Origin of the sequence: Streptomyces sp. AA4 (genome assembly GCF_000158875.1) — a bacterium.
GTDB lineage: Bacteria > Actinomycetota > Actinomycetes > Mycobacteriales > Pseudonocardiaceae > Amycolatopsis.
This window is the reverse complement of the sequence record NZ_GG657746.1, coordinates 2,995,677-3,110,219: the sequence shown is the minus strand read 5'-3', so window position 1 is coordinate 3,110,219 and position 114,543 is coordinate 2,995,677. Positions and strand designations below refer to the sequence as shown.

Genomic DNA, 114,543 nt, shown 5'->3' with positions numbered 1-114,543 from the left:
CGACCACCGGCCGAGGGGAAGAACCCTGGGCCTCGGTGCGTCCCGGGGGCGCACCGAGGCCCGGGGCTTACGTCTTTCCGGCCGGGTTGGCACCGGGCTTGGCAAGAATGCTGCGCGCGGTCGCAGCCAGGGCGGGTGTACTGACGCGCCCGTGCCCGGCCTGCCCCCGGCACCTACGACGTATGCGTTCGCGCCAGGGTGATGCCGCCCAGGTACGCCGGTCGCCGCGATTTCAGCCTAGCCGAGCAGTCGTGCCAGGCCGATACCCTCGACGCACCCGCGCCAAGCGGCCCCGGGGCGATCCCGCCCGACAGCCGCCGCCAAGCCTCAGCCTGGCCCAGCACTCGCGCCACGCCACTACCCTCAACGCACCCGCGCCCAGCGGCGACCGCAGGGCGAGCCACCCGACAACCGCCGCCAAGCCTCAGCCCGGCCGAGCAGTCGCGCCAGGCCACTCCCTCAACATCCCCAGTGGCGACCCCGGAGCGAGCCCACCCCACAACCGCCGCCAAGCTTCAACCTGGCCGAGCACTCGCGCCGGGCTGGAAGCGCCGAACTCCCATGCACGGTCGCATTCGCGCCGAGCATCGCCGGATTCCCCTCGCCGCAAGCGCTTTCGCACACGCCGCTCACCATCGAATACGCCCGGGCGGCCGATCGCACCAGATCAGCAGGGAACTCCAGGCACCCAAACCATGCCTGCGAAAACCCAACTCTGCGGACGAGATCGCGGTGAACCCGTGTCTGCACACGAGACCAACGCGGCGTCGGCGCGTCCCGCACGCAACTCCGCAGCGCGGCGATTCGGCAGCGACCGAGGCCTCCTCGTAGTGCTCCCCGCAGGCTGGCACCGCCGAATCAGTCGCGCACCGGCTTCATCGGGTCGTGCCCCAGGGACATCAACCCCTGCCGCCACCCCGCGTCCCCCGCGACCGGTTCCAAGTCGTCGCGGCACGAGGCGTGCACGCGGTCCACCACGTCGCGCATGACCTCGACGTCGTTCCCGTTCACGTCCGACTTGCGTTTGCCCAGGATCGACAGCACCTTCCGGCCCGTCGCGGGGCCCGCCTGGTCCGGCAGCGGTTCGGTTTCCGGGCCGGCCTCCCGGGTGCGCAGCCAGTCCGCCAGCTCCCGCGAGGTCATGTTCACCACCCGGTGGAATTCCGTCCACAGGTCCTCGTCCACGGTCTCGTGCGTGGCCACGTCGATCACCTCCCGGCGTCGTCTTCGCGAGGTCGGTTACCCGGACGGCCGTGCGGCAAACCCGGGCGGCGGCGAGTCCACATAGGACCGGGCCCGGGCGGCGATCCGCGCCAGTGCGGCGCGGGCCGGTCCCGGTGAGCCCGACCGGACGCCCTCCGCGATCGCTCGGTGGTCCTCCCACGACCGGGTGAGATCGCCGTGTTCGGTCAGTTCCTCGCGGAGCCGGTCGGCCATCAGGCGGCGCAGCGGGAGGCGGATCGCGAGCATGCTGCGCAGCAGGATCCGGTTGTGCGCGGCCTCGGCGAGCGCGACGTGAAACTCGGCGTCCGCTTCCAGGAAACGGTCTCGGTCGGTCAAAGCCGCTGCCATCCGGTCGACCAGGTCCGTCAAAACCGCCAGTTCACCAGCGGTTCGACGGCGGGCGGCCAGTGCGATGACGGTCGATTCGAGAGCTTCCCTCGCCTCGATCAGTTCCTGATACTCGGCGACATCCGAAGCGCCCAGCTGCCACGGCACGAAACGGCTGGCGGCGGGCTCCAGCACGAACGTCCCGACGCCCTGGCGCGTCTCGACCCAGCCCCGCGCCTGCAGGGTCCGGACCGCTTCCCGGACGGTCAGCATCGACACCCCGGCCGAGGCCGCGAACTGGCGCAGCGACGGCAGCGCGGTCCCGGGAGGCCATTCGCCGCCGAGGATCTTGCGGGTCATCTCTTCGACCAGCGAGTCCACGACGCTCACCCGCCGCACCCGGGCCAGTTCCGGCGGCGGCCCCCTCCGTCCCGAGGTCATCGGGCCAGCGTACGGATTGACGGCACTGTTTCAAACACCTAAGTTCAGGCCTGGGATGTCCACCGAAAACGAGCTGCTCGCCGACCTCCGCGCGAACGTGCGCGGCGAGGTGCACGCCGACGTCCGCCGTCGCGCCGAGTACTCCGCCGACGCGTCCAACTACCGGGTCGTCCCACAGGTCGTCGTGCTGCCGCGGGAGACCGGCGACGTTCTCGCGACCCTAGAGATCGCCCGCCGGCACGGCGTTCCGCTGACCAGCCGAGGCGGGGGTACGTCGGTCGCGGGCAACGCTATCGGGCCGGGGATCGTGCTCGACTTTTCGCGGCACCTCAACCGCATTGTCGACTTGGATCCCCAGGCGCGGACCGCGGTCGTGCAGCCCGGCGTCGTCCTCGCCGACCTGCAGCGCGCCGCCGCACCGCGCGGGCTGCGTTTCGGCCCCGACCCGTCCACGCACGCCCGCGCGACGCTCGGCGGCATGATCGGCAACAACGCCTGCGGGCCGCACGCGATCGCCTACGGCCGGACCGCGGACAACGTTCGCGAACTCAGCGTGGTCGACGGGACCGGACGGCAGTTCACCGCGGGTTCGTCCGACGCGGTGCCTGGCCTCGCCGCACTGATCGACACCCGGCTCAGCTTGCTGCGCACCGAATTCGGCCGGTTCAGCCGTCAGGTGTCCGGATATTCACTCGAACATCTGCTGCCGGAGAACGGCCGGTCGCTGGCTCGCGCACTGGTCGGCACCGAGGGGACCCTGGCGGTCACGCTGGAAGCGACGGTCGACCTGGTCGACGTCTCCCCCGCTCGGCTGCTGGTCGTGCTCGGCTACCCGGACATGGCGACGGCCGGCGACGTCGTGCCCGGGCTGCTGCCGCACCGGCCGCTGGCGGTCGAAGGGCTCGACGCCCGGCTGGTCGACCTGGTGCGCAACCACCGCGGCACCGTGCCCGCGCTGCCCGACGGTGCCGGCTGGCTGATGATCGAGGTCGGCGGCGAGACCGAAGCTGAGGCCCGGCACAACGCCGAGCGGCTCGTCAAGGACTCTCAAGCACTCGACCACGTCGTGCTGGCGCAAGGCTCCGAAGCTGCCGCGATGTGGCGGATCCGCGAGGACGGCGCCGGGCTCGCGGGCCGGACGCCGACCGGCGAGCAGGCGTGGCCCGGCTGGGAAGACGCCGCGGTCCCGCCCGAACGGCTCGGCGCGTACCTGCGGGATTTCGACGCTCTCCTCGACGAATTCGGCCTCGAAGGACTCCCCTACGGCCACTTCGGCGACGGCTGCGTGCACGTCCGGCTCGGCCTGCCGCTCGAACGCGACGCCACGGTGTTCCGCGCGTTCCTGACCGCCGCCGCGAAGCTGGTCGTCGGCTACGGCGGCTCGTTCTCCGGCGAGCACGGCGACGGCCGGGCGCGCAGCGAATTGCTGCCGCAGATGTACTCGGCCGAAACGATCGAGCTGTTCGGCGCGGTCAAGAATCTCTTCGATCCCGACGACCTCCTCAATCCGGGCGTCGTCGTCCGGCCGCGTCCGCTCGACGCCGATCTCCGCCGCCCGCAAGCACATCCGCTCCCAGTCGTCGCGGGCGGTTTCTCCTTCGCGCACGACGGAGGCGACTTCACCCGCGCCGTGCACCGGTGTGTCGGAGTCGGGAAATGCCGCGCCGACAACCGTGCGGCCGGCGGTTTCATGTGTCCGTCTTATCTGGCCACTCGCGACGAAAAGGACAGCACGCGCGGCCGCGCCCGGGTGCTGCAGGAGGTCGCGAACGGGACGCTGGTGTCCGGGTGGTCGGACGCCGCGGTGCACGAATCGCTCGATCTGTGCTTGTCCTGCAAGGCCTGCGGCAGCGACTGCCCGGCCGGTGTGGACCTGGCGCAGTACAAATCCGAAGCCCTGCACCGGAAATACCGGCATCGGATCCGTCCCGTCTCGCATTACACGCTGGGCCGGTTGCCGGACTGGATCCGTCTGCTGCATCGAATCCCGGTGCTCGGCCCGCTCGTCGTCAACGCGCTGATGTCGATCCGCCCGGTCGAGAAGGCCCTGTTAGCACTGTCCGGAGTAGACACTCGCCGCCGGGCGCCGAGATTCGCCCGCCGCTCGTTCACCCGGTCCCGGCGCAGGATTCGCGAACAGGGGCCGGAAGTCGTGCTGTGGGCGGATTCCTTTTCGGACGGCATGGACACCGACGTCGCCGAAGCGGTCGCCGCGGTGCTCGCCGACGCCGGATACCGCGTGCTCGTCCCGCCGCGCCGGCCGTGCTGCGGGCTCACCTGGATCACCACCGGCCAGCTCGACACCGCCCGCCGGAAGCTCCGCGACCTCGTGCAGACACTGCGCCCGTACGCGCAGGCTGGGCTTCCGATCGTCGGCGTCGAACCGTCGTGCACTGCCGTGCTCCGGTCGGACCTGCTGGACCTGTTCCCCGACAATCCGGACGCCAAAGCGGTTTCCGGCGCGGTCACGACACTCGCCGAACTCCTCGCCAAGACAGAAGGCTGGCAAGCGCCTGACCTGTCCGGTGTCACAGTGGTCGCGCAGCCGCATTGCCACCACCATTCGGTGCTGGGCTACGAAGCCGACCGAGCCCTGCTCGCGGCGACTGGCGCGGAACTGCACACTCTCGCCGGATGCTGCGGACTCGCCGGCAACTTCGGCATGGAACGCGGCCACTACGACGTTTCCGTTGCGGTAGCGGAAAACGCGCTGCTCCCCGCGCTCCGAGACAACCCCGGCGCTGTGTTCCTCGCCGACGGTTTCTCCTGCCGCACCCAAGCCGATCAACTGGCCGGCGTACGCGGCGTCCACTTGGCACAGTTGCTGAAACGACGCTGACGCAGCGGCTCAGCGGTCCCAGAAGCCTTGCTTCTCCAGCAACGCCACCGCACGATCGCCACCGTCCGAGAAGTGCTTCTCCACAATGGACCGAGCCCGCGCAGCCGACCGGGAGCTGAGTGCGTTGAGAATCTTCCGGTGGTCCTCGTGCGCCTTGCCGGGCCAGTCCTCGTGCGCCTCGTAAAACCCGTGCGTCACCGTTTTCGCCAGGATGCCCAGGATCGAGACCAGACGGCGGGAATCAGCGGCGTAGTTGATCCTGCGGTGGAAATCGAAGTTCAGCCGTTCCTGTTCGGCACGGTCCACTCCGGACTCCATCCGGTCGGCGAGATCGTGCAAGGCCTGCAGGCTTTCCGGCGACAGGTTCTTCGCCGCGCGCTCCGCCGCCAGACCGGACACGAGGCCGAACACGCGGTAGTGGTCGCGGATGTCGTCGCGCGTCATCTGCGCCACGAACGCGCCCCGGCGGGCGATGTGCTCCACGACGCCCTCGTGGTCGAGCGTGATCAGCGCTTCCCGGATCGGCAGCTTGCTGATGCCGAGTTCGTCGGCCAGCGCCTCCTGGTCGATCTTCTCGCCGGCCCGCAGCTGCCCGGAGAAGACCCGCCGCCGGATTTCGTGCGCGGCCAGCGATTTCAGGTTCGCCGGGCCGCCGCGGCGCGGTCCCGCACCCGTCGTCTCGGGCATCGCCTCCCCCTCCGGCAACCGTCATTCCGATAAAGTATTACATAAGCGGCTCTGCTCACCCCCTGCTCATCCCTGCTGTGCAAGCCCGTTGACCCGCCGCATTCCTGATAAAGTATCCCCCCGACGGCCTCGCCCGCGACAGGATCTGAGGAACCCATGTCCGAACCGGAAGCCTGGCAACCGTACGCCCTCACCAGCGAAGAAGTGCTCGAGCCCGGTCTCGTCGCCGCGTTTGCCGCGCTGTTCGACAACGGGCTCCCGACGCCGCGCGAAGGTGACGAACTGCCGCCGCTGTGGCATTGGGTCGCGCTCCCGCGCTGGCCGGCGTCTTCGCGGCTCGACCGCGACGGGCATCCGGTGCGCGGCGATTTCCTGCCGCCGGTGGAACTGCCGCGGCGGATGTTCGCCGGAGGCGAGGTCGTGGTACACCGGGCGCCGAAGGTCGGCGAGACCGTGCACCGACGCTCCACTGTGGACTCCGTCACCGAGAAATCCGGCCGCTCCGGGAAATTGGTGCTCATGCAGGTCCGCACGGAACTGTCCGGAATGGACGGAACGCCGTATGTCGAGGAACGCCAGGACATGCTCTACCGCGAGGCCGGGCAGTCCTCCGCGCCCGCGGTTCCGGAAACCGCCGCCGCGCTGCAGCCAGGGGGCTCGCCGTTCCGCCGGACCGACGGGCAGACCTGGGAGTTCGTCACCGACCCGACGCTGCTGATGCGGTTCTCCGCGGCCACCGCCAACGCGCACCGCATCCACTACGACTGGCCGTACGCGACGCGGGTCGAAGGCTATCCCGGCCTGGTCGTGCACGGACCGCTGATGTCGCTGGCGCTGGCCGAGGTGCTGCGGCTGGACTCCCCCGCCTCCCGGGCGCGCCGGATCAGCCACCGCAACCAGGCGCCGCTGTTCTGCGGACAGCCCGCGCAACTCCGGGTCCGGCCGGGCACCCGTTCCGTCGCGCTCGACCTGCTCGGTCCGTCCGGCCCGAGCACCAGCCTTGCCGTCGAGCTGGCCGAAGAAGACGGCTGATCTGGCGGCGGCCTCCGCTCCGATGGCAAGGTGGCGCAGGTGTTCCGGACGACGGAGGGAAGCTGAATGAGCCGCTACGCGCAGTTCGAGAACCTGCGGATCGACGGGCCGGACGAGGACGGGGTCATCGAACTCGTCCTGGACGCGCCGAACCTCAACGCGGTCAGCGACGCCGCGCACGGCGAACTCGCCGACGTCTGGCGCGAGTTCGACCGCGACCCGGAGGTGAAGGCCGTCCTGCTGCGCGGCGAGGGCAAGGGGTTCTCCGCGGGCGGCTCGTTCGACCTGGTCGAGAAGCTGGCGAACGACTTCGAGGCCCGCTCGCGCACCATGCGCGAGGCCCGGGACCTGGTCTACAACGTCATCGACTGCTCGAAGCCGACTGTCTCGGCGATCCACGGTCCGGCCGTCGGCGCCGGCCTGGTCGCCGGGCTGCTGTCGGACATCTCGGTGGCCGCTGCCAACGCCAAGATCATCGACGGTCACACGCGCCTGGGCGTCGCGGCGGGCGACCACGCGGCGATCTGCTGGCCGCTGCTGTGCGGGATGGCCAAGGCCAAGTACTACCTGATGACGTGCCGTCCGATGACCGGAGCCGAGGCGGAGCGGATCGGGCTCGTGTCGTTGTGCGTCGAGGAGGAGGACGGGCTGCTGCCCACCGCGCGGGAGATCGCGCACGAGCTGGCCAACGGCGCGCCGAACGCGATCCGCTGGACGAAGCAGAGCCTCAACCTCTGGTACCGGCAGCTCGCGGGCGCGATCTTCGACTCTTCGCTGGCCCTGGAGTTCTACGGCTTCGCCGGTCCCGAGGTCCGCGAAGGCCTCGCCTCGCACCGCGAACGCCGCAAGCCGGACTTCTCCCGCGGGCACGAGTCCTAAGCAGACAGTCGGGGCAGCCTCGCAGAAATTGTCCGGCACCGCCGAATCGGCGCAGATTTCTACTGGGGACCGTGCGTCAGCGGCAGATTGAACGAATACCGCGACGCCCGGTAAACGTGCCAGCCGTATTCGACTACCCGGCCCGTTTCGTCGTAGGTGGTGCGCTGCATGGTCAACAACGCCGCGCCGGGCGATTCATCCAGCAGCACCGCGTCTTCCTCGGTCGCCAGCCGCGCGCCGATGCTCTGCTGCGCCGAATGCAGCCGGATCCCCGCCTGCCGTAGCAGCTGGTAGAGCCCTTGGGAGCGCAATTCGTCGTCCTCGACGTCGAGAATGCCGTCCGGAAGGCAGTTGTTCATGATCGCCAACGGTTCGCCGCCCGTGCAGCGAATCCGCTTCAGCCGCCGGACTTGCCGCAGCTCGGGGGCCTCCAGCAGCGCGACGGTCTCGGCGTCGGCCGGTTCGACGCGGTTGACCAGCACCTCCGACGACGGCGTCTCGCCCAGCCCGGCGAGGTCGTCGAACAGGCTGCTCAGCCGCAGCGGCCGGGCGACTTTAGTGCGCACCACCTGGGTGCCGACGCCGCGTTTGCGCACCAGCAAACCCTCGTTGACCAGCGACTGGATCGCCTGCCGCACGGTCGGCCGGGACAGCCGCAGCCCCGCCGCGAGGTCCAGTTCGTTCGCCAGCCGGGAGCCCGCGGGCAGCCGGCCCTCGTCGATCGCGGCCCGCAGCTGCCGCGCGACCTGGAAGTACAGCGGCTCCGGGCTCGCCGGGTCCACCGCGATCCCGCGGACCGGGTCCCAGGCCGGACTGGTGCTCATCGGCGCAGTCTAGCGCGCGTATGTCCGTATGTCTTGACAAAGTCCTCCGGCACGGGGCACGGTCGGAGCACAGCCTGCGAGGAGGACGCGATGAGCACGGGGTTCGACCTCGTCACGATGGGCCGGATCGGGGTGGACCTCTATCCGCTGCAGACCGGCGTCGGCCTGGAAGACGTCACCTCGTTCGGCAAATATCTCGGCGGCAGCGCCACCAACGTCGCGGTCGCCGCCGCCCGGTACGGCCGCGCCAGCGCGGTGATCACCAAAACCGGCGCCGACCCGTTCGGCCGGTTCCTGCGCCGCGCGCTCGCCGGGTACGGCGTGGACGACCGGTTCGTCGGGACCTCGCCGCACCTGCCGACGCCGGTGACGTTCTGCGAGGTCTTCCCGCCGGACGAGTTCCCGCTCTACTTCTACCGTTTCCCCAAGGCGCCCGACCTCGACCTCTCCCCCGGCGAACTCGACCTGGACGCGATCCGCTCCGCGAAAGTCTTCTGGGCGACGGTGACCGGGCTCTCGCGGGAACCGAGCCGCTCGGCCACGCTCGCCGCGCTGGAGGCCCGCGGCCGCGAGGGAATCACCGTGCTCGACCTCGACTACCGGCCGATGTTCTGGGAATCCCGCGAGCAGGCGCGCGAATGGGTCGGCAAGGCGCTGGCCCACGCCACGGTCGCGGTCGGCAACCTCGACGAATGCGACACCGCGGTGGCCCTGCGCGAGCCTCGGGAGGCCGCGAAAGCGTTGCGGGACAAGGGTATCTCGCTCGCCGTGGTGAAGCAGGGACCGAAGGGGGTGCTCGTGGCTGACGACGCCGGCGAGGTGGAAGTGCCGCCGGTGCCGGTGGAGGTGGTCAACGGGCTCGGCGCGGGGGACGCGTTCGGCGGCGCGCTGGTGCACGGGCTGCTGGCGGGCTGGACGATCGAGCGGATCATGCGGTTCGCGAACGCCGCGGGCGCGCACGTCGCGGGGGCACTCGCCTGTTCGGACGCGATGCCGACGGAAGAGCAGGTTTTGCGCAGGCTCGGAGGGACGGAATGAACACCGTCGAGCGGATCGTCGCCGCCCGGGTGCACGACCCGGAGGCCATCGCCGAAGCGGCCGCCGCGCGGATACCGGCGCAATCGCTGTTCAACGACAAGGGCGCGGCGATGATCATCGCCGCCGACCATCCCGCCCGAGGCGCGAACGCCGTCGGCGCGGATTCGCTGGCGATGGCCGACCGGGGCGAACTCCTGGACCGGCTGTGCGTCGCGCTGGAACGCCCCGGCGTCACCGGCGTCCTCGCGACCCCGGACGTCATCGACGATCTGCTGCTGCTCGGCGTGCTGGACGGCAAGACGGTGCTCGGGTCGATGAACCGCACCGGGCTCGCCGGGTCGAGCTTCGAGATCGATGACCGGTTCGCGTGCTACGACGCGGAAACCCTCGCGCGCATGCGGTTCGACGGCGGAAAGATGCTCACCCGGATCTGCCTGGACGACCCGGCCACGCCGAGCGTCCTGCAGAACACCGCGAAGGCGGTCAACGAACTCGCCGACCGGAAGCTGCTCGCGATGGTCGAGCCGTTCCTCTCGGCCTGGACGGACGGGCGGCTCGTCAACGACCTCTCCCCCGACGCGGTGATCCGGTCCGTCACGATCGCGTCCGGCCTCGGCCGGTCGTCGGCCTACACCTGGCTGAAGCTGCCGGTGGTCGCCGAAATGGAACGGGTGCTGGCCGCCTCGACACTGCCCGCGGTGCTGCTCGGCGGCGAGGTGACGGATCCGGACGCGGCGTTCGCGTCGTGGCAGGCGGCGCTCGCGCTGCCGACGGTGCAGGGGTTGGTGGTCGGACGGTCGCTGCTCTATCCGCAGGACGGCGACGTCGCCAAGGCGGTCGATACGGCGGTGGGGTTGCTGTGAACCAGTTCAGTCTCGTCATCACTCCCGAATCGGCCGGATGGGGTTACTCCGGCCTGCGCGTCCTCGAACTCGACGGTGCCGAGACCGTCTCCACCGGCGACGCCGAAACGCTCGTGCTGCCGCTGTCCGGCAACTGCTCGGTGTCGGTCGACGGGGAGAAGTTCGAGCTGGCCGGCCGGACCGGCGTGTTCGACGCGGTCACCGATTTCGCTTACCTGCCAAGGGATGCCGAAGCTGTTCTGACCGGCCGGGGAAGGTTCGCCCTGCCCTCGGCGAAGACCTCGAAACGGCTGCCCGCGCGCTACGGACCCGCTTCAGGCGTGCCGACTGAAGTGCGTGGTGCGGGAAACTGCAGCCGTCAGGTCAACAACTATTGCCTGCCGCATACCTTCGACGCCGACCAGTTGCTCGTCTGCGAAGTCCTTACGCCAGGCGGGAACTGGTCGTCTTACCCGCCGCACAAACACGACGAGGCGCGCGAAGGCGAGAGCGAACTCGAGGAGATCTACTACTTCGAAGTCGCCAGCGGCGGGATGGGGTACCAGCGGGTTTACGGCACTGAAGAACGGCCGATCGACATCCTCAAGGAAGTCCGCAGCGGCGACGTCGTGCTGATCCCGCACGGCTGGCACGGTCCGTCGATGGCCGCGCCCGGCTACGACCTGTACTACCTGAACGTGATGGCCGGTCCGGGGCCCGAACGGGCGTGGCTGATCTGCGACGACCCCGCGCATGCATGGGTGCGCCAGACTTGGGAAGCCCAAGACGTCGATCCCCGGCTGCCGTTCGGAGGCGCACGATGAGGCTGACCACCGCGCAGGCCCTGGTGCGGTTTCTCGCCAACCAGTACTCCGAACGCGACGGCGTCGAGCATCGGCTGATCCCGGGCTGTTTCGGGATTTTCGGGCACGGCAACGTCGCCGGGCTCGGTCAGGCGCTGCTGCAGGTCGCGCACACCGGGACTTTTCCGTATTACCTCGCGCGCAACGAACAAGGCCAGGTGCACGCCGCGGCGGCGTTCGCGAAAATGCGCAACCGGCTCCAGACGTTCGCCTGCACCGCGTCCACCGGTCCGGGGTCCACGAACATGATCACCGGCGCCGCGCTGGCGACCACGAACCGGCTTCCGGTGTTGCTGCTGCCCAGCGATGTTTTCGCTGGCCGCGGCCCGGATCCAGTACTGCAGCAGCTGGAAGACGCGCGCTGTGGCGACGTTTCGGTGAACGACGCGTTCCGCCCGGTGTCGAAGTATTTCGACCGGATCACCCGGCCCGAACAGCTGATCCCGGCCGCGCTCGGCGCGATGCGGGTGCTGACCGATCCGGTGGAGACCGGGGCCGTCACGCTCGCGCTGCCGCAAGACGTCCAGGCCGAAGCCTACGACTGGCCGGAGGACTTCTTCCGCCGCCGCGTCTGGCACGTCGACCGCGCGGTGCCCGCTCCGGAAGCCGTGGCCCGGGCTGCGGAACTGCTGCGTTCCGCTAAGGCCCCGCTGATCGTCGCGGGCGGCGGCGTCGTGTACTCCGAGGCTTGGGCGGAATTACGCGCTTTTGCCGCCGCTACCGGGATTCCGGTCGCCGACACGCACGCGGGCAAGGGCGCGGTGCCGTGGGACCACCCGTGCGCGGTCGGCGGTCTCGGTTCCACGGGCACTTCCGCCGCGAACGCGTTGGCGGCGGACGCCGATGTGGTGCTGGGCATCGGCACCCGGTACAGCGACTTCACCACCGCTTCGCACACCGTCTTCGGCAACCCGGACGTGCGGTTCGTGAATCTCAACGTCGCCCGGTTCGACGCCGCGAAACACTCCGCCGAGATGGTGGTCGCCGACGCCCGGCGCGGGTTGGAAGCTTTGTCGACCGCGCTGTCCGGCTGGCAGGTTTCCGATGCGTACCGCGCGCGGACCCGGCAGCTCGCCGATGAGTGGAACCGCGCCGCCGACGCCTGTTTCGACCTCGGGCACGCTCCCCTGCCCGCGCAAACGGAGATCCTCGGTGCGCTGAACCGTTCGCTGGACGACAGCGACGTCGTGATCAACGCCGCCGGCTCGATGCCGGGCGACCTGCAAATGCTGTGGCGGGCCCGAGATCCCAAGGCCTACCACGTGGAATACGCGTACTCGTGCATGGGATACGAGGTCGCCGCGGGCGTCGGGGTGAAGCTGGCCGCGCCGGAGCGCGAGGTGGTCGTGCTCGTCGGCGACGGTTCGTACCTGATGATGGCGCAGGAACTCGTCACGCTGATCGCCGAACGGCTCAAGGTGATCGTCGTGCTGGTGCAGAACCACGGGTTCGCGTCGATCGGTTCGCTGTCGGAATCCCTGGGCTCGCAACGGTTCGGGACGGCGTACCGGTATCGCGCCGACAACGGACTGCTGGAAGGCGACGTCCTGCCGGTCGACCTCGCGGCCAACGCGGCCAGCCTCGGCGCGACCGTGCTGAGTGCGTCCACTGTGGACGAGTTCCGGGCGGCGATGAAGCAGGCCAAGGCGAATCCGGTGACTACGGTGGTGCAGGTCGAGACAGACCCGCTGGCGCCCAATCCGCCTGGGTCGGCCTGGTGGGAGGTGCCGGTGAGCGAGGTGTCCGAGGTGGACTCCACGCGCGCGGCTTACGAAACTTATGTCGCGGAGAAGCGGAACCAGCGGCGTTATCTCTGACGCTTCGGTCCGCACCGAACGGTTCCCGCGTCACCCTGGTCAGGTGACCGCAACAATCTCCGCACGCAGACAACGGCTCGCGCTGATCGCGCTCTGCCTGCCCTTCTTCATCGTCCAGCTCGACGCGACCGTGGTGAACGTCGCCGTCGAAGCGATCCGGCGCGATCTCGGCGGCGGGCTCGGCGGGGAACAATGGGTGATCGCCAGCTACACCATCGCGCTGGCCGCGGGGATGCTCACCGCCGGTTCGCTCGGCGACCGCTACGGTTCGCGACGGGTCTGCGTGCTGGGGACCGTCGTGTTCGGTGTCGGGTCCGCGCTGTGTTCGCTGGCCCCGACCCTTCCGGTGCTGATCGTCGCGCGGACGCTGCAGGGAGTGGGCGCGGCCGCGTTGCTGCCGTGTTCGCTCGCGTTGATCATCCGGCAGTTCCCGGAGCCGCGGGCCCGGGCGCACGCGCTCGGTCTGTGGGGCGGCATCGCGGCCATCGGCCTCGCGACCGGTCCGGTGGCGGGCGGCGTGCTGATCGCGCTCGCCGACTGGCGCGCGATCTTCTGGATCAACATCCCGTTCGCCGCCCTCGCCATCGTGCTGACCTGCCGGTACGTCGTCGAATCGCCGCAGCGGCGCGACCGTCGCCTCGATCCGTACGGGCTCGTCCTCGGCACCGTCGCCCTCTGCGCGCTCGCCGGCGGGCTGATCCAGGTCGGCCGGTCCGGCTGGGCTTACCCGCTGATCGGCGCCGGAGTGCTGACCGGGCTCGCGTTCGTCCTGGTCGAGCGACGCCGGCGCGATCCGATGCTGCCGCTGGCGATCTTCTCGTCCCGCCCGTTCTCCGCCGCGAGCACTGCCGGGCTGCTCTTCAACTTCTGCCTCTACGGCGCCCTGCTCTGCCTGTCGCTGTTCCTGCAGGGCCCGCTGCACCAGTCCGCGTACGCGACCGGCATGCTGACGCTCCCGCTCACCATCGCGATCGGCATCGGAGCCACCGCCAGCGGCCGGCTCACCGCCCGCTTCGGCGCCCGAGTCCCGATGCTGGCCGGGTTCAGCCTCGCCGGGCTCGGCGCGGTCCTGCTGGCAGCGGCCGGTTCCCTGCCGCTGCTGGTGGCGGGCGGCATAGTGCTGTGCTGCTGCTCGATCGCGATGCCCGCGATGACGTCGGTCGCGATGTCGACCCCTCCGGAGGAGCACACCGGACTGGCCAGCGGCGTGCTGAACACCGCTCGCCAGACCGGGGGCGCGCTGGGCACCGCGGTGCTCGGCACGCTGCTCACCGCGGGTTCGACGATGTCGCTGAGCCTCCCGATGACCGTGGTGGCCCTTGGCTACGCGGCGGCAGTCGGGTGCACGCTGCTGGCCACCCGACGCCGCCCGCTGGTCAGCTCGGCTGCCCCGGAACGACGCTGATTCCCGGCAAGGTGAGGGGAACCCTCACGACCACGCTCCCCACAGCCACCCGCGCACCCAACGATCGGGGCACCCAGCCCCTCCCCCGCACCCCGATACGAAGCCTCCCTGCACAATGGGCTTCGGGGTGCCCCACCGCACCACGGTTTCGCGAGGGGAACCCTCGCGCCGGAAAGGAACCCCGCGCGAATCAAAGCCCGTCGGAGTCCCCCTCGCGAACCTCCGCACAATCCGCGCCGCCAGCCCGACCAACCCGCCACTGACGAACCTCATACCGGCCAGGAACCTGTCCGATTGTCGCCCTTCTCAAACCCCCTCCAGGATGACAAGCTGCTCACCAGCCGGTCGCCTCCGCACCGGCTCGCACGATGACAACGTTGTCAGCCCTGGAGGTAGCGCGTCCATGTGGTCGCAGAAAAGACGGGCAGCTGCGGTCGCAGCGGCGGGATTCGTGGCAGCCGGACTGGTATCCGCCACGACCGCGAGCGCGAGTGCGGCCCCCGTGGACCCGGTGTCGCTCGTCAATCCGTTCGTCGGCACGCAGAACTTCGGCAACACCTTCCCCGGGGCCAGCGCGCCCTTCGGCATGGTCCAGGTCAGCCCCGACACCGGCGGCCAGGGCGGCTACGACTACCAGCAGAACTCGATCTACGGCTTCAGCCAGACCCACCTCTCCGGCGTCGGCTGCGGCGTGATGGGCGAACTGCCGGTCATGCCGACCACGGGGGCCGTCGATTCCGTCGACAAGAACGTCTACAAATCCGGGTACAGCCACGACGACGAGAAGGCCGAGCCCGGTTACTACCGCGTCGGGCTGAAGAAGTACGGCGTCGACGCCGAACTCACCGCCACCCCGCGCACCGGCTGGCAGCGCTACACCTTTCCCTCGACCGGGCAGGCCAACGTGCTGTTCAACACCGGCCAGGCGAACCAGTCGGTGAAGGATTCCGAGATCCACGTCGTCGGCGACCGGACGCTCGAGGGTCGCGTGCGCGCGGGCGGCTTCTGCGCCGGGCACGACGAGCACACCGTCTACTTCACCGCGACTTTCGACCGCCCGTTCGCCGCCTACGGAACCTGGCGCGGCAGCACCCGCACCTCGGGCAGCCGCGACGCCTCGGGCACCGGCGGGAACGGCGCGTGGGTCAGCTTCGACGCGGCCACCGACCACGACGTCGTCCTGAAGGTGGGGCTCTCCTACACCGGGCTCGCCGGCGCGCGGGACAACCTCGCGAAAGAGACCAGCGACAGCTACGACTTCGACGCCACCCGCACCGCGTTGCGCAAGCAATGGGCGGACCGGCTCGGCGCGATCAAGATCAGCGGCGGCACCCCCGAACGGCAGACCGCGTTCTACACCTCGCTTTATCACGCGCAGTTGCACCCGAACCTGGCTGGCGACCTCAACGGCGACTACGCCGGTTTCGACGGCAAGGTCCACCGCGCCAACGGGTACACGCCGTATCAGAACTTCTCGCTTTGGGACACTTATCGCCCGCAGAACCAGCTGCTCGAAATGCTGGAACCGCAGGTGGCCCGCGACGTCGCGCTGTCCGTGCTGGCGATCGGCCGCGACGGCGGCTGGCTGCCGAGATGGGCGCTCGCGGGCAGCGAAACCAACATCATGACCGGTGACCCCGTCACACCGTTCCTCGTCGAAGCCTGGTCGAAGGGTTTGCTGGCCGGGCACGAGGACGAGGCGTACGGGCTGCTCAAGAAAAACGCGACCAGCACCCCGCCCGCCGATTCGCCGTACAACGGACGCTCCGGCGTCAATTACTACAACGACCGCGGTTACCTCCCGAGCGGCCTCACCCTCGGCAAGGACTGCGCTGCCAAGGGCGGCGACAACGACTGCGAACACCCGACGTCGGCGACCATGGAGTACTCCGCTGCCGACGCCGCGCTCGCGTTGATGGCCAAGGGTTTGGGCCACGAGGCCGACGCACGGATGTTCGCTGACCGCGGCCAGTGGTACCGCAACGTCTGGAACGCCGCGGACAAGCAGTTCCGTCCGCGCACCACCGACGGCACCTGGCTCACGCCGTACAACCCGGTCGACGCCGACCACCAATTCCACGAAGGCGGCGCCTACCAGTACCAATGGCTGGTCCCGCAGGACCCGTCCGGACTCGCCGAACTGATGGGCGGCAAGCAGGCGACCGAGAAGCGGCTCGACTCCTTCTTCGCCTACGGCAACCTGCTCAAGGACCCGGCGGGCACCGCGCGCAAGGACTGGATCGCCAGCCCGTACGACTACTACGCCAAGGCCACCTACAACCCCAACAACGAACCCGACCTGCTTTCCCCGTACATGTACAACTGGGTCGGCGCGCCGGCGAAGACCGCGACTGTGGTCCGCGCGGCGATGACGCTGTTCACCACCGGTCCGGACGGCATGACCGGCAACGACGACCTCGGCACGATGTCCGCCTGGTACGTCTTCTCCTCGCTCGGCCTCTACCCGACGATGAGCGGCGCGAACTTCCTCGCCGTGTCGAGCCCGCAGTTCGAATCGGCGACCGTCCAGATCGGACAGTACGAAGGCAGGCAAGGCGGCACGCTCACCGTCACCGCGCCGGGCGTTAGCGACACGAACCGTTACGTGCAAAGCGTTTCGCTCAACGGACGCGACGTCCGGCAGACCTGGCTCGACTGGTCCGCGGTCGCGCACGGCGGCCAGCTCGCCTACCAGGTCGGCTCGGCACCGTCCAGCTGGGGCACGCAGCCGGGCACGGAACCGCCGTCGGTGAACAAGGCGACCGGGGACCTGCGTCGGCATGTCGACGCGACGCTGCGGCCGAGTTCCGTTGTGCTGCCGCAGCAATCTTCAGCGCAGACTGTCCACTTGAACCTGGACGTGCTCGGGCAGAACCCCGGCGCACAACCGGTCTTCGTGACCTCGTCGGCCCCGTCCGGCTGGCGAGTGCAGACCGACCCGCTGCAGCTGTTGTGGTCCTCCCGGCTCCCGACGCAGAAGACCGCGCCGGTCACGGTCACCGTTCCGGCGAACACCCCGGTGGGCACGTATTCGGTGCAGCTCAAGGCATCCGGGCCGGGCGCTAATACCGTCACGCGCACCGCGAGCATCGAGGTCCGGGAACCGACGGTGTGCGCGACGACGTCCGGCACCCAGTGCGCGGTCGATCTCAGCCACGACCGCAATCACGACGGGACCGCGACCGTCGCGGCGTCCGCGGAGGGCAACTTCGACGGCAGCGGCTGGAGCTACGACGCTGACCTCATGCCGCCAGCTGGCCCCTTCGTCCACAATGGAGTCTCCTACGCGGCACCCGATCCCACTGGCACCGCGGTGAACTTCGTGGAAGCACGCGGGCAATCGCTGCTGCTGCCCGCCGGTAAGCACCAGACGGTCCAGCTGATCGGCGCATCGCACAACGGCCCGGTGTCCACCTCGCTGACCGTGCACTACAGCGACGGGTCCAGCGCGGATCTTCCGGTGACGTTCGGCGACTGGGCCGGTTCGACGCCGTCCGGCACGACCGTCGTACTCGACATGCCGCACCGGATCAAGGCGGGCACCGGAATCGACGGCCCGCCGGTGCGCCTGTTCGGCCTCTTCTCCACAGTGGACGCAACCAAGACCGTCCAGTCGGTGAGCATGCCGAACGACCCCCGCGTCCAGCTCTACGCCCTCACTCTGGCCTGAGCCCGGCCGGGTTCGCCGGATCCCTCCCCTTCGTCCGGCGAACCCGGCCATCCCCCCTTCCCCAGAGATCTCACGCTGCGGCGGGCACCGCGGCGACGCGGCCCATCGCCTCGGAGTAGCAGGCTTCGAAGGAATCCAAAGTGGACTCCAGTGCGTGCCCGGCGATCATCTTTCCGCTCGCCGCCCCCATCCGCGCCAGCGTCGCCGGGTCCGCGACCACCGCGTGCAGCCGTTCGGCCAGCTGCCCCACATTGCCCGGTTCGAACAGCCAGCCGTTGTAGCCCGGACGGCACAGGTGCGGCAGCGCCATCGCGTCCGCGACCACCACCGGCTTCCCCGCCGCCATCGCCTCCATCGTCGCGAGGCTCTGCAGTTCGGCGATTCCTGGCATGCAGAAGAGATCCGCGGCGGCGTACGCGTCCAGCAAGTCCTCTTCGGACACGAACCCGCGGAACCGCACCCGGTCGGCGATCCCCAGCTCTTCGGCGAGCTTTTCCCAGGCCGCCCGGCAGGAACCGTCGCCGACGATCTCCGCACGCAGGCGAGGCACGAGCGCGACCGCGCGCAACAGCTCGTCGACGCGCTTCTCTTCGTCAAGGCGTCCGACGAACAACACCGTCGGATCGGCAGCGGACCGGGGCACCTTACGCAGGCGGTACCGGTCGATGTCGATACCGCAGGACACCGGGACCGCACGCTGCGGGAAACCGTTGTCGTGCAGCAGTTCCACCGCACGCGGCGTCGGCGCGGTCACCACGCGGGCTGTCGAGAACACGCGCGTCAGGTCCCGCCATGCCCAGCGCGAAGCAGCGCCGCGCAGCCACGTCGGCACTCGCACGTGGCCGAACAGGTTCTCCGGCATGAAGTGGTTCGTCGCCACCCCCGGGACACCCATCTCGGCGGCGTGCTTCAGCACGTACCTTCCGACCACGAAATGCGCCTGGACGTGCACCAGGTCGGGCTGCAACTCCTCCAGCAGCGCAGCGACGTCCTTGCTCACCTCCCAGGGCAGGCCGATCCGGAAGGTCCGGTGGAACGGCGTGCGATGCGACCGGACGCGGTGCACCACGACGTCGCCGTCCCGTTCGGTGCGCGCCGGGCCCTCCGGGTCGACGCTGATCACGTGGACCTCGTGGCCGCGGCCGGCGAGCCCGGTGGACAGCCGGTACGCGAATTGCGCCGCGCCGTTGACGTCCGGCGGATAGGTCTCGGCGGCGACCACTATCCGCAAAGCCCGGTCGTCGTTCACTGGATGCTCCGATCTGGTGGAGTGGACGGAAGAAGAACTGCTGCGGCTCAGCACCGCGACGCCGCCGACCGCCAGCACCGCAGCGGTCAGCGCGACCGCGGTCGCCGTGGCGTCGAGGTGGGTGGCTTCGCCGAGCACCCCGGCGCCAAGGCCCACCGCGACCAGCGGATCCACGACAGTCAGGCAAGCGACCGCGAGGTGCGGCGGACCGCATCGGTAGGACAACTGCACGAGCCAGCCGCCGACCAGCAGCGCCGTCACCATCGCGGCCACGGAGACCGCGGTGCCGAAGTCGACGGTTCCCTCGCGCAGTTCAAGGGAAACCGCTCGCATCAGGACCGAAACGAAGCCGTAGGCAGCGCCGCCGGCCGCGCCGAAACACAGTCCGCGGACCGACGGACGCGAAGCGAGCGCGCCGATCAGCGTCAGCAGCGCCACGATCCCCAGCACCAGCAAGGCCGCCCGCGTTTGCGCGTCGGCCCCGACCTCGGTGCTCGTGGTGCTGCCCGCGGCGACTGTCACGAACGTCCCGACGCCGAGCATGGTGACCGCGACCGCGGGCAGATCCCGCCGCCTCCGGTCGAGAATCGCGGTGATCGCCACGGCGATGACCCCGACCGGCTGCACGACAGTCAGCGGAGCCATGCCCAGCGCGACCGCGTGCACGCCCGCCCCCGAACCGAGCAGGGCCAAGCCGCCGAGCCAGCGCGGTGCCCGGATCAGTTCCCCGATCCGCGTCCGGCCGGACAGCCCGGTGACGACACTGTGCTGCAGAAGTGCGCCCGTGGCAAAGAAAAACGCGCCGAGCACGGCGAGCGCAATGGCGAGGACAGTCATGCGGCCGCCTCGGTCCGGGCCATCGCGGCAACCGCGAAAAGCTGTGCGTAGAGGAGGGCGTACAGCACCCGCTCGAACAACCCCAGGAATTCGGGCACGGACTGCTCCAGCAACGGCGCGTGTGCCAGCAGAAACGCGAGCGAAGCGGCGCCGGAGGCCAGCGAAAGCCAGCGCACCGACTTCGCTTCCGGCCGGCGGCGCGCCAGCAACCATCCGGCCAGCGGCAGGCAGACGAACATCGCCGCACCGGCATATCGGTGCACCGCACCGGAAAACGACGTCTCCACGCCGGTCGGATCCGTCGGGAAGAAGGTCGCGACGACCAAACCGGCCGCCCACAACGCGATCAGCACCGACTCCGCGCTGCCGCTGGGCAATCCCTGCCTGAGCAGCGCGTGCCGGACCAGCAGCGACGCACCGGCGAGCCCGAGCGAAGCCGCCGCCAGCAGCACCGCGCCGCCGGGCGGGAAGACGTAATCGCTGATGACGTCGCGGACCGGGTCGACCGTGCCCGCCGCCACCAGGTGCAGCAGCAGGATCGGCACCAGCGAAAAAGCCAGCGCCCCGGCGGCGATCGCCGGCGCCGTCGCCCTGGCTTTCCGCGTTATGAGGGTCACATCGCTCAGCATGCTGGCGGCCGTGCGCACCCGGCATCGGGGAACACCCTGAGATGCACCCCTGGAATCCGCCGCCGGTCGCGGGGCCTTTCGAGGCCGGGTCGGACCGGACGAACGCCTCGCGACGGTCGGGCAAATCGCCCAAAGCCGAGATGAATAGGACGTTATACACCCACGGCGCGCGGTGATCTTACTGTCCTTTGTGGACACCCGGGGTCCCTCACCCGGGTGGATGTCGATTCCGGCGCACGAGGCCGCGAACCGCCGCGCTCGCCCTGCTGACGGGGCGAAACCGGGTGGTGGCTCGGCGCGTTCGGCGAGCGCGTCCCGGTTGCCGGTGCCCGGGCCCCGTGTTCAGATCCCGGCGAACCCAGCCGAAGGAGCGCAATTCCCATGCAGAGGGCACTCGTCAAGGCGGTCGTCGGGGCCGCAGCCGTCGTCGCGCTGGTCAGCGCGTGCGGGTCGGGCGGATCGAACGACTCGTCCGGATCCAAGGCGTCCGGGCAGAACACCGCCCAGTCCAGCGCGGCCGCACAGCCCAGCGGCGCCAACCAGTCCGGCGACGCCGGGCAGAACGGCGCGTCCGGACAGAACGGCGCGTCGGGCCAGAACGGAGCCCCCGGACAGGGCGGCCCGGCCGCGCAGGCGGTCACCGCGGCGATCCAGCAGGCCTCGCAGGCCTCGCCGATCAAATTCGAGCCGGAGAAGGCGGAATTGACCGGCAAGGCCAAGGAAGGCCTCTCCGCGATCGCGAAAGCCATGCAGGGCAACGACGTCAAGCTGAAGGTCGAGACCCACGCCGGCTACCCGGACGCGGAGAAGGCGAAGAAGCTTTCCGAGGAGCGCGCGCAGGCGATCGCGAGCGCGCTCGAGGCCGACGGCGTGGCCAAGGACCGCATCCAGAGCGAGGCGCACGGAAACGAAAAGGCGCAGGGCGACCAAGCCTTGGACACGCAGCTCAGCGTCGCTTCGTGACTCCGGCCCCGTCGTCGTCGCCTAGCCGGGCGAATTGATCGGCGGAGAGGCCAACGCGTTGCGGCCCCGGTGCCTTGGATGGGCAGCCGGGGCCGCACCGCGTTGCCGGTTCAGTTGAGGGCGTTGCGGCTCTGATCGGCGAGCGCGCCGAATCCGATGCACAACGCACCCGCGATGAACAGCAGCGAAACACCCCAGGTCGCGTGCGTCGCGGACGCTTCCACGATCGCCAGCGCGGCCAGCGGCGCGAGCCCGCCGGACACCGCTCCCCCGACCTCGCGCCCGGTGCCGAGGCCGGTCGACCGGACTTCGGCCGGGAATTGCTTGGCCAGGAACGCACCTTGCGCGGACAGCATCGCCGGGACCACGATGCCGGTCGCGAACACCAGGCCCAGCCAGATGTACCAGCTGACGCCGGTGTCGAGCAGCCAGAAGAACGGGAACGCCAGCAGCCCGGTCGCGATCGCACCGGCGACGACCACCTTCTTCGCGCCGATCCGGTCGCTGATCCACCCGGCGATCGGCACCGTCACGATCGCCATCCCGCTCGCGATGCTGATCCCCAGCGCGCCGATATTCGCCGGCACGCCGCGGAAATTCGTCAGGTAGGCGAGGGAGAACGTCTTGAACACGTAGCTGACGCCGTTGTAGCCGATGGTGATCACCATGACCACCGTCAGCGCGCGCCAGTCGCTGCGGAACAGCTTCACCAGGGGCCGGTTCGCCCAGCCGCGCGGCCGGTTTTTCCTGCTGCGAACCAGGTTCTCGAACTCCGGGGTCTCCGGCACCCGGCGGCGCACCCACACGCCGACGCCGACGAGCAGGAAGCTGGCCAGGAACGGGATCCGCCAGCCGAAGCCGTGCAGGAATTCCTTGTCCAAAGTGGTCAGTCCGGCGACGGCGAGCGAGGAGACGAGCAACCCGACGTTCACGCCGAGCGCGGGCCACGAACCCTGCCGTCCGCGTTTGCGCGGATCAGCGTGCTCGTAGGCGACCGCGATCGCGCCGCCGAATTCCGCCCCGGCGCCGAGTCCTTGCAACAGCCGCAGCACCACGAGCAGCACCGGCGCGAGAAGCCCGGCGCTCGCGTAACTGGGCAATAGTCCAATGCCTGCCGAGGAAACGCCCATCAGCACGAACGTCCACGACAGCACCTTTTTGCGGCCGATCCGGTCGCCGAGCGCGCCGAACACGATGCCGCCGACCGGACGGGCGAGGAAACCGACCGCGAAGGTCGCGACCGAGGCCATCGTCGCGGCGGCGTCGTTGCCGGGCGGGAAGAAGACGTGGCCGAAGACCAGCGCGGCCATCGACGCGTAGAGGTAGAAGTCGAACCACTCGAGCGCGGAGCCGACGACCACCGCGACCCCGACTCCGCGCGGGGCTTTCCGGGTCGTTCCGACGCTGTCGTCCACAACACTGGGCATGGTCCTGCTCTCCGGAACTGGGGCACAGGCGAGCGGAAGCCAGCCGGCGCGCGCCGTTGCGTGCGTATTTGGGAACGCTTGATGCGTATATCCGGATGCTAAGAGACCGCGAACACACCGGTCAAGGGTCTCCGGGAATTCGGGCTCAGCCCTGGCGCGCGGCTTCCCAGCGCTTCACGACCGCCGCGGCGATGCCCGCCAGCGCGTCGCCGATCTCCGGCAGCCGTCCGGAAATCCGCGGGGTGGGACCGGCGACCGCGATCGCCGCGACCACCTCTCCGTCGACCAGGATCGGGCGCGCCGCCGCGCTCACGTCCGGCAGGGTTTCGCCGCGGTTGAGCGCGACCCCCTTGGCGCGGACGGTGTCGAGTTCCTCCATCGCGGCCCGCACTCGATCGGCGTCCGGGAGCACTGACTTCAGGTACGCCTCGCGCCGGCGCGCCGACCAGTACGCGAGGAAGATCTTGCCCGCGCTCGGCGGATACAGCGGCCGCCGCGTGCGCAACGGCGCGGAGTAGCGGATCGGCTGTTCGGACTCGACCGCGTCCACGTAGATCAGCGAATCGCCGACCGCGGCGCCCAGCATCACGGTCTCGCCGAAGCGGCGGCGCAGTTCCTCCAGCGCCGGCCGGGCCGCGGTCGCGATGCCGGGCAGGCCGCCGGTGAGCAGGTTCCCCAGCGCGGGACCGAGCCGGTAGGCGCCGTCGGCCTCGACCAGGTAGCCGGTCGACACCAAGCCTTTGACCAGGCCGAACACCGAGGATTTCGGCGCGTCGAGGGCCACCGACAGCTCGTGCAGCCGCATGCCGGGCTGCCGCGCGACGCATTCGAGGATGCTGGTGACGCGGCCGACCGTCCGGTGGGCCTTGGCCGTCGACTCGGTCATGGCAGCCTCCCCTGCGTTCGTACATACGAACCCTATCGCGGCGACCGCCCTGGACGGTGCTTGACCCGGACCGCGCGCCGCCTTACGTTGGACGCATATCCGAACTCGGCGTTCTTATATGCGCACAATGGAGAGCAGCACTGTGGACTTCCAGCTGAGCCAAGACCAGGAGGACATCCGGCGCGCCGTGCGCGAGCTGGCCGCCCGGTTCCCCGACGAGTACTGGGCCGAACGCGACGAACGCGGCGAGTTCCCGCGCGAGTTCTACGACGCGTTCGCCTCCGCGGGCTGGCTCGGCATGGCGATCCCGGAGCAGTACGGCGGCGGCGGGCTCGGCATCCTCGAAGCCGCGCTGCTGCTGGAAGAAGTGGCCGCGTCCGGGGCCGGGATGAACGGGTGCAGCACGATGCACCTGACGATCTTCGGGCTGAACACGATCGTCAAGCACGGCAGCGAGCAGCTGCGCCAGGAAATCCTGCCCGGCGCGGTCGACGGTTCGCTGCACGTCTGCTTCGGCGTGACCGAACCGGACGCGGGCACCGACACCACGCGCATCTCCACCTTCGCCCGCCGCGAAGGCGATTCCTACGTGGTGCACGGCCGGAAAGTCTGGATCACCAAGGCGGGCCAGTCGCAGAAAATGGTGCTGATCGCCCGCACCACGCCGCGCGACGAAGTCGAGAAGCCGACCGACGGCATGTCTCTGTTCGTGGTGGACATCGAGTCCGACGCGGTGCAGCTGCGCGCGATCCCCAAGCTCGGCCGCAACGCGGTGCCGTCGTACGAGGTGCTGATCGACGGCTTGCAGGTACCGGAATCGGCGCGCGTCGGCGAGGAGGGCAAGGGCTTCCGGTACCTGCTCGACGGGCTCAACCCGGAACGCATCCTCCTCGCCCACGAAGCGCTCGGCATCGGCCGGGCCGCGCTGCGCCGCGCGGTTCGGTACGCCGGCGAACGGCAGGTGTTCGGCCGGCCGATCGGGCAGAACCAGGGCTTGGCGTTCCCGCTGGCCGAGGCCGCGACCAGGCTCGACGCGGCGGAGCTGATGGCCCGCAACGCCGCTTGGCGTTACGACCGCGGCCTGTCCTGCGGCAAGGAGGCGAACATGGCGAAATGGCTGTGCGCGGACGCCGGGTTCCAGGCCGCCGACCAGGCGATCCAGACCCACGGCGGGATGGGCTACGCGCGGGAGTACCACGTGGAGCGGTATTTCCGGGAGGCGCGGCTGCTGCGGCTCGCGCCGATCAGCCAGGAAATGGTGCTGAACTACGTGTCCCAGCACGTGCTCGGGCTGCCGAGGTCGTACTGATGGGCGCGCTCGACGGACTGCGGGTGCTGGACCTGTCGCGGGTGCTGGCCGGGCCGTACTGCACGCAGATGCTGGCCGACCACGGGGCCGAGGTGATCAAGGTCGAACCGCCCTCGGGCGACGAAACCCGGACCTGGGGTCCGCCGTTCCTCTCCGAAGGGACGAGCGCGTACTACGCGAATCTCAACCGGGGCAAGAAGAACATCGTCCTCGATCTGTCCGGTCCGGACGGTCGTTCGCTGCTCGGCACCCTGCTCGCGGGCGCGGACGTGGTGGTGGAGAACTTCAAGGCGGGCACGCTCGCGCGGTGGGGCTGGCCGGACGAGACGATCCGGGCGGAGCATCCGGCGCTGATCCACTGCCGCATCACCGGCTTCGGCACGGACGGCCCGCTCGGCGGCCTTCCCGGATACGACGCGGTGCTGCAGGCCTACGGCGGCCTGATGAGCGTGAACGGCGAGGCGGACGGACCGCCGCTGCGGATCGGCGTGCCGGTGGTCGACGTGGTGACCGGGGTGCTCGGGTTTTCCGGGATTCTGCTGGCACTGCACGAGCGGGCGCGGTCCGGGCTGGGCCAGCTGGTGGATTGTTCTTTGCTGGACACGGTGATCAGCTTGCTGCACCCGCATTCCGCGGCTTGGCTCGCCGACGGTGCGGTTCCGCAGCGGACCGGTTCGGCGCATCCGTCGATCGCGCCGTACGAGACTTTCTCGACCGCGGACGGACCCTTCTTCGTCGGCGCGGGAAACAACCGGCAGTTCGCGGCACTGGTCGACGTGCTCGGTGCCCCCGGGCTGGCTTCCGATCCGCGGTTCGCTTCGAATGCCGATCGGGTGCGCAATGCCGGTGCGCTCCGGGCTGAGCTGAGTGTCCTGATCGGACAGTACAAACGGGACACTTTGACTGAGTTGCTGCTGGCGAAGGGGGTTCCGGCTTCTCCGGTGCACGACCTCGCGGAGGCGATGAACGCTCCGCAGGTGCGGCATCGGGAGATGGTCGTGGAGCGGGACGGGTACCGCGGGGTCGGGGTGCCGGTGAAGCTCGGCCGGACGCCGGGGTGTGCCGCTGAGCCGCCGCGGCCGCCGGGGGCGGATACGCGGGAGGTGCTTGCCGCGGCGGGGCTTTCCGCCGCGGAGGTCGATGCCGCACTCGCCAGCGGGGCGGCGCACACCGGCCTGCCGCGGACCTAGCCCGCTCACCGCCACGAAACCGCTCCGCAGGTGTGGGCGGCTCCGCGCAGCGGAACCGCCCACCGGGAGTCACCGCCAGGGACGGACCGGCGTGCCGCGCCACCGGGTGCGCGGCGGGACAGTCTCCCCCGCCATCACCAGCGAACCCGAACCGACCGTCGCGCCGTCGGAAACCCCGCTGCCGGGCAGCTGGAACGCGCGCGGCCCGAGAGTCGCACCGGGGCCGAGGCGGACCGGGTCCAGACGCATGACTCGGTCGTGGAACAGGTGGGTCTGCAGCACGCAACCGCGGTTCACCACGGCACCGTCGCCGAGGTGGACGAGGTCCGTTTCCGGCAGCCAGTAGCTCTCGCACCAGACGCCGCGGCCGATGCGGGCGCCGAGGGTCCGCAGCCACCAGTTCAGCACCGGCGTGCCGAGGAACGAACCGGCGAACCACGGGACCGCGAGGGTTTCGACGAAAGTGTCGTACAGCTCGTTCCGCCACACGAACGCGCTCCACAATGGATGCCGCCCCGGCCGGAATCGGCCGACCAGCGTCCATTTCATCAGCGTCGTGAGCAGCGCGGCGAAGAGACCGGCCGCCACGAACACCGCGGGCGCGAGCGCGGCGGCGACCCAGAAGCCGTCCGCGAGGTCCACTCCGGTCAGCACCGCGCTCACGGCGAGCCCGAGCAGGCCCGCGATCAGCAGCGGCGCGATCCGGCACGATTCGACCAGCGCGCGGGCCAGCTTCAACCGGCGCGGGGGCGCGAAAGTGCGGGCCGGGTCGGCGGAGTCGGCGGTCCGGCGCAACTCCAGCGCGGGGCGGCCGAGCCAGGAGGTGCCGTCGGGAACTTCCGCGGGGGTGTCGGACAGGACGCCGACGAGCGAGCCCGAGCCGAGCGTCCGCTCCGGGCCGACGACCGCGGAGTTGCCGACGAACGCGCGCTCGCCGACCTCCGAGATTCCCAGCCGGACCCAGCCGCGGTCGAGTTCGTACGGTGCGGCGAGGACGTCGTCCGCGAGGAAAGCGCCGTCCCGCACCCGAAGCAGCGACGGCAGACTGAGCACAGTGGACAGTTCGACGTTGCGGCCGATCCGGGCGCCCAGCAAGCGCATCCACACCGGGGTCGCCAGCGCCGCGTAGAGCGGGAACAGCTGCCGCCGAGCGATTTCCAGCAGTTCGTGCACGAACCAGGCCGCCCAGCCCGCCCGGCTCAGGACCGGATGGACCCCCGGTCGCACGGCCAGGCTGGCCAGCCGCACGAGCACGACGATCGTCAAGGCGTACACCACGATTCCGGCGAAGACGAGCAACGGCGTCCACGGCAGGATCGCCAGTGCGGCGCTGCGCGGGTCGTCCGCCGCCGGGACCAGGAGCAGCGCGACCACGATCAGCGGAATCGCGGACACGAACAGGAACAGCGACCGCACCGTCCCGCCCAGTGCGAAGGCCAGCGAGTACCGCTTCGCCCGCGGTGCCGCCGCGGCCGGTCGCGCCGGGCGTTCTCCCGAAGGCCCGGCCGGGGAGCCGCCCCAGACCGCGCCGTCCGGTACGCGGGTGTCGAGCGTCGAGCCGGGCAACAGCACCGATCCGGTGCCGAGGTCGGTGCCCGGAAGCAGCGTGCTGCGGCCGCCGACCCGGGCGCCGGCGCCGACTCGGACGCGGCCGATCCGCAGCACCGAACCGTCCAGCCACCATCCGGCCAGGTCCGCCTCGGGCTCGATCGCGCATCCGTCGCCGAAGTCGGCGAGACCGCTCATCGGCGGCGGCGAGTGCAGGTCGACGCCCCGGCCGACCCGATTGCCGAGCAACCGGGCATACGGCGCGGCGAGCGGCGTACCGGCGACCCCGGGCGCGCCGACCACGGCCGCGAACCGTTCCGCCGTCCAGAGTCGCAGGTGGACAAGACCGCCGCGGCGGTACTCCCCCGGCGCGAGCTTGCCGCGCAGCATCCGCACCCCGCCCGCGGCGAGCAGCATCCGTCCCGGCGGGCTCAGCAGCACCAGCCACGCGGGCACGAGGATCCACCACGACATCCGCGGCAGCCACTGCATCGGCAGCACCAGCGCGGCGAGCGAGCCGAGCAGCGACACCGCGAGCAGCCACCGCGTTCCGGACAGGGCCAGCAAAACCAGCTGCACCCCGGCCTGCCACCAGCCGCTGCCGCGCACCGGGGCGACCCGCGGCTCCTCCGCGGCGACCGTTTCGACCGGCGCTCCGTCGAGGCGCTCGTACAGCTCCCGCGGCGTCGGGCAGGAGTACACATCGGACACTGCCGCGCTCGGATACCGTTCGCGCAGCACGGAAACGAGCCGGGCGGCGGTCACGCTCGAACCGCCGAGGTCGAAGAAGTCGTCGTCCGGACCGGCCGCGGTTCCGAGGTGCTCGCTCCACACCTGCAGCAACCACGCCAGCCGCGGATCGGACGGCACCACCGGCGCGGCGGCCGGTTCTTCCAGCGGCCACGGCAACGCGTCGCGGTCGAGTTTGCCCGATGCGCGGACCGGCAGATCCGGCACCAACGCGAGCCGGGGCACCAAAGCCGCGGGCAACCGGTCCCGCAGCAGGCTGCGCGCGGCCGTGCGATCGAGGGTGTCGCCTTCCGGCACCACGTAGCCGACCAGCACCTGCGCGCCGCTGTCCGTGCGCTGCACGACCGTCGCGGCCGCGGCGACCCCGGGCAACGCACGCAGCGCGGCGTCGATCTCGCCCAGTTCGACGCGCCGTCCGCCGATCTTGACCTGACCGTCCGCGCGGCCGACGAACTCCAGCCCTTCCGGCACCGCGCGCACCAGGTCGCCGCTGCGGTACGCGCGGCTCCAGCCGAGGCCCGGCAGCGGCACGAACTTCTGCGCGTCCTTCGCCGCGTCGAGGTACCGGGCGAGGCCGGCGCCGCCGATCACCAGCTCGCCGCTGCGGCCCCACGGCACCGGGATGCCCGCCGGGTCCTCCGGGTCGACGACCGCGAGTTCCCAGCCGTCGAGCGGCAGCCCGATCCGCACCGGTTCGCCCGAGCGCAGTCGCTGCGCACACGCGACGACCGTGGTTTCCGTTGGGCCGTAAGTGTTCCAGATTTCCCGTTTGCCGTCGTCGAAGCGCGTCACGACCTCCGGCGGGCACGCTTCGCCGCCGAGGATGAGCAGCCGGACGCTGGCCAGAGTGTCCACTGGCCACAGCGCGGCGAGCGTCGGCACTGTCGACACGACCGTAACGCCGCGCTCGACCAGCCACGGCCCGAGGTCCGCACCCGCGCGGACCAGCGAGCGCGGAGCCGGGACGAGACACGCGCCGTGCCGCCACGCCAGCCACATTTCTTCGCAGGACGCGTCAAACGCGACACTCAGCCCGGCCAGCACGCGATCGCCCGGGCCGAGCGGCTGCGCGGTGCAGAACAGGCGGGCTTCCGCGTCCACAAAGGCCCCGGCCGCGCGATGCGTGACGGCGACGCCCTTGGGCTTGCCGGTGGAACCCGAGGTGAAAATGATCCACGCGTCGTCCTGCGGCTGCGGGCGGACTCGCGGCCACTGTGGTCCGCGCGACTCCGGCACTCCCGCGTCGGTCAGGACCAGGCTCACCTGAGCTTCTGTCCACACTGTCTCGGCACGGTCGGCCGGATCGTCCGCGTCGACCGGAACGTAGGCCGCGCCAGTGGAAAGAACGGCGAGAATGCTGCGGTACAGCGCCGCGGTGCCGGAGGTCATCCGGATGCCGACGCGGTCGCCCGGTTTGACGCCCGCGGTGCGGAGGCGTCCGGCGAGTTCTTCGACCTGCGCGGCGAATTCGCGGTACGTCGCGCGCTCGGTTCCGTCGTCGAGCGCGAGCGCGTCCGGGTGCTCGCGCACCGTTTCGGCGAAAATGTCGTAAAGCGTGCGCACGGCGGGCGCCGGACCCGCCCGGTAAACCGCCGCCGCCCCTTCGGCGAGCCTCTCGGGCGCGACGGTGCGCGCCCGATCCGCGTCCAGCGTCACAGGAAAACCTCTTTCCAGGAGAACAGGAGTCACGAAACCGGCCGGACACCACTCAACAATGAGCGGTGTGAGGCCGGGCTGAAGCAGCAGTGCCGTTCCCCGGCACTGAAATCGGAACAAGAACAGAAATCAGGCAATCCCCCAGCCGCGGCTGTGCGGCTCGTCACGCGAGTCCGGACATTAGCGGACGCAGTGCCGCCACGGTCACTCGGCAGAGTTAATTTAGGAAGCAGTTCTCAACGGGTTCACAGGATCTTCGTGCTTTCTCCCGTTCACCGCACGCAGGGCACCCCGCCTCCGGACAATTCGTCGGCCGGGGAAACCGGGGAGACCGGCACCGGATCCACCTGGTCGGCCGTTTCCCGGAAGTCCGTGCCGAGGACGAGTTTCAGCTCCCCCGCGGCCAGCGCGCCGTCGTAGCCAACGCTGTAGCCGCCGCCGAGCGCGGCCACGAGTTTGGCCGCCGCCGAGGAATCCCCGCGTCCGTAGCGGACGATCGTGCGGTGCGTGTGCTTTGCGCTGGACGTGCGTCCCGCGCGGTATCCCCGCGACGGGAGCGTCTTCAGCACCCGCGCGGCCGCGCCCTCCCGGCCGCTCGCGTTCACCACGTCCACCGCGGGACCGGCCGTCGCCGCGGGCGGCGGCGGGACCGTCCGGCCGAGCAGCCGGGCCGCCGCGGCGCGGATTTTCACCGGATCGACAATATTGACGTCTTCGCCCTTGGCGTCTTTTTCGAACCGTTCGACCGGAAGCGACGCCAACGTCAGATCTCCGCCCGCGAACGATTCCGCCTGCCGCGCCAGCGCGTTCAAGTCGAGCCCGGAATCGATCGCGACATTCTCCTTCGCGACCGAAACCAGCTGCCCGAGTTTCGCCGGGTCCCCGAACACGCGGCCTTCTTTCAGCTGATGCGCCAGCGAAACGAGAAACGCCTGCTGCCGCCGTTCCCGGTCCAGGTCGGTGAACTCGCGCTGCGGATCGCGCCGCTGCCGCACGAACGCGAGCGCCTGCGCGGCGGAAATCCGCTGCTGCCCGGCCGGGAAATCCGCGCCCGAGTAACTGTCGCGCGTGGCTTCGGCCAAACAGACCGTGATCGGCTGCACGACCTGGGCCAGCTGGTAAAACGCGACCAGGGTGACTTCGACGAAATGGTCCACCGCGACTCCGCCGAGGAATTGGCGCACCGTGGCGACTTCCGCCGCCCGGCCGGCGTCCCGTGCCCTCTGTTCGCGAGCCGCCTTCTCGGTGACGCCTTGCGCGGCAAGACGTTTGGCCTCCGCGGCGAACGCGTACCCGTAAGCCTCCTTGATCTTGCCCTGGCACACTCCGTCCGGACAGCCGGCGAGGTCGGTGTAGTCGTCGCGCGGGATGGAGACGACCGTCGGATGTCCCCCGTCGGCCGGAACGTGCAGCAGCATCAGCACGTCGGTGTTGTAGCCGCCGACGTGCTGGTCGCCCGCGTGCAGTTGCTCGTACAGTTCGGCGGGCAGCGGTTCGCCTCGCTCGTCGAGCCGCGAATCGAGTCCCATGACGAGGATGTTGGTTTCCCCGCCCGGCCGGGACCGTCCGTCGAGCGCGGCGGAGGTCGTCACCCCGGACAGCAGCGCGCGCAGTTCCGCCCATCCGTAGGCGGCCCCGCCCAGCAGGACCGCGACCAGCGCGACCACGCCGATCCGTTCGGCCCAGTGCCCGTTCGCGCGCTCCATCGCCCACCGCTCCTCCCTCCGGCGGCACCCGGTCTACTCCGGGGTTCCTGTGAGAGCGATGAGAAAGAGCAGCCCGCCGAGGTCGAAGGGAGGTTCGCGTGCCGAAAGGCACACTTTGGAGGGTCAGCGCCACCGTTCGCGGAGATCGCCGGGCCGGACGCCGACGAGCAGCACCACGACGGCGAGCAGGATGATGCCCGCGCTGATCTGCAGCCCCAGCGAGAGGCTTCCGGTCGAGGATTCGATGAACCCGAGCAGCGACGGCGAGGCGGCGGCCGCGAACGATCCCATCGACGTCACGACCGCGATCCCGGTCGCCGCGGCCCGGTCGGTCAGGTAGATCGACGGGATCGAGTAGAACACCGTGAGCCCCGAGTAGTGCGCGGCGGCCATCACCGCGAGCAGCAGGATGACGACCACGACATTGCCGCCGGACACCGAGATCGCCAGCATCGCGCACACCGCCGCGATCCAGCTGATCGCCGCGTGCCAGCGCCGCTCGAGCGTGCGGTCGGAATGCCTGCCGACCAGCAGCATCACCACGATGCCGAGCAGCGGCGGGATCGCCGAGAAGAAGCCGAGGTTCAGGACGTTGCCGACGCCGGCGTTGGCGATGATCCGCGGCGTCCAGTACGAGACGGCGTTCGCCAGCGTGTACGCGCCGCACGCGCAGAGCCCGAGAATCCAGACCTTCGGGTCGCGCAGGGCGAGCAGCAGGCCGCTGTGCTTCTGCTTCGCCGGGCCCTTGTCCCGCAGGTCCGCGTCGAGGTCGGCGCGCACGGCCGCCTTCTGGTCCGCGGTGAGCCACTTCGCCTGCTCCGGGCCGTCGGTGACGAAGAGCAGCACGAGCCCGGCCAGCAGGATCGGCGGGATCCCCTCGATCAGGAACAGCCACTGCCAGTCCGCGAGCCCGCCGGCGCCGCCGAGCGAATGCATGATCCAGCCCGACATCACCGAACCGAGCGCGCCGGACACCGGGATGCCGATGAAGAACACGGCCGTCATCCGGGTCCGCCGCGACGACGGGAACCACAGCGACAGCAGGTACAACGCGCCCGGGAAGAACCCGGCTTCGGCGACGCCGAGCAGGAAGCGCGCGGCGTAGAACATGATCTCGTTCTGCACGAACAGGGTCACCACGGTCATCACGCCCCAGGTGGCCATGATGCGGGCGAGGGTTTTGCGCGCGCCGATGCGGGCGAGCAGCGCGTTGCTCGGGACTTCGAAGAGGATGAAGCCGACGAAGAACAGCGTGACGCCGAGCCCGTACACCGCGGGGCCGAAGCCGAGGTCGCGTTTCAGGCCCTGCTGCGCGATCCCGATGTTGGTCCGGTCGATGTAGCTCACGACGTAACACAGCACCAGCAGCGGCATGACGCGCCGGGCGATCGTGCGATAGGTCGCTTTGCGATCGACGGCGGCGGTCGCCGGAGCGCCGGCGACAGCGGATGGTTCGGCCACGGCTGAGACTCCTTCGTCCGGATCGGGCGAGGGGCAGTCTCCGCATCAAGTGTTGAGTTTGTCAACACCTGACGGGCAACGGCTACGATGTCCGGCCATGGCCGAACGCGCAGACGGACACGACCTGGTCCCCATCTCCGGACTGCTGTCCTACCGGCTCTCGCGCACGTCGTCGGCGATGTCGCGCAGCGCCGCGGTGCGCTACCGGCGCGATTTCGACGTGAGCCTCGGCGAATGGCGCGCGATCGCGCTCATCGCGGCCGACCCGACGCTCACGCTCAACCGGCTCGCGCGCCGCGCCGGACTCGACAAAGCGCAGATGAGCCGCGTGGTCAGCCGTCTGACCGACCGCGGACTGGTCAACCGCACGGCCGGGTCCGGGCGCACGTCGCAACTGGCGCTGACCGCCGAGGGCACCCGGGTCTACCGCGGCCTGATCACCGCCGCCAACGAGCGCGACGCGGACTTCCTCGCCACCCTCACCGCCGAGGAGGCGCGAGTGCTGGACCGCGCGCTCGACAAGCTGGCCGAGCACGCGCTGGCCGTCGAGGAGAGTGAGCGGGCTCACCCGGTCGCCGAGTAGTGTTGACTTTATCAACACCCTCGCGTACTTCTGGACCCACCGACGAGGAGGTGGGCCCAGGATGTCCGACGCCGTCACGATCTGCGAGTGCTTCGCCCGCGACGGGCTGCAGCACGAGCCGGAGCCCGTGCCGACCGCGACGAAGATCGCGCTGCTGAACTCCTTCGCGCGCGCCGGTTTCCGCCGGATCGAGGCGACCAGCTACAGCCATCCCGCGCGGGTCCCCGGGTTCTCGGACGCGTCCGAGGTGCTCGCCGGGATCGACCGGCGCCCGGGCGTCGCGTTCAAGGCGACCTGCCCGAACCCGCGCGCCGTCGAACGCGCGCTCGCCGACCTCGAAGCCGGGCACGGCGCCGAGGAGCTGAGCCTGCTGGTGTCCGCCACCGAGGTGCACACCGAACGGAATCTGCGCACCACGCGCGCCGGGCAATGGGAGCGGGTCACCGAGATGGTGAAGCTCGCCGACGGCCGGTTTCGCCTGGTCGGAGTGGTTTCGGTGGCGTTCGGCTGCCCGTTCGAGGGCAAGGTCGACCCGGGGCGGGTGGCCGAAGACGTCGCGCGTTTCGCCGATCTCGGCGCGAGCCTGGTGACCTTGGGCGACACCACCGGCGTCGCGACTCCGGGCTCGGTGCGTGCGCTGTACTCGCGGCTGTCCCGCGAGAACCCGCACTTGCCGCTGGTCGCGCATCTGCACAACACGCGCGGGACCGGGATCGCGAACGCGGTCGCCGCGCTGGAGGCCGGGTGCCGCCATTTCGATTCCGCGATGGGCGGCGTCGGCGGGCATCCGGCGAAGATCGGCTACGGGGCCGGGCTCACCGGCAACGTGTGCACTGAGGACTTGGCCAGCCTGTTCGCCGCGATGGGCGTCGAAACCGGCCTCGATCTCGACCAGCTCGCCGCGGCGTCCGCGGCCTGCGAAGAAGCGCTCGGCCGCCCGCTGCACAGCATGGTCGCCCGCGCCGGCTTCGCGTCCGCCTGACCTTTCTTTGGGGAGAAAACCTGTGCTGCTGACCGAAAATCACGACGCCGTCCGCGTCCTTACGCTGAATCGGCCGGACAAACTCAACGCGCTCGACACCGCGCTCACCCGCGCTCTCGATACTGCGTTGGACGAAGCCGGACGGGACCCGAGCGTCCGTGCTGTCGTTTTGACGGGGGCTGGGCGCGGGTTTTGCGCCGGGGCTGATTTGAACGAGTTCTCGTCGCTCACCCCTGGCCAGCCGGAAGCCGTTCTCGAACGCGCCGCGCTCACCGCCCGGCTCCAGACGCGCATGCAGCAACTGCCGGTCCCGGTCGTCAGCGCGGTGCGCGGGGCAGCTGTCGGCGGTGGTGCCGGGCTGGCGATCGGGGCGGATCTGGTGGTCGCCGGGTCGGACCTGAAGTTCGGCTATCCCGAGCTGAAGCATTCGATCGTGCCCGCGCTGGTGATGACCGGGCTGGTCCGGCACCTGGGCCGCAAGCTGGCGTTCGAGCTGGTCAGCACCGGCCGGCTGCTCACCGCCGCAGAAGCGTTGTCCTCCGGGCTGGTGAACCGGGTGGTCGAACCTGCCGAGACCGTGCCCGCGGCGCTCGCCATCGCGCAGCGCTGGGCCTCGGTGGAGCCCCGCGCGCTCGCCGCGGCCAAGGACCTCTTCTACCGGGTCGCGGACCTGCCGACGGACGCCGCGATGCGCGCCGGACAGGACGTCAACGCGCTGATGCGCGGGTTCCGCTCATGACCGGCCCGCTCGCCGGGGTCACGGTCCTGGACCTCTCGCGGGTCCTCGCCGCGCCGCTGGCCACCCAGATCCTCGCCGAACTCGGCGCGACCGTGGTCAAGGTCGAACGCCCGGGCAGCGGCGACGAAACCCGCGGCTTCGAACCCCGGTTGCCGCACGGCGAAAGCGCGTACTTCTTCGCCTTCAACCGCGGCAAGCGATCGGTCACTGTGGACTTGAAGGACCCGCGCGGCCGCGACGTCGTCCGGAAACTGGCCGCGCGCGCCGACGTCGTCGTGGAGAACTTCCTGCCCGGCACGCTCGACCGGCTCGGCCTCGGTTACGCCGAACTGGCCGCGGAGAATCCCGGTCTCGTGCTGGTGTCCGCGACCGGCTTCGGCCAGACCGGGCCGGACGCGCACCGCAAGGGCTACGACACGGTGTTCCAGGCGCTGTCCGGGGTGATGGCGATGACCGGCGATCCCGCTGGCCCGCCCGCGAAAACCGGGGTGCCGGTGGCGGACCTGACGTCCGGGCTGTGGGTGGTGATCGCCGTGCTGACCGGGCTTGCCGGGCGATCGTCCGACGGCCGGGGGCGGCACCTGGACGTAGCGATGATGGACGTCCAGCTCAGCCTGCACGCCCTCAACGCCGCGCGGCTGTTCGCACTCGGCGAGGATCCCGTCCGGACGGGGACCGAACACCCGGGGCGCGTGCCGTCGGCGGCGTTCCAGGCCGGGGACGGCGAATGGCTGCACATCAGCGGCAGCGACCAGCATTGGGCGCCGCTGTGCTCCGTGCTCGGACTGTCCACTTTGGCCGAAGACCCTTCGCTGCGGCACAACGCCGGTCGCGTCGAACACCGCGCGCGCGTCATGAAAGCCCTGCGCGGTGCGATCGCCCAGCACGACCGGGACCAGCTGGTCAAGGAACTGCAGGCCGCCGAGGTCCCCGTTGGCGCGGTGCGTTCGGTCCGGGAGGCGCTGGCCGACCCGCATGCCGTCGCGCGGGGTGTCGTCGGGGAGTTCACGCACCCCGTCGAAGGCGCGTTCCCGGCGCTGCGCACGCCGTTGCGCGAGACTGCCGGAGACGCTCCGGCGTTGGGGACGCCTCCGGTGCTCGGCGCGGACACTGACGTCGTACTGCGCGACCTGGCGGGATTGTCGGAGGACGAGATCGAGGGCCTGCGGGCCGCGGGGGTGATCTGATGAACGAACGCGTGACGCTGGATGTCACCGACGGAATCGCCCGCGTCGAACTGGCCCGGCCGACGGCGCGCAACGCGGTGGATCTCGCGATGTGCCACGCGCTGAAGGAAGCCTTCGACGCGGTCGATATCTCAGACGCCCGGGTTGTGCTGCTCAGCGGCGCGGGTCCGGTCTTCTGCGCCGGGGCCGATCTGAAGGAGCGGACCGGCAAGGACGCCGCGTGGGTCCGTCGCCGCCGAGTCGCGTCCTTCGCGGCTTATGCGGCGATCGAGGCCTGCCGGTGTCCGGTCGTCGCGTTGGTGCACGGCACCGTCGTCGGCTCCGGCGGGGAAATCACCCTCGCCGCCGATTTCGCGCTTGCCGCCTCAGACACCGTTTTCCGCTTCCCTGAACCGCATTGGGGCACCGTCGGCGCGACCCAGCGGCTTCAGCGCGCCATCGGGAAACGGCGGGCCAAGGAACTGTTGTTCACCAACACGCCGTTGTCCGCTTCGGAGGCTGCTTCGCTCGGCCTGGTCAACCGCGTCGTCCCCGACCTGGCCGCCGCCGGAGCCGAGGTGGCCGCCGCCATCGCCGCCGCCCCGCCCGGCGCGATCGCCCTGACCAAACGGGCGGTGGATCTGGGATCGGAAACCGACCTCGACCGCGGCATCCGGATCGAAATGTCCGCCATCGAACAGAACCTCGCCGACGGCAGCTGGCGCGACGGCGTCGCCCGGTTCACTGGAGAGCCCCGATGACCGACCTGCGCACCGCCTGCCCGCTCACCGTCCAGGACGCCCTCGCGCGGGCCGCGCTCCTGGCTCCGGACGTCGAGGCCGTCGTCACCGCCGATGCCCGGATCACCTACCGAGAACTGGCTCTTGAGGTTTCCCGGGCACGCGGGGCTCTGGCCGCTTCCGGGATCGGCCGGGGCTCCCGTGTCGGGCTCTGCCTGGGCAATACTCCGGAGTGGGTCACGCTTTTCCTGGCGCTGGGTTCGCTGGGCGCGCTCGTCGTGCCCGTCAACACCCGCTTCACCGCCGACGAGGTGCACTACACTTTGTCGCACGCGAAGGTCAGCACTCTGTTCGCCGCCGACCGTGTTCTGAACGTCAACTTCCCGGAAATGTTCGCCGAGGCAGGCATCGAACCCGGCTGCTCTTCCCTTCCGCTGCTGGAACGCATCGTCATCGTGGGCCAAGAAAGCTGGACCGAGTTCCTGGCCGCCGGTTCTCCCGCCGATCCCGTTGCCACTCCGGACGATCTCCTTCTCGTGCAATACACTTCGGGCACGACTTCGCGCCCCAAAGGCGTCCTCCTGACCCACCGCAGCATGTGCGCCGACGCTTTCTTTTCCGGTGCCCGCATGGGATTGCGCCCCGGCGACCGGTTCCATTCCGCCCGCCCGTTCTTCCACGTCGCCGGAAGCACGCTGTCGGTATTGTCATCCTTGCAACACGCGACCACCTTGGTGACGATGCCGAAATTCGAACCCGCAGAAGCGTTGCGCCTGTTGGAAACCGAACGGTGCACGCACTTCTCCGGCAACGACACCATCGCCCTGCTCCTGCTCAATCACCCGGATCGCCCGCACCGTCGCCTGTCTCTGCGCGGAGCCTGGGTCGCCGCCTCCCCCACCGTCGTGCGCCGCGTCATCGAGGAACTGGGCGCACGCGAATGCGTTGCCGGATACGGGCTTTCCGAAGCGTCTCCGAATGTCGCGCAATCCGCCTGGTGGGAACCGGAAGAAATCCGGGCCTCCGGAGCGATGGCCCCCGAACCAGGCGTGGAAATCCGCATCCGCGCCCTGGACGGCACCCGCGACTGCGCGCCCGGCGAACCCGGCTCGGTGCTGGTGCGGGGGTGGAATGTCATGCAAGGCTACCTGGACGACCCCGTGCGGACCGCCGAAACGATCGACGCCGACGGCTGGCTGTCCACCGGAGACGTCGGCCTGCTCGATGCTTCCGGCCGGTTCCATTTCACCGGCCGCACCAAGGAAATCATCCGGGTGGGCGGGGAAAACGTCGCCCCCGCGGAGGTCGAGGACGTGCTGCACCGGCATCCCGCCGTGCGCCAGGCCGCCGTCGTGGGAGTGCCCGACGAGCGGTTGATCGAAGTGCCCTTCGCATTTGTCGTGCTGACTTCGGCCGGTGTTTCGGAAGAAGAGCTGCTCTTGTGGGCGAAAGAACGCTTGGCAGGCTTCAAAGTCCCGCGACATCTGCGCATTGTGGACGGTTTCGAGGCGATCGGCATGACCGCCAGCGCCAAGGTGCAGAAGAACCACCTGGCGCGTTACGCGCGGACTTTGCTGGAGAACTCCTGATGCGCACTTCCGTCACCGACCTGCTGGGTCTGGACCTGCCCATCATCCAAGCCGGAATGTCGTGGGCCTCGTCGTCCTCGGCTTTGCCTTTGGCCGTCAGCAACTCCGGCGGCCTGGGCGTAGTCGCCGCCGGCCCGATGCGCCTGCCCGACCTCGCGCGGGTCCTGGACGAAATGGCCGCCGGAACCGACCGTCCGTGGGCCGTGAACCTGCCCCTGTACCGGGCCGGCGCCGACGAGGTGATCGAGCTCCTGCTCGCCCGCCGCCCGCCAGTCCTGATCGCCTCCCAAGGCGGCCCGCGCCGGTATCTCGATCGGTTCCAGGCTGTCGGAACCAGATGCCTGCACGTGGTTGCCGGGGTCTCGCATGCACTTAAGGCCGCCGCCGCCGGTGTCGACGGCTTGGTGGCAGTCGGTGCCGAGGCTGGCGGACATCCGCCGCCCGGAATGGTGACCACGCAAGTTCTGGTCCGTGCCGTGGCCACCGCCGTGCCTTCGGTCCCGGTAATCGCGTCCGGCGGAGTCGCCGATGGCGCCGGTTTGGCCGCGATGCTGGCTTTGGGCGCCGGCGCCGCTCAATTCGGAACCCGCTTCCTGGCGAGTTCCGAGGCGACGGTACATCCTTCCTACCAGCAGGCAGTGCTCGCCGCCGGAGTCGACGACACGCGGACGGTGGGCCATGGACTGGGGGTGATCCGCGCGCTGGCGAACGACTTCACCGCGCGAATGGAGGAACTGGAGGCTTCCGGAGCGGAGGAGTCCTTGCGGCGCAAGGTTTTTCAGGCTTCCTCACTGAAGGATGCCGCCCTGCACGGCGATGTCGTTTCGGGAAAGGTGGAAGCCGGTCAGTCGGCGGGGCTGATCACGGAAGTCCTTCCGGCAGCGGAGATCGTCGCGCGCATCACGGAGGAGTACACGGCGGCGGTACGGCGGCTGCCTCGGGTTTGATTGCTCCGTTCAGCGCAAGCCCGCCGGTGATCGAATTTCGGTAGGCTGCGCAGGTGAGCCGCCTGATCGAAGAGATCGTCGAAATCACCCGGTGGACCGGAAGCATCCGGCCGGGCCGGGACTGGAGCACTGTCGAACGGGACATCGGCACCGTGCTCCCGGATGACTACAAGGAATTGTTCTCCCGATTCCCGTCGGGCGCTTTCTGCGACGCGATCGTCGTGGCCAACCCGGTCGACGCCCGCACGGACTATCCGCGTTTCCTGCGGGAGGACGTCCTCGGAACCCTGGAAATCCTGGCCGACGAACGGTTGGAATACCTCAACGGCACGAACTACCGCCTCTTCCCCGCCGAAGGCGGCCTTCTGCCCTGGGGCGGAGACGGACAGGGCGGCATGTTCTGCTGGCTCACCGAACCAGCAGACCCGAACCGGTGGCTGATCGCCCACTACAACGCGGATTTCCGCGAATGGTTCGAATACGAGGGCGGCGTCGTGGAAATGATCTGGGAAGTCCTCACCCGCCCCGGAGGCGACAATCTCCTCCGCCGCGACCTCGACCACGAGGAACCGATCTTCCGGGTCCCCTCGACGTACGCGGGCGAACGGCTCGGCTGGATCCCGAACCCGGAGTACCGATGACCCCCCGATCGATCGACGAACTCGCCCGACTCTCCGGCTGGACCGGCGGCATCCGCCAAGGCCGGAACTGGACCGAGGTCGAACAGGCCGTCGGCATCCGCTACCCCGACGACTGCAAAGCCCTGATGTCCAGGTTCCCGTCGGGCTGCTTCCGCGGCGCGGTGAACTTCGCCAATCCCGTCGACGCCCGCGTCGACCTGGAGACGTTCGTCCGCGACAAGATCCACGACGTGCTCGAGTCTTTCGACTCCCCCTGGGGAAATTTCCTGGAAGGCACCGGCTACCGCCTGTTCCCCGAACCCGGCGGCCTCCTCCCCTGGGCCAACGACACCGGCGGCGGCGTGTTCTTCTGGCGGACCAGCCCCGAAGACCCGAACCAGTGGCCCGTGGTCTTCTGGGACCGGGGCACATTCGAGTGGAACGAGCACCCCGGCGGAATGGTCGAGGTCATCTGGGAAGTCCTCGCCCAACCCGGCGAAGACAACATCCTCCGCATGGACCTCGGCTACGAGAAACCGATCTTCCGGGTCCCGTCGATCCACCTGGGAGACGGCAAATGGCTGCCCCACGCGGAGTACCGCTGATCGAGCAAGGAAGGTCAGCCGGTGTCCGCTGACGAAGCGAGCCGCTCGATGATCCGCCGCGGCACCTGGATCAGGACCCCGCTCGCCACGCCAAGCGCGCCGAGCATGTAGAGCGTCACCGTATTCGACACGTCCACCGCATGCGCGAGCCCGGCCTCCGACGCACTCAGCAGGATCACCGCCCGTACCGCGGCCGCGGCCAGCAAAATCGTTCCCAGCAGCGCGGTCAGCGCGCGCTGCCACCGCCGGTACCGCGGCACCGAACTCCACGCGCACGCGAAAGCCCGCTCCCGCGCCGGGTCGCCGAAACTCGCGGCCGACGCGGCGAAAACGTGGGTCAGCGGAGCCCGCCGCCACAACGTGACCAGGCAGAAAACCCCAGCGACCAGAACGTAAGCCGCCTCGCGCAGTGCGGCGACCCGCGGGTTCCGCGTCACCAAAGTCAAAGTGAGTGTCGTGGCCAGCTCAATCAGGACCAGCAGCCCCACCAGGTCCAGCCGACGACGGCGGATTGTCGCCGCGACGGCGAGCACCGCGACCACCAGCGCCGGTCCGGTCAGAGACCAGAAAACTCCCGCCCCGCACGCGCGAAGCACGTAGTAGCCCCCGACAGAGACCGCGACTTCGAGCAGCGCGGTACCGAGACTTCGGCTCTCCATCAGCCCCTCCCCATTAGTCTGTTACAGACTAGTACAGTACAGACTATGGCTCCTCGAGGAAACCTGTCCCCGGTCGTGCTCGCGGTTCTCGCGCTTCTCGCCGAGGAACCGCGGCACGCCTACGGGATGCAGCAGCTGATCAAGGAACGCGGCGTCGACCTGGTCGTGAATGTCCGCACGCGCTCGGGTTTGCACACCGCGCTGGACCGGCTCGTCCGCGACGGGCTGGTCCGCGTCCACGCCGTCGAACGCACCGAACGGCGGCCCGAGCGCACGGTTTACGAGATCACTCCGGCCGGTCGGGAAACGTTGCTGACCGCGGTCCGCTCCGGCATCGCGACCCCGGCTGCCGAGTTCCCGCTCTTTCCGGCGGCGGTGTCATTTCTGCACCTGCTCGCCCCGGAAGACGCACTAGTCCACTTGCGACAGCGAATCGAGGCGCTGCAGGAACGGCTCGACGGAACCGAGACGGTGCTCCGCGCCTCGCGCGACGCCTACGTTCCACGGCTGCACCTGCTGGAGCACGAGCACCGAACAGCCGTCGTCACGGCAGAACTGACGTGGCTCCGGGAAGTGTGCGCGGATCTGGAAAGCGGCGAACTCAGCTGGCAGCGATACGCCTAAGCACCCCAGCTGTCCGGCTGCCGCCCGTCCACATCCGTCACCCCGTACTCCCGCGCCAGCTCCGCCGAACTCACCGACCGCTGATTCTACCGATCCCGCCCAGGATCCGCCGCCATCGCAGCCACCCCGCGGCCCGCATACCGCGGCGATTCCGACTCCGCGAACCCGGCAGGAGCACCAGCCGCCAAAGCCGACCGCCAGTTCTCCTCAGTCACCCCGTAAGCGTCGAGCATCATCTCCGACCGCAGCCAACCCGGCGTGACCGCAACAGCCGCACCTGCGTAAGCAGCCAGCTCATGTCCCTGCGAGAAAGCCAGCCGGTTCACCGACGCCTTGGCCAGGTCGTAAAACACCGAGATCCGGTAGCGCGCGGCATTGTGCGCCGCGGTCCCGTCGGTGACCTCGACCACCAACCCGCCTGGCTCCCGGATCACCAGCGGCAGCAGGAAATGCGACGTGACCAGATGCGTCTCCACCCCGAGCCGGAGGATCCGCAACCCGGCATCGAGATCGTGTTCCCACACCGGCGTGTTCCAGTCCGCCGGACCGCCCTTGAGCCGTTCCGCGCCCCAAATGTCGTTGACCAGCACGTGAAGCCGCCCGTGCTCGGCATCAACGAACGCAGCCAGCCGGCGGACGTCGTCGTGGTCCAGATGATCTGCGACGAACGGAACACCGACCCCGCCCAGCTGAGATACCAGCGCAGCGGTTTCCTCGACGGTCTCCGGCCGGTCGTAGTCGGAGCGCCGGAGTACGTTGCGGCTGCTGCGGCCGGTGCAGATCACGGTCGCCCCGGCCTCGCCCAGCGCCGCGGCGATTCCCCGGCCCGCACCGCGGGTCGCCCCCGCGACGAGGGCGACCCGGCCGTGCAGATCAGGCGGCATCGGGCCAGTGTGGCGCCGGCCGCGGGAAAACTCAGCTCGAAGCGGCGCTCAGCTCCCGCCCCCGCAATGCGAAACGCTGGATCTTGCCGCTCGGCGTCTTCGGCAGTTCCGCCACGAAGTGGATGCGCCGCGGGTAGACGTGCGCGGCCAGGCGGGTCTTGACCGTCTGCTTCAGCTCGTCGACCAGCTCGTCCGACCCCTCGACCCCGGGGTTCAGCACGACGTAAGCCACCACCAGCTCGCCGCGCAGTTCGTCCGGCGCGCCGATCACCGCGGCTTCCGCGACGGCCTCGTGCTGCGTCAGCGCGCTTTCCACCTCGAACGGGCCGATCCGGTAGCCCGCCATGAGGATCACGTCGTCGTCGCGGGAGCCGAAGGTCAGGTACCCGTCGCGGTCGCGGGCGGCGATGTCGCCGGTGTAGTACCAGCGGCCGTCGGCGCTGAAGCGTTCCGCGGTCCGCTCGGGGGCGTCGCGGTAGCCGGAGAACGGCATAAGCGGGCTGGCGGACACGTCGATCGCGACGCGGCCGGTCTCGCCGACCTCCGCGATCTCGTCGCTGCCCGCCTTCAGGACCTCGACGGCGAACCCGGGCAGCGGGCGTCCCATCGAACCGGTCTTGACCGGCGCGATCAGCTGCGGATGCCAGGCGTTGCCGACGACCATGCCGGTTTCGGTCTGCCCGTAGTGGTCGCGCACCGGGCAGCCGAGGACCTCCTCGGCCCAGGTCACGACGTCCGGCGTCAGCGGCTCCCCGGCCGACGAGCAGTGCCGCAGCCGCAGCCCGGCCGGCACCGGCAGGCCCGAGCTGCGCAGCGCGCGGTACACCGTCGGGCCGGCGGTGAAGTTGGTGACGCCGAAGCGTTCCAGCACCTGCCAGGTCAGCTCGGGGCTGAACCCGGCGTGCAGCAGGATGCTGCGGCGTCCGGTCGCGAGCGGGCCGAGCAACGCGAAGTACAGCCCGTACGCCCAGCCCGGGTCGGCGGCGTTCCAGAAGACGTCCTCGTCGGTCTGGTCGAGGCCGAACACCTGGTAGGAGTGGATTCCGGCGAGTCCGCGCAGCGGCACCGGCACGGCCTTCGGGGTGCCGGTCGTGCCGGAGGTGAAGATCTCGACGAGCGTGCCGTCGCCGCCGACCGCGACCGGGTCGGGCAGCGGGTGCGGCTCGTCCAGCAGCGCCTCGAACGACAGGTCGCCGCCGGACGCTTCGCCGGTCGTCACGATGATCCGCGACGGGTCGGCGGGCAGGTCCTCGCCCGGGTCGAGCTTGGCGCGCTGACCGGCGTCGACCACGACCACGCGCGTCCCGTTGCCGACGATCCGCTGGGCGATCGCGGGCGGCGCGAACGCGGTGAACAGCGGCACGTGGACCGCGCCGAGCCGCCAGATCGCGAGCAGCGCGGTCACCAGTTCGGCGGACTTGCCCATCAGCGTCGCGACCCGGTCGCCGGGCCGCACGCCGTGCGCGGCCAGCGCGGCGGCGAACCGGGCGGAAGCGGCCTCGAGCTGGCCGTACGTGAGGTCGCGGCTGCTGAGGTCGGCCTCGACGAGGGTGAACGCGACGGCGTCGGCCGGATGCCGTCCGCACAGCAACTGGGTCGCGTCCGCGTCCGGCGCGGCATAGGTCTGCAACAGGTCGAACATGGTGCGTTCAGGGCTCACGGGGCTGCTCCACGGTCATCGTCGGCCGGTGTCGGCACATCGTCGCCGCAGGTCAGCAGGCCGACCACCCCCGAACAGGGGTGGTCGGCCGTTTTTGCCGGACCCGCTCTGACCAGGCGTTTCGACCCGCACGCGGCGACAACGGCGGCGCGGCTGGGTAGAATCGCACCTCCTGCCGGAGCCTCCGTGCCGCCGAAGTGGGGTGCCTGCCGTGACGAGTGCCGCCGAGACGACCGCCGAAGTGCGCCGCGCCCTGGCCCGGCTCCGCAGCGCGGCGGGCGTGCCGCTGTCGTTCGGCGGCGAGGTCGTGGACGGCAAACGGCTGCGGATGACCGAACTTCTCGGCAACACCACGACGTCGCTGCTCGGCCTCGTCGTCGCGGAGGGCAAAGGCCTCGGCGGTCGCGCGATCGGCGTGCGGAAACCGGTGGTGCTGCCCGACTACTACACCAGCGACGCGATCAGCCACCACTTCGACCGCGCGGTCCAGGCAGAGGGCGTGCGCTCGGTGATGGCGGTGCCGGTGATCGTGCACCGGACGGTCCGGGCGGTGCTGTACGGCGCGGTCCGCGAACATGTCCGCTTCGGCGACCGGTCGGTCACCGCGATGGTCGAAGTGGCCCGCGACCTGGAACAAGAGCTGGCGGTGCGCGCCGAAGTCCAGCGACGGCTGGACCTGCTCGCCCCGGAGCCGGAAGCCGTGCCGTCGGGAAAGCCCGCGGACCTGGAAGCGGTCCGGGAGAGCCATGCGGAGCTGCGCCGGATCGCCGCCGCTGTCGAAGACCCGGAACTGCGCGCCCGGATCGACGCGGTATGCCAGTCCTTGACCGGCGACCCGGTGCGCGGGCCGTCGTTGTCGCCGCGCGAACTGGACGTCCTCGAAGGAGCCGCCGCCGGGCAGACCAACGCGGACATCGCCGAGGCGCTCGGGTTGGGGCCGGAGACGGTGAAAAGCTACCTGCGCAACGCGATGCGGAAGCTGGACGCGAAGACCCGCCTTCAAGCCGTCAACGCCGCCCGCCGAGCCAATCTGCTTCCTTAGCCCGCACCACCCACGCGAAAGGTCCGTGAAGGACTCCTTGAGGGAATCTGATTCCCTCAAGGAGTCCTTCACGGACCGCTCTCCGCAGCGATCAAACCCGCACCGTCCGCTCCCACCCGAGGCACGGGTCCGTCCGGCTCACCGCCCGATCGGCGGGCGCCCGGTCCGGATCCTGGGCCCCGTCCCGCACATACGACTCGGTCATCACCTCGGCCACCGCCGCCCCCTCGCACAGCAGCGCCCCGACCGGCTGCCCACGCGGCTGCCTCCGCCCACGAAACTCACGCGACCCCTTCCGCACCCAGCGCTCGCAGCAACGTCCCGAATTTCGCGCTGGTCTCCGCCAATTCCGCGGCCGGATCCGACCCGGCGACGATCCCCGCTCCCGCGAACAGCCGCGCTGTCCGGTCCGACACCTCGGCACACCGGATCGTCACGACCCACTCGCCGTCCCCCGCGAGATCGGTCCAGCCGACCAGCCCGGCGTAATACCCGCGATCCACCGGCTCGAGCCGCGCGATCGTGTCGCGCGCCAAATCGACCGGAACCCCGCACACCGCAGGCGTCGGATGCAACGCCTCGGCCAGCTCCAGCGACGACGGCCCGCCCGGCCCCACCCGCCCGGTGATCCGGGTCGAAAGGTGCCACATCGTAGGCGTGCCAATCACTTCCGGCTTCTCCGGAACCTCCAGTTCGGTGCAGTAACGCCCCAGCACCTCGGCGACCTGCGCAGCGACGAGAGCATGCTCGGCAAGGTCTTTTTCGGACACTCGCAGTTCGGCAATCGCTTGGGCATCCCGCGCCGGATCCCCCGTCCGCCGCCGCGACCCAGCGAGCGGATTCGCGGTCACGACGTCGCCCTGGCGAGACACCAGCAACTCCGGACTGGCCCCGACGAGCGTCCGCGGCGTCGGATCCCCAGGCGCGCTGACGTCAACGGCAAAGGCGTGCGCCGCCGGATCCGCCACGACAAGCTCACGGAGCAGTTTTCGCACCGAAACACCTTGCTCGCCAACGAGATCCAACGCCCGAGCGAGGACGACCTTGCGGAGTTCCCCGTCACCGATCAGCTCGACCGCCCGGCGGACACTTTCGGCATACACCTCAGGGGCGGGCTGCGGCACTACGGTCCAGCGACTCTGATTGTTGCGCAACAACGCTTCGGCGTCTTTGGCACCTGAGCCGCCTCGGAATGCGGCGGACTCCGCGCCCAGCTCCTCATCGCGCACCTGCGAACGCCCGCGCACCTTCCCACCGGACGTCGCCGCGCGGCCGTCGCCCGCCATTTCCCGGTCAGCGCGTTCGCCCGTCGCCATCTCCCGGTCAACAGAGCCAGAAATCGGCCTCGCCAACTGCGCGCTGCTGCCCGCACCGTCCTCGTCGCCAGGCGCCTGTGCCCGCCGCACCACCGCGGGCACAATCAAGCTGCTCCCGGAATCCGGCCGAAACCCGATGGCTCCCACCACAACCGGGTCCGCGACCCCCGCCAGCACCGCGGCCTCCAACGCCTCGGCAGCCGCCGCGGCCCGAGCGCCGGAAGCGCCGCGGACGTGCGAATGCACCCCGTCGGCGAGCAACACCCCGCGCGCCGACGAGTAGTAGAACGACCCCGGCAGATACGCGGCCAGGAGATCCGCCGCCCGGTGGACCGGCCGCGGACGGGCCGGAGCAGGTGAGGACACGAGGTGAATTTCCTTTCGCACACGCGCAGGCGGCCGAGCCGCCCCGTCCGCCTCCTGGACAAGGTCCAGACTCGACTGTTTGGTTAGCCTAACCTAATTGACACTAACGTACTCGGACGAAAAGGAAAAGCCGCCCGGCGGGTCAACCCGGGTCACGCGCGGAGCGTGGCACCGCCGTCGACGTAGAGGTTCTGCAGGGTGACGTGCCGAGCCTGGTCGGACGCGAGAAAGGGCACCGCGTCCGCGATGTCGGCGATCCGCCCGAGCGGAATCCCGACGCGCCCCTGCTCGGGATTCCCCGCGATCACGCGTTCTCGCCGGATTCGTCCGTCCACAGTAGACGTTACAGGTCCCTGTCGGTCGACCCCGGCGAGACAATGTCGCACCGGATCCCCGACGCGGCGAGTTCCGGCCCGAGGCAGCAAGTGAGCATGGTCGCCGCTTTGGAAGCCGCATAGGCCGCCATCCCGGACCGCGGGACACCAGCCGCGTTCGACCCGACGGTGACCAGCGCCCCGCTCCCCCGAGGCTGCATCTGCGAGCGCCTCGACGACGGTCGCCCCGACCCCGCGCGCACCGCCGGTCACCAGTGCGATCCGCCCCTCGATCCCGGCTCCCGCGTCACCGCGCACCTCACCCTCCGACGCCAATGATTAGTCAACCTAACTTAATCGGGCGAGTGACGGCCAGCGTGATCCCGCCCACCCCGGGGATCAGCTCCCGGGCGCGAAGTTCCGCAACCGCAAGCTGTTCGCCACCACCAGCACCGACGACAACGACATCGCGGCCCCGGCGATCAGCGGGTTCAGCAGCCCGCACGCGGCGAGCGGCAGCGCGGCCACGTTGTACCCGAACGCCCAGACGAGATTCCCTCGAATGGTGCGCAACGTCCGCTGCGCGAGGCGGATCGCGTCCGGCAGCACCGACAGGTCTTCGCGGACCAGGATGATGTCGGCCGACCGCAAGGCGAGATCAGTCCCCTCGGCGACCGCCAATCCGAGGTCAGCAGTCGCCAGTGCGGGGGCGTCGTTCACCCCGTCGCCGACCATCGCCACCCGATGTCCCTTGCCCCGCAACGCAGACACCGCCGCCGCCTTCTCGCTGGGCAACACCCCAGCGAGCACCTCGGAGATCCCGACCTCCGCGGCGACGGCTCGGGCGGTCACCTCGTTGTCTCCGGTAAGCAACACCGTTTTCAACCCAAGCCGATGCAACTGCGCCACCGCCGCCCGGGCCGAAGGCTTCACCTCGTCCCGCACCACGAGCATGCCCGCGACCTCGCCGGCCGCCGCCACGAGCACGACCGTCGCCCCGCCAGCCTCCGCCGACGCCACCGCGTCCTCAACCTCCGGGACGACCGAAACCCCTTCGTCCACCAGCAACCTCGGCCGACCGACCACCACAGTCATCCCCTCGACCACGCCACGCGCGCCCAGCCCAGGCAATGCCTCGAACTCATCCGCCGGAAGCACCTCTGGCCCACCGGCGACAATCGCTGCGGCAATCGGGTGTTCCGACGACGCTTCCACCGCTGCTGCGAGGCGAAGCACCTCCGTCGGCGCGAACGCCCCGAACGCCCGAGTCTCCGCGAGTGTCATCCGCCCCTGGGTCACCGTTCCGGTCTTGTCCAGCACGACGGTGTCGACCGTACGACTCGCCTCGAGCGCATCCGGCCCCTTCACGAGAATCCCGAGCTGCGCACCCCGCCCGACGCCGACCATCAGCGCCGTCGGCGTCGCGAGCCCCAACGCGCACGGGCACGCGATGATCAGCACCGACACCGCCGCGCCGAAGGCGTCCCGAACCGGATTCCCGGCGAGCAACCATCCCGCCAAGGTGAGCAGCGCCAACGCCGAAACCACCGGAACGAACACCGCGCACACCCGGTCGGCCAGCCGCTGCACCGCCGCCTTCCGCTCCTGCGCCCGCTCGGCCAGCGCACTCATCTGCGCCAGCTGTGACCGCGCGCCGACGGCCTCCGCACGCACCACCAGCCGGCCGTTCAGGTTGATGCTCCCGCCGATCACCCGGGTTCCCGGCCCGACCTCCGCCGGGACGGGTTCGCCCGTGATGGCACTTACATCCACTGTGGACAGACCGCTGTCGACAGTTCCGTCCGCGGCGATCTTCTCCCCCGGCCGCACCACGAAGCGGTCGCCGACGGCCAGTTCGCCGATACCGACCAGCACTTCGCCGTCCTCGCGCAGAATCCGCACGTCCTTCGCGGCCAACGCGTCCAGCGCGCCGAGCAGATCCGCCGCGCCTCGCCGTGACCGCGCCTCGAAATACCGGCCAGCGAGCAAGAATGTCGTCACTCCGGCCGCGACATCGAGGTACACCGAATCCGCGCCGGGCGCGGTCGCGCCGAACCCGATCCAGTATCCCGCTTCGCCGCCCGAGCCGATCAGCACCGAAGCCGCCGACCACAGATAGGAGGCCAGCACACCCAGGGAAACGAGCGTGTCCATACTGGACGATCGGTGCCGCAGATTGCGCAGCGCGGCGCGGTGGAACGGTGCCGCCGACCAGAACACCACGGGTGTCGCGAGCAGCAGGCATACCAGCTCCCACAACGGAAATCGCAACGACGGCACGAGCGCGAGCGTGATCGACAGATTGCCGAGCGGGACGGCCAGCACCGCGGCCACGATCAGCCGGCGGCGCAAGTCGCGAACCCGCGCGTCGCGGTTTTCCGGGCTGGTTTCGCCGCGGACGGTCGCGGTGTAGCCCGCGCGCTCGATCGTCGCGACCAGCGAGGCAGGGTCGAGGTCAGGCGGATAGTGGACAGTCGCGCGTTCGGTCGCGTAGTTCACCGTGGCGCGGACGCCGTCGAGCTTGCCGAGGGAACGCTCGACGCGCGCCGCACAAGCGGCACAGGTCATCCCGCCGACGGCGAGATCGAGGTGACGGGTCGGGGTCGCCGCGGGGGCGGCGGTCTGCGCAGACATGGTTCTCCGGATTCCAGGACGGGCACAAAGTCGGTGGCAGTGCCGACGCCGGGAAGGCGGACTGATTTCCATAGTACGCCTGGTTTTCCGTCGCCACTCCTTCGGGTGACTCGGGAACCTTTCGGCCCTCCCGGACGACTATCCGGATGGTGGCAGTGCCCGACCCGACCCGATCAGACAGGAGCGACAATGTCCGAAACCTTTGCAGCAGCGGGAGATCTACACCACGTGGCCACGTTCTGCGGCAACTGCGACTGCGGCTGCCCGGAGCTGTTCCTCGACGACGCCGCCCCGCCGGAACGTCGCGTCGTGCTGACCGACGACTTCGGGCAGCGAGTGGAGATGAGCTTGGCGCAGCTGAAAGTTCTCGTCGACGACGTCAAACGCGGAGCCTTGGACAAGGTGGTGACTGCCGTGGTCTAGCACCGGAATCGGCTCAGCGCAACGAGATCGTTGCCGCGGTGGCACACGCTTTGCGGCAGCCGGATTCGGTGGCCGACGAGCCGATGCGGGTCGCGCGCGGAACTCAGGGGCGGACCGAACCCGATTCGCGACGGCCGGCCCCGGACCGCGGCTACTGCCTTCTGGCCGCCAGGTTGGCGAGCATCGCGTTGTAGGCGGCGAACTCGTCGTCCTCGCCTTTGTCGAAGCGACGGTCCAGCCGAGCGGCCTCGCGGTCGTCGTGGCGGCCCCACTGCACCAGCAGCGCCACGACGACCACGATCATCGGGATTTCGCCGGTGGCCCAGGCGATGCCGCCGCCCAGCCGTTGATCGGAAAGGAGGTCGGACATCCACGGCAGGGACAGGTAGCGGTAGAACGTCTCGGCGATCACCGTCTGCCTGTTCATCAGGATCACGCCGAAGAACGCGTGGAACGGCATCACCGCGAACATCATGCCGAGCCGCGCGAGATGCGGCATCGAACGCGGCGGCCGGTCGACGCCGATCACCAGCCAGAAGAAAACGTAGCCGGACACGAGGAAATGGAGGTTCATCAGCTGGTGCGCCCAGTGGTAGCGCATCGCCTCGCCGAACAGGCCCGAGAAGTACAGCGCGTAGTACGAGCCGACGAACACCACCGACGCCACCAGCGGGTGCGCGACCAGGCGCGTGAACCGCGAGTGCAGCAGCGCCACCAGCCACTCGCGCGGACCGTCCGGTCCCTTGCCCGCCACCGGCAAGGCGCGCAGCGCGAGGGTCACCGGTCCGCCGAGGACGAGCAGCACCGGGGCGAGCATGGCCAGCGTCATGTGGATGACCATGTGCAGGCTGAAGGTTCCGGACGAGTACTTGCCCAGGCCGGACGACGTCGCGATCAGCACCGTCGCCCAGCCGCACGTCCACGCCCAGAACCGGCCGCGAGGCCAGTCGTCGCCGCGCTTGCGGAGACGACGCATCCCGACCGCGTAGCCCGCCACCGCGGAGACCGCGACGACCCCGAGGAGCAAGTCCGGACGCCAATCGAGAAAAAGACGAGCGAATGTCGGAGGATCAGGCAGGTCGTAGCCGAGCACGGTCTCGCCGACGGTCGCCGGATCGTCCACGAACGCCGGCGGCACCAGATGCGCCAGCCCGGCCGAAACTCCCATTGCCCCAGCCAGCACCGCGACCTCCGCCACGAGAGCCGCTGCGCCGCCCCGCCAACGGCGGCGCGTGACGACGATCAGCACCGCCAGCACGACCGTGAACACAACCTTCACCCCGAGGAGCAAGCCATAGCCAGTGAATAATCCAGCCGGACGGGCAAGCGCGAGACCGTCGACCACCCCGGATGCGGCGAGCACGACGAGACACCACGTCGCCAACCGTCGGTACCGGCGGAGCGCGACCTCTCGTGCCGCGCCTGAACCGCGGTGGACCAGCAGCGCAACCAGCGCACCGGTCCACAATGCCGCCGCGATCACGTGCCACACCAAGGCATTCGTGGCCAGGTCGTGCCACGCACCGATGGAGACGTGCCCGGCGATCGCTCTCGGCAGCAACCCGACGAGGGAGAGGCCGAGCCACAGAACCGTGGTGCGCCAGGTCAACGTGCGCCAAACGCCGATCGCCACGGTCGTCGCCACTGCCAGGACGCAGAGCCACGCCTTGGGCTCTTCCATGGCGTTGACGAGGACGGCGAGCTTCGCCAGATGCAACGCCTCGGAAACCGGCCGCCCGGACGCGTCAGCGGCGTCGAACGGCACCAGGACCGCAGCCGCGAGCGCCCAAACACCAGCCGCGGCAGCCGCGGTGCGGGTCGCCGCGTATCCGTCCGGGGAGAGCCGTCCCGCTTCGCCCGGCGGACTCAGAAATACCGCGAACGCCAGCCCGCCGACGCAGACCACCCCGGCCGCGTCGGCGACCAACCGCAGCAAGGAGGTGCCGAAGGACGTCAACGGACCAGGAGCCGGGTTGCCGAGCGCCGCGTAAACGTCGCCCGCCGCGGCGACCACCACCACGACGGCCGCCGCGGCAAACCCCGCCGCGGCAAGCAAACCCCGCCGGTGCAGGGCCGGAATTGTGCGCACACCAAAGTGGTCGGACAGGGCGAGCGGCGAGTTCCCGCGATGTGGATCACGGTCGTGGTCCGGCCGCGCGTCCGAGCAACCTGCCGGACCGCCGACCGCCGACGGTCGGGCGCCGGACCGCCGCACGCCGAAAGTCGGATACCGCTGACCGCTCTGGCTCTGGCTCTGGCTCTGGCTCTGGCTCTGGCTCTGGCTCTGGCTCTGGCTCTGGCTCTGGCTCTGGCTCTGGCTCTGGCTCTGGCTCTGGCTCTGGCTCTGGCTCTGGCTCTGGCTCTGGCTCTGGCTCTGGCTCTGGCTCTGGCTCTGGCTCTGGCTCTGGCTCTGGCTCTGGCTCTGGCTCTGGCTCTGGCTCTGGCTCTGGCTCTGGCTCTGGCTCTGGCTCTGGCTCTGGCTCTGGCTCTGGCTCTGGCTCTGGACGTGAGCGAATCACCCAGCCCGGCGATCCGCAACCGCCCGCCCTGACCAATGACGTCCGACTAGAAGCCATCGTTCAGCGCAGCGAACCGCCCGTCCGGCTGCCGTCCACCCGACGCGAGCCGCGGCCCACCCAGCCGCCAAGCGATTCAGCGCCGCCGCACGACCCGAGCCCGGCAGCCGCGCGGCCCGGCAAAAACCGGAACGACCCCGCATCACATCGCGGTGTCGTTCTCCTCCTGCGCGCGCAGCAGATCGTCGCGGGCGCGGGACACCCGGGAGCGCACCGTGCCGACCGGGCAGCCGCACACCTCGGCCGCCTCCGCGTACGAGAGGCCCAGGAACTGGGTCAGCACCAGGGCTTCCCGGCGGTCCTCGTCGAGGGTGTCCAGCAGCAGGCCCAGTTCGATCAGGTCCTCGAAGCCCGCCGTGCGGGTCCGGGCGGACTGTTCTTCGGCTGCGCGCTGCCAGTCGGCCGTCGTGGATTCGCGGGGGCGGACCGAGCGCGCGCGGATGCGGTCCACGACGACCCGGCGGGCGATGGACAGCAGCCACGTCCTCGACGACGACCTGCCCGCGAAGCGCGGCAGCGAGCCGAACGCGCGCAGGTACGTTTCCTGGGTGAGGTCGTCCGCTTCGGCCGGGCTGGTGCGGTGGGCCAGGAACCGCCACGCGTCGGCTTGCGTCGCGCGGACCCAGGATTCCAAGGCGACCCGGTCACCGCGGCCGGCGGCGAGGGCCAGCGCGGTGATCCGCTCGTCGTCGTTGTCGCGGCCGGTGGACACGGACCTCACGGTAGTCCATGCCCGTCCGGGACAGTTCCCTGACCAGCCCGGAGAAAATTCGCCGAACCCGCCGGGAACCGGGACGCGCGTCCGAGCGACTATGACAGACGTGAGCTGTGAAATCTTCCGCGAAGCGCTGTCCGCGCGCCTCGACGGCGAAGCGGGCCCGCTGCCCGAACCGCAGGTCGACCAGCACCTCGAGACGTGCGCGTCGTGCCGGAGCTGGTACGAGCGGAGCGCGACGCTGCGCCGCGCCCTGCTGGTCCGCAGCGCGCCCGAGGTGCCCGACCTCACCGCCCGGATCCTCGCCGAAACCCCGGCCCCGCCGCGCGAAAAATGGGGCCTGCGGGTCGCGCTGGGACTGGTCGGGCTGGTCCAGTGCGGGCTGGCGTTCGCGCAACTGCTCGGCATGGACAACGCCCACGGCAGCGGCGCTTTCATGGAAGGCCACCTCATCAACGAAAGCGCGGCCTGGAACCTCGCGGTCGGCGTCGGGCTGCTGTGGGCCGCCCTGAGGACTCGCGCCGCGGCCGGTCAGCTGCCGATGATCACCGGATTCGTGATCGTCCTGGCGGTGCTCACGACCAGCGACCTGATCGGCGACCGGGTGACCGTCGCGCGGGTGCTGTCGCACGTCTTCCTCGTCGTCGGACTGGCCCTGCTCTACGCCGTCCACCGCCAGCACCGCCTCCGGCACCAGCCCGGCCCCGACCTCGCGGACACCGCCGACGACCCGGACCACACCGCCGTCGCCACCCACGGCGCACTCGCCCTGGTCCGCCCCCACCCGAAACGGGCCCGCGACTCCCAACGCCCGACCGGACGACATCGCGCCGCCTGACCCGCACCCGCTCACGATCCCGGCCTCAACAGCTCACTCAGCCGGAATCGCGATGGAACGAACGCGAATCCGCGGCACCATTTCACCCGTCTGCCACGCCGCATGAAGGCAACCGCGCGACAACGGCTATCGGCAGTTGAGACGACAAGTCCTTGGACCGTCCGAACGCCGCTCGGGCTACCGGCTTCGCGTGACTCAAAACCCGGCCCACGACGCCTTGTACGTGGGCCTCGCGAACTCGGCGAAGGCCATGGGAGCCCGCTCAGCCAGGCCACAAAACTCGCTAACCCAGCCCGCCCGAACAATCGGCCCGCACAACCTCATTGCGGCAAGCCATAACCTCAATGCAGCAAGCCCCAGCAACCAGCCGCGAGCCATGACCAGGGCAACCTGACACAGCAAGCTCCCGCGCGTCCCAAGCAAAAGCCGCAAAGTCTCGCCCGCACAACAGCGCCGCGGCTACCCCGAAACAGACCCTGGCACAAGCCAAATCCGCACGAATCCATCCAGCTCAACAACGGACGCTGAGAGCGTTTGCCTGCACAACCTAATGAGAGGGCCTGCCGCCGCGGCGAAACCCGCGCCGCCCGAGCGACGGGTTCTTCCCCGCACGCCCGATCGGAGGCCACGCCGAGCCTGCCCACCCCACCACGCGATCAAGCTCCGGCCCGCGGCACCCAAAAAAACAAGAGGCACCGACCGCCCGGCCGCGCGACGAGCCAGCCGAACGGTCACGCACCCGCCCGGTTCAGATCATCGCTACTGCCATCACCGACATTCCCAAGCTCATCACGCCCTCCATCACCAGCCCGATCTCGCGGCGTCCCGGGCGGGCGACCGTCCGGGCGTGGTCGATCGCCCGCGCCAGCCACGCGATTCCCGCGACCAGGAAGACCACCGCCAGCACCGCCGCGACCACCACTACCTGTGCGGGCGCGTGCCCGGTCATGGTCATGCTTGCGTCGCCCATGTCCATTCCGGCGTGCTCGCCGCCCATCGCGGCGGCGGACATCGTCATTCCCGCCATCGCCGACGGCATCGCGAACGCCATCCACGCCATCCCGGCCATCATCAGCGCGTGGTGTGCTCCGGGAAGGCGTCCGTGGCCGAATCCCCATGCCGCGCTCACCGCGAACCATCCGGCGGCCGCCGCGAACAGCACGACCTGCGGGATCCGCGCGAAAGTCATCGTCGCCGGCCAAGCCATCGTGACCATGCCGACGCACATCGCCGCGTGCAGCGCGTCCGCCACTCGCCCGTTCCAGCCCGTGCGTCGTACGCATCGGTACAGACAGAACGCCCCCGCCGCGGCGAACAGCACGGTGAGAATCCAGCGCAAACCCGGTTCGGTGATCATCGCGCGACCTCCCGGCGCAAGCCCAGCAGGCAGTCCACCGCCAGGAATCCCAGCAACGACACCCCGAGCACCGGCAGGAACCACCCCACCACCGCCACTCCGACCAGCACCGGGGCCAGCACTCGGCCCGGGATCCGCCGCCACGCGCCGCGCGCTGGCATCCGGCCGAAACGGCCCCGGTCCCGCGACCGGTCTGAGCGAGGCCCGCGCGTCGGCACCTGGCCGGGATGCGCCTGGTCCTCCGCCCACTCGTCGCTTTCGGCCGGCCTACCGCCCTCCAGCAACCCGCGGCCTCCCAGCGACTGGCCGGCCTCCGCCAACTCGCCGCCGCTCGGCCGCCCGCCGACGTTCTGCACTCCAGCACCGCTCGACGACCCAACGTCCTCCGGCAACCCGGCACGGCCTGACCACCCACCGCCCGCCTGCGGCCTGCCGCCGCCCGATAAGCCGTCGACCTTCGGCACCCCGGCACTACCCGACATCTGACCGTCCTCCGACGCCCCAGCGCCTGGCGACCCGCCGACCATCGACAGCCCGGGACCGCCCGGCAGCTCGCCCACCTCCGGCAGCGCGGCACGGCCCGACGACCCGCCGACTTCCGCCACTCCGGCACCATCCGCCAATCGGCCGTGCTCCAGCGACCCGCCGCCAGGCAACCCGCCTACCTTCAGCACCTCGGCCCCGGCTGGCGACCGGCTGTGCTCCGGCAACCCGCCGTCGTGCGGTAATCCACCTTCTTCCGCCGCCCCACCGGATCCAGCCCCATCGCGCAACCGCCCGCCATCCGACGGCACCCGACCAGAGCCACCCGACAGCGCCCCACCCCGCGTCTCCGGCAACCCGCCAGCGCCAGCCATTCGCGTCACAACCGGCTCGGAGCGCCCCTGGCCACGCGACCACCCGCCCCTGCCCCGCAGCCACCACATCCGGTACCCCCACCCCACCACGCACACCAACGCCACCCCGAGCACCGTCAGCGCGATCTGGTTCACCACCCCGAACAGCAACCCCATATGCGCGTCGATCCCCCACCGGCTCAGCTTCGCGGCCAGCGGGTAATCCGCGAACCTCAGCGTCCCGGTGATCGTCCCGGTGCCGGGATCGACCGTCATCGAGTCCTGTTTGGACGGCCAGCTCCGCCCCACCTGCTGCACCACGTAACCGCCTCCGGAAGGCGGCCGGATCTCCACCGGATCGGCCAATCCGGCGCGGGCGGTCGCGTCGCGGACGGCTTGCCAGCCGACGTCGCCGGGAGACGCCTTGCCGGGAGAGAGCGACGGCGTCGTCCAGTCCAAAGAGGACCGAAGCGAGGTGATGTTCGCGCCCGCGTGCAACGACCACGTCAGTCCGGTCGCGGAAAGGAACAACAGGCCCGCGGCGATCCACAGGCCGGTCGAGCCGTGCCAGGACCGCAGTCGGCGGCGTCCGGGTTTTCCGCCGGACGGCAGGAGCACCGCACGCAGACGCCGACGGCGGCCGAGCCACAAAGCCAGTCCCAGAAGGGTGATCACCCACAGCCAGCTAGCCGCCAGCTCGCTGTAAAGCCGTCCGAAATCGCCGAGATGGAGGTTGCGGTGCAGGGTGTCGATCCAGCCCCGTACCGGCAGCGCTTGCCCGGAACCGTAGGTCTCGAGTGCGCCGCGGACCTCGCCGTCGTGCGGGTTGACGAACACTGTGTACCGGTAACTCGGCGCCAGGCCCGGACGGTCGAAGATCACTTGGGTGGTGTCGGTCGCGGACGGCGCCGGGCGGACGCCGATGACCTTTCCGTCCGGCACCCGACCGCGCGCGACGAGGACCTGCTGATCGAGCGGGATCGCGCCAGCGGCCGCGGGGACGTGCAGCTCGTGCGCGTAGACGGCCTGCTCCAGCTGCGGCGTCCACACGTACGCGATCCCGGTCAGCGCGGCGACCAGGAGGAACGGGCCGACGAAGACCCCGGCGTAGAAGTGCAGCCGCAGCACCAAGGGGCGAATCGCCGCCCATCCGGTCGCCGGGGCTCGCCCGGTGCGTGACTCCTCGTCGATGCCGATGGCCATCCTGCTCCCTTCGCGTGGTCCGCCTCCTGAGGAGTCGGACCGGCGGGGCAGTCGGTTCCCGGACGCGGACACCGCCCATTCGGGTGCCGTGTGCGAGCGAAGCATTGCTTCTGGCACGGGGTGACAGTATTGTCGCCGTCACATTCGACACCAAGTGTCAAATATCGCCGAGCGAGACAAGGGAGTCACGATGAGCGAGACGACAGCCACCGAGACGAAGGCCGAAGAAGTCGTAGCCGACGAACTGCTCGTCGAAGAGGTCTCGATCGACGGAATGTGCGGTGTCTACTGATCGCAGCGCCGCGGCGTTCGATCTGGACGGTGCTTGGGAACTGGACAGCCGGGTCTCCATCCGGCCGGAGCGGTTCGGCGCGCTGCTGTACCACTTCGGCACCCGCCGGCTGTCCTTTCTCAAGAGCCGCACCATGCTCGCCGCGGTGCAGGCGCTGACCGACCACCCCTCCGCCCGCGCCGCGTGCGCGAAGGCCGGGGTCTCGCAGGCCGAACTGCCCCGCTACCGCGCCGCCCTCGCCGCCCTCGCGGCGTCGGACATGATCCATCCGAGGAGCGTGTGATGTCGCTTGTCGACGAATTCCAGTTCGGGCTCGACGCGCCGATCTGCCTCACCTGGGAACTCACCTACGCCTGCAATCTTTCCTGCGTGCACTGCCTTTCCTCGTCCGGCCGCCGCGATCCGCGCGAGCTGAGCACCGCCGAGTGCAAGGCGCTGATCGACGAGTTCGAGCGCATGCAGGTGTTCTACGTGAACATCGGCGGCGGCGAGCCGACCGTCCGGTCCGATTTCTGGGAACTGGTCGACTACGCGACCGAGCACCACGTCGGCGTCAAGTTCTCCACCAACGGCATCAAGATCACCGAGGACGTCGCGAAACGGCTCGCCGGCAGCGACTACGTCGACGTCCAGATCTCCCTCGACGGCGCCACCGAGGAGGTCAACGACCACGTCCGGGGGCCCGGTTCCTACCGCACCGCCATCCGGGCGATGGAGAATCTCGCCGCCGCCGGGTTCGGGAACTTCAAGATTTCTGTCGTGGTGACCCGGCAGAATGCGGGGCAGCTCGACGACTTCAAAGCCATCGCCGACCGCTACGGCGCCCAGCTGCGGCTCACCCGGCTCCGCCCGTCCGGCCGCGGCGCGGACGTCTGGGACGAGTTGCACCCGACCGCCGCCCAGCAGCGGGAGCTGTACGACTGGCTGGTGAAGCACGGCGAAAACGTGCTCACCGGCGATTCGTTCTTCCACCTCGCGGGCTACGGCGACGGCGGCCTGCCCGGGCTCAACCTGTGCGGGGCGGGCCGGGTGGTGTGCCTGATCGACCCGGTCGGCGATGTCTACGCGTGCCCGTTCGCCATCCACGACACCTTCCTCGCCGGGAACACGCGCGGCGAGGGCGGATTCGCCCGCGTGTGGCGGGAATCCGAGCTGTTCGCCGAACTGCGCAGCCCGCAGAGCGGCGGGGCCTGCACGTCGTGTTCGGCCTTCGACGCCTGCCGCGGCGGATGCATGGCGGCGAAGTTCTTCACCGGGCTGCCGCTCGACGGCCCGGACCCCGAATGCGTGCGCGGCCACGGCGAACGCGCGCTGGCCGGGGTCGCCGCGGGCAGCGTCCCGAAGCCGTCGCTGGACCACTCGCACCGCAAGGTGCCGGTGACCATCGGCATGCGCCGTCCGCCGGAACGCGCCTGCGACGAGAACCCGCTCGCCGGCTTCGCTCCGGGCCGTTGAAATGCGCCTGGCCGATCTGTCGTCGCCGGACGTCGCCGAATACGCGGCGTCCGGCGCGATCCTCGCCGTGCCGCTCGGCGCCACCGAGCAGCACGGCCCGCACCTGCCGTTGAGCACGGACACCGACATCGCGACGGCGTTGTGCGAAAGGCTCGCCGCGGAGCGCTCGGACGTGCTGGTCGCGCCCGCGGTGCCGTACGGGTCGAGCGGCGAACACGCGGGCTTCGCCGGGACGCTGTCGATCGGCCAGGCCGCCACGGAACTCCTGCTCGTGGAACTGGGCCGGTCGGCCGGCGAAACGTTCCGGCGGCTGCTTTTCGTGTCCGCGCACGGCGGGAACGCGGCTTCGGTGACCCGCGCGGCCGCGACCCTGCGGGCCGAATCGCGGGACGTCTCGGTGTTCGAGCCGCGCTGGCAAGGAGATCCGCACGCCGGACGGCCGGAAACCGCTCTGCAGCTGGCTCTTCGCCCGGAGAAAGTGCGGCTGGACAAAGCAGTTCCGGGCGACACTCGTCCGCTGAGCGAGTTGCTTCCGATTCTGCGCAAAGGCGGCGTGCGCGCGGTGACCGACACTGGAATCCTCGGCGACCCCACCGGCGCGACCGCCGACGAGGGCCAGGATCTCCTCGACGACCTCACGGCCCAGTTGCGCGCGCACGTGCGCGACTGGACCGCCGTAGGCGCGCCATGAAAGCCGCCCTCGTCACCGGCGCGGCGCGCGGCGTCGGCGCAGCCACTGCGATCAAGCTGGCGGAGCAAGGCTGGGCCGTGCTCGCCGTCGACCTCGCCGAAAACGACCCGGCCCTCCCCTACCCGATGGGCACGGCGGAAGAACTGTCCACAGTGGTCGCCAAGATCCGCGAGAACGGCGGCACCGCCGAGGAATTCCGCGCAGATGTCCGCGATCGCGGTCACCTGGACGCGGCGGTAACAGCGGCGGAACAACACTGGGGCGGCCTCGACGCGGCCATCGCGGCAGCCGGAGTGATCGCGGGCGGCGTACCGCTGTGGGAAATGCCGCCGGAACAGGAAGAAGCAGTCCTCGACGTCAACCTGCGCGGCGTTCTCAACCTCGCCCGCGTCGCGATTCCCGCGTTGCTGCGCCGTCCGAAACCCCGCTCCGGACGATTTCTCGCCGTCGCGTCCGCTGCCGCCACGCGCGGGTTGCCGATGCTCGCGGCGTACTGCGCGGCGAAAGCGGGCGTCGCCGGGCTGATTCGCGCACTGGGCACGGAATTGGGCGACTCCGGCGTCACCGCGAACGCAGTCAGCCCGGGTTCGACCGACACTCCGATTCTCGCCGAGAGCGCCAGACTGTACAGCCTGCCTTCGGCACAAAGCTTTGCCGCGCAACAACCTATGCAGCGGTTGCTCGATCCCGCTGAGGTCGCCGCGGTCCTGGCATTCCTCGCCGGGCCGGAAAGCAGCGCAACCACCGGTGCCGTGCTCCCGGTGGACGGAGGGCTGGCGCTGTGACCACCCCGCTCCCCGCCGGATTCCGCCTCGCCCTGGACCCGAGCGTCAAACAACTCTCCGACGGCCTCCTCTTCGGCGGCTCGCCCGCCCGCGTCCTGCGTCTCACGAAGGCTGGTCGAACCGCGTGGGCACGCTTGGCGGACCACCCGGTCGAGACTTCCGCGGAAGGCGTCCTCGCCCGGCTGCTCACCGACGCCGGGTTCGCACACCCGTCGCCCCCAGCCACAACCGCCTCCGAAACCGCCGACGCGACCGTCGTCATCCCGGTCCGCGACCGGGCCGAACTGCTCGGCCGCTGCCTCGCCGCACTCGACGGCCGATATCCCGCACTGGTCGTCGACGACGGATCCGCCGACCCCGCCGCCATCGCCGCGGCAGCCTCCGCACACGGCGCGAAACTGGTCCGCCGCGACGTCAACGGCGGCCCGGGCGCGGCCCGGAACACCGCGCTGGAGCACGTTTCCACCGACCTGATCGCCTTCCTGGACAGCGATTGCCTCCCGTCCCCGGACTGGATCGACCGGCTGGCCGGGCATTTCGCCGATCCGCTCGTCGCCGCCGTCGCTCCGCGCGTGCGTCCCCTCGCCCCGGACACCTGGGCCGGCCGCTATACCCGTGCCGCGAGCAGCCTCGACTTGGGCACCGCCGCGGCTCGCGTCGCGCCCGGCACCCGACTGTCCTATGTGCCCACTGCCGCACTGCTGGTTCGCCGGACCGCGTTGGAATCCATCGCCCGCGACGGCGCGGTTTTCGACCCGGCCATGCGCGTCGGCGAGGACGTTGACCTCGGCTGGCGACTCCACGACGCCGGCTTCCGGATCCGCTACGACCCGTCCGCGCACGTCGATCACCACGAACCGGAGACCTGGCGCGCGTTGCTCCGTCGCCGGGCCAGCTACGGCACTTCCGCCGCACCGCTGGCCCTCCGCCGCCCGGCCGCGATGGCCCCGCTCGTCCTGCACCCATGGCCGACGCTGACCGTCGCCGCGCTCCTGGCCCGCCGTCCGCTCCCGGCCGCACTCGCGTTCGCGGGCGCGGTGCTGAGCATGACCCGGGTACTGCGCCGAAGCGACGTGCCCGCCCACGGCGTCCCCCCAGCGATGGCCACCGCCGTCGGCCAAACCTGGCTCGGATCCGGCCGCTACAGCACCCAATTCGCCGCTCCCCTGCTCGCGGCGCTCTTGCTGCCCGGCGGCCGAAAACGCTGGGGACGACGGGCCGCGGTCGCGTCGCTGCTCGCCGGACCGCCGCTGACCGCCTGGCTGCGGCAACGCCCCGATCTCGACCCGTTCCGCTACACCACCGGCGCGATCGCCGACGACCTCGCGTACGGCGCCGGGGTGTGGGCGGGCTGCTTCACCCATCGCACCGCGGTCCCGCTGCGGCCGCGCGTCACCTGGCGCCCTCTGCGCGTCGACCCGAAGGGAAAACGATGAGCACCACCTGGTTCGAATCCGTCGCCGAAGCACAGCGGCGGGCGAAGAAACGCCTGCCCGCGTCCGTCTACTCGGCACTGATCGCCGGTTCGGAAAAAGGGCTGACGCTGCAGGACAATCTCGCCGCGTACGACGAGCTGCGCTTCGCCCCGCGCACCGCCGGGCTGCCCGGCGAACGAGATCTGAGCACGAACGTCCTCGGCCGCGACGTCGCGCTGCCGGTGCTGATCTCGCCGACCGGCGTGCAGGCCGTGCACCCCGACGGCGAGGTGGCGGTCGCCCGCGCGGCCGCGGCGCGCGGGACGTCGATCGGGCTGTCGTCGTTCGCCAGCAAGCCGATCGAGGAAGTGGTGGCGGCCAACCCGAACACGTACTTCCAGGTGTACTGGACCGGCAGCCGCGACGACATCCTCGGCCGGCTCGAGCGGGCCAGGTCCGCGGGCGCGGTCGGGATCGTCCTCACCCTCGACTGGTCGTTCTCGCACAGCCGCGACTGGGGCAGCCCGCACATCCCGGACAAGCTGACGCTGCGCGAGCTGATCCGGTTCGCGCCCGAGGGCATGATGCATCCGCGCTGGCTGCTCGCTTACGCCCGCACCAAGAAACTGCCCGACCTCAGCGTCCCGAACATGGCCGAACCCGGCACGCCGGTGCCGTCGTTCTTCGGCGCGTACGGCCAGTGGATGCAGACCGCCCCGCCGAGCTGGGAAGACGTGAGCTGGCTGCGGAAACAGTGGGACGGGCCGTTCCTGCTGAAGGGCGTGTACCGAGTCGACGAGGCACGCCGCGCGGTCGACGCCGGGGTCAGCGCGATCTCGGTGTCCAACCACGGCGGCAACAACCTCGACGGGACTCCCGCCACGATCCGCGCCCTGCCCGCGGTCGCCGAGGCAGTCGGGAACGACGTGGAAGTGTTGCTGGACGGCGGAATCCGGCGCGGCAGCGACGTCGTGAAGGCGCTCGCGCTCGGGGCGCGCGCGGTCCTGATCGGGCGCGCGTACCTGTGGGGCCTCGCCGCGGGCGGGCAGGCCGGGGTGGAGAACGTGCTAGACGTGCTGCGCAACGGCATCGATTCGACGCTGCTCGCGCTGGGCCACCGCAGCGTGCACGACCTGAGCCGCGACGACCTGATCATCCCGGAGGGGTTCGAGCGCCGGATCGGGGCTTGAGTCCGGTCAGTTTCGCTGTCCGCCGGCGAAAAACCGCACCGCCGCGGCGGCGAACTCCGGTGCGGCCGACGCACTGTAATGGTCACCGGGCACCCAGGTGAACTCCGCGTCCAGGAGCCGGGCGAGCGGCTCGGCGTCGGCATGCCCCGCGTCCTCGCTGCCGACCGCGACAAGCGCCGGAATCCCCAGCGCGGCGAGGTTGTCCGTCGGTACGACTGAGCGGAGGACGTGCATCAACGCGTGTGGGTCGGCGCCGAGACGGCCGATCCAGTACGCGGTCTGGGCGTCGGCCGGTTCCACCGTCCGGCCTTCGGTCAACGCCGAGAGCACCCGGTGCAGCGGACCTCCCTCGCCGCCCCGCTGCATCGCGGCGAGTCCTTGCCCGCCAAGGAGCATCCGGGACGGCCGCGCGCCCCGCACGACCATGCGGAGCGCCACTCGCGCGCCTAGCGAGTACCCGCCCAGGGCGTAGCCGGTCAGGCCGAGTTGCTCGACGAACGCGAGCCCGTCGTCCACGAGCACATCCGGCGGGTAGCGGCCCGGATCGTCCGGCTGTGGGCTCGCGCCGTGCCCGCGGAAATCCGGGAGCAGGACGCGGAACCCCCGTTCGGCGAGCTGCGCGGCCAGCCCGCCGCGCAGCCACGCCTCGCCGGACGAGGTGAACCCGTGCAGCAGCACGACCGGCGTGCCCTGGCCCAGTTCGCGGTAGGCCAGTTCGAGCCCGTCGCGGGCGCGGAACCGGTGGACGGGCGGTGCGCTCATGGGGTCCTTCCTGCCGGCCGGACCCCATGATCGCACGCGCCGGCCCCGGGATCACGGGAGCGGACGCGTCCCCGGCACCACCCATTCCCGGTCCACCCGGCCGTCGACCGCGACCAGGACCGCGATCCCGCCGCGCTCGCCGTCCGACCAGGTCCCGGCGATGGTCTGGCGCACCGGGTCGAGCACCAGTTCGCCGTGCCACGGATGCGCGTCCTTGGCCAGCACCCGCAGTTCCTCGCGGTCCAAATCGCCGGCGCCCGGTCCGTCCGCCAGCTCCGAACGGCCGTCCGGCGAGGGAATCGTCCAGTTCCGCGAGACCTTTCCGCCGGTGAGCACGAACAGGTCGGCTCCGGTGATGACCACGCCGTCGCGCCGGGTGACGTCCCAGGTGAAGGCGAGCCGGTCAGTCCCGTCTATGACGAAGGTGCGCGGGACGAACTTGTTGCCGACCTCGCGCTGGTACTTCGCGATGAACGCCTCGGCGTCCGCCGGGCCGATCAGCGGGTCGAGGCCGGGTTTGGTGCCGGACCACTGGCGGCCGTCGGCGGTCAGCAGCCGGTGCGCGAGCGAGGCGTCCTCATTCCACATGCGACACCAGAGGGCAGGGATTTCTTCGGGGTTCAGGTCGGTTGCCATGCGAGAAACGATCGCGGCCGCCGGCGACACCGTCCTGTCGGTGTTTCCGAGCCGCGTGGCGCAGGTCACTCGCCGAGCGGGCGGGCGGAGATCCGCGCAAGCTCGGCGTCGAGGTCGACCTCGCGGCGTTCGACGCGGTCGCCGGTGAGCGCGAGGGCGCGGATCCGGTCCAGCAGGAACCCGCGGACGGCGTCGCGCAGGCGGCACCAGCCGAGCACGTACCAGCCCGCCGGACCCCACAGCAGGCCCAGCGGCTCGACGTCGCGTTCCGTCTCCTGCCCCTTGGCGTCCACATACGACAGCCGCAGGACGCGCCGCGCGGCGAGGGCGGTGAGGATCAGTCCGCTGTGGACAGCCGGCGGTTCGGCCTCGCCAACCCGGTGGAGCCGCGCGGCGAGGTGCTGTTCGGCGTCGCGGACGTCGGCCGGGAGCCGCGCGAGCACCTTGCGCGCCGCCGACTCCGCCGCGCCCGCGAACGGCGAACCCGCGGCCGAACGCAGCGCGACGGTGATCGCGATGGCCTCTTCCGGCGTGAGCGCGAGCGGCGGCAGGGTCCGTTCGCGGTCGAGCCCGTAGCCGCCGGTCCGGCCGGTTTCGGTCCAGATCGGGACGCCTGCCTCGCGCAACGCGCCGAGGTCCCGTTCGACCGTGCGCACGCTGACCTCGAACCGGGACGCGAGCCACGCCGCCGTCCGGGTGCGCGGCGCGACCGCCCGGAGCTCCTCGACCAGTGCGTACAGCCGGTCCGTGCGATTCACCCGGCCAGCCTACGGACTCCCCGATCCTCACCCGATCGGGTGGCTTTGCGGACGACCGCCGTCACGAGGGCGGACCCGCGCTGTTCCGTTCGCGGGAGCCGCGAACGGCGCCGGTCCGTCCTTGTGGAGGGCGGCGGACCGGCGGGGTCCCCTCGTTCGTCGGGGGACGAGGGGGCCGCCGGGGCGGGTCGGCGCAGGGGGCCGGCCCGTTCCCGGTCCGGCGGGGACACTTGACTCTCACACCGTGTCAGAGCGTGTGCTGGGGAGGTCATGTTCACCATCGGAGAATTCGCCCGCCACGGCCGGGTGTCGGTTCGCATGCTGAGGCATTACGACGCGCTCGGCCTGCTCCGGCCCGCCGAGGTCGACCCGTACACCGGCTACCGGCGCTACACCGCCGAACAGCTGGCCGCGCTGAACCGGATCGTCGCGCTGAAGGAGCTCGGCTTCGGGCTCGGCGAGGTCGCCGCGCTGCTGGACGAGCAGATCACGCCCGAGCAGGTCCGCGGCATGCTGACGCTGCGCCGGGCGGAGCTGGCCGAACGGGTCGCCGCCGACCGGCTCCGGCTGGCCGAGGTCGAGGCGAGACTCCGCACCCTGGAAAGCGAGCACGCCATGCCGGACACCGAAATCGTCGTCAAGGACCTCCCCGCGACCCCCGTCGTGCGGCTCACCGCGACCGTCGAAAGCTTCTCCCCCGACGCGATCAGCCCGGTCCTGCGCCCGCTGTGCGCGGAACTCGGCCAGCGGCTCGAAGGATCCGACGCCACCCCGGCGGGGCCTCTCGTCTGCTACTACGAAAAGCCCGCCGGCGAAGACGATCCCGTCGTCGTGCACGCCGCGCTGCCGGTGTCCGGCGCCGTCGCCGAGCCGAACGGCCTCGAGCCGGCCGAACTGCCCGCCGCGCGCGCCGCGACGCTGGTCCACCACGGCCCGCCGAGCGGTTTCCTCGCCGGATACCAGGAACTCGCCCGGTGGACCGACGAGCACGGCTTCCGCGCGGACGGCTTCCCCTGCGAGGTCTATCTGCACACTTCCGACGACGAGCGCGAATGGGTCGTCGAACTGCGCGAACCCTTCGTCGAGCAGCCGAGCTGACCGGCCAAGACCCGACCTTCGACGGTTGCGCCGCCGCCCGGTCGCGAGGGCGAATGGGGTGGGGACGACCCGAGGAGGACGCAGGTGTTCTCGACAGGTCCCGGCACCCAGCCGGACCGGCTCGCCGACGCGCTCGCGGACGGGCCGTTCAGCCGTGCCCTGACCCTGGCCATCGACCGCAGCGGGCTCGGCCTCGACCGGCTCCGGGACCGGCTCGCCGCGGCGGGCGCGGCGGTCAGCACCACGACGCTCAGCTACTGGCGGACCGGCCGCACCGTGCCCGCCCGCGCCCGCTCGCGGGTCGCGGTGCGCATTCTCGAGGACGTGCTCGAGCTGCCGCCGGGTTCGCTCACCGGGCTGATCGAGCGCGATCCGGAACCGCCGCCGGTTCCGGTGGTGCGCTGGGAACGGCTGTGGGGGCGCCGCAACGCCGTGCTGCGGGTGCTGAACTCGTTCGAGACGGCGTACCGGACGTCGCTGGTGGTCGTGAGCCTGCACGAAGCCGTCCACGTCGGCCCGGACCGGCGGCTGCACCGGCTGGAAGTGCGCGAGGTCCTGCGCGCGACCGAGGACGACACGCACATCCGGCTCGTCACCGCGCACGGCGTCGGCCCCGGCTGCCCGCCGCGGCTGGTGCGCACCCGCTACTGCTCGCCCGGGCGCACGGAAACCCTCGCCGAGGAGGGGTTCACGGTGGCCGAACTCGTCCTCGGCCGCGGTCTGGACCGGGGCGAAACCGCGATCGCCGAGTACGAGTTCGAGTTCACCGACGACCGCCCGGACTGGTCCTACGAGCGCCGCTTCCGCAACGCCGTGCACGAACACGTGCTGGAGCTACACTTCGCCCCCGGCTTCGCACCGCGGTCCTGCCACGCCTACCGCCTCGACTCCCCGGCCGGGCCGGAGACGACAGCTGCCGAGCTGCCGATCACCGAGGGCCTTCCCGCGCACGTCGTGTCGGCGGCGGTCACTCCGGGAATCCTCGGTCTGCGCTGGCAGTGGGACCCGCCATGATGGACCCATGGAATCGACGCGGATCGACCGCTGGCTCTGGGCGGTCCGGCTGACCAAGACGCGCGCCGACGCCGCGGCCGCCTGCCGCGGCGGGCACGTGCGCGTGAACGACCGCCCGGCGAAACCCGCCACCTCGGTGGTGCCCGGCGACGAGGTCCGGGCCCGGATCGGGACGACGACCCGCGTGGTCGAGGTCGTGCAGGTGATCCAGAAACGGGTCGGCGCGGCCGTCGCGGCCACGTGCCTCATCGACCGGACCCCGAAGCCGCCGCCGGAAGCGGCCATCCCGGTGGCCCGCCGCGAGCGGGGCGCGGGCCGTCCGACGAAGCGGGAGCGCCGGGTGCTGGACGAATTCCGCCGTCAGCAGGGCTGATCGCGGGGCGGTCCGTCGGCGTCTGCTCCTCGGCCACGCGCTCGCCCAGGTCGGATCGCCGCCGGGCCGCGGGCGCTGGGCAAGGGCTTCCAGCCCTGCTCAGGCGTCCGATTTCACCTTGCCCCGCCGCCGATGGACGTACTGCTCCTCCCGCGCCCGCTTCGCCACTTCCGGATAGTGCAGCTCGAACGCGGGCCGTTCGGAACGGATCCGCGGCAGTTCGGTGAAATTGTGCCGCGGCGGCGGGCTCGACGTCGCCCATTCCAGGGAGCCGCCGAAGCCCCACGGGTCGTCCACTTCGACCTTTTCGCCGTAGCGGTAGCTCTTGACCACGTTCCAGATGAACGGCAGCACCGAGGCGCCGAGAATGAAGGCACCGATGGTGGAAATCGTGTTCAGCAAGGTGAACCCGTCGCTGCGGAGGTAGTCCGCGTACCGCCGCGGCATGCCTTCCGCGCCGAGCCAGTGCTGGACGAGGAACGTCGTGTGGAAGCCGATGAACGTCGTCCAGAAATGCCATTTCGCGAGCGATTCGTCGAGCATCCGGCCGGTCATCTTCGGGAACCAGAAGTAGATGCCGGCGAACGTGGCGAACACGATCGTGCCGAACAGCACGTAGTGGAAGTGCGCGACGACGAAATAGGTGTCGGTGATGTGGAAGTCCAGCGCGGGCGCGGCCAGCAGCACGCCGGTCAGGCCGCCGAGCAGGAACGTGACGAGGAATCCGACCGACCACAGCATCGGCGATTCGAACGACAGCGTCCCCTTCCACATGGTGCCGATCCAGTTGAAGAACTTCAGCCCGGTCGGGACCGCGATGAGGAAGGTCATGATCGAGAAGAACGGCAGCAGGACCGCGCCGGTGGCGAACATGTGGTGCGCCCACACGGTCGCCGACAGGCCGGTGATGCCGACCGTCGCGAACACCATCAGCCGGTAGCCGTAGAGCGGTTTCCGGCTGAACACCGGGATGATCTCGGTGACGATCCCGAAATACGGCAGGGCGACGATGTACACCTCGGGATGGCCGAAGAACCAGAACAGGTGCTGCCAGAGGATCGCGCCGCCGTTGGCCGGATCGAAAACGTGCGCGCCGAGCCTCCGGTCGGCCTCCAGCGCGAACAGCGCCGCGGTGAGGATCGGGAATGCGAGCAGCACGAGAATCGCGGTGAAGAAGATGTTCCAGGTGAAAAGCGGCATCCGGAACATCGTCATTCCCGGCGCGCGCAGGCACAGGATCGTCGTGGTCATGTTGACCGCGCCGAGAATGGTGCCCAGACCGGACACGATCAGGCCCATGATCCACAGATCGCCGCCGACGCCGGGGCTGTGCACGGCGTCCGACAACGGCGTGTAGGCGGTCCAGCCGAAATCCGGGGCGCCGGCGGGCGTGAGGAACGAGCTCAGCACGATCAATCCGCCGAAAAGGTACAACCAATAGGAAAACGCGTTCAGGCGGGGGAACGCGACGTCCGGCGAGCCGATCTGCAACGGCAGGACGAAATTGGCGAAGCCGAACACATTCGGCGTCGCGTACAGCAGCAGCATGATCGTGCCGTGCATGGTGAACAGCTGGTTGTACTGCTCCTGCGACAGGAACTGCAGCCCCGGCTGGGCCAGTTCGCCGCGCATCAGCAGGGCCATCGCGCCGCCGATGAGGAAGAACGCGAAGGAGCTGCCGAGGTACAGCAGCCCGATCTTCTTGTGGTCGGTGGTGCGCAGGATGCTCAGCAGCACCGAGCCTTTCCGGCCTCGGCGGGGCGGCGCGGCGACCGTCACCGGCCGGGGCTTCAGCTGCGTCATGACCGACCTCCGCGCACCCGACGATCGCCGGGCAGCCCAGGGCCGCCCGGCCTCACCCGGGGCGGGTAACCGGCCGCGGCCCGCGGCAAACCCCGGCTTTCCCGCTATCCCGGCGGGAACGGCAGCTGCCCGCCCGGCAGCGCCGCACCGAACACGACGGCCGCGCCGACCACCAGGAACACCGCCCCGGCGGCCGGCTCGGACGCCCACCACACCACGCCCGACGCGGCCACCAGCCAGGCGCCGGCGAGCGTCTCCTTCCGGGCCGGCGGCGCCGCCTTGCGCGCACGCAGTCCCGCGCTGCCCAAGGCGAGCACGCCGATCGCGAGCACCGCCAGCACCGGCCAGTACATTCCTCCGCGCTCCCGTCACTCCCGGAATTCGCCGGTGTGCCTGCGGTACGCGACGGTCACCGAGATCACCGAGAAAATCGCCAGCAGCACGCCGACGATCAGCGAATTCGTGCGGATCGCGTCGCGATGCCCGTCGACCGGGTAGCCGAACGCGAACGGCGCGGCGATGAGCCAGAACCCGATCGCGACGTTGACCAGCCCCAGCCAGCGCGCCCGGTCCGGCAGGCCGAACCGGACCAGCGCGACCGCCGCCACGGCGATCCCGCACGCCAGGCTGTTCCAGAAGCCGGCCGTCGCGGACAGCGTGAACGAGTAGCTGTACGCGAACGCCGCGATCACCAGCCACGCCCCGGCCAGGAACTCGGCGGCGAGCGGCAGCCTGCTCTCCCGCAGCTTCCGGTCGCTCGGCGTGAACGCGGTGAGCGCCATGCCCATCTTCATTCCGTGGTCACCTCCTCGCCGGGGCTACTGCCCGGCCTTGATTCCCGGTTCGCCGTGGTCGAACTGGATCGCTTGGTGCAACGGCACCGTCGTGGTCCGGGCGGGCCGCGGAGCGCGCAGGCCCATCGGCAGGACCACCCGGTGGTGCGCCGCTTCGAGCACCATCGCGCTGCACGCGTACCAGGCCAGCACCGCGGACGCGAGGAGGAAGTACGCGGCGATGGTGCGCACGACGCCGATGTCGCCGATCAGGCCGATCGCCAGCAGCGTCGCCCCGGCAGCGAGGACCGCGAGCAGCGCGCAGAGCACGAGGCTTTCGGCCAGCGCGGCGAGCGCGCCGGTCCAGGTGATGGCCGCGAGGCCGATGAACCAGAAGCCGATCGCGGCCGCCGCGACCGGGCTCGCCGTCGTCGAGGGCAAGCCGCCGAGGCCGACGAACAGCTGGTAGACGCCGAAGCCGATCCAGAACGCGCCCCACGCCCCGTGGATGACCGTGGCGAGCGCGTCGCGGGCCCGGTACGACCACATCCCGGCGAGGAACTGCGCGACGCCGCCGAAAGCGAAGGCGAACGGAGCGAGCAGCAGGGGCGTCGTCGTGCTGTCGCCGAACCAGCCGGCCATATTGGCCGCCACCATGAACGTGGACACCGCGAACCCGGCGAGTCCCAGGATCGACGGTGCGGCCACCGGGCTCAGGTTGATGTGCGTGTGCTCGCGCCAGAACGCGTACTCCGCGCCGTCGCCGCCTGCCGGCATCGCGCGGTCGGCCATCCTCATTTCGCGGGTCATCTCCGGCTCCTTTCGCGCCGACCTCCCCTGTGCGCCGCCGCGTACCCCGCCGCCGACCTGCGGAACCCTGCCTTCGCTACGCCGAACGAGTGAATTTCTCCCCTTTTCGGGCGACGGGCAGTGTCCATTTCGGACGCGACACTCCCCCGCGCGGACCGGATCCCCGGCGACCGCGGGTCCGATATGCCAGGGTGTGCGCATGGCGAGCGTCCGCGGTTATCTGTTGTCCTGGACCACTTTGCTCCCGTTGGTCGCCCTGGTCCTGCTGGCGCTCACCTGGGGACGCACGCTGGGTCCGGTGCCGGTCGCACTGGTGGCGATCGCGCTCGCGGGCACGGTTCTCGCCGCGGTGCACCACGCCGAGGTCGTCGCGCACCGGGTCGGCGAACCGTACGGCTCGCTGGTGCTCGCGGTCGCGGTGACGGTGATCGAAGTCGCGCTGATCGTCACGATGATGGCTTCCGGCGGCGAGAAGGCCGACACCCTGGCGCGCGACACGGTGTTCGCCGCGGTGATGATCACCACCAACGGCATCGTCGGGCTTTCGCTTCTCGTGGGCGCGCGCCGGTACGGGGAGACGCGGTTCCATCCCGAAGGCAGCGGCGCGGCGCTGGCGACCGTCGGCACGCTGGCGACGCTGAGCCTCGTGCTGCCGACCTTCACCGCGAGCACGCCCGGCCCGGCGTTTTCCGCGCCACAGCTGGCTTTCGCGGCCGGTGCGTCCCTGATTCTCTACGCCACTTTCGTGATGACGCAGACCGTCCGCCACCGCGATTTCTTCCTTCCCGTCGGCGCCGACGGCGAGACCCGCGAGGAGGAGCACGCGGAACCGCCGAGCGCGCAGAAGACTTTGGTGAGCCTCGTTCTGCTGCTGATCGCGCTGGTCACCGTCGTGGGCCTGGCGAAGGTCGAGTCCCCGGCGATCGAGGCCGGCGTGCGCGCGGCCGGGCTTCCGCAGTCCTTCGTGGGCGTGGTGATCGCCCTGCTGATCCTGGCTCCGGAAACGCTCGCCGCGGTCCGCGCGGCACGGCGCGACCGGATGCAGATCAGCCTCAACCTCGCGTACGGGTCCGCGATCGCCAGCATCGGCCTGACGATTCCGGTCATCGCGCTCGCGTCGGTGTGGTTGAAGGGGCCGTTGCTGCTCGGTCTCGGGCCGACGCACATCGTGCTGCTGGCGCTCACCGTGGTGGTCAGTGTGCTGACGGTGGTGCCGGGACGGGCGACGCGGCTTCAGGGCGGGGTGCATCTGGTGTTGCTGGCGGGATTCCTGGTGCTGGCGATGAATCCGTGAGTCTGGCGGCCCTGGGCCCGGTGCCCCGCTCCACAGTGGAGCGCCCGCCGGCTTCGGCTCCCGTCGCCCCTGGGCGCGCAGGAGATTTCTCGTTTGCTTATTTTTCCTGCCGCTAGCGGCCACCTGCTGGTCGAGCGGCTTTTTTCCCGGCTTCCCGGCGCGCTGTTTCCTCCGCCGGCGCGGGCCGCCGGAGGAAAACGACGCCGGTTTTGTCGGTGCTGCTCCGTATCCTGGCGAGGTGAAAATCCAGCAGTCCCCGACCCCGTCCGCTGCGGCCGGTGAAGCCGCGCGCAGAGCTTTCCCCGGCAGCCGTCCGACGTTCCCCAGCCGTCCGTCGGCCGACGCACGTTCCGCTCGTGCCGCCCGCCTCGCGACCCCTGACTTCGTCTTGGTCTCCGCTAGCGAGGTGCGCGCATGAGCGGCGTCTCCTCCCCCGCCGTCGAGGCCCCGGCCCGCCCGCCCGCCAAGCCGGGGCTGCTGATCGGCGTGCTCGTGCTGTCGGCGTTCGTGATGATCCTCAACGAGACCATCCTGAGCATCGCGCTGCGCGACCTGACGGTCGACCTCCGCGTGCCGACCACCACGATCCAGTGGCTCACCAGCGGCTTCCTGCTGACCATGGCGGTGGTGATCCCGACGACGGGGTTCCTGCTCGAACGGTTCACGCCGCGGCAGGTGTTCGTCTTCTCGCTCGCGTCGTTCAGCCTCGGCACGCTGCTGTGCGGCATCGCGCCGGGCTTCGGCCTGCTGATGGCGGGCCGGGTCGTGCAGGCGTGCGGCACCGCGGTGATGATCCCGCTGCTGATGACCACCGTCATGCGGCTCGTGCCCGCCGAACGCCGCGGCGCGACGATGGGCACGATCAGCATCGTCATCGCGGTCGCGCCCGCGATCGGCCCGACGATCGGCGGCGCGGTGCTGTCGTCGCTCGGCTGGCGGTGGATGTTCTTCATCGTGCTGCCGCTGTCGCTGGCCGCGCTGGTGACGGGGATGCTGCGGCTGCGGATCGACAGCGAAACCCGCGCGGTTCCGCTCGACGTCCTGTCGGTCATCCTGTCCGCCGTCGGTTTCGGCGGAGTCCTGTACGGCCTGTCGTCCGCGGGCGAATCCGCTGAAACCGCGCTGATGCCGCCGTGGCTGCCGATCGTCGTCGGCGTGGTTTCGCTGGCGGTGTTCGGCTGGCGGCAGCTCCGCCTGCAGCGACGCGACCGCGCCCTGCTCGACCTGCGGCCGTTCACCCACCGCAGTTTCGTCGTCGCGCTGGGGCTGAGTGCGGTGCTGTTCATGTGCCTGATCGGCGCCGGCGCGATCCTGCTGCCGCTGTACCTGCAGACCGTCCTGCACAAGTCCACGTTCGTCAGCGGCCTGGCCGTCCTGCCCGGCGGGTTGGTGCTGGGCCTGCTCGGCCGTCCGGTCGGCGCCCTGTTCGACCGGGTCGGCGCGCGCCCGCTGGTGCTGCCCGGCGCGCTCGCGATGACAGTCTCGCTGTGGCTGTTCTCGTTGCTGGGCCCGGATTCCCCGCTGATCGCGGTGATCGGCATCCACATCGTCCTGATGGCCGGCCTCGGCCTGATGATGACGCCGCTGATGACCGAATCGCTCGCGGTGCTGCCCGACCATCTCTATTCGCACGGCAGCGCGATCCTTTCGACGCTCCAGCAGGTTGCCGGCGCACTGGGCACCGCGGTGTTCGTCAGCGTCGCGACGCTCACCAGCGCCGAACACGCCGCGGTCAGCCCCGACGCGGACGGCCTCCAGACGGCGTTCATCGTCGCCGGCTGCATCGGAGTGCTCGCGGTGGCCGGCGCCTGGTTCGTCCGCGCACCCCGCCCGGCACTCCCGGAGGAGGCCTGACCCTCATGGACTCAGCCCGGCTAGACGCCGTCGCCCGCTCCTACACCGCACCGATGACCAGCATCCGCGGCCGCCGCGTGCACCGCCTGGTCCTGCGCCGCATGGCCGACTACGACCACGTCCTGCCAGCCGCCACCGCCGACGGCACCCCAGCCCTGCTGGCCCTCTCCGCCGACGGCCGAGCCGCCCTCTGCTCCACCGACGGCCGAGGCCCGTCCGCAGACCTCGTCACGTGCGGCCCGACGCCCGGCGTCACCGTGACGTCCGCGCACGACCTGACGAAGGACTCGCTGCCGGTGCTGAGCTGGACCGTCCGGCATCCCGGGCTGCTGGACATCGCAGGCCCGCTGACGATCACGCCCGGCGAAACGGATCAGGAGGAGGTCGAAGCAGCCTTACGCCCCCGGTAACCGGCCGGGCAGGCCCGTTCCGGAACGATGCTGGCGGCTCGGAGTCCGCAGTCGATGGCCCGACGCTCGGTCACGGCCGGACCCCGAGCCACTCGCCCCGAGGCGGATGTCCGACAGCCGGACGACGGCGGGATCGCGACCCGCCGCGCCTCGGTGAGTCGCACCAGCCGTGGCCTTCGCAAGCAACACCGCGCGAGGGCTGCGGCCTCGCCCTCGGGGGTTCGGCCGCATGTCGGCAAGCCTCATCGAAGTTGGCCGAGCCTCCGCGAATCTCCGGCCAGCAATCAGCCTCGCACGCAACGACCGGCTGGCCCCGCCCCAATCGCAGCACGGCGGATAGCTCCGATCGGTCTCTCGCCGAGCACCAGCGCATCCACATGGGACCCGCACCAGCGCATCGACCGAGCCCGCTGAATGCCAGCCCATCCACCCTGTGCCCAACACCAGCCCATCCACCGAGACCCGCGCCAAGCACCTGCCCATTCGCCATGCCTCGCGCCGAGCATTCGGTGCGCGGCATGGCACCCACCTCCAGCACGAGCGGCATCCACCAGGCCCGCGCCGAACATCGGCACATCCACCCACGCGACCGCGCCCGGTGCCAGCCGACCACCTGGCACCTTCACCACACCTGCTCTCGCACGCGGAGCGTGCCCACGCACCCGCTCCCAGCGCCACCCCACCACCAGGTGCCCTCGCCAAGCACCCGCCCCCCGCGGAGCGTGCCCACCCACCACGCACCTGCGCCCAGCACCAGCCCACCATCAGGTGCCCTCACCACGCGCCTGCCCATCCACCGCGCACCCGCACCCAGCACCAGCCCACCACCAGGCACCCTCGCCACGCGCCTGCCCATCCACCGCGCACCCGCGCCGAGAACCAGCCCATTCACCGGGCACCCAGCCCCAAGCCCGTTCACCGAGACCCGTGCCAAGCATCGGCACATTCACCATGCCTCGCGCCGAGCATTCGGTGCGCGGCATGGCACCCACCTCCAGCACGAGCGACACCCACCCGGCCCGCACCGAACATCGGCACATCCACCCACTCGACCACGCCCGGTGCCAGCCAACCACCAGGTGCCCCCAAACACCCGCTCTCGCACGCGGAGCGTGCCCACGCACCCGCGCCCAGCACATTCGCCGGGCATCCACACCCGGCACGAGCGGCACCCACCGGACCCCACGCCGAGCAGCGGCACGTCCAGAAACTCCCGCCGGGGCATCCACCGCGCCACCACGCACCGCGATCCGAACCGAGCAGACACCCGGGTCTCACCGGCCGAACGCGCGCTCCCACCGTGCCACGTCCCGCAGCTGGCCGTCCGGTGCGGACCAGCAGGCCTGGAGCAGGTCGTAACCGTCATGGACCAGGGCCGCGTGGGCGGGCCATCGCTCGGCAGCCCAGCCGGGCTCGTTGTGCACCGAATCCACCCCGGCCCGGGTCGCGCCTTCCAGTTCGAACTGCAGGTCCCGCCGCGCCGCCGCCCGCGGGATCGGCGCGCCGGCCAGCACCGCACGCGCGGCGGCGCGAACGCGTGACCCGGTCCAGTCCAACGTCTTCCGATGCGCCCGCGGCGCCACCGCGTACTGCACCGCCACGGCCACGACAACCCCGATCGCCGTCTGCGCGAAACGGTCCGCCACCGCGGGCCACACCGGGCCGGGCTGGCTCGCCACCCCGGCGGACAGCAGGGCGAGCGGCGTGATGACGACCGTCGCCACCGCGTAATTCCTCGGCACCACCAGCTCCACGCAGAACTGCAGCACCGCCAGGATCAAGATCAGCACCACCCCGGACGGCGCGAGCATCATCACCAATCCGAACAGCACGAGCCCAGCCGCGGTCCCCGCGAACCGGTGCAGCGCACGGACATTCGTCCGCCGCCGGTCCAATCCCTGCTGCAGCACCACGAGCGCGCTGAGCACCGCCCAATGCGGCCGTCCAAACCCGACTGCCACTGCCAGTTCCCCAGCGACCACGCAACCGGCACCCACCCGCAACGCCGTCAACGCGGCATGAGAACGCAACGGAACCGCCCGCCGCAGCCGGTACCCGATGTTCGGCCGCGGCAACGGCAACTTCCCCGGCGGCAGTTCGACGGCCTCCCCCGGCGACGCATCAGCAAATCGCCGGTGCGCGGCGAGCAACGTCTCCACCAGATCCGGTCGCGTGCCCCGCCGCGGATGGCCCGCGTCATGCAGCGCAGTCCACGCCGCCGACACCGCGGCACCCGCCGCGTGCCGAGTCTCCGCCGTCTTCCGCTCGGCGGAGACAAACGCGTCCACCGCCCGAACCGCCCGCTCGACGGCCGCCCGCTCCGGCTTCGTCCGATCAGCCAGCACCCCGGCCATCGACACCACCACCGACGACCCGACCCCCGCCGCAGCGCACCCGAGCACCACCCACGGCCGCGCCCCCGCCTCGACCGCCGCCTGCGCACCCGCACAAACGAGCGCGAAGAACAACGGCCCGGGAGGCCCGAGCCGCAACGCGTCGACGACGTATGTCGCCAGCACCGCGACCACCGAAACCACCAGCACCGACACCGGACCCGGCGGAACCACGGTCCCCACCGAAGCCCCCAACGCAGCCGCCGCGAGCAACCCGGCACCCGCAGTCGCCACGACGCCCGCCCGAACCCGGTACGGCCGCCCCTCGCCGTACAGGACCGCGAACGTCCCGAGCGTGACAAACAACGCCGAGGCCGAAGCCCCCGCCAGCACCAGCGCCACCCCGGGCACCGCCACCGCCGCCGCGGCCCGCAACCCCGCCGACCACCTCCGCCCGACCGGCGGCAAAGCGAACATGAGCGCCCGGAACCCCGCCACGCGAGGCAACTGCTCAACCGGCTCGGGCGACGATCCCATCCGCCCATCCCAACACGCCGCCACCCGCCCCGAAAGCCCGGCCACCGCGGGCAGAGACCCCGGGCACACTCCCGCGCGGGAGTTCGCTCGCCGGAGCGAACTGCCCAGTCTGGTGGACGGCGAGCAACTGCTGCGGTCGCTGTCCTGCCGATGCGCCGCGCATCCCCGCAACGGACCGCACACTTCACGACCGGACGAGACCGTCGCTTCCGCCCACGTCAGCCCACCGCCGAATCCGCGGGGTCGAACACCCAGCCACAGGAATCCGGACACCAGCCCTCGGCACCCAGGCCCCCACGCTTCACGGTCGCGCGCGACATCTTCGCCCGCTGTCCGCGCCGACCCTGCCGCCAAAACCATCAGCCCCCAGGCCTGGCACACCCGGCCCCGGGCGGCGGGGCGCTAGCCTTTGGGCACAGGCCAGAACATCAGAGGTTCGCGCTGAGCCGGAGTCCACGCTGACCCCGCAGCGACCCTTCTCGCCAGCGCCACCTCGCCGTCCCCAGCCAGGACAGTTCGGTCGCTGCGATGTTCTAGGTGTCATCCCGGTGCAAGCACCCGTTAGGGGGCTCGCCCAACGTCAGATCAGCGCACGAATCTCAGCCCATCCGAGAGAAGACACCCCGCGGATCACCAAGCAGGGCAAGACCCTCCCCGAAACTCAGCCCGAGCGGCCGCCTCCCCCACCGTCACCGGGTCCAGGTCCGGATGTGCCGCCTCGGCCCGTTCCCACCACGAAGCCTCCCCGCCGACCCCCTGCGCCGCAGCCACATTCCCCAATCCCAGGTAAGCCCGTGCCGTCTCGTGCGTGCTTCCGCAGGCTTCCGCGCGGGCCGCGGCTTCCCGGTAAGCCGATTCCGCCCCAGCGTGGTCCCCGGCGCGGAATCTCGCCCAGCCGAGGCAGTTCAAGCCCATCACGACGTCCAGTTCCAGCCCCAATTCCTCGAACACCGACAAGGTTTCCTCGACCAGCCGGGCGGCTTCCGCGGAGCGTCCCAAGGCGGTCAGGACCAGCGCGATCCCCCGCGTCGTGATGGCGCCGCTGCGGCGGTTGCCGGTCAGGTCGTAGAAGTCGGCCGCGGCGCGCAGATCGCGGAGGGCTTGTTCGTGGTTGCCTCGGTAATGGTCCGCCCAGGCGGAATGCGCCAGGGCGGTCGCTTCGCCGTGGCGGTCGCCGATTTCCCGGTACTCCCGCAGGGCTTGCCGGTAACACCGGGACGCCTCGTCCAGATCGCCGCGGTCGACGTAGGCGATGCCCAGGTTCGCGGTGGTCGTCGCGGCGGCCCAGCGGTTGCCGACGGCCTCGGCGGCGGCGCGTGCCCAGCGGTGCGTCGCGATCCACGGGTCCCACAGTTTGGTCAGGTAGAAGAATCCGCGCAGGAAGTACGCCAGCTGCCAGCATCGTTCGGACGCGACCGTCCGGCGGCAGAGTGCGACCAGGTTCGGCCATTCCGCGCGGAACCAAGCCATCGCGCGGTCCTGATCCGGGAATTCGACCTCTGGCAACCCCGCCGGATAGGTCACCTCCGGGCGGTACCGCGGGCCGCTCAGCATGCGGTCGGCACGTTCCGCGGCGGCGACGGAGAAATCGGCCAGGCGGCGGAAGGCGGCGGCGTCCGTCCCGCCGGAAGCGGCGAAAACCCTTACCAGGTCGTGAAAACCGTACCGGCCCAGTTCCGGCTGCGTGAGCAGGTACGCCTGGTGCAGGCGGTCCAGCAGGCGTTCGGCCTCCAGCGCATCGAGCGAGCCCAGCGCCTGCGCGGCGGTGACGTCGAAGTCCGGGCCGGGATGGAGGGCGAGCTGGCCGAACAGCCGCGCCTCCGGTTGCTCCAATTGGCGGACGGACAACCGGAAGGCGGCGGCCAGGCTTCGTTCGCCGTCGTCGAGTTCGCTCAGGCGGCGGGTCTCGTCGGCCAGGCGGCGCTCCAGTTCCGCGACGTCCCACGCCGGGTGCGCGCGCAGGCGGGCCGCGGCGATCCGGATGGCGAGCGGGAGGCGGCCGCAGCGGTCGGCGATGCGCAGGGCGGCGTCGGGGGACGCGCCGGTCAGCGCAGCGACCAGGGCAGCGGCGGAAGCGGACGGGAGGACGCCGAGCGGCACGTGCTCGGCTTCGTCCAACGCGGGCAGCCGCGAACGGCTGGTGATCACGACCCGGCATTTGGGTTCGGCGGGCAGCAGCGGGCGCACTTGCCCGGTGCTGCCCGCGTTGTCCAGCACCAGCAGGAAACTCCGGCCGCGCAGGCACGTGCGGAAGAGCGCCGCGCGGTCGTCGGGATCGGCGGGGATCCGTTCGGCGGGGACCTCCAGGATCCGCAGCAGACGGTCGTGCGCGTCGGCGGGCGTGACCGGTTCGTCGGAGGTGCCGCGCAGGTCGACAAAGAGGCTTCCGTCGGCGAAGGACGCTTCGAGCCGGTACGCGCACCGCACCGCCAGCGCCGTCTTGCCCGTCCCGCCCATCCCCGAAATGACGCAGACGCCGCCGTCGGACTCGAGAATCCCGCGGACGGCCTGGGATTCGGAATCGCGGCCGGTGAACTCGGAAGTCACCGGCGGGAGGCCGGACGGGCGGACGTCCGGCCGGGTCCGGCGTTTTCCGGATTCCGCGGGAACCAGTGCAGTAAGGGCCCCAGGAGTGCCGAATTCGGATTCACACAATGCCGCGAGTGCGGAATTCGGGGCGGCAAGGCCGGTTTCGACTTTGCTCAGGTACCCCTTGCTGTAGTGCACCCGTCCGGCCAGTTCGGTGAGCGAAAGCCCGGCCGAAGTGCGCAGCCGCCGCAGTTCCGCCCCGAACGTCGCGCGCGCTGTCATCCGCCTCCACCCTCTTCTCGCTCCCAGTATGACGATCCGGCAGACGCCGGACCGCGGTTTCGTCACTGCGCGGTCCGCGCCGGCGCCGGCGGCGCGACCGGGGCGGGCCCGCCCGGATGGCCGAGCGCGAGTCCGGACACGAGCGCGACCCCGGCGAGCCACAACCCGGCGCGCACCAGCAGGGAAAACGAACAGACGACCTTCACGACGAGCTCCTTCCGGGGATTTCCGCCCGCCTGGTCAGCGGCTTGTGCCGAGAATGCGGGAGCGCGCGGCAATCGGGGAAGGAGTTTCCCGTTTCCGCCTTAATCGCGTGAACGGGGAACAGCGAGGCAACGGACTCGCATTGCCCCGGACGGCCGGGACCGCGGCGAAAGTCATTCGCCGCGGAGCAGGCCCAGTACGCCGCGGACACCGCTCCCGAGATCGAAAACCGGGCCGCCGTCCGTTCGCCGGCGGGAACTGGAACAGTCACCCGCCGTTTCGGGAAGGAGCCATCCGAGCGAATTTCCCGCGCGGATAAACCCGGCCGCGCCAGCCGGACGCGGGAATGGGAAATCATTCCGGTCACAGTCCGTGCGCCGTCCCGGGCAAGGCTGGACATCGGCGGCCGCATTGGGAACAGTGGCTGCGGGCGGGGAGACGCGAGGGAGGAACGGGTGGAACCGAACGCGGCGGACTTGGTCGCGGAATTGAAAGTGCTCCGCAAGGGGCGCGGCGTATTCACCACCCCGCTCGGGATTCGGGTCGGCCCGGTCCTGCGCGAGGTCTGCGGGATTCCCGACAACGCGGAAAACGTCGAGATCCGCGACCGGCTCGCGCACGTGCTGGAGCCGCTGGCCAAGACGCTCCCGGACGACCTCCGGATCGCCGTGCTCGCCGCGTTCGCGATGCACGAGCCGGCGCGCAAGCCGTTCTACCAGGAGCGGGTGCACTGGGCCGCGCGCGAACTGGACCGCGACGACCGCACGATCCGGCGGCGCATCGACGAGGGCATCGAGCACGTCGCGCACCTCGCGCTCGCCGGCCCGCGCGAGGGCGGCGGACGGCCCGCGCCCGACGGCAGCTGGCACACCGAACTGCTGCGCGTCTCCCTTGCGCTGGACCAGGAACGGCCCGAGGTGTTCGAGTTCCGCCGGATCGTCGCCGACGCCGACGAGGTCGCCGAACTCGACCTCGCGCTGACCCTCACCACCACGTCCTCGGCCGCCGGGCCGGTGCGCGAAAGCGATCTCGACGTCGACGTCTTCCACGGCGGAACGCTGGTCCGCCGCGCGATGGAGTCCAGCGACCGGGTCGGACTGGCGCTGCGGCTGGCCAAACCGCTGCCGCGCGGGGACACCCACGACCTCGCGCTGCGGTTCCGCGCGGAATTCCGGCATCCGCACTACGTGTGCGTGCCGCGGCATCCGGTCGACCGATTCGACCTGCACGTGCGCTTCCCGGCCGCGCCGCCGTCCGAAATCGTGCGGCTGGACCGCGTGTTCCAGGACGACGCACGCGATCTGGGCGCACGCGGCGACGTGGTGGCCCCGGACGGCTCGGGCGAGGTGCACCTGCGCTTCGACCGGCTCGCGCCCGGCTTCGCCTACGGGATCCGGTGGAGCCCGGCCGGCTGAGCCGGCCGGCCGGGCCCGCGGCTCCGGTCAGTGCGTGATCATCGCGCTTCCCCTTCCCGATCGGGATTTCTCCGACCGCACCGGGATCGCCGCCGCGCCGGGACGCGCTACCGGCGGCCGCAACCTGTCCAAGATCTGTCCAGGTCCGCGCGAATTCCGTTGCCGCGCAACGGACAGAAGCTGGACAACACCTGCCCGGGCGCAACATCCGCGCCCGGGCGCCCGATTCCCGGACCGAGCGGGCGAGACCACCGCGGCCGCCCGTACGAAAGGAACGACCTCTATGCCCACCGCCACCGCGCCCGAACCGGTCGAAGGCTATGTCCCGCTGTCCGCGCTGCCGCGCCCGTCCGGGCTGGCCGAACGCCTGGAAACCGTGGTCCGCGCGGCCCGCGACCAGGTCCCCGGCGCGGCTCCGGAACTGCTGGCGCTGCTCAAACCGGTGATCGCGCGCTACTGCCGCGCCCGCATCGGCGGACGCGACCTGTCGTACCTGTCGGCCGACGACGTCGCGCAGGAAGTGTGCATCGCGGTCCTGCAGGCGGTGCCGGGCTACGAGGACCGCGGCGGATCGTTCCTGCACCTGGTCCGCGCGATCGCGGCGAACAAGGTGGCCGACGCGTTCCGCGCGGTGTCGCGCGACCGCTCGCGGCCGGTGTCCGACGTCCCGGAGAACCCGGATCTCGGCGAGGGTCCCGAATCGCACACGCTGACCGCCGACCTGGGCGCGTCGCTGGGCAGGCTGATGGCCGGGATGCCGAAGCTGCAACAGGAAATCCTGACGCTGCGCGTCGTCGTCGGCCTGACGTCGGCCGAAACGGCGAAGGCGCTCGGGATGTCGCCGGGCAACGTCCGGGTGACGCAGTGTCGCGCGCTGGCGAAACTGCGGGACTCGATCCAGGAGCAGGGACTCGCCGAAGCGCTGCTGGCGTGAACTCGCAACATCCCCGCACTGGTCCGGACCACTCGAGAAAAAATCCCCGAAGTTCACCCGCTCGGGCCACCTCGGCGGCGCGGGGCGGCCCCGTCCCGCGCGGATCCGGACCGGCTCAGCCCGCGTCGAGCCGCCGTTTCATCCGGCGCAGGAACGCGATCCGGTCGGTCTCGACGCGCACCGCCGTGCGGTCGGGGTAGATGTCGAACACCCCGGTCATCCCGGTTTCGGCGAGCCGGCGCCCCGCCGCGCCGGAGGGGTGCGCGAGCAGCCGCAGCACGACGCCCTCGGCGGCCGCGCGGTCCTGCGCGGCCCGCAGGACGTGCACGCCCGCGTCGCTCAGCTCGGTCAGCCCGGTCAGGTCCAGCACCAGCGCCATCGGGCGTTTGGCCAGCGCGAACGTCACCGCCCGCACCACCACCAGCGCGGTGCCGGCGTCGAGTTCCCCCGCCAGCAGCAGCGTGAGCACGTCGAGGTCGTCGTAGCGGTACGACGACTTCAGCCGTGCCGATCCCTGTGAGCCGGCTTCCATCCGCGTGCTGCACTCCCTGTCCAGGCGGGGCCCGTCGCGCCCGCTCGTCCACCCGACACCATTCTGGCCCCCGGGGCACGGTGACCGCGCTCACAGTCCGCCTCCGCACCGCTCCGGCGGGGGCTGCGCCGCTTGACCTACGCCGAAAGTCGGGAACTGAGTCAGCCCGACCTTCGGCGGGTTCCGTCATTTACCGACATTCACGACGGTGGGTCAGTACCTGACCACCCCTCCCCGTACCCACCGGAGATGATCACCAGTGCGTATCGCGCGTACCGCCGCAGTCCTGTCCGGCCTGGCCTTCGCCGCCGTCGCCGCCGCGGCCCCGGCCACCGCCGCTCCCGCCCAGCCCGCCATCATCGACGGCAGCACCGCCGACTCCCTGCACGCCGCGGCCCGGATGTTCGCCGGCGGCCAGGAACTCTGCTCGGCCACGATCATCGCGCCCGACTGGATCCTCACCGCCCGGCACTGCACGCAGGGCGCCGGCGGCAAGCAGATCACCTTCCACGTCGGCAGCCTCGACCAGACGCAGGGCACCGAGGTGTCCGCGACTTCGGTGCACGACTCCCCCGACGCCGACATCTCGCTGGTCCAGATCGACCAGAAGGTCCAGACCGAGTACGCGCCGCTCGGCACCGCGGGCGACGTCAACGTCGGCGACACCGCGCAGGTCTACGGCTGGGGCGCGACCTGCACCGACCAGCCGGAGATCAACTGCCAGTCGCAGGTCCTGAAGGTGGCGAACGTCCAGGTCACCTCGGTCGACTGCCCGGACGGCGCGGCCGGCGTCTCGGTGTGCGCCAACCGCGGCGACGGCATCACCGCCGGCGGCGACTCGGGCGGCCCGATGTACGCCAACGGCAAGCAGGTCGGCGTCGCCTCCACCAGCGACCGCCAGTCCTACACCGCCTACATCAACATCACCCAGTACCGCGACTGGATCCAGTCGGTCGCGGGAGTCTGATCCGCAGCGGTCCGGACCCGGACGGATCCCCGGGTCCGGGCCGCTGTTTCACCCCTCCCCTCTTCCCTCCCCGTTCCGGGCCCGGGCGAGCACCTCCTCGAGGCGCAGCGGGCTCGCCGGGTGGTGGCTCAGGCACAGCGGCGTCGACACGCGCCGGAAGCCGAACGCCTCGCCGGACACGTAGAACTGGGCCCGCTCCAGCCGCGAGATGTCCGCCACCGGACTGCCTTTCGCGCGCGCCATCTCGTTCGCCGCGGCGATCTGCGCCGGGCTGTTGAGCCGCCCGAAGAACTGCGTCATCGCGTTGCCGGCGATCTGGTTGTGCAGCCCCTTCGGCGCCTGCGTCGCGAACAGCAGCCCCAGCCCGTACTTCCGGGCCTGCGCGGCCAGCACGATGGTGCTGCGCGTGCTCGCGGTGAGCGAACCGGACGCCGCGAGCGTCTGCGCCTCGTCCATCACGAAGAGCGCGCCCAGCGGCCGGTCCCCCGCCGGATTCCGCTTGATCCACGCGAACAGCTCCATCTGCAGCTGGTTCACGAAACTCTGCCGCTGCGCCTCGGACGGCAGCCCGGCGAAGCTGATCACTGAGATCCGCGCCCGCTTGCCGTCCGCCGGGGTGAGCAGCAGCGCCGGATCGACCGGGGTCGCGGCCCCGGCGAACAGCGGGTCGTTCACCATCGCGGCCTTGAGCAGCTCCGCGACCTCGGCCGCGATTTTCCGGCCGCCGTTGAGATTCGTGACGCCGTCGGGCAGATCTTCGAGGACGCCGATCAGCTCCGGCAGGCTCCGCGAGCCGGTGCGGGCGTGGTGCACGATCGTCTGCCGCAGCACGGCCAGCCCGATGTCCGCCTTCGCAGTGCTGCCGGTGAGCCGGGCCTGCGGCGCGAGAGCGGCGACCGCCACCTCGACGGCCGCGGAGAACTCGTCCTCGTCGTCGAGCACCCCGGCGAAATCCGGCAACGGCTCGAACCCCAGCGGACGACCGGTGGCGCGGCCCGGAGTCCACACGACGACGTCGGTGCCTTCGAGATAACGCTCGGCGAGCCGCGCGTCCTCCGGCCCCCAGCCGCTCGGCGGACTCGGCCACGCGTCGCCGAGGCGGGCGAGGTCGTTGTTGGGGTCCAGCACGATGGAAGACACGCCGAGCAGCGCGCATTCCTCGACGATCCGGCGCAGGAGCACGGTTTTCCCCGACCCGGACCCGGCGAAGACGGCGGCGTGCTTGCGAAGGGCGGAGAGTTCGATGCGGAGAGGTTTGCCGGAACCGGTTTCGGTGCCGAGGGTGAGGGCGCCCTCCGGCGGGGGGTGGGTCCCGTCGGAACGGGGTGCTTGAGCGGTTCCGGTGCGGTTCGGGCGCGGGGTGAAGAGGGAGGGCTGGGCTGGGGGTCGCTGGTTCGCTGGGATTGGGTTCGTGGGGCTCGGATTCGCGGGGCTCGGGTTCGCGGACCGCTGAGCCGCGGGTTGCGGAGGCGCCGGTGGCGGGACCGGTTGCGCGGGACCGCCGGTGCGGGGCCCGGCGTCGGGCAGGACACCGGAAAGCAGCTGGGACCGCCGGGCGGGCCTGCGGTCGATGAGCCACTCGTGGACGTCCGGGCCGCCCTTGACGAACATCTCGTCCAGCGCCCAGAACGTCCGGACGTCCGCTTCGGACATCTTGAGCCGCTTCCCCCCGGCGGCTTCGAAGGCCCGCAGTTCGGCCTGGGTTTTCTCTCCTTTGGACCACGAGGAGTTCCGGATCAGGATGAGGTGGCGGTTGTCCGCTCCCGGGCGCAATCCCGCCGCCGAACGCGCCTTGCGGAACCGGTTGAGCACCGCGACCGCGTGGTTCGCAGCGATTGAGCGAAACGCCCAATGCTCCTCGAGATCCGAGGCTTCGTCGATGGTGTGAGTGAGCCAGGCGTGCAGCTCGTCGTCGGTTTTGCGAGTGTCCCACTCCATCTCGTCGTCGCCGACCTCGGTAATCCAGCCGCGCAACGCCGCTGAGAGCAGCCGGGGCATCACCTCGTCCTCGACCTTAGGGTGAAGCAGCGCCGACGGATCCGCGTCCGCCCGGAGTTGCTCGAACCAGGCATCCAGCTCCGAGAAGCGATCACGCTTGGGCGCCGGGCGCGCGGGCAGCGCTGCAGGCGCGTCCGGATCGAAGGTGGTCATCTCCACCACTCGTTCCGCGCGGACGCAAGCTTCGATATGCGTACCGACCCGCTTCAGCATTTCCCGCGGCGTGTATTCGTCCCACGGGCCGTCGAATGCCGAGGCGGCCACCGGCCAAGTCGAATGCGGCGGAGTGAAGTCCATCGCGGCGTAGGCGACTCCCAATCGCCGTTCCACCAGACGCCGTCCCACCTCGGCGTCCAGCACACGCCCGAGTATGCGGGTTTCCTCGAACCGGTCAGGCACAGTGTCAGCGGCCTTCTCCTTGACCAGTTCCCACGTCGCGGGCAGACAGGCGAGAACGGTCACCGTCCGGCGGGTCACCTCCCGCAGTCCCATCAGGCCGTCGGCGATCTGGGCCACGAGCAGATCAGTTCCTCCGGCTTTCCCGCCTTCCCTCGCCAGTTTGTCCGACCGGGCAACCAGTGTGTCGAACTGGTCGACGCTGATCGCCAGCGGTCCGGTGAGTGCCAGCAGCCGCGTGATGTCGTGCACTTGTTCCTTTGCCGACTTCGGCTTCAGCCGGATGCTCCACTTGCGACGGCTGCCGGACTTCGCTTCCTCGCAACGGCCTAGATACGCGTCGCCGACCTCGTTGTGGGTCGGATCCTCGGAGGCGTAAAGCACCAGCGCGCGTGCCATGTCCGCGCATTCGATCGCGACCTGCCGGTCCAGCTTGCGCAATCCCGCCAAGAACGCGTCGAGATGCGACCGGTTCAACCCCTTTCCGCTGAGCAACGCCGCAGCACTTTCCCACGGCACGTCGCTGCGCTCGCACACCCGGCGCACAAAGCTGCGCACCTGCGGCTCGCCCGAAGCGTCCACTCGCGACAGTCCGTGTCGCAAAGCATCGGCCGCGTCCTCCCAGAACGCGGTCCCCGCCGTGAGGTTGTCGAGAAAGAAATAGCCGCCAGCCAGATGCGCGGCCCGCCGGACCAAGCCGAGGAGATGCGTCTTGCCGACGCCCTTCATCCCCTGCATCACGAGACCGACCGGACTCGGGCCGTCGCTCGCGGCCGCATGGCGGATCCTGGCGTCGATCGCCGACATCACGTCGTCGTGCAGACCGTCGACATGATAGGGCGAATCTTTCCACACGTGGTCAGGAGCATCGATCCAGTCGAACCGCAAGGTCGCCAGAACAGCTAAATGTTCGATCATGACACCTCGATCGAGAGCAGATGATTGTCCTCACCGCCGATGCGCACGGCCGCCTCCCGGTCCGCAGGGGTGAGAGCCTTGCGGTTCGACTCAGGCACCAGGTGCGCTTGTCCGGTACGGCTGAGTTGTTTGAGCACTGCGTCGACTTCGGCGGTCGCAGCGTCGCGCAGCAAAGGCCGGAGATCAGCGAGGCCGACCCAGCCACGCGGTGAACGGGCGAGTTTCCGGTACGCGGTCCGGATCTGCTCTTCCAGATCTGCTGCCTGCGGTGCATCACTGCCCGCGAACACCACCTTCAGCGAAACATTGTGCAGCCGCAGATACTCGAAGAACTTGTGCATCGCCAGGTAAGCCACCACGGTCAACGTGCTCCGCACCGGTTTCGGCGGGGTCAGCGCGGCCAGTTCTTCCGCGCACCAGTCCCAGCCGGCGTCGGTGAGCCGGTGCGCGAAGGCCCGGCCGGATTTGCGGCTGCTGACGTAGCGTTCGTTGAGCTTGAGCCGGTCCCTTCCGTCGAGGGCGAAGCCCGCTTCCTTGCGCAGCTCCGGGTTCGTCATCTCCCGGCCGTGCACCATCAGCGCGATCATCGCCGCGGACTGCTTGTGGCTCAGTCGTTCGTGCATCCGCCGTCCTTCCTCGGGGCATCCCGGACGCGGGCGCGGCCGGGGCGTTCTGGGGGCGGGCGGCTAGCTGCCGTTGACCCGCACGTCGAGCACTTGCCGGGCCCAGGCCAGTGCGTTCCGGACCCGGGGCGGCGGCGGCACCGCGCCGTCGCCGTCGCGGCGCGGGCGCAGCAGCACGGCCAGGTCCGCGCCGAGTTCCTGGGCGCGCACGCTGTCCCCGGCGCCGACCGCGGGCGGGAGTTCGCCGGCGAACTCGCCCACGAGGTCCCACAGTTCCGGCCGCAGCCGACCGTGTTCGGCTTGCCGCAGCAGGGAAACCAGGTCCGCCTGGCCGGTGTCGGCCAGCGCCCGGCCGGAGCCGATCTCGTCGGCGAGGCCGCGCGCGACCTTCGCCGGTCCGGTCGCGGGGCCGAGGCGCAGATGCCGGAGGTTGCCGAGGTAGCCGGACAGCTCGCGCGGGTCGGTGCCTTCGGTGAGCACCGGGATGAGCCTGCGGTCCTGGCCGAACGTGCGGTGCAGGAACAACTCGACCTCCGCGAGCTGCCATCGGCTCGCCTTGCCGTCGATCACCAGGCACAGGTGGCGGGCGTCGGTTTCCGCGCGGCCGAGCCAGGACCGGTCGCCGGACAGCGATCTCCCCACCCGGATGCCGAGCTTTTCCAGCTCCGCCACCAGCTTCCGGGAGACGTCGAGGCTCGACCGGGGCATGCTGACCTGGATGTCGTAGGCGAACTTCTGCGTTCGGGTCCGCACCGCCGCGACGTAGGCGTCGCGGTTTTCGGCCAGCAGTTCGGTCCGGTCGAAGGAATGGGCGATCACCGCGGCGACGGTTTCGAGCGCGAACCCGATCTGGTCGGCACCCGGGCTTTTCTCCAGCAGTACCGGCAGCTGCTCGCCGAAGGTCCAGTACGAGACGTAGGGCAGCGTGAGATGGCGGGCGATCACCGCGGGCGGAACGTCCTGGTCCAGCCAGCTGTCGAAGAGGCTCCGCGTCTCGTTCAGGCAGATTTCCCGCCAGCTTTCCGAGCGGTCGTACTCCTCGCGCGTGTCGAAGCGCGAGAGGACCGGCAGCACGGGGAGCTGCGGACGGTCGTACGGCAGGGCATTCCGCGCGACGTTCGCCCGGTGCGCGATGTCGACCGCGCCGCGGACGCTCTGCATGTTCGCGGTGTAGAGAACGACCAGCCGGTCCGGCAGGTGCGCGGTGCAGATGCTGCCGACGTCGGAGATTCCCGTGCGGCTGTCGAGCAGGACGTAGTCGTAGTCCGAGGTCCACGCTTCCCGGCAGCGTTCGAGATACTCGCCGAACTCCTCGTCGTACAGGCCTTCCCAATCGATCCCCTGCACCTGCGCCGGATACCCGGGGCCGTCGCCGCCCGCGGGAAGGAAGTCCAGCGTGCCGGGCACGTTGTCCAGCTTGACCGGGATGATGTGCCGCTTGGGCCGGACGGTGCCCGCCCGGAAATCGGCGACGAGATCGACCACTCCGCCTTCGGGATCGCGCTCCAGTTCGGGCCTGAAGTACTCGCGCAGTCCCGGCGCTTCGAGATCCCAGTCGACGCACAGCACCCGATGCCCCCAGCGGGCCAGCAGCACCGCGACGTTGGCCAGCGTGAAGCTGCGCCCGACGCCGCCCTTGTAGGAATAGAAGGTGATCACGACGCCCGCCATCGCTCAGAGCCTCGGAAAGCTTGCGGCGGGAGGGGTTTCCGGGAGCGGAGTGAGCACCGGCCAGTCCGGCCGCCACGCCGGGGCCGCGCTCAGCAGTTCCTCGATCTCCGCCGCGATGCGGTTCATCTCGTCGTGAAAACCCAGGTACCGGGTCGAGACCTCGAATTGCTCGTACGGGTGGTTCCACCGGGTCAAGTCCTGCATCCGGCGTTCGTGCGCGAACGGCGGGAAATTCTTCGAATCGCAATAGATGACCGGATAGATCAGGGTGGCCGGACGGTCTCCTCCGGCCAGTTCTTCGCGGCGTGCCATCGAGGCCCATTCCGCCCGGCACCACTCGTCGTAGAAGTACTTCGGGGAACACACCGGAACCAGGATTCTCGTGCGCTGCAACGCAGCCCGAAGCTCGTCCGGCCACTTGCCGCCGACCCGGACCGAGCCGTCGAAGAACACCCGCACCTCGCGGTCGAGGTTGCCGTCGAGCATTTCGCGCAACCGGGGATGGAAATGGTTGCGCACCCACCGGGCGATCGGATCGGCGGTGCGCAGATAACTGATGAAAACGTCGTAGTGGTACACCTGGGCAGCGCTCCCCGTCGATTTCCGCGTCCTGGCGATCCGACCTCGGAGCACGACGATACCTTTCGCACCGGCGCCGACAAGGGACAGATTCTGGACACTTTGTGGCCGAAAACCCGCGACCGCCCGCCGGACCCGAAACTGGACCGGTCGCCGCCGAATTTCAAGGAGCCCGATGTCCGCCGCACCCCGAGTCTTCGTCAGCTACGCCCACGACACCGCCGCCGAGCACTACCGGCAGGTCGGGACCTTCGCCACCTTCCTCCGCGCCCGGATCGGCCTCGACGTGCGGCTGGACCAGTGGGACGACGCGTCCCGGCTCGACTGGTCGGCCTGGGCGATCCGGAACATCCGCGCCGCCGATTTCGTGCTGGTGGTCGCGTCGCCGGACTACCGGCGGCGCGCGGACGGCGAGGCGCCCTTCGACGAGGGCCGCGGCTCCCAGTTCGAGGCGCGGATCATGCGCGACGCCCTCACCCGCGACCTGGAGCGCGAGACCAGCCGCATCCTGCCGGTGGTGCTGCCCGGCGCTTCCGTCGAAGACATCCCGGCGTTTCTCACGCCGTATTCCACCACGCATTTCCGGATTCCGGAATTCACCGACGACGGCGTCGCCGGGCTGCTCTCCGCGATCACCGGGCGCAGCCAGAACGAGCGTCCGGTGCGCGGGATGTGGCGCGGGGCAACGGATTCCGTCTCCGGACCGGTCCTGGCGACCGAACTGCCGTGGCGCGAGAAGAGCGCGGACATCTCCGCCGGTTCAGCGCGGATCGACGGGATCAGCTACGAGCACAGCGTCGTTTTCCGCACCGCCGGGCCGACCGACGGGGCGTGGGCGTTCGCGGAAATCGACCTCGGCGGCTGCTACGCGCATTTCACCGCGGTCGCCGGCGTGCTCGACGACGCCGAGGACGCGGCTTTTCAGACCGGCCTGTTCTGCGTCCGGCTCGACGGCGAAATCCGCCACCTCGACCATTCCGCGTTCGGCAGCCCCCGGCACACCGAACTCGACGTCACCGGCATCCGGCGGCTGCGGCTCGAGATCCGCCGTCCCCCGGCGGGCCCGTCCGCCCGGATGACCCGACCGGCGGCGCTGGCCTGGGGAAACCCCACGCTTCGCTAGGCGCCGGGGTTCCCCGGCGCCAGGTGTTTCCTGCTCGCCGAGGAAACAGGAAACCCCTTTCCCCGCTCGTTCCCGGATCGCATTCTGGGTGCACGCCGCTCGCTCCGGGCGGTTCGCCGAGAATCACGGAAACCGATCGGCCGCGAAAAGGAAAACTTTCGCGGCGGGGGTTTTCCGTGCCTGGATCCGGGAGGGAGGTGCGGGAAATGCAGACGCACGGAATCGTTCTCATCCTCACGCTGCTGGGCCTGGCCTGACGCGGGACCCGGCCGGATCCGCCGCGAGGGCGGATCCGGCCGGACCTGCCTATCCGAGCGCGCGCAGGTGGTCGCGCAACGACCGCGCCACCCGGGCCATCAGAATCTCCGCTTCCGGCTGAATCGCCGCGGGCACGCGGGATTCGGTCAGCGCGGCGACCGCGAACGCCTGCCCGTCCGCGTGCTCCACGACCCCGATCTCGTGCCGCAGGTTCAGCAGCGTCCCGGTTTTCGACGACCACTTCGCGGAATCGGACGCGAAATCCGGCGCCAGCCGTTGGCGCAGCAGGTTTTCCCCCATCAGCTGACGCACCCGAGCGGACACGTCCGGGTCTATTTTGGACGGTGTCCACAACGCGGTCAGCAAGTCGGCGAACGCGCGCGCCGAACCGGAACTCGCGCGCGAAACGTCCAGCTGCCGCACCAGATGCCCTTGCCCCTCGGTCACCGCGCCGATGGCCAGCGAATGCGCGAGGTGCACGTCGGCCGCGGCGAACCGTTCCACCGGGGTGTCGCTCAGCTCCGCCACCGCGTGCCGCACCGAGATGCCGGTGATGCCCCACTCCCGCACGGTCCGCGCGACCTCGGCAGGCGGGGTCAGGGCGAACAGCTGGTCGGCCGCCGCGCTGTCGCTGATCGCGGAGGCCAGGTACATCAGGTCGGCCACCGCCAGCCGCGCCGGATGCCGGAAGCGCGACAGCCCGGCCGGCCCCGCGGTCTCGATGCGGCCGGGTTGGACCTCCACCTGCTGCGCGCCGTCCAGTTCGCCGCGCCGGATCCGGTCCTCGGTCACCGCCACGAGCGGGACCTTGACCAGCGAAGCGGTCGCGAACTCCAGGTCGGGCTCGATCCCGATCTCGCGGCCGGACCCGAGGTCGCGGACGAGGAACGAGCCTCGCAGCCCGCCCTCGTCCAGTTCGTCCCGCAACCGCGCCAGCAACGCCTCCGTGCTCACCGGGTCAGTCTGCCGCAACGCTCGCACCGAGACACCGCGCGATCGCCGCGCGCAACGGCGTCCGCACCCGGTCGACGTCGTCGCCCAGCCCCGCCGCGACGTCGTAGCCGCGCGCGAGCCGGACACCGCCCAGCGGCCGCCACGCCAGCCCCAGTTCCCGCGCCTGATCCGCCGAGCACAACAGCAGATCCGCCGACCCGATCACGCTCGCCGCGGCCGTCGTCAGCGTCCCGGCCACCTCCACCTGCGCGGGCAGCAACCCGGCTGCGTCCCGGGCGCGGAACACCCGGTCGCGCACGTGCGGCACGTCGTCCTCCGGCTGCACCCACACCCGGCGGCGCGGGCCTGCCGACCGGCCCGCGCGCAGGGTTTCCAGGTGCACCACGGCCTCGTCCGGCTCGGCCTCGCTGGCCAGCCCGAGCGGCACCGTCCAGCCCCCGTCCTCCGGCGGCACCGCGACCAGCGCGGCCCGCACCTCCTGCGTCCGCACCAGCTCGGCCCGCTCGGCCGGCCCGGCGACGCGGAACTCCAGGAACACCTCGACCGTCCGCGCCTGCGCTTCGAGTTCGGCCAGATCGCGCGTGGTCGAGGTGTCCGGGACCGCCAGCCGCAACGGCCGCCGACGCGCGCGCTGAGCGTCGTGTTCCATCGCCTCCGCGAGGCGCACCAGGCGTTGCGCGGACGGCAGCAGGTCCCGGCCGAACTGCGTGAGCCGCGCGCGCCGCGTCGACCGGTCGAACAGCCGCTCCCCCAGGTGCTTTTCGAGCGCGGCGATCCGGCGGCTCGCCACCGGCTGCGGGATCCGCGCGACCGCCGCGCCCCCGGTGAAGCTCCCCGCTTCGGTCACGCTCACGAACGCCTTGCAGCCCGCGACCAAGTCCATGACCAGAGCTTATGCCAGATCCGCATCATCCCGCACAAAAGTGTCTTGGACCGCATGAACCAGGCGCGGGCACGCTGCGGGCAGTTGATCGACTCCGGAGGGAGAACCCCGTGTTCCGCAGGCTGACCCTGGCCGCGTTCGCATTGGTCACGCTAGCCTCGTGTGCCGCACCAGCAACACCGGAAGCCCCGGCGAGTTCCGCGCAGTCCGCCGCGCCGGCCGCGGCCAAGACGGTCGCGCAGCCGGATTTCGCCGCGCTGGAGAAGGCTTTCGACGCCCGGCTCGGCGTCTACGCGATCGACACCGGCAACGGTCGCGAGGTCGCCTATCACGCGGACGACCGCTTTGCCTACGCTTCCACGCACAAGGTGTTCAACGCGGCAGCGATCCTGCACCGCGGGGACGATTTGGCCCGCACGGTCACGATTCGGCAAAGCGATCTCGTGTCCAATTCCCCGATCACGGAGAAGCACGTCGGGGAGCAAATGTCGTTACAGAGCGTCCTGGACGCTGCGCTGCGTTACAGCGACAACACGGCGGATAACCTCATGTTCCGCGAAATCGGCGGTCCCGCCGGGCTGGCTGCGGAGCTTCGCCGACTGGGGGATACGGTCACCCACGTGGACCGCATCGAGCCCGCTCTCAACGAGACGAGCCCTGGTGACGTCCGGGACACGACCACCCCGCGAGCCTGGGCCAAGGACCTGCGCGCCGTCGCGCTCGACTCGGGACTCCCGGCGGACAAGCAGGCCGTGCTCACCAAGATCATGCGCGCGAACACCACCGGCGCGCACGTGATCCGCGCCGGCGTGCCCGCGGACTGGCAGGTCGCGGACAAGACCGGGTCCGCCGAGTACGCCACGCGCAACGACATCGCCGTGGTGTGGCCGCCGAACCGCGCGCCGATCGTGCTCGCCGTGCTGTCCGACCGCCCGCGGAAGGACGCGAAGACCGACGACAAACTGATCGCGCAGGCCGCCGCCGCGGTCGTGAAGGCGTTGCAGTGAGCGGAATCTACCGAGTGGTCACCCACGTGCTCGCGGCGCTTTTCGTGCCCGTCGCGTGGGTGTTCGCGCGGGGCCGGGCGCGCCACGTCGCGTGCCAGTGGGCACTGGGGGTCCGCTATCCGGCCGAAAACCTCGCCGGGCTCACGCCGGGCACGTACGCCGCGTTCACCGCGGCGCGCACGGAAGCCTTGTGGCGGCACGGAATCCTGCTCGGCCTGACGTCCGGCCACCGCGACGCGGCGACGCAGGCCGACCTGTTCCACGCCGAAGTGCAGCGCGCCGGTTCGCCCGAACTCGCCCTGCACCTCGCGCTTCCGCCCGCGCAATCGCAGCACGTGCGCGGCGTCGCGCTCGACGTGCGGCCGTACGAAGGCGCGCAGTGGCTCGAAGTCCACGGTGGACGGTTCGGCCTGTATCGCGTGTACGACAACGAATGGTGGCACTTCGAGTACCACCCGGACGGCCGTCCGCAGCGGCTGCCGCACCCCGGTTTCGCCGCGACCCGCGCCGCGAGCTGAGGGGCGAGGTCCACTGTGGACGGTGCGGCGAGTCACGGATCTGTGACGAACCGGACAACGCGTAACGAACCGCCGGACCGGCCGATAACCGGATGTGCCCGGGGGCGTCCTGGGCCTGTCCCGAACGGAAGTCGCATGATTCGCCCGGTCCCGAACCGTCTCCTCCTGCGCGGTGCCGCCGTCGCGGCCGCCGCCGCGCTCGCGTGCACCGCCTGCTCCGGCTCCGGCGGCAACGCCGTCCCGCTGCCCGCCGCCGCCAGCCCGGCCGCGAGCTCCTCCGCCGCGCCGTCGGCCGCCCCGCTCGACGCCGCGACCGTCGGCCAAACCGTCAAGGCCGCGATGAAGAAGTCGACCGCGGTGCACGTCAAGGGCTCGAAGAGCGAAGACGGCAAGATGAAGGTCGACATGCAGTTCAACAAGGACAGCGTGAGCGGCTCGATCGAGAAGGACGGCGTCGAGGTCCCGGTGCTGCGCGTCGGCGACAAGGTCTGGATGCGGTTCAGCAAGTCGCTGACCAAGGAAGCCAAGCTGCCAGCCGAGGCCGCCGCGATGGTGAACGACAAGTGGGTGTCGCTCGACTCCCCGCTCGCCCAGGGCATGGGCGAGGTGTTCAAGCTGTTCCTGGACTACGACGTCTTCGTCGGCTCGATGGCCGACGACGTCGACAAGTCCGGCTACTCCGCCGCCGAACCCGCCGACGTGGCGGGCGCCCCGGCGCTGAAGTACCGCAACGGCAGCCGGACGATCTTCCTCGAGGCCGAGGGCACGCACCGCCTGCTGCGGCTCGAGTCCCCGTCGGAGGGCACGATGGAGTTCAGCGGCTGGGACGAGCCCGTTCCCGCCAAGGCCCCGCCCGCCGCGGAGATCTACTCCGGCCCCGGCTCCTGACCGGAGGGCCTCGCGTTCCCGCCGCCCGGGAGCGCGAGGCCGTTGTCCGATGTGGACCGGGTGATCACGGTTCCATGACGGCGGCCGGCAAGCCGTAACGGACCGCCGGACCGGCCGATAAGCGGATGCGCCCGGGGGTGTCCCGGGCCTCTCCTGAACGGAAACCGCATGATTCGCCCGGTCCAGAATCGTCTTCTCCTGAGCTACGGCACTGTCGCGGTCGCGCTCGCGTGCACCGCCTGCTCCGGCTCCGGCAGCACCGCCGCGCAGCCGCCGGCCGGCGCGGCCGTGAGTTCGCCGGTCAAGCCGTCCGACGCCCCGCCCGACGCCGCGACGATCGGCGACACCGTCAAAGCCGCGATGAAGAAGTCGGCCGCGGTGCACGTCAAAGGCAAGGACGGCACGACGAAGATCGACGTGCAGCTCAACAAGGACAGCGCGGGCGGCTCGATCGAGCAGGACGGCTCGGAGATCCCCGTGGTCCGCGTCGGCGACAAGGTCTGGATCAAGTTCACCCGAGGCATGGCCAAGCTGGCCGGGCGGCCCGCCGGGGCCCGCTCCCCGCTCGACGGCAAGTGGGTGTCGATGGACTCCCCGATGACCAAGGGGCTGGGCGAGGGGGTCAAGCTCTTCGTGGACCGCGATTTCCTCGTCGGCGCCATGGCCGAGGACCTCGACCAGCCCGGCTACTCCGCGGCCGAACCCGCCGACGTGGCGGGCGCCCCGGCGCTGAAGTACCGCAACGGCAGCCGGACGATGTTCCTCGAGGCCGCCGGCTCGCACCGCCTGCTGCGCTACGAGTCCCCCGAGCAGGGAACGATGGAGTTCAGCGGATGGGACGACTCCCGCCCGGTCGAGGCCCCGCCCGCCGCCGAGATCTACTCCGGCTCCTGACCGCCCCGCCCCGCGTTCCCGCCGTCCGGGGTGTCCCGGGCCTGTTCCGAACGGAAATCGCATGATTCGCCCGGTCTCGCACCGTTTCTTCCTGCGCTGCGGCGTCGTCGCGACCGCCGCCGCGCTCGCGTGCACTGCCTGCTCCGGTTCCGGGGGCAGTCCCGTCGCCCCGCCTCCGACCAGCGCGGCCCCGAGTTCGCCGGTCAAGCCGTTCGACGCGCCGCCCGACGCCGCGACGGTCGGCGACACCGTCGCGAACGAGCTGGGCATGGCCCGGGCAGTGCACATCAAGGGCACGACCACCAACGGCTTCACCGTCGACCTGCAGCTCAACCACGACAGTGCGGGCGGCTCGATCGAGGTGGGCGGCGGGCCGGTGTCGCTCGTACGCGTCGGCGACACGACGTGGATCAAAATCACCGACGGGATGACCAAGATCACCGGAGTGCCCGCCGGAACACCGTCGAAGATGAACGGCAAGTGGTTGTCGGCGGACTCCCCGCTGCTCCACGGCCGCGGCGCGAGTTTGAAGAGCCTCCTGGACATCGACGCCTTCCTCGGCTCCGCCGCCGACGACCTCGGCAAACCCGGTTACTCCGCGGGCGAACCCGTCGACCTGGCGGGCACTCCGGCGGTGCGGTACCGGAACGGCAGCAACACGATCTACCTCGAGCGTTTCGGAACGACCTACTCCCTGGTGCGGTACGAGTCCCCGAAGCAGGGCGCGGTGGACTTCGACATGGGCGAACCCCGCCCGGTCGCCGCCCCGCCCGCCGCGGAGATCTACTCCGGCCCCGGCTCCTGAAGTTCTGCCGTCCGGGCGTTCAAGTGCGACACTGCCCGAGATGATCGGTCTGCTGTACCCCACTCGCGATTGCGCCGAGGACGACTTCACCGCCCTGGCCGGATGCCTCGACGCCCGGCCGGGCGTGGAGTTCGCCTACGTGCCCTGGGCGCGGCGCGCGGTCGAGCGGGAGGACGTCCAGACCGCGGTGCGCGAGCTGAGCGAGCCGGACCGGCTGGTCCGGACGGCGGCGAAGTTCACGACGTCCCCGCGCGTGGTCAGCTGGGCGTGCACGAGCTGCAGTTTCCTCGACGGCCTCGCCGTGGCCAAGACGCAGACCGACGCCCTGACGGACGCGCTGGGCGTCCCGGCGAGCAGCACGTCGCTGGCGTTCCTCGCCGCCGCGCACCGGCTCGGCCTCCAGCGGATCGCGCTCGCGTCGGTGTACGCGCCGGACCTCACCGACGCGTTCTCGGCGTTCCTCGCCGAGGAAGACGTCGCCACCGTGCACGCCGTCTCCGCCGACGCCGGTTCGGACCGCGACCTGGCCTCCTGGGACAGCGACCGCATCCGCGCCCTGATCGATTCCGCAGCCTCCTCGGACGCCCAGGCCGTCCTGCTCCCGGAGACCGCCCTGCACACCGCTCCCCTGCTCGCCGAACTCGAACAGCGCGCGGGCAAACCCGTGCTCACCGCGACGCAGGTGACGCTCTGGCACTGCCTCACCCTGCTCGGCCGGCCCGCCGCCGGACCCGGTCTCGGCACGCTTCTCGCCCACCCGCATTGATCGTCCACTGTGGACATATCAGGTCCCGGGCATAACCGCGGCCGATCGCGGGTAATTCCTCGATCATGAGCAGCCACCTGATCGCCGTCGCCATCGATTGCCGAGACGCCGACGCGCTCGCCGCGTTCTGGCGGGAAGCGCTGGACTATCCGCGGACCGAGCGGTGGACGGACAACCACGGACTCACCTACGTCGAACTGAAAGCGCCGGACCGGCCGTCGCTGCTGTTCCAGCCGGTGCCCGAGGGGAAGACGGTCAAGAACCGGCTGCACCTGGACATCGCGCCGGACACGATCGAACAGCGCGACGAGGTGGCCCGCCTCGTCACCCTCGGCGCGAAAGTCTCGGAAGATTCGGAAGAAGACCACTGGATCGTGCTGAAAGACCCCGAGGACAACGAATTCTGCGTGCTCCCCCGGCGGTCCTGACCCCGCGCTACGATCTCCGCCGTGCCCGACTCCCGCCTGCCCGCGCCGCCCGACCTCGGCATGCTCGCCGGACGGCTGCTGTTCGCGGTGCAGCGGGAGCTGTTCACCGCGCTGGCCGCCGAGGGCTTCGGCGACCTGAGCCCGCGGCACGGCGCGGTGCTCGCCTACCTCGGCCCGGACGGGGCGCGCGCGACCGAGCTGTCGCGCCGGTCCGGACGGCGCAAGCAGGTCATCGGCACGATGGTCGACGAACTCGCGACGCTCGGCTACGTCGAACGCCGCCCCGACCCGGCCGACCGGCGCGCGAAACTCGTCTGCCCGACCGAACGCGGGCAGGCCATGATCGCGGCCTCGACCCGCATTCTCGCCGCGATCGAGGACCGGCACGCCCAGCGGCTGGGCCGGAACGCGTACGCGGAGTTCAAGCGCGTGCTCACCGACGTCACGGACGAACAGCGGCGCTTCGCCGGGCACTGATCACTGGCCCGGCCATCCCTGCTGGGGCGGGCCGGAGGCAGGCCATTGGCCCGGCATCGGCTGCTGCTGTTGCGGGTACTGCGGCGGGTATTGCTGCGGCATGCCCGGTGCGCCGTACTGCTGCGGATACTGCTGTCCCATCGGAACCTGCCCCGGGTACTGCGGCATGCCCGGAACCGGTGCCCCGTAAGGCATTCCGTATCCCACGGGCGGAGGCGTCTTCGCCGACACCGCGGGCAGCCACAGCACTACCGCCAGGACCGTCATCACGCCGAACGCAGCGCTGTCCCACCAGGAATGGGCAAGGATCCCCCCGGCGAGCGCGCACAGCAGCTGCACCGGCGCGCCCCACAGCAAAATCCGGCCGACCGATTGCCGTCGCGCAAGAATCATCGCGATGCCGACGAGCACCACGATCGCCAGCACCGGAGTCGCCGCGTACAGGTAGTCGGACGGCCCGGCGCGGACTCCGATGCTCACGATTGTGCCGACCGACCAGTATCCCCCGAGTATCGCGTAGATCTCCAACAGTGCGAGCACCACCGCCACCGCGATGCCGATCCCCGTCACCTTCGGCCGTATCACCGGCTGAGTCATCCGGTCCCCTCCGTCACCCTCCGGAGGGACAACTCTACCAAGCGCCGCCACCGTCCACAGTGGAGCGACCAAGGGAACTACCGGCCCGGTCCGCGCGACCGGCCCGGACGCCCTCTACGATCGGCCCGTGACCGCCTACGACGACGTCTTCGACGACCTGGACGCTTCGGCCCTGCCCGAGCGGCAGCAGCACATCCTCGCCACCATCCGGGACTGGGTGGGCAGGCACGGGTATTCGCCGAGCACGCGCGAGATCGGCGAAGCGGTCGGGCTGCGGTCGACGTCCTCGGTGTCGAAGCATCTCGCCGCGCTGGAGGACAAGGGTTTCCTGCGCCGCAGCCCCAGTGTCTCGCGTCCGATCGACGTGCGCGCCTTCCTCGGCGACCTCCCCTCGCGCGAGAGCCGCGACTCCGTGCCGGTGCCGGTGGTCGGCGACATCGCGGCCGGCACGCCGATCTCCGCGCAGGAGCACGTGGACGACGTCATGCAGCTGCCGCGCGGGCTCACCGGCCGCGGCACCGTGTTCGGGCTGCGCGTGCGCGGCGATTCGATGGTCGACGCGGCGATCTGCGACGGCGACATCGTGGTGGTCAAGCAGCAGTCCGAGGCGCATTCGGGCCAGATCGTCGCCGCGATGATCGACGAGGAGGCGACGGTGAAGGTCTACCGCCGCCGCGACGGGCACGTCTACCTCGAGCCCCGCAACCCGGCTTACGAGGTGATCGACGGCGACCGGGCAACGGTGCTCGGCGTGGTCGTCTCGGTGCTCCGCAGCATGTGACGCCGTGAGCGGCGTCGCCGGACCGACGACGCCGCTCACCCCCCAGACCTCAGTCGACCGCCACCGGCACCCGGAGGTCGACCGTTTCGTCCCGCTCGACCTCCCGGCCCTGCCACGGCCGCGCGATCAGCCACAGCACCAGGCCGGACACGACCAGTCCGCCGAACATCACCGTGGCCATCGCGGCCGCGTTGTTGCCGAGCAGGCCGACCACCGGCGAGACCGCCGCGCCGACGCCGAACTGCACCGCACCCAGCAGCGACGCCGCCGTCCCGGCGTTGTCCCCGTGCGCGTCGAGCGCGACCGCGGGCGCGTTCGGCAGAATCAGCCCGGCGAAGAACAGCACCGCCCACACCGGCACCGCGACGCCGAACATGCCGCCGAATCCGGTCAGCGCGGTCACCAGCAGCACCGCCGCCGAGGCCGCCGCCGCGACGCTCGCGAAAAGCAGCACCTGGTGCGGTTCGAACCGGTTCATCAGCCGGGCGTTGACCTGCGTCGCGGCGATCAGCCACACCGCGCTCGCCCCGAACATCAGGCCGAACTGCTGCTGGTCCAGCCCGTACTGCTGCTGGAACACGAACGACCCGCCGCTGACGAACGCGAACAGCCCGGCCATCGCGAACCCGGCCACGAGCACCAGCCCGACGAACGAGCGGTCGGTGAACAGGCTCCGGTAGGACCGCACGGTCGCCCGGAACCGGAACGGCTGCCGCCGCGCGGGCGGCAGGGTCTCCGGCAGCGCGAGCGCCGCCGCGATGCCGCTCGCCAGCCCGATCGCGGCGAGCGCCACGAACACCCCGCGCCAGTGCGTCCACGCCAGCAGCGCGCTGCCGAGCGTAGGGGCCAGCACTGGGGAAACGCCCATCACGAGGATGAGCTTGGACAGCAGTTTCGCCGCGGCGCGATCGGTGTAGAGGTCGCGCACCACGGCCAGCGCCAGCACCGCGCCCGCCGAGGCGCCCAGCCCCTGCAGCACGCGCGCCGCGCTCAGCAGCTCGACCGTCGGGGCCACCAGGCACAGCAGCGACGCGAGCACGTGGATCAAACTTCCCGCGACGAGCGGGATCCGCCGCCCCATCGCGTCCGAAAGCGGGCCGGCGATCAGCTGGCCGAGCCCGAGCCCCAGCACCGTTCCGGTGAGGGTGAGCTGGATCGTCGACTCCGTCGTCGACAGTTCGCGGGTGATGTCCGGCAGCGCCGGAAGATACATGTCGATGGACAGCGGCCCCAGTGCCACCAGAACGCCCAGCACGAGCACCAGCTTCAGCTGGCCGCCGGCCTTCGGCGCTTCGCGTGTTTCGTTCACGCCACTCCCCTTCGTCGTGAGCACGCCAGTCACTTACGACGAAGAGGGCCGAGAAATTCCGGAACCTCCGAACAGATCACACCCTGGGAATCCCGCTTGACAAACTCAGCCGAGGCCGAGGGCGAAGACGTGGAGGTCCGGATCGGACGGGAGCGTCACCGTCGCGATCTTCTTTCCGGCCGGGATTTCCAGCGGCGCGGTGGCGTAAACCGAGGCGCCGATTCCCTGGCCGCCGGGCTGATTCCGGTGCGCGGTGCGGGCCACGAGCGTATTGCCGAACACTGGTTCGGTTTTTCCGCCCGGCAACACCCAGTCACCGAACGAAAGATCGGCGGTCGCGGTCGTGCCGTCGGCGAACGCCACCGTCGCGCTCCCGCGATGGTCTCCGTTCGTCGCCGAACCGACGAAAAGCAGGCGGGCGGCTGAAGTTCCACCTAACTCAAGCTTCTGTCCGGACGCGACCGCGTTGTCCGGACGGCCCGACGGCGCGGCGGGCCAGACGAACGTCGTGCCCGCGACGTGGCCGGTCGACCCCGGAGCGAGACCGGCGTCCGCCAGTGCGTTCCGCGAATAGCTGTTTCCGGCGCCGTCGAAATTCGCCGAACCGCCGTCGCCGTCGTCGGAGATTCCGGCATTGTCGAAGGCGCCGACCAGGCTTCCCTTTGGCGCGACCACCACAATTACCGAGGAAGAAACCGAATGTCCGGCTCCGCGCAACGTCACCGGAACTTCGTAGTAACCCGCGGGAGTGCCCGCCGCGGCCGTGACGGTGAGTTCGGTTTTCCCGCTGCCGGTTCGGCTGTCGAGCCACACCGAACGCGGACCGGACACGGTGATCCCGGCCGGTGCCGACGTCGCGAGGTCCAGCGAGCGCAGGGGCACGCCGAGCCGCTGGCCGTTCACCGCGACCGTGCCGGAGCCGCCCGGTTCGACGGTCACCTGGTTGGCCGCCGAACCGACGAACGGTTCCTCACCGTCCCGATAGGACGGTGGCTGCGTGTTCGCCGCCCAGTTCCGGTCCGGTTGCGCGGACAGCGCGAAGTCGAGCCGACCGCCGTTGCGCGCGAGATCCTGCGGCACCGACGTGCGATCCCACCGGTGCCCGTTCAGCGTCAGGCCGTGGACGTACTGCGTGGTCGCCGAGGCTCCCGGCGCGCGGAGGTCCAGCGTGCGACCGCCGGGCAGCGTCAGCACCGCGCGCTCGAACAGCGGGCTGTGCACGGTGAGGTCGGGCGTGCCCGGAGTCGACGGATACAGCCCCAGCGCGGCCCAGACATACCAGGACGACTGTGCGCCGAGGTCGTCGTTGCCGGGCTCGCCGTCCGGAGTCGCGCTGAACAGGGTGGTCGCGATCCGGCGCACCACTTCCTGCGTCTTCCACGGCTGGCCGACGTGGTTGTACAGCCAGGGAACGCCGAAATCGGGTTCGTTGCCCGCCCACATGTACGGTTCGTTCGGGCCGACGTTGAGCTTCTGGAAGAACGTGTCGAGTCGCGCGGACACCGCGGCCGGACCGCCCATCGCGGTCACCAGCCCGGCCGTGTTCTGCGGCACGAGCCAGGTGTACTGCGCGGCGTTGCCCTCGTCGAACCCGTCCTGGCCGAAGGTGCCGGGCGGGGGCGGCTGATACGCCAGACCGTCCGGGAAGCGGCCGTCCTGGCCGCGCGGCTGCAGGTAGCCGGTCGCCGGGTTGAACAGGTGCTGCCAGTTCTGGCCGCGTTTCGCGAAGTCGCGGGCGACGCCTTGGTCGCCGATCGCGCCCGCGAACTGCGAGATGGCGAAATCGTCGATCGCCCATTCCAGCGTGATCGAGGCGCCGACGCGCGCGTGGTCGCCGCGGGAAGCGTCGTTGTTCGGCAGGTAGCCGCGGGCGAGGTAGTCCGCGATCCCCCGGCGCTCCTGGTACGCGCCGGGCGTTTCGTCGACCGACGTCGCGCCCTTGACCAGGTACTTCAGCGCGGTCTTGACGTCGAAGTCGCGCGCGCCGAAAGCGTAGAGACTGGACAGCAGCGCGACGGAACTGTCGCCGGTCATCTGCCCGGTGTAGCCGTTGGCCATCGGCCAGCGCGGCCACCAGCCGCCCTGGACCGCGTCGTTGGTCAGCGACTGCGCCATGTCGCTGGCTTCCTTCGGGAACAGCATCCCGTGCAGGGGCGCGAGCGAGCGGTAGGTATCCCAGTCGGAGAAGTTGGCATATTGCGCGTGCCCGGCCGGAAGCGTGCGGATCTGGTTGTCGAAGCCGATATAGCGGCCGTCGACGTCGTTGAACGTGTTGGGGTGCATCAGGCCGTGGTAGAGCGCGGTGTAGAACGTCTTGAGCTGCGCGGAATCCTTGCCCGCCACGCGAATCCGGCCGAGCGCGTCGTGCCAGGCGTCCCGCGTGCTCTGGCGGACTCCGGCGAAGTCCCAGCCGGGCACTTCGGCGGCCATGTTCTTCTTCGCGCCCTCAACGTCCACATAGGACATCGACACCTTCGCGTGCACCACGCCCGCGTCGCCGAACGTCAGGTACGCCCCGGCCTTCGGCGCGTCGACCTGGTCGCTGCCCGGTTGGACGGTTTTGCCGTCCCAGGTGCCGTGCGCGGTGAACGGACGGTCGAAGGCGATGTCGTAGTAGACGGTGTACTTGTTGGGCTTGCCGCAGAAACGCCCGGTCGTGGCTTGCCCGCTGACCTCCCGGTCGCCGGTGATCCGCAGGGTGGCCGCCGAGTTGCCCGCCAGGCTCGCGCCGCCCTTCACCAGGACCTGCGCGTTCTGCCCCGCCGGGAAGGTGAACGCCGCGAGCCCCGTGCGCGTGGTCGCCGTCAGCTCGCTGCGCACCCCCGAGTCCGGAAAGGCGACCGCGTAATAACCCGGTTCGGCCTGCTCATTGTCGTGGGTGAACCGCTCGACGCGGTCCCACGGTTTCGCCCCGACGTCGCCGGTGACCGGCAGAATCGGGACGTCGCCGAAGGCGTTGCAGCCGACCGACGCGTGGTCGAGGCTGAACCCGCGGATCTTGTCGCTGTGGTACTGGTAGCCGGCGTAGGACCCGTCGGTGTCCGGCGAGAACTGCATCATCCCGAACGGCGCGGCCGGGCCGGGAAAGTTGTTGATCTCGCCGACGGAAGTCCCGCCGCGGCCGGTGCCGATGAGCGGGTCCACGTACGCCGCCGGATCGCCGGCCAACGGGGTTTGCGGCGCGGCCGCCGCCGCGGTCCCCGCCCCGACGACGACCGCCGTCACCAACGCTGCCACGACCGAGTACCGCACGGCGCCTCCCAGACCTCGTGCTGTCCGACCTTTCCGGCTGGCGGACCGCGAGGTCAACCGAATGACAGAGATCTGGCCGGTTTCGGGCGGACAGACATCCGACCGGCGGCACGCCGCGCTGCCCGGTCCTCGCCGACCGGAGGTCCGTGAGGGGAACCCTGAGGGACTCTGATTCCGTGAGGGTTCCCCTCACGGACCTCCGCGCCGAGGCGGCAAGCGGGCTAACCTCGGCGGACATGACAGAACCCGCCACCCGGGACGTCGAGGGCTACGAGGTCGGCTCCAGCGTCTCCGTCATCCGCGAATACGCCACCGAGCCCGGCGCCGGGCCGCGGCTGCACCGGCATCCCTACCGCGAAACCTTCGTCATCCAGCGCGGACGCGCGTTGTTCACCATCGGCGAGGAGCAGCGCGAAGGCGTCGCCGGGGAGGTGCTCGTCGCGCCCGCGAACACGCCGCACAAGTTCGTGTCCCTCGGTCCCGGACCGTACGAGGCCGTGCACATCCACGAGAACGACCGGTTCGTCACCGAGTGGCTGGAGTGAGGTCGAGCCGCATTTGTACGTCCCGTGTATCCCGCTCGGCGATGCTCGGCCCGGACCGACCAGGACCGGGAGGACACGGATGCTCAGGAAACTCGCAGTGCTCACCGCAGGGGCCGCGGCGGCGGCCGCGGTCGCCGTCGCCGCTCCGGGCGTAGCCGCGGCGCTGCCCGCGGCGAACATGGAGGCCGTGCTGCTCGCGGCCCAGATCGACCCGCAGCGCGCCGACAGCACGCAGACGCCGGGCGCGCACGACAGCGTCCTGCTGGTCGAGAAGGCGCTGCAGGCGAAGGGGCTGCTGGACGCCAAGTACGTCGACGGCTACTTCGGCACCACCACGATCGACGCCTACTCGAAGTACCAGAAGTCGCTGGGCTACACCGGACTCGACGCGTCCGGACTGCCCGGCAAGACGTCGCTGGAGAAGCTCGGCTCCGGCAGGTACACGGTGACGAACGTGGTATCCGCGGGCAGCCACGTGACATACCACGGCGTCACGCTGAACACGCGCACCAAGGCGATGCTGCAGGCGGCGGAAAAGCTGTTCGGCAAGGAAGTCGGCCTCACCCAGGGTTCGTACAACCCGGGCGGCGTCGGCGCGTCGGCCGGAACGCACGACGGCGGCGGCGCGTTCGACGTTTCGGTCGCGAACATGTCCTCGGCGACCCGCACCGAATTCGCCAAGGATCTCCGGAAAGTCGGGTTCGCGGCCTGGGTGCGCACGCCGGACCAGGGCGATTGGGGCTACCACATCCACGCGATCGCGGTGAACGATCCCGACCTGTCCTCGGGCGCGCAGCACCAGGTCGGCGCCTATTACCTCGGGCAGAACGGCCTGGCCAACCACGGCAAGGACGACGGCCCCGCGGTCAACCCGAAGCTGACCTGGGAGCAATACCAGCGCGGCTGACTCACCCGGCCGCCGCATTTGCTGGCGCGAGTGCGGCGGCCGTGGTTTTCTGGCGGCATGGCGGGAAAAACATTTCGGTTCGGGGTCGTCGCGGCAGCACAGGAGGGCGGCGGGAAATGGCGCGAAACCGCCCGCCGCGCGGAGGATCTCGGATATTCGACCCTGCTGTCGCCGGACAATCTCCATTCCCCGACCCCCACCGCGTCGCTCGCCGTCGCCGCGTCGGTGACGACCGAACTGCGGGTCGGGACGTTCGTGTCCGCCAGCCCGCTGCGCACGCCGCGCGCGGCCGCGTGGGAGGCGCACAGCCTCAGCGTGCTCACCGACCGCCGGTTCGAAATGGGGATCGGCACCGGGATCCCGGCGATGCGCGAAGCCGCCGCCGAACTGGGCCTGCCGTACGGCACCGGTCCGCAGCGCCTGGCCCAGGTGTCGGACACGATCTCGCACCTGCGCCGCCTCGACGGGGACGCGCACACGCCGGTGATGGTCGCCGCGGGCGGCCCGAAAAGCCGCCGGCTGGCCGGGGAACGGGCGGACATCGTCACTCTCGCCGGCAGCGTCCTCGCGTCGCGTGCCGAGACCGCGGCGAACGCCGCCGAGATCCGCGCTGCGGCGGGCGGACGGGAGGTCGAACTGGCGATGAACATTTTCGTCGTCGGCGAGGAGATCCCGCCGTGGATCCGCGGTTTCGTCGGGCACGACATCGACACCCTCGTCGAACACGACTCCCTCGCCCTCCTGCGCGGCGGACCGGCCGCGATGGCCGACGAACTGCAGCGGCGGCGGGAGGAACTCGGGGTTTCGTACTTCAGCGTGAACGGCGCTTTCCTCGAGGACTTCGCCCCGGTGGTGGCTCGGCTCGCTGGCCGCTGACTGCGCGCCAGGCCTGTTCCGGAGCCTCGCACTTACCGCCTGAAGGCCGCTTCCCGAAGCCCCGGTGATCACCCGACTCCCCCGACGCCGACCCGCCCGCCGGGAATAGCCGCGCCTTCCGGGGAATTGCACCGAGGGTGAAAGCTGTGACCTACCGCCAGTTCGGCGGCCCGGAAGTGCTGACGTTGTCCGAACTCGCCGTGCCGGAGCCGGGGCCGGGCGAGGTGCGCGTGCGGATCGTCGTGTCCGCGGTGAACCCGACCGACTGGAAGGCGCGCTCCGGCTCCTCCCGCTTCGGTGCCGAGGCGCAGTTGTCCGTGCCCAACCAGGACGGGGCCGGCGTCGTGGACGCGGTCGGGCCCGGGGTGGACGGATTCTCCGAGGGCGACCGGGTGTGGCTGCTGCTGGCCGCCGCGCACGCGCCGTTGTCCGGGACCGCGCAGGAGTACACCGTGCTTCCGGCGGACCGGCTCGTCCCGCTCCCCGACGAGGTCGGGTTCGACGAGGGGGCCGCTTTCGCGATCCCGGCTCTCACCGCGCACCGCGCGCTCACTGTCGCGGAGGACGGACCGCAGCGGCTCGCCCCGAACGCGTTGGCTGGCAAGACCATTCTGGTCAGCGGCGGCGCGGGCGCGGTCGGGAACGCCGCGATCCAGCTGGCGCGCTGGGCCGGAGCGACCGTGATCGCCACCGTCAGCACCGAGGACAAGGCCGCGCTCGCGCGCGCCGCCGGGGCGCAGCATGTCGTGCGGTACACCGAAGGCGACGTCGCCGCGGCGATCCGGGACATCGCGCCGGACGGGGTCGACGTGATCGTGGAGGTCGCCGTCGGCGTGAACGCTCCCCTGCACACCGCGGTACTCCGCCCGCGCGGCGTCGTCGCGGCCTACGGCGACGACCGCGGAAACGGAACCGTGACTGTCGACTTTGGACAGAACGTTTTCCTCAACAGCCGCTACCAGTTCGTGGTCCTCTACACCGTCGGATTCGACCGCCTACGCGCCGGTGCGGAAGACCTGAACGCCGCTCTGCGCGACGGCGGGCTCCGGCTCGGCCCAGACCACGGCCTGCCCGTGCACCGGTTCCCCCTGGCGGAAACCGCTCGCGCGCACGAAGCGTCGCAGAAAGGCGTCACCGGGAAGGTGCTGATCGACGTCAGCTGAACACCGGCTCGACTCCGGTCAGCTCCACGCTCGCCGCCCACAACCGGGCGGCGGCGTCGGCGTCCGCGTACGGCCCGCGCACCGGTTCCGGCCGGGGCCGTCCCTTGAGACCGAACACGCGCGGACCCCAGATCTGACCACTGTGGACATCCGGACCGACCGCCGCCCGCACCGCTGGCCTCGCGCCGCCGTCCTTGCCCTGCAAGGCAATCCGCGCGAGGCTCAGCTTCTTGCTCCGCACGTGCAGCGGCGGCCGGTCCGGAGTCAGGCTGTCCAACGCCCCGCCCGGATGCGCGACGACACTCAGCCTGCTGCTGCCAGCCGCTCGCAGCCGCCGATCCAGCTCCAGCGCGAAGAGCGTCTGCGCGAGCTTCGACCGTTCATACGCGGTTTTCGGCTGATAGCTCTGCTTACTCTCGAGATCGTCGAAATCGAGTTTCGCTGACTTCGCCGCGAAACTGCCCATCGTCACGATCCTCGCGCCCGGCTTCAGCCGGTCCCGCAGCGCCGCCGTCAGCGCGAAGTGCCCGAGATGGTTGACCCCGAACGTCATCTCGTGCCCGTCCTTGGTCTCCCGCCGCTCCGGCCCGTCGAGATACACCCCCGCGTTCAGCACGACCGCGTCGAGTTCCCCGACGTCGATCCCCTTCACCGACGCCAGATCGGCAAGGTCCAGCCGCGCCCATGACGCGCGCACCCCCGGCACCCGCTCGCGAAGGACCTTCACCGCGACCTCCGCCTTCGCCGCGTCCCGGCTGCCGAGCACCACCTCCACCCCCGCCTCGGCCAGCTGTTCCGCGACGAAGTAGCCGATCCCCGCGTTGCCCCCGGTCACCAGCACCGTCATGACACCCTCCTAAATCTGAAGTGATTCTAACTTTAAACCCACTTCAGCTTTGGGGTAGACTGGGGTCCGTGGTCAACACCGGACGACGCGAACGCCGCAAACTCGAAACCCGCCGCAAGCTGGACGAGGTCGCGCTGCGGCTGTTCCTGAAGCACGGCTACGACGGGGTGACCGTCGCGCAGATCGCCGAAGAGGCCGACATCTCCGTCGCGACCCTGTTCGCGCACGTCCCGGACGGCAAAGACGCCCTGATCTTCGACGACGGCTCGGAACGCCGAGCCGGAATCGTCGCCGCGGTCCGAGACCGCGCCCCGGCCGAACCGGTCCTCGATGCCCTGCACCGCTTCTTCGCCGCCCGCGGCCCGTATTCGACGGACCTCCCGCCGGAACACGCCCCGAAACGCGACCTGATCGTGCAGACGCCCGCCCTGCGCGAATACGCGCGCCGCCTGTGGCACTCCTGCGAACCCGAACTGACGACCGCACTAGCCGAGGAAAGCGGCCTGCCCGCGGACGACCCGGCCGTGCGCGCTTTGGCGCGATTCGTACTGGAAATCCCGGATCTCACCGGCACCGCGGCGGATCCTTCTGCCGCGCTGGCGTCCGTCTTCGCGCTGCTTAAATCCGGCTGGAGAACCCTCAACAGTCCGCACTGACCTCGCGCACCTCGGCAAGCACCCCCCGCACCAGCACCCCGAACTCCCCGCCCCCCGCGCCGATCCACTCGTCATGCGCGATCTCCCAGGCGAGCGCACCCACCTTCGCCGCCACCCGCGCGGTCCGGCCCGCGACACCGCGCCTCTCCAGCGCCCCGATCATCGCCTCCACCAAACCGATCCGCTTGCGCGCTTCCCGCTCCCCCAGCTCCGGATTGGCGTCCAGCACAGCCTGCCGCCGCGCGCTGAACTCGCGCCGCTCGCCGGTGAAAACCTCCTGGCCGAGCACATCGAGGGCATGCGCCACCACCTCGAGCGGCCCAGCCCCCCGCGGCGCCGCGGCGATCGCGTCGACCAGCAGGTCGGTCATCGCACTTCCGCCGAACAGCACCTCCCGCTTGTCCGGAAAGTGCCGGAAGAACGTGCTCTTGGTCAGCCCCGCACGCTCCGCGATCTCGATCACGGTCGTGTTTTCGTAGCCGCGCTCCTCGAACAGGTCGAGTGCCGCGGCGGCGAGCCGTCCTGGTGCGTCGGGTTGCCAGCGAGCCATGAAACGAAGTCTACGGGACTAAGTCTCGTCGCTAGGGTACAGTTGATGAGACCAAGTCCCATCACTCCCGAGGAGACGAGCGATGAGCAGAGCTGTCCGTTACCACCGCTTCGGCGGACTCGACGTACTCGACCTGCAGAACGTGCCCGAACCGCACGCCGGGCCGGACGAGATTCGCGTCCGGGTCACCGCCGCCGGACTGAATCCGATGGACTGGCAGATCGCCGCGCAGCCCGAAATAGCGGCGCGGTTCGGCATCACCCTTCCCGCCGGGTTCGGCAGCGATTTCGCCGGAGTGGTCGACGAAGCGGGAGCCGAAGCCTCCGGATTCGCCGTGGGCGAACGGGTGTACGGGGGCGCGATCGGCCGGTCCGTCGCCGATCACATCCTGATCAAAACGCCCGCCGCGACGGTGTGGCGCACTCCGGACGGCATTAGCGACGAGGTGGCGAGCACGCTTCCGGTCGCAGGCCTGACGGCGTCCGCCGCGCTCGCCGCGATCGGGCTCCGCGCCGGGGACACCGTCCTGATCGGCGGGGCGGCGGGCGGCGTCGGCATCTTCGCCGTGCAGCTGGCGAAACTGGCGGGGGCCCGCGTGCTCGGCACCGCCTCCGAACGCACCTTCGACTTCCTCCGCGAACTCGGCGCCGAACCCGTGGCATACGGCCCTGGCCTTCCGGACCGGGTGCGGGCGTTGGCACCCGAAGGGATCACGGCGGCGACCGATCTCTTCGGCAGGGAGACGGCCGAGACCGCGCTCGAACTCGGCGTGGCGCCCGAACGGATCTCCACCGTCGCCGACGGTCCCGCTCTGCCGGGAGTGCGCGCGACGGGTGCGTTCAACGCGGAACCGGGTGCGCTCGAACGCATCACGGACGCGATCCGCTCCGGCGAGCTGACCGTGCCGATCGCGGCGACCTTCCCGGTCGAGCAGATCCGCGAGGCGGTGACAATGCAGGCCGGCCGGCACGCGCACGGCAAGATCGTGGTCGCGCTTTAAGCCGGCCCGGAACGCGAAACAGTTTCAGCAGCCGCGGAATCCTCCGCGAACGCCGGACCGCCCGGCGCGATCCTTTCCGGCAGACGCCGGAAACCCCGTTCCTCCCAACGGACCCGGCCTTTCCCCGAACCGGACCCGGCGCCGTTCGCCTGCGGTTACCACAGTCGGAAGATCCGGCGGAACCTGACTTTCGCAGGTATCGGAGAGACTCCGGTCACCGGTATACCTTGACACCGGTCCAGGAAAGGTCTGGACCACTCTGCGGACCGGTACCGCCGTCCGAACGGACGCCGCCGCGTCCGCCCGAGTCGTCCTATGTGGAGGCAACATGCACCGGCTGGACGCGGCACAGGATTACGCGCTCGGTTTGTTCCGCATCGTCGTCGGGTTCCTCTTCGCCTGCCACGGCGTGAAATCGCTGTTCGGGGTGCTCGGCGCCCACGGCGCGGCTCCGGTGGGCTCGTGGCCGGGCTGGTGGGCCGCGCTCATCCAGCTCGTCGCGGGCGGGCTCGTCCTGCTCGGCGCCGCGACGCGGATCGCGGCGCTGATCGGGTCCGGGTCGATGGCGTACGCCTACTTCTCCGTCCATGTGCCGCAAGGGCTTTTCCCCATCGAGAACGGCGGCGAGGCGGCCGCGATGTTCTGCTGGGCGCTGCTGCTGCTCGCGTTCACCGGCCCCGGCCGGTTCGCGCTCAGCGGGGCGCTTTCGGCGATGCGGCCGCGCGCCTCGCGCGTCGGAGCGGTCCCGCACGCCTGACGAAACCACCGCCTATCCCCGGGTCGACCCGCGCACGAGCAGTTCGTACTCCGC

The 114,543-nt window shown here is 70.5% G+C and carries 100 protein-coding genes and 2 pseudogenes (1 of these 102 cut by a window edge); 58 read left to right on the top strand and 44 right to left on the bottom strand.

The annotated features are described in order from the left end of the window. Positions 1-858: 858 nt before the first annotated feature. Together SSMG_RS14395 and SSMG_RS14390 are read right to left on the bottom strand one after the other, a co-directional pair. Positions 859-1,203 carry a DUF3140 domain-containing protein gene (locus SSMG_RS14395; RefSeq protein WP_009076904.1) on the bottom strand — a complete coding sequence of 115 codons (345 nt, stop codon included), beginning with the start codon at positions 1,201-1,203 and terminating at the stop codon, positions 859-861. 36 nt (positions 1,204-1,239) lie between these two features. Next, a complete protein-coding gene (locus tag SSMG_RS14390; protein ID WP_078560780.1) occupies positions 1,240-1,992 on the bottom strand; it encodes a FadR/GntR family transcriptional regulator in 753 nt (250 codons plus the stop codon). Positions 1,993-2,047: 55 nt separating this feature from the next. On the opposite strand from SSMG_RS14390, the gene SSMG_RS14385 reads away from it, so the two are divergent. Further along, positions 2,048-4,831, top strand: coding sequence for an FAD-binding and (Fe-S)-binding domain-containing protein (locus tag SSMG_RS14385; protein ID WP_009076900.1), 2,784 nt, complete (start codon positions 2,048-2,050; stop codon positions 4,829-4,831). A gap of 9 nt (positions 4,832-4,840) precedes the next feature. On the opposite strand, the gene SSMG_RS14380 is transcribed toward SSMG_RS14385, so the two are convergent. Then, positions 4,841-5,518, bottom strand: a complete 678-nt coding sequence (locus SSMG_RS14380) for a GntR family transcriptional regulator (protein ID WP_037713656.1) — start codon at positions 5,516-5,518, stop codon at positions 4,841-4,843. 156 nt (positions 5,519-5,674) lie between these two features. Here SSMG_RS14380 and SSMG_RS14375 point away from each other — a divergent pair, with 156 nt between their 5' ends. Together SSMG_RS14375 and SSMG_RS14370 are read left to right on the top strand one after the other, a co-directional pair. Beyond that, on the top strand, positions 5,675-6,550 hold the full coding sequence (locus tag SSMG_RS14375) for a MaoC family dehydratase N-terminal domain-containing protein (protein WP_009076896.1): 876 nt from the start codon (positions 5,675-5,677) through the stop codon (positions 6,548-6,550). Positions 6,551-6,616: 66 nt separating this feature from the next. Further along, the gene (locus tag SSMG_RS14370) at positions 6,617-7,429 is read left to right on the top strand and encodes an enoyl-CoA hydratase/isomerase family protein (RefSeq protein ID WP_009076895.1); all 813 of its coding nucleotides are present in this window, start codon (positions 6,617-6,619) and stop codon (positions 7,427-7,429) included. 59 nt (positions 7,430-7,488) lie between these two features. Here SSMG_RS14370 and SSMG_RS14365 read toward each other — a convergent pair whose 3' ends face one another. After that, a complete protein-coding gene (locus tag SSMG_RS14365; RefSeq protein ID WP_009076893.1) occupies positions 7,489-8,253 on the bottom strand; it encodes a GntR family transcriptional regulator in 765 nt (254 codons plus the stop codon). Between the two features lie 90 nt (positions 8,254-8,343). On the opposite strand from SSMG_RS14365, the gene iolC reads away from it, so the two are divergent. The 6 genes from iolC (at position 8,344) to SSMG_RS14335 (ending at position 17,888) form a co-directional block, all read left to right on the top strand. Further along, positions 8,344-9,291: a 5-dehydro-2-deoxygluconokinase gene (gene iolC, locus SSMG_RS14360; RefSeq protein WP_009076892.1), complete on the top strand. Its 948-nt coding sequence runs from the start codon at positions 8,344-8,346 to the stop codon at positions 9,289-9,291. After that, positions 9,288-10,154 carry a hypothetical protein gene (locus tag SSMG_RS14355; RefSeq protein WP_009076890.1) on the top strand — a complete coding sequence of 289 codons (867 nt, stop codon included), beginning with the start codon at positions 9,288-9,290 and terminating at the stop codon, positions 10,152-10,154. Before iolC ends, SSMG_RS14355 begins: the two co-directional genes overlap by 4 nt. After that, on the top strand, positions 10,151-10,957 hold the full coding sequence (gene iolB, locus SSMG_RS14350; RefSeq protein ID WP_009076887.1) for a 5-deoxy-glucuronate isomerase: 807 nt from the start codon (positions 10,151-10,153) through the stop codon (positions 10,955-10,957). Before SSMG_RS14355 ends, iolB begins: the two co-directional genes overlap by 4 nt. Next, entirely contained in the window at positions 10,954-12,813 is a 1,860-nt protein-coding gene (gene iolD, locus SSMG_RS14345; protein WP_009076885.1) for a 3D-(3,5/4)-trihydroxycyclohexane-1,2-dione acylhydrolase (decyclizing), read from the top strand. The genes iolB and iolD overlap by 4 nt, the downstream gene beginning before the upstream one ends. A 43-nt stretch (positions 12,814-12,856) precedes the next feature. After that, positions 12,857-14,218, top strand: a complete 1,362-nt coding sequence (locus SSMG_RS14340) for an MFS transporter (protein ID WP_009076883.1) — start codon at positions 12,857-12,859, stop codon at positions 14,216-14,218. A gap of 403 nt (positions 14,219-14,621) precedes the next feature. After that, positions 14,622-17,888 (top strand): GH92 family glycosyl hydrolase, encoded by a 3,267-nt coding sequence (locus tag SSMG_RS14335; protein ID WP_037713653.1) that lies wholly within the window; start codon positions 14,622-14,624, stop codon positions 17,886-17,888. Between the two features lie 70 nt (positions 17,889-17,958). On the opposite strand, the gene SSMG_RS14330 is transcribed toward SSMG_RS14335, so the two are convergent. Both SSMG_RS14330 and SSMG_RS14325 read right to left on the bottom strand, forming a co-directional pair. Further along, the gene (locus SSMG_RS14330) at positions 17,959-19,974 is read right to left on the bottom strand and encodes a glycosyltransferase (protein ID WP_009076879.1); all 2,016 of its coding nucleotides are present in this window, start codon (positions 19,972-19,974) and stop codon (positions 17,959-17,961) included. After that, positions 19,971-20,591 (bottom strand): DUF998 domain-containing protein, encoded by a 621-nt coding sequence (locus tag SSMG_RS14325; RefSeq protein WP_199785907.1) that lies wholly within the window; start codon positions 20,589-20,591, stop codon positions 19,971-19,973. The genes SSMG_RS14330 and SSMG_RS14325 overlap by 4 nt, the downstream gene beginning before the upstream one ends. Positions 20,592-20,984: 393 nt before the next feature. On the opposite strand from SSMG_RS14325, the gene SSMG_RS14320 reads away from it, so the two are divergent. Further along, positions 20,985-21,566, top strand: a complete 582-nt coding sequence (locus tag SSMG_RS14320; protein WP_009076875.1) for an OmpA family protein — start codon at positions 20,985-20,987, stop codon at positions 21,564-21,566. A 110-nt stretch (positions 21,567-21,676) separates the two neighbouring features. Here the strand turns inward: SSMG_RS14320 and SSMG_RS14315 are convergent, their stop codons facing one another. Next, entirely contained in the window at positions 21,677-22,993 is a 1,317-nt protein-coding gene (locus SSMG_RS14315; protein ID WP_009076874.1) for an MFS transporter, read from the bottom strand. Between the two features lie 145 nt (positions 22,994-23,138). After that, positions 23,139-23,879: an IclR family transcriptional regulator gene (locus SSMG_RS14310; RefSeq protein WP_009076872.1), complete on the bottom strand. Its 741-nt coding sequence runs from the start codon at positions 23,877-23,879 to the stop codon at positions 23,139-23,141. A 127-nt stretch (positions 23,880-24,006) separates the two neighbouring features. Here SSMG_RS14310 and SSMG_RS14305 point away from each other — a divergent pair, with 127 nt between their 5' ends. Together SSMG_RS14305 and SSMG_RS14300 are read left to right on the top strand one after the other, a co-directional pair. Beyond that, a complete protein-coding gene (locus tag SSMG_RS14305; RefSeq protein ID WP_234392829.1) occupies positions 24,007-25,188 on the top strand; it encodes an acyl-CoA dehydrogenase family protein in 1,182 nt (393 codons plus the stop codon). Next, complete coding sequence (locus tag SSMG_RS14300) at positions 25,188-26,378, top strand: CaiB/BaiF CoA-transferase family protein (RefSeq protein WP_009076868.1); 1,191 nt, start codon at positions 25,188-25,190, stop codon at positions 26,376-26,378. Before SSMG_RS14305 ends, SSMG_RS14300 begins: the two co-directional genes overlap by 1 nt. Before the next feature lie 69 nt (positions 26,379-26,447). Here SSMG_RS14300 and SSMG_RS14295 read toward each other — a convergent pair whose 3' ends face one another. From SSMG_RS14295 to SSMG_RS14285, 3 genes are all read right to left on the bottom strand, one after another. Then, positions 26,448-30,332 (bottom strand): Pls/PosA family non-ribosomal peptide synthetase, encoded by a 3,885-nt coding sequence (locus SSMG_RS14295; RefSeq protein ID WP_100266788.1) that lies wholly within the window; start codon positions 30,330-30,332, stop codon positions 26,448-26,450. 272 nt (positions 30,333-30,604) lie between these two features. Next, complete coding sequence (locus SSMG_RS14290) at positions 30,605-32,038, bottom strand: LCP family protein (protein ID WP_009076864.1); 1,434 nt, start codon at positions 32,036-32,038, stop codon at positions 30,605-30,607. Positions 32,039-32,161: 123 nt separating this feature from the next. Continuing rightward, complete coding sequence (locus SSMG_RS14285; protein WP_009076862.1) at positions 32,162-33,499, bottom strand: MFS transporter; 1,338 nt, start codon at positions 33,497-33,499, stop codon at positions 32,162-32,164. A 97-nt stretch (positions 33,500-33,596) separates the two neighbouring features. Here SSMG_RS14285 and SSMG_RS14280 point away from each other — a divergent pair, with 97 nt between their 5' ends. The 9 genes from SSMG_RS14280 (at position 33,597) to SSMG_RS14240 (ending at position 41,470) form a co-directional block, all read left to right on the top strand. After that, complete coding sequence (locus tag SSMG_RS14280) at positions 33,597-34,082, top strand: MarR family winged helix-turn-helix transcriptional regulator (RefSeq protein WP_037713649.1); 486 nt, start codon at positions 33,597-33,599, stop codon at positions 34,080-34,082. A 61-nt stretch (positions 34,083-34,143) separates the two neighbouring features. Further along, positions 34,144-35,064: a hydroxymethylglutaryl-CoA lyase gene (locus tag SSMG_RS14275; protein ID WP_009076858.1), complete on the top strand. Its 921-nt coding sequence runs from the start codon at positions 34,144-34,146 to the stop codon at positions 35,062-35,064. 22 nt (positions 35,065-35,086) lie between these two features. Continuing rightward, positions 35,087-35,803 (top strand): enoyl-CoA hydratase/isomerase family protein, encoded by a 717-nt coding sequence (locus SSMG_RS14270; RefSeq protein WP_199785906.1) that lies wholly within the window; start codon positions 35,087-35,089, stop codon positions 35,801-35,803. Beyond that, a complete protein-coding gene (locus SSMG_RS14265; protein WP_009076855.1) occupies positions 35,800-36,990 on the top strand; it encodes a CaiB/BaiF CoA-transferase family protein in 1,191 nt (396 codons plus the stop codon). The genes SSMG_RS14270 and SSMG_RS14265 overlap by 4 nt, the downstream gene beginning before the upstream one ends. After that, positions 36,990-37,730, top strand: a complete 741-nt coding sequence (locus SSMG_RS14260; RefSeq protein ID WP_009076854.1) for an enoyl-CoA hydratase/isomerase family protein — start codon at positions 36,990-36,992, stop codon at positions 37,728-37,730. Before SSMG_RS14265 ends, SSMG_RS14260 begins: the two co-directional genes overlap by 1 nt. After that, on the top strand, positions 37,727-39,298 hold the full coding sequence (locus SSMG_RS14255) for an AMP-binding protein (protein ID WP_009076853.1): 1,572 nt from the start codon (positions 37,727-37,729) through the stop codon (positions 39,296-39,298). The genes SSMG_RS14260 and SSMG_RS14255 overlap by 4 nt, the downstream gene beginning before the upstream one ends. Next, entirely contained in the window at positions 39,298-40,245 is a 948-nt protein-coding gene (locus SSMG_RS14250; RefSeq protein WP_037713647.1) for a nitronate monooxygenase family protein, read from the top strand. The genes SSMG_RS14255 and SSMG_RS14250 overlap by 1 nt, the downstream gene beginning before the upstream one ends. A 53-nt stretch (positions 40,246-40,298) precedes the next feature. Then, positions 40,299-40,886: an SMI1/KNR4 family protein gene (locus SSMG_RS14245; protein ID WP_037713644.1), complete on the top strand. Its 588-nt coding sequence runs from the start codon at positions 40,299-40,301 to the stop codon at positions 40,884-40,886. After that, complete coding sequence (locus SSMG_RS14240; RefSeq protein ID WP_050788179.1) at positions 40,883-41,470, top strand: SMI1/KNR4 family protein; 588 nt, start codon at positions 40,883-40,885, stop codon at positions 41,468-41,470. The genes SSMG_RS14245 and SSMG_RS14240 overlap by 4 nt, the downstream gene beginning before the upstream one ends. Positions 41,471-41,484: 14 nt before the next feature. Here the strand turns inward: SSMG_RS14240 and SSMG_RS14235 are convergent, their stop codons facing one another. Beyond that, positions 41,485-42,129, bottom strand: coding sequence for a VC0807 family protein (locus SSMG_RS14235; protein ID WP_009076848.1), 645 nt, complete (start codon positions 42,127-42,129; stop codon positions 41,485-41,487). A gap of 45 nt (positions 42,130-42,174) precedes the next feature. Between SSMG_RS14235 and SSMG_RS14230 the strand changes: the two genes are divergently transcribed. After that, positions 42,175-42,753, top strand: a complete 579-nt coding sequence (locus SSMG_RS14230; RefSeq protein WP_009076846.1) for a PadR family transcriptional regulator — start codon at positions 42,175-42,177, stop codon at positions 42,751-42,753. On the opposite strand, the pseudogene SSMG_RS14225 reads toward SSMG_RS14230, so the two are convergent. Further along, positions 42,750-43,637, bottom strand: a pseudogene (locus SSMG_RS14225) (SDR family oxidoreductase). The gene SSMG_RS14230 and the pseudogene SSMG_RS14225 overlap by 4 nt on opposite strands. A 31-nt stretch (positions 43,638-43,668) precedes the next feature. Then, positions 43,669-45,297, bottom strand: a complete 1,629-nt coding sequence (locus SSMG_RS14220; protein ID WP_009076843.1) for an AMP-binding protein — start codon at positions 45,295-45,297, stop codon at positions 43,669-43,671. A 211-nt stretch (positions 45,298-45,508) separates the two neighbouring features. Here SSMG_RS14220 and SSMG_RS14215 point away from each other — a divergent pair, with 211 nt between their 5' ends. After that, on the top strand, positions 45,509-46,339 hold the full coding sequence (locus tag SSMG_RS14215) for a LuxR C-terminal-related transcriptional regulator (RefSeq protein WP_037713640.1): 831 nt from the start codon (positions 45,509-45,511) through the stop codon (positions 46,337-46,339). A gap of 281 nt (positions 46,340-46,620) precedes the next feature. Here the strand turns inward: SSMG_RS14215 and SSMG_RS42965 are convergent, their stop codons facing one another. The 3 genes and pseudogenes from SSMG_RS42965 to SSMG_RS14190 all read right to left on the bottom strand — a co-directional run bounded on the left by SSMG_RS42965 (position 46,621) and on the right by SSMG_RS14190 (position 50,969). Beyond that, positions 46,621-48,021 carry an isochorismate synthase gene (locus SSMG_RS42965; RefSeq protein WP_037713638.1) on the bottom strand — a complete coding sequence of 467 codons (1,401 nt, stop codon included), beginning with the start codon at positions 48,019-48,021 and terminating at the stop codon, positions 46,621-46,623. Positions 48,022-48,173: 152 nt separating this feature from the next. After that, positions 48,174-48,547, bottom strand: a pseudogene (locus tag SSMG_RS42370) (SDR family oxidoreductase); the annotation flags it as partial. A gap of 187 nt (positions 48,548-48,734) precedes the next feature. Continuing rightward, complete coding sequence (locus SSMG_RS14190; protein WP_009076834.1) at positions 48,735-50,969, bottom strand: cation-translocating P-type ATPase; 2,235 nt, start codon at positions 50,967-50,969, stop codon at positions 48,735-48,737. A gap of 189 nt (positions 50,970-51,158) precedes the next feature. Between SSMG_RS14190 and SSMG_RS14185 the strand changes: the two genes are divergently transcribed. After that, positions 51,159-51,392 (top strand): hypothetical protein, encoded by a 234-nt coding sequence (locus tag SSMG_RS14185; protein WP_009076832.1) that lies wholly within the window; start codon positions 51,159-51,161, stop codon positions 51,390-51,392. Positions 51,393-51,543: 151 nt separating this feature from the next. Here the strand turns inward: SSMG_RS14185 and SSMG_RS14180 are convergent, their stop codons facing one another. Continuing rightward, a complete protein-coding gene (locus SSMG_RS14180) occupies positions 51,544-53,481 on the bottom strand; it encodes a cytochrome c oxidase assembly protein (protein ID WP_009076829.1) in 1,938 nt (645 codons plus the stop codon). 629 nt (positions 53,482-54,110) lie between these two features. Further along, positions 54,111-54,680, bottom strand: a complete 570-nt coding sequence (locus tag SSMG_RS14170) for a sigma-70 family RNA polymerase sigma factor (protein ID WP_009076827.1) — start codon at positions 54,678-54,680, stop codon at positions 54,111-54,113. A 109-nt stretch (positions 54,681-54,789) separates the two neighbouring features. Here SSMG_RS14170 and SSMG_RS14165 point away from each other — a divergent pair, with 109 nt between their 5' ends. Then, positions 54,790-55,521 (top strand): zf-HC2 domain-containing protein, encoded by a 732-nt coding sequence (locus SSMG_RS14165; RefSeq protein WP_037717141.1) that lies wholly within the window; start codon positions 54,790-54,792, stop codon positions 55,519-55,521. Between the two features lie 748 nt (positions 55,522-56,269). Here SSMG_RS14165 and SSMG_RS14160 read toward each other — a convergent pair. Beyond that, positions 56,270-56,878 (bottom strand): DUF5134 domain-containing protein, encoded by a 609-nt coding sequence (locus SSMG_RS14160; protein ID WP_009076825.1) that lies wholly within the window; start codon positions 56,876-56,878, stop codon positions 56,270-56,272. Further along, the gene (locus SSMG_RS46880; RefSeq protein ID WP_009076823.1) at positions 56,875-58,917 is read right to left on the bottom strand and encodes a PepSY domain-containing protein; all 2,043 of its coding nucleotides are present in this window, start codon (positions 58,915-58,917) and stop codon (positions 56,875-56,877) included. The genes SSMG_RS14160 and SSMG_RS46880 overlap by 4 nt, the downstream gene beginning before the upstream one ends. Before the next feature lie 190 nt (positions 58,918-59,107). Here SSMG_RS46880 and mftA point away from each other — a divergent pair, with 190 nt between their 5' ends. From mftA to mftD, 7 genes are read left to right on the top strand one after another with little or no spacing between them, the layout of a single operon-like run. Further along, positions 59,108-59,209, top strand: coding sequence for a mycofactocin precursor MftA (mftA, locus tag SSMG_RS14150; RefSeq protein WP_037713632.1), 102 nt, complete (start codon positions 59,108-59,110; stop codon positions 59,207-59,209). Further along, complete coding sequence (gene mftB, locus SSMG_RS14145) at positions 59,199-59,492, top strand: mycofactocin biosynthesis chaperone MftB (RefSeq protein ID WP_009076821.1); 294 nt, start codon at positions 59,199-59,201, stop codon at positions 59,490-59,492. The genes mftA and mftB overlap by 11 nt, the downstream gene beginning before the upstream one ends. Beyond that, positions 59,492-60,664 (top strand): mycofactocin radical SAM maturase, encoded by a 1,173-nt coding sequence (gene mftC, locus SSMG_RS14140; RefSeq protein ID WP_009076819.1) that lies wholly within the window; start codon positions 59,492-59,494, stop codon positions 60,662-60,664. Before mftB ends, mftC begins: the two co-directional genes overlap by 1 nt. 1 nt (position 60,665) lies before the next feature. Next, the gene (gene mftE, locus SSMG_RS14135) at positions 60,666-61,355 is read left to right on the top strand and encodes a mycofactocin biosynthesis peptidyl-dipeptidase MftE (RefSeq protein WP_009076817.1); all 690 of its coding nucleotides are present in this window, start codon (positions 60,666-60,668) and stop codon (positions 61,353-61,355) included. Then, a complete protein-coding gene (locus SSMG_RS14130; RefSeq protein WP_037713631.1) occupies positions 61,352-62,140 on the top strand; it encodes a mycofactocin-coupled SDR family oxidoreductase in 789 nt (262 codons plus the stop codon). Before mftE ends, SSMG_RS14130 begins: the two co-directional genes overlap by 4 nt. After that, positions 62,137-63,576 carry a mycofactocin biosynthesis glycosyltransferase MftF gene (gene mftF / locus SSMG_RS14125; RefSeq protein ID WP_009076812.1) on the top strand — a complete coding sequence of 480 codons (1,440 nt, stop codon included), beginning with the start codon at positions 62,137-62,139 and terminating at the stop codon, positions 63,574-63,576. Before SSMG_RS14130 ends, mftF begins: the two co-directional genes overlap by 4 nt. Then, positions 63,573-64,745 carry a pre-mycofactocin synthase MftD gene (mftD, locus tag SSMG_RS14120; RefSeq protein WP_009076810.1) on the top strand — a complete coding sequence of 391 codons (1,173 nt, stop codon included), beginning with the start codon at positions 63,573-63,575 and terminating at the stop codon, positions 64,743-64,745. Before mftF ends, mftD begins: the two co-directional genes overlap by 4 nt. 6 nt (positions 64,746-64,751) lie before the next feature. On the opposite strand, the gene SSMG_RS14115 is transcribed toward mftD, so the two are convergent. From SSMG_RS14115 to SSMG_RS14105, 3 genes are all read right to left on the bottom strand, one after another. After that, positions 64,752-65,507, bottom strand: a complete 756-nt coding sequence (locus SSMG_RS14115; RefSeq protein WP_009076808.1) for an alpha/beta fold hydrolase — start codon at positions 65,505-65,507, stop codon at positions 64,752-64,754. A gap of 51 nt (positions 65,508-65,558) precedes the next feature. Continuing rightward, positions 65,559-66,143 carry a nuclear transport factor 2 family protein gene (locus tag SSMG_RS14110; RefSeq protein WP_100267057.1) on the bottom strand — a complete coding sequence of 195 codons (585 nt, stop codon included), beginning with the start codon at positions 66,141-66,143 and terminating at the stop codon, positions 65,559-65,561. Between the two features lie 65 nt (positions 66,144-66,208). Then, positions 66,209-66,901, bottom strand: a complete 693-nt coding sequence (locus SSMG_RS14105; RefSeq protein ID WP_009076804.1) for a YafY family protein — start codon at positions 66,899-66,901, stop codon at positions 66,209-66,211. A gap of 270 nt (positions 66,902-67,171) precedes the next feature. On the opposite strand from SSMG_RS14105, the gene SSMG_RS14100 reads away from it, so the two are divergent. The 3 genes from SSMG_RS14100 to SSMG_RS14090 all read left to right on the top strand — a co-directional run bounded on the left by SSMG_RS14100 (position 67,172) and on the right by SSMG_RS14090 (position 69,386). After that, positions 67,172-67,999: a MerR family transcriptional regulator gene (locus SSMG_RS14100; RefSeq protein ID WP_009076802.1), complete on the top strand. Its 828-nt coding sequence runs from the start codon at positions 67,172-67,174 to the stop codon at positions 67,997-67,999. Positions 68,000-68,083: 84 nt separating this feature from the next. Beyond that, on the top strand, positions 68,084-69,013 hold the full coding sequence (locus SSMG_RS14095; RefSeq protein ID WP_009076801.1) for a hypothetical protein: 930 nt from the start codon (positions 68,084-68,086) through the stop codon (positions 69,011-69,013). A gap of 7 nt (positions 69,014-69,020) precedes the next feature. Then, entirely contained in the window at positions 69,021-69,386 is a 366-nt protein-coding gene (locus tag SSMG_RS14090; RefSeq protein ID WP_009076800.1) for an RNA-binding S4 domain-containing protein, read from the top strand. A 99-nt stretch (positions 69,387-69,485) separates the two neighbouring features. On the opposite strand, the gene ctaD is transcribed toward SSMG_RS14090, so the two are convergent. From ctaD to SSMG_RS14070, 4 genes are all read right to left on the bottom strand, one after another. After that, the gene (gene ctaD / locus SSMG_RS14085) at positions 69,486-71,189 is read right to left on the bottom strand and encodes a cytochrome c oxidase subunit I (RefSeq protein WP_009076797.1); all 1,704 of its coding nucleotides are present in this window, start codon (positions 71,187-71,189) and stop codon (positions 69,486-69,488) included. 104 nt (positions 71,190-71,293) lie between these two features. After that, a complete protein-coding gene (locus tag SSMG_RS14080) occupies positions 71,294-71,542 on the bottom strand; it encodes a hypothetical protein (RefSeq protein WP_009076795.1) in 249 nt (82 codons plus the stop codon). A gap of 15 nt (positions 71,543-71,557) precedes the next feature. Continuing rightward, positions 71,558-71,983 carry an SPW repeat protein gene (locus tag SSMG_RS14075; protein WP_009076793.1) on the bottom strand — a complete coding sequence of 142 codons (426 nt, stop codon included), beginning with the start codon at positions 71,981-71,983 and terminating at the stop codon, positions 71,558-71,560. Positions 71,984-72,007: 24 nt separating this feature from the next. Then, positions 72,008-72,772 carry an acetate uptake transporter family protein gene (locus SSMG_RS14070; protein ID WP_100266787.1) on the bottom strand — a complete coding sequence of 255 codons (765 nt, stop codon included), beginning with the start codon at positions 72,770-72,772 and terminating at the stop codon, positions 72,008-72,010. 199 nt (positions 72,773-72,971) lie between these two features. Here SSMG_RS14070 and SSMG_RS14065 point away from each other — a divergent pair, with 199 nt between their 5' ends. From SSMG_RS14065 to SSMG_RS14055, 3 genes are all read left to right on the top strand, one after another. After that, positions 72,972-74,066, top strand: a complete 1,095-nt coding sequence (locus SSMG_RS14065) for a calcium:proton antiporter (protein ID WP_037713628.1) — start codon at positions 72,972-72,974, stop codon at positions 74,064-74,066. Positions 74,067-74,480: 414 nt separating this feature from the next. Further along, complete coding sequence (locus tag SSMG_RS14060) at positions 74,481-75,920, top strand: MDR family MFS transporter (protein WP_009076788.1); 1,440 nt, start codon at positions 74,481-74,483, stop codon at positions 75,918-75,920. A 5-nt stretch (positions 75,921-75,925) separates the two neighbouring features. After that, a complete protein-coding gene (locus tag SSMG_RS14055; RefSeq protein ID WP_009076786.1) occupies positions 75,926-76,330 on the top strand; it encodes a hypothetical protein in 405 nt (134 codons plus the stop codon). Positions 76,331-77,604: 1,274 nt separating this feature from the next. Here the strand turns inward: SSMG_RS14055 and SSMG_RS14050 are convergent. From SSMG_RS14050 to SSMG_RS45345, 3 genes are all read right to left on the bottom strand, one after another. After that, positions 77,605-79,200 carry an FUSC family protein gene (locus SSMG_RS14050; RefSeq protein WP_037713624.1) on the bottom strand — a complete coding sequence of 532 codons (1,596 nt, stop codon included), beginning with the start codon at positions 79,198-79,200 and terminating at the stop codon, positions 77,605-77,607. A gap of 630 nt (positions 79,201-79,830) precedes the next feature. Next, a complete protein-coding gene (locus SSMG_RS14045) occupies positions 79,831-82,011 on the bottom strand; it encodes a tetratricopeptide repeat protein (protein WP_050788178.1) in 2,181 nt (726 codons plus the stop codon). 62 nt (positions 82,012-82,073) lie between these two features. Next, positions 82,074-82,217, bottom strand: coding sequence for a hypothetical protein (locus SSMG_RS45345; RefSeq protein ID WP_158688025.1), 144 nt, complete (start codon positions 82,215-82,217; stop codon positions 82,074-82,076). 453 nt (positions 82,218-82,670) lie between these two features. On the opposite strand from SSMG_RS45345, the gene SSMG_RS14040 reads away from it, so the two are divergent. Both SSMG_RS14040 and shbA read left to right on the top strand, forming a co-directional pair. Continuing rightward, on the top strand, positions 82,671-83,630 hold the full coding sequence (locus SSMG_RS14040; protein ID WP_009076778.1) for a hypothetical protein: 960 nt from the start codon (positions 82,671-82,673) through the stop codon (positions 83,628-83,630). Positions 83,631-83,913: 283 nt separating this feature from the next. Continuing rightward, on the top strand, positions 83,914-84,564 hold the full coding sequence (shbA, locus tag SSMG_RS14035) for an RNA polymerase sigma factor ShbA (RefSeq protein WP_037713622.1): 651 nt from the start codon (positions 83,914-83,916) through the stop codon (positions 84,562-84,564). 115 nt (positions 84,565-84,679) lie between these two features. On the opposite strand, the gene SSMG_RS14030 is transcribed toward shbA, so the two are convergent. Beyond that, entirely contained in the window at positions 84,680-85,096 is a 417-nt protein-coding gene (locus SSMG_RS14030; RefSeq protein WP_009076775.1) for an STAS domain-containing protein, read from the bottom strand. Positions 85,097-85,355: 259 nt separating this feature from the next. On the opposite strand from SSMG_RS14030, the gene SSMG_RS14025 reads away from it, so the two are divergent. Next, on the top strand, positions 85,356-86,063 hold the full coding sequence (locus SSMG_RS14025; protein ID WP_009076774.1) for a trypsin-like serine protease: 708 nt from the start codon (positions 85,356-85,358) through the stop codon (positions 86,061-86,063). Between the two features lie 48 nt (positions 86,064-86,111). Here SSMG_RS14025 and SSMG_RS14020 read toward each other — a convergent pair whose 3' ends face one another. The 4 genes from SSMG_RS14020 to SSMG_RS14005 all read right to left on the bottom strand — a co-directional run bounded on the left by SSMG_RS14020 (position 86,112) and on the right by SSMG_RS14005 (position 92,248). Next, on the bottom strand, positions 86,112-89,375 hold the full coding sequence (locus tag SSMG_RS14020; protein WP_009076772.1) for an ATP-binding protein: 3,264 nt from the start codon (positions 89,373-89,375) through the stop codon (positions 86,112-86,114). Next, positions 89,372-89,998, bottom strand: a complete 627-nt coding sequence (locus SSMG_RS14015) for a hypothetical protein (protein ID WP_037713619.1) — start codon at positions 89,996-89,998, stop codon at positions 89,372-89,374. Before SSMG_RS14015 ends, SSMG_RS14020 begins: the two co-directional genes overlap by 4 nt. A gap of 63 nt (positions 89,999-90,061) precedes the next feature. Further along, entirely contained in the window at positions 90,062-91,669 is a 1,608-nt protein-coding gene (locus tag SSMG_RS14010) for a KGGVGR-motif variant AAA ATPase (protein ID WP_009076770.1), read from the bottom strand. 3 nt (positions 91,670-91,672) lie between these two features. Beyond that, on the bottom strand, positions 91,673-92,248 hold the full coding sequence (locus SSMG_RS14005; protein WP_037713616.1) for a toll/interleukin-1 receptor domain-containing protein: 576 nt from the start codon (positions 92,246-92,248) through the stop codon (positions 91,673-91,675). Between the two features lie 175 nt (positions 92,249-92,423). On the opposite strand from SSMG_RS14005, the gene SSMG_RS14000 reads away from it, so the two are divergent. Further along, positions 92,424-93,371, top strand: coding sequence for an SEFIR domain-containing protein (locus tag SSMG_RS14000; protein ID WP_009076768.1), 948 nt, complete (start codon positions 92,424-92,426; stop codon positions 93,369-93,371). 306 nt (positions 93,372-93,677) lie between these two features. Here SSMG_RS14000 and SSMG_RS13995 read toward each other — a convergent pair whose 3' ends face one another. Next, positions 93,678-94,583 carry a serine hydrolase gene (locus tag SSMG_RS13995; RefSeq protein ID WP_009076767.1) on the bottom strand — a complete coding sequence of 302 codons (906 nt, stop codon included), beginning with the start codon at positions 94,581-94,583 and terminating at the stop codon, positions 93,678-93,680. 4 nt (positions 94,584-94,587) lie between these two features. Next, positions 94,588-95,466 carry a LysR family transcriptional regulator gene (locus SSMG_RS13990; protein ID WP_009076766.1) on the bottom strand — a complete coding sequence of 293 codons (879 nt, stop codon included), beginning with the start codon at positions 95,464-95,466 and terminating at the stop codon, positions 94,588-94,590. 110 nt (positions 95,467-95,576) lie between these two features. Here SSMG_RS13990 and bla point away from each other — a divergent pair, with 110 nt between their 5' ends. The 8 genes from bla to SSMG_RS13950 all read left to right on the top strand — a co-directional run bounded on the left by bla (position 95,577) and on the right by SSMG_RS13950 (position 101,249). Continuing rightward, positions 95,577-96,473 carry a class A beta-lactamase gene (gene bla, locus SSMG_RS13985; protein WP_009076765.1) on the top strand — a complete coding sequence of 299 codons (897 nt, stop codon included), beginning with the start codon at positions 95,577-95,579 and terminating at the stop codon, positions 96,471-96,473. Further along, positions 96,470-96,991: a D-alanyl-D-alanine carboxypeptidase family protein gene (locus tag SSMG_RS13980; protein WP_009076764.1), complete on the top strand. Its 522-nt coding sequence runs from the start codon at positions 96,470-96,472 to the stop codon at positions 96,989-96,991. The genes bla and SSMG_RS13980 overlap by 4 nt, the downstream gene beginning before the upstream one ends. Positions 96,992-97,126: 135 nt before the next feature. Next, positions 97,127-97,879 carry a hypothetical protein gene (locus SSMG_RS13975; RefSeq protein WP_037713612.1) on the top strand — a complete coding sequence of 251 codons (753 nt, stop codon included), beginning with the start codon at positions 97,127-97,129 and terminating at the stop codon, positions 97,877-97,879. A gap of 168 nt (positions 97,880-98,047) precedes the next feature. Next, on the top strand, positions 98,048-98,773 hold the full coding sequence (locus SSMG_RS13970; RefSeq protein WP_009076762.1) for a hypothetical protein: 726 nt from the start codon (positions 98,048-98,050) through the stop codon (positions 98,771-98,773). A 61-nt stretch (positions 98,774-98,834) separates the two neighbouring features. Continuing rightward, a complete protein-coding gene (locus tag SSMG_RS13965) occupies positions 98,835-99,578 on the top strand; it encodes a hypothetical protein (protein WP_009076760.1) in 744 nt (247 codons plus the stop codon). Between the two features lie 40 nt (positions 99,579-99,618). Continuing rightward, positions 99,619-100,344 carry a decarboxylase gene (locus SSMG_RS13960; protein WP_037713610.1) on the top strand — a complete coding sequence of 242 codons (726 nt, stop codon included), beginning with the start codon at positions 99,619-99,621 and terminating at the stop codon, positions 100,342-100,344. A gap of 65 nt (positions 100,345-100,409) precedes the next feature. Continuing rightward, positions 100,410-100,772 carry a VOC family protein gene (locus SSMG_RS13955; RefSeq protein WP_009076757.1) on the top strand — a complete coding sequence of 121 codons (363 nt, stop codon included), beginning with the start codon at positions 100,410-100,412 and terminating at the stop codon, positions 100,770-100,772. A gap of 21 nt (positions 100,773-100,793) precedes the next feature. After that, positions 100,794-101,249: a MarR family winged helix-turn-helix transcriptional regulator gene (locus SSMG_RS13950; protein ID WP_234392828.1), complete on the top strand. Its 456-nt coding sequence runs from the start codon at positions 100,794-100,796 to the stop codon at positions 101,247-101,249. On the opposite strand, the gene SSMG_RS42360 is transcribed toward SSMG_RS13950, so the two are convergent. Next, positions 101,250-101,846 carry a hypothetical protein gene (locus tag SSMG_RS42360; protein ID WP_050788177.1) on the bottom strand — a complete coding sequence of 199 codons (597 nt, stop codon included), beginning with the start codon at positions 101,844-101,846 and terminating at the stop codon, positions 101,250-101,252. Positions 101,847-101,973: 127 nt separating this feature from the next. Between SSMG_RS42360 and lexA the strand changes: the two genes are divergently transcribed. Beyond that, complete coding sequence (gene lexA, locus SSMG_RS13940; protein ID WP_009076751.1) at positions 101,974-102,627, top strand: transcriptional repressor LexA; 654 nt, start codon at positions 101,974-101,976, stop codon at positions 102,625-102,627. A gap of 49 nt (positions 102,628-102,676) precedes the next feature. Here lexA and SSMG_RS13935 read toward each other — a convergent pair whose 3' ends face one another. Beyond that, entirely contained in the window at positions 102,677-103,936 is a 1,260-nt protein-coding gene (locus SSMG_RS13935) for a Bcr/CflA family multidrug efflux MFS transporter (RefSeq protein WP_100266785.1), read from the bottom strand. 105 nt (positions 103,937-104,041) lie between these two features. Next, positions 104,042-107,188 (bottom strand): GH92 family glycosyl hydrolase, encoded by a 3,147-nt coding sequence (locus SSMG_RS13930; protein WP_234392827.1) that lies wholly within the window; start codon positions 107,186-107,188, stop codon positions 104,042-104,044. A 236-nt stretch (positions 107,189-107,424) separates the two neighbouring features. Here SSMG_RS13930 and SSMG_RS13925 point away from each other — a divergent pair, with 236 nt between their 5' ends. The 4 genes from SSMG_RS13925 (at position 107,425) to SSMG_RS13910 (ending at position 110,679) form a co-directional block, all read left to right on the top strand. Next, a complete protein-coding gene (locus tag SSMG_RS13925; protein WP_009076745.1) occupies positions 107,425-107,733 on the top strand; it encodes a cupin domain-containing protein in 309 nt (102 codons plus the stop codon). Between the two features lie 79 nt (positions 107,734-107,812). Then, on the top strand, positions 107,813-108,640 hold the full coding sequence (locus tag SSMG_RS13920; RefSeq protein WP_037713605.1) for a peptidoglycan-binding protein: 828 nt from the start codon (positions 107,813-107,815) through the stop codon (positions 108,638-108,640). A 57-nt stretch (positions 108,641-108,697) separates the two neighbouring features. Next, positions 108,698-109,516, top strand: coding sequence for an LLM class flavin-dependent oxidoreductase (locus tag SSMG_RS13915; RefSeq protein WP_009076742.1), 819 nt, complete (start codon positions 108,698-108,700; stop codon positions 109,514-109,516). 146 nt (positions 109,517-109,662) lie between these two features. Next, a complete protein-coding gene (locus SSMG_RS13910; protein WP_286156954.1) occupies positions 109,663-110,679 on the top strand; it encodes an NADPH:quinone reductase in 1,017 nt (338 codons plus the stop codon). Here SSMG_RS13910 and SSMG_RS13905 read toward each other — a convergent pair. Beyond that, positions 110,672-111,526: an SDR family NAD(P)-dependent oxidoreductase gene (locus SSMG_RS13905; protein ID WP_009076738.1), complete on the bottom strand. Its 855-nt coding sequence runs from the start codon at positions 111,524-111,526 to the stop codon at positions 110,672-110,674. The two genes, SSMG_RS13910 and SSMG_RS13905, sit on opposite strands and share 8 nt — an antisense overlap. Positions 111,527-111,594: 68 nt before the next feature. Here SSMG_RS13905 and SSMG_RS13900 point away from each other — a divergent pair, with 68 nt between their 5' ends. Next, on the top strand, positions 111,595-112,182 hold the full coding sequence (locus SSMG_RS13900; protein WP_100266784.1) for a TetR/AcrR family transcriptional regulator: 588 nt from the start codon (positions 111,595-111,597) through the stop codon (positions 112,180-112,182). On the opposite strand, the gene SSMG_RS13895 is transcribed toward SSMG_RS13900, so the two are convergent. After that, a complete protein-coding gene (locus tag SSMG_RS13895; protein WP_009076734.1) occupies positions 112,166-112,732 on the bottom strand; it encodes a TetR/AcrR family transcriptional regulator in 567 nt (188 codons plus the stop codon). The genes SSMG_RS13900 and SSMG_RS13895 overlap by 17 nt on opposite strands. Positions 112,733-112,814: 82 nt before the next feature. On the opposite strand from SSMG_RS13895, the gene SSMG_RS13890 reads away from it, so the two are divergent. Together SSMG_RS13890 and SSMG_RS13885 are read left to right on the top strand one after the other, a co-directional pair. Continuing rightward, positions 112,815-113,732 carry an NADP-dependent oxidoreductase gene (locus SSMG_RS13890; protein ID WP_009076732.1) on the top strand — a complete coding sequence of 306 codons (918 nt, stop codon included), beginning with the start codon at positions 112,815-112,817 and terminating at the stop codon, positions 113,730-113,732. Between the two features lie 328 nt (positions 113,733-114,060). Next, positions 114,061-114,489, top strand: coding sequence for a DoxX family protein (locus tag SSMG_RS13885; RefSeq protein ID WP_009076731.1), 429 nt, complete (start codon positions 114,061-114,063; stop codon positions 114,487-114,489). A gap of 12 nt (positions 114,490-114,501) precedes the next feature. On the opposite strand, the gene SSMG_RS13880 is transcribed toward SSMG_RS13885, so the two are convergent. After that, positions 114,502-114,543: the 3' portion of a LacI family DNA-binding transcriptional regulator gene (locus SSMG_RS13880; RefSeq protein ID WP_009076729.1), read on the bottom strand. 984 nt of this gene lie beyond the right edge of the window; 42 of the gene's 1,026 nt are visible here — the last part of the coding sequence; its start codon lies off the right edge, out of view; the stop codon is at positions 114,502-114,504.

What these genes read in the sequence shown, in the direction of transcription:
- SSMG_RS14390 (WP_078560780.1), bottom strand. Translation starts at nt 1,992, where the DNA reads ATGACCTCGGGACGGAGGGGGCCGCCGCCGGAACTGGCCCGGGTGCGG.
- SSMG_RS14385 (WP_009076900.1), top strand. Translation starts at nt 2,048, where the DNA reads ATGTCCACCGAAAACGAGCTGCTCGCCGACCTCCGCGCGAACGTGCGC.
- SSMG_RS14380 (WP_037713656.1), bottom strand. Translation starts at nt 5,518, where the DNA reads ATGCCCGAGACGACGGGTGCGGGACCGCGCCGCGGCGGCCCGGCGAAC.
- SSMG_RS14375 (WP_009076896.1), top strand. Translation starts at nt 5,675, where the DNA reads ATGTCCGAACCGGAAGCCTGGCAACCGTACGCCCTCACCAGCGAAGAA.
- SSMG_RS14370 (WP_009076895.1), top strand. Translation starts at nt 6,617, where the DNA reads ATGAGCCGCTACGCGCAGTTCGAGAACCTGCGGATCGACGGGCCGGAC.
- SSMG_RS14365 (WP_009076893.1), bottom strand. Translation starts at nt 8,253, where the DNA reads ATGAGCACCAGTCCGGCCTGGGACCCGGTCCGCGGGATCGCGGTGGAC.
- iolC (WP_009076892.1), top strand. Translation starts at nt 8,344, where the DNA reads ATGAGCACGGGGTTCGACCTCGTCACGATGGGCCGGATCGGGGTGGAC.
- SSMG_RS14355 (WP_009076890.1), top strand. Translation starts at nt 9,288, where the DNA reads ATGAACACCGTCGAGCGGATCGTCGCCGCCCGGGTGCACGACCCGGAG.
- iolD (WP_009076885.1), top strand. Translation starts at nt 10,954, where the DNA reads ATGAGGCTGACCACCGCGCAGGCCCTGGTGCGGTTTCTCGCCAACCAG.
- SSMG_RS14335 (WP_037713653.1), top strand. Translation starts at nt 14,622, where the DNA reads ATGTGGTCGCAGAAAAGACGGGCAGCTGCGGTCGCAGCGGCGGGATTC.
- SSMG_RS14330 (WP_009076879.1), bottom strand. Translation starts at nt 19,974, where the DNA reads ATGACTGTCCTCGCCATTGCGCTCGCCGTGCTCGGCGCGTTTTTCTTT.
- SSMG_RS14320 (WP_009076875.1), top strand. Translation starts at nt 20,985, where the DNA reads ATGCAGAGGGCACTCGTCAAGGCGGTCGTCGGGGCCGCAGCCGTCGTC.
- SSMG_RS14315 (WP_009076874.1), bottom strand. Translation starts at nt 22,993, where the DNA reads ATGCCCAGTGTTGTGGACGACAGCGTCGGAACGACCCGGAAAGCCCCG.
- SSMG_RS14310 (WP_009076872.1), bottom strand. Translation starts at nt 23,879, where the DNA reads ATGACCGAGTCGACGGCCAAGGCCCACCGGACGGTCGGCCGCGTCACC.
- SSMG_RS14305 (WP_234392829.1), top strand. Translation starts at nt 24,007, where the DNA reads ATGGAGAGCAGCACTGTGGACTTCCAGCTGAGCCAAGACCAGGAGGAC.
- SSMG_RS14300 (WP_009076868.1), top strand. Translation starts at nt 25,188, where the DNA reads ATGGGCGCGCTCGACGGACTGCGGGTGCTGGACCTGTCGCGGGTGCTG.
- SSMG_RS14290 (WP_009076864.1), bottom strand. Translation starts at nt 32,038, where the DNA reads ATGGAGCGCGCGAACGGGCACTGGGCCGAACGGATCGGCGTGGTCGCG.
- SSMG_RS14280 (WP_037713649.1), top strand. Translation starts at nt 33,597, where the DNA reads ATGGCCGAACGCGCAGACGGACACGACCTGGTCCCCATCTCCGGACTG.
- SSMG_RS14275 (WP_009076858.1), top strand. Translation starts at nt 34,144, where the DNA reads ATGTCCGACGCCGTCACGATCTGCGAGTGCTTCGCCCGCGACGGGCTG.
- SSMG_RS14265 (WP_009076855.1), top strand. Translation starts at nt 35,800, where the DNA reads ATGACCGGCCCGCTCGCCGGGGTCACGGTCCTGGACCTCTCGCGGGTC.
- SSMG_RS14260 (WP_009076854.1), top strand. Translation starts at nt 36,990, where the DNA reads ATGAACGAACGCGTGACGCTGGATGTCACCGACGGAATCGCCCGCGTC.
- SSMG_RS14255 (WP_009076853.1), top strand. Translation starts at nt 37,727, where the DNA reads ATGACCGACCTGCGCACCGCCTGCCCGCTCACCGTCCAGGACGCCCTC.
- SSMG_RS14250 (WP_037713647.1), top strand. Translation starts at nt 39,298, where the DNA reads ATGCGCACTTCCGTCACCGACCTGCTGGGTCTGGACCTGCCCATCATC.
- SSMG_RS14240 (WP_050788179.1), top strand. Translation starts at nt 40,883, where the DNA reads ATGACCCCCCGATCGATCGACGAACTCGCCCGACTCTCCGGCTGGACC.
- SSMG_RS14235 (WP_009076848.1), bottom strand. Translation starts at nt 42,129, where the DNA reads ATGGAGAGCCGAAGTCTCGGTACCGCGCTGCTCGAAGTCGCGGTCTCT.
- SSMG_RS14230 (WP_009076846.1), top strand. Translation starts at nt 42,175, where the DNA reads ATGGCTCCTCGAGGAAACCTGTCCCCGGTCGTGCTCGCGGTTCTCGCG.
- SSMG_RS14190 (WP_009076834.1), bottom strand. Translation starts at nt 50,969, where the DNA reads ATGTCTGCGCAGACCGCCGCCCCCGCGGCGACCCCGACCCGTCACCTC.
- SSMG_RS14185 (WP_009076832.1), top strand. Translation starts at nt 51,159, where the DNA reads ATGTCCGAAACCTTTGCAGCAGCGGGAGATCTACACCACGTGGCCACG.
- SSMG_RS14160 (WP_009076825.1), bottom strand. Translation starts at nt 56,878, where the DNA reads ATGATCACCGAACCGGGTTTGCGCTGGATTCTCACCGTGCTGTTCGCC.
- SSMG_RS46880 (WP_009076823.1), bottom strand. Translation starts at nt 58,917, where the DNA reads ATGGCCATCGGCATCGACGAGGAGTCACGCACCGGGCGAGCCCCGGCG.
- mftA (WP_037713632.1), top strand. Translation starts at nt 59,108, where the DNA reads ATGAGCGAGACGACAGCCACCGAGACGAAGGCCGAAGAAGTCGTAGCC.
- mftC (WP_009076819.1), top strand. Translation starts at nt 59,492, where the DNA reads ATGTCGCTTGTCGACGAATTCCAGTTCGGGCTCGACGCGCCGATCTGC.
- mftE (WP_009076817.1), top strand. Translation starts at nt 60,666, where the DNA reads ATGCGCCTGGCCGATCTGTCGTCGCCGGACGTCGCCGAATACGCGGCG.
- SSMG_RS14130 (WP_037713631.1), top strand. Translation starts at nt 61,352, where the DNA reads ATGAAAGCCGCCCTCGTCACCGGCGCGGCGCGCGGCGTCGGCGCAGCC.
- mftD (WP_009076810.1), top strand. Translation starts at nt 63,573, where the DNA reads ATGAGCACCACCTGGTTCGAATCCGTCGCCGAAGCACAGCGGCGGGCG.
- SSMG_RS14115 (WP_009076808.1), bottom strand. Translation starts at nt 65,507, where the DNA reads ATGAGCGCACCGCCCGTCCACCGGTTCCGCGCCCGCGACGGGCTCGAA.
- SSMG_RS14110 (WP_100267057.1), bottom strand. Translation starts at nt 66,143, where the DNA reads ATGGCAACCGACCTGAACCCCGAAGAAATCCCTGCCCTCTGGTGTCGC.
- SSMG_RS14100 (WP_009076802.1), top strand. Translation starts at nt 67,172, where the DNA reads ATGTTCACCATCGGAGAATTCGCCCGCCACGGCCGGGTGTCGGTTCGC.
- SSMG_RS14090 (WP_009076800.1), top strand. Translation starts at nt 69,021, where the DNA reads ATGGAATCGACGCGGATCGACCGCTGGCTCTGGGCGGTCCGGCTGACC.
- ctaD (WP_009076797.1), bottom strand. Translation starts at nt 71,189, where the DNA reads ATGACGCAGCTGAAGCCCCGGCCGGTGACGGTCGCCGCGCCGCCCCGC.
- SSMG_RS14080 (WP_009076795.1), bottom strand. Translation starts at nt 71,542, where the DNA reads ATGTACTGGCCGGTGCTGGCGGTGCTCGCGATCGGCGTGCTCGCCTTG.
- SSMG_RS14075 (WP_009076793.1), bottom strand. Translation starts at nt 71,983, where the DNA reads ATGAAGATGGGCATGGCGCTCACCGCGTTCACGCCGAGCGACCGGAAG.
- SSMG_RS14070 (WP_100266787.1), bottom strand. Translation starts at nt 72,772, where the DNA reads ATGACCCGCGAAATGAGGATGGCCGACCGCGCGATGCCGGCAGGCGGC.
- SSMG_RS14065 (WP_037713628.1), top strand. Translation starts at nt 72,972, where the DNA reads ATGGCGAGCGTCCGCGGTTATCTGTTGTCCTGGACCACTTTGCTCCCG.
- SSMG_RS14060 (WP_009076788.1), top strand. Translation starts at nt 74,481, where the DNA reads ATGAGCGGCGTCTCCTCCCCCGCCGTCGAGGCCCCGGCCCGCCCGCCC.
- SSMG_RS14055 (WP_009076786.1), top strand. Translation starts at nt 75,926, where the DNA reads ATGGACTCAGCCCGGCTAGACGCCGTCGCCCGCTCCTACACCGCACCG.
- SSMG_RS14050 (WP_037713624.1), bottom strand. Translation starts at nt 79,200, where the DNA reads ATGGGATCGTCGCCCGAGCCGGTTGAGCAGTTGCCTCGCGTGGCGGGG.
- SSMG_RS14045 (WP_050788178.1), bottom strand. Translation starts at nt 82,011, where the DNA reads ATGACAGCGCGCGCGACGTTCGGGGCGGAACTGCGGCGGCTGCGCACT.
- shbA (WP_037713622.1), top strand. Translation starts at nt 83,914, where the DNA reads ATGCCCACCGCCACCGCGCCCGAACCGGTCGAAGGCTATGTCCCGCTG.
- SSMG_RS14030 (WP_009076775.1), bottom strand. Translation starts at nt 85,096, where the DNA reads ATGGAAGCCGGCTCACAGGGATCGGCACGGCTGAAGTCGTCGTACCGC.
- SSMG_RS14020 (WP_009076772.1), bottom strand. Translation starts at nt 89,375, where the DNA reads ATGATCGAACATTTAGCTGTTCTGGCGACCTTGCGGTTCGACTGGATC.
- SSMG_RS14015 (WP_037713619.1), bottom strand. Translation starts at nt 89,998, where the DNA reads ATGCACGAACGACTGAGCCACAAGCAGTCCGCGGCGATGATCGCGCTG.
- SSMG_RS14010 (WP_009076770.1), bottom strand. Translation starts at nt 91,669, where the DNA reads ATGGCGGGCGTCGTGATCACCTTCTATTCCTACAAGGGCGGCGTCGGG.
- SSMG_RS14000 (WP_009076768.1), top strand. Translation starts at nt 92,424, where the DNA reads ATGTCCGCCGCACCCCGAGTCTTCGTCAGCTACGCCCACGACACCGCC.
- SSMG_RS13990 (WP_009076766.1), bottom strand. Translation starts at nt 95,466, where the DNA reads ATGGACTTGGTCGCGGGCTGCAAGGCGTTCGTGAGCGTGACCGAAGCG.
- SSMG_RS13975 (WP_037713612.1), top strand. Translation starts at nt 97,127, where the DNA reads ATGATTCGCCCGGTCCCGAACCGTCTCCTCCTGCGCGGTGCCGCCGTC.
- SSMG_RS13970 (WP_009076762.1), top strand. Translation starts at nt 98,048, where the DNA reads ATGATTCGCCCGGTCCAGAATCGTCTTCTCCTGAGCTACGGCACTGTC.
- SSMG_RS13965 (WP_009076760.1), top strand. Translation starts at nt 98,835, where the DNA reads ATGATTCGCCCGGTCTCGCACCGTTTCTTCCTGCGCTGCGGCGTCGTC.
- SSMG_RS13960 (WP_037713610.1), top strand. Translation starts at nt 99,619, where the DNA reads ATGATCGGTCTGCTGTACCCCACTCGCGATTGCGCCGAGGACGACTTC.
- SSMG_RS13955 (WP_009076757.1), top strand. Translation starts at nt 100,410, where the DNA reads ATGAGCAGCCACCTGATCGCCGTCGCCATCGATTGCCGAGACGCCGAC.
- SSMG_RS42360 (WP_050788177.1), bottom strand. Translation starts at nt 101,846, where the DNA reads ATGACTCAGCCGGTGATACGGCCGAAGGTGACGGGGATCGGCATCGCG.
- SSMG_RS13925 (WP_009076745.1), top strand. Translation starts at nt 107,425, where the DNA reads ATGACAGAACCCGCCACCCGGGACGTCGAGGGCTACGAGGTCGGCTCC.
- SSMG_RS13920 (WP_037713605.1), top strand. Translation starts at nt 107,813, where the DNA reads ATGCTCAGGAAACTCGCAGTGCTCACCGCAGGGGCCGCGGCGGCGGCC.
- SSMG_RS13915 (WP_009076742.1), top strand. Translation starts at nt 108,698, where the DNA reads ATGGCGGGAAAAACATTTCGGTTCGGGGTCGTCGCGGCAGCACAGGAG.
- SSMG_RS13905 (WP_009076738.1), bottom strand. Translation starts at nt 111,526, where the DNA reads ATGACGGTGCTGGTGACCGGGGGCAACGCGGGGATCGGCTACTTCGTC.
- SSMG_RS13895 (WP_009076734.1), bottom strand. Translation starts at nt 112,732, where the DNA reads ATGGCTCGCTGGCAACCCGACGCACCAGGACGGCTCGCCGCCGCGGCA.
- SSMG_RS13890 (WP_009076732.1), top strand. Translation starts at nt 112,815, where the DNA reads ATGAGCAGAGCTGTCCGTTACCACCGCTTCGGCGGACTCGACGTACTC.
- SSMG_RS13885 (WP_009076731.1), top strand. Translation starts at nt 114,061, where the DNA reads ATGCACCGGCTGGACGCGGCACAGGATTACGCGCTCGGTTTGTTCCGC.